The sequence below is a fragment of the Pinirhizobacter soli genome, assembly GCF_015905305.1.
GTDB classification, from domain to species: domain Bacteria; phylum Pseudomonadota; class Gammaproteobacteria; order Xanthomonadales; family Rhodanobacteraceae; genus Pinirhizobacter; species Pinirhizobacter soli.
The window spans coordinates 458252-573594 of record NZ_JADZLQ010000001.1 but is presented as its reverse complement, the minus strand read 5'-3'; the positions used below and the strand labels follow the sequence as shown (position 1 = coordinate 573594).

The window sequence follows — 115343 nt, the reverse complement described above, 5'->3', positions numbered from 1 at the left end:
GCTTTGGCGACGGCAGCAAGATCGAACGCCAGGGCCAGCGAGGTGCCGTGCACCTTGCCGAACATCTGACTTTCAGGCGCAACCTGCCAGACAACGTTCCCTTCGACGATCTCTATATCGCTGCGGGAGTGACGCACAACGCCTACACCACCCATGACAACACCGTGTACTTCACGGAAGGCCCGCAGGACGCGCTGGAACTTATATTGCTGGAGAAAAGCTACCGGCTGGCGCATGCGACCGATCCGCTGTCGCCAGCGCAACTGGAGACAGAGCGCAACGTCGTATTCAATGAACTCAGGCAACGGGACGACAGCGCCCAGCGCGCCAGCGAGGTGATGGCGCGGGCCATGTATCCCTATGGCCATCCCTACCATGCCTCCCCAGGCGGCCGAATGGATGACCTGCGCTCCCTACAGCCAGCCGACGTGGAAAATTTGATGCGGGCCAGGCAACGGCCGAACCTTGCCACGCTGGTGATCAGCGGCAACGTCGACGAAGAAGATGTCCGCCGCATGGTTACCCATTACTTCGCCGACATCGAGCCAGGGAATACCTTCCCGGCAGCTAAGCCCGACATCCAGCCGCGGACTGACGACACCAACGATGAAATGTTCGACAAGGTCTCCACGCCAAGGCTTTACCGCGCCTGGAACGTCCCGCAGGATGGACACTCGGATCTGCCCGGACTCACGCTGGCGGCCCGCATCATCTCCCAGCGCCTTAAAGCTGCGCTCGAAAATGAAATGGTATTCGCAGGCGCCTTTGTCGATCCGCGCGAGCTGGGAAGCCAGTTGAAGATCGTGCTAAGCCTGCGTGGCGACGCCGATCAGCAGCAGGTCGAAGAGACACTCAACCACGTCATGGCAACGTTCCTGGAGCAGGGGCCGTCGGGCGAAGAAGTCGAATCTGCACGACGCTTGTTGATCTCGGCAGAAGCCCATGCACAGTCCTCCTCTGATGCCATTGCCACGGCGGTAGTGCACTGCCTGGACAGGGGCGGCGATCCCGATTGCGCCAATGCCGACATACAGGCCTGGCATGAGGCGACGCCTGCGTCGGTGAAGAAGGTGGTCGGTGACTGGCTGGCCCGCGGCTCGCACACCCTGCTGGTCACCCCCGGCGAACGGCCGCGCTTATCGCCGGGCAACGCTGGCGAGCGACGTAATATTTCCTGGGATGTGGGCAGTCCGGATCCGACCTTGTCGGCAACGCCGACACATGTCGACCGGACCGTGCTTCCTGGGATGGCATCGCCCGGACCCGCTTTTTTTCCTGCCGTCCTTCGACGGGAGCTCACCAATGATTTGCCCGTGATTCTTGCGCCCATGCGCGAGGGCGCGGACGCTAGGGTGGTCTTCGTGTTCCATGGTGGGCGTATGGGTGATCTGGACCCAGATACCGGCGTGGGAGTTGCCAAGGCCGCTCTGCGCGTCCTCACCCAGCGTGCTGGCGCACTTGAAGGCCGGGCATTGAAGCAAAAGCTTGACGACCTTGAATTGGCAGTGACGGCGCGATCGACGGAAGGTTACTCGCGCATCACGCTTGAGGGCCCGCCGTCGAACCTCGCGCAGGGGGCGCAGATCGTAAAGGACATGCTTACCGATACGCGTTTCCCCGCGCATCTGCTTGATCAGTCGCATGCCAGGGCGCGCGCCGACATGAACCTGGTGGCCACGCACCCATCCCTTCGTGGCAACGTGCTGATGGAGACCCTGGTCCTGGGTGAGGACCACCCTTATGGCCGCGACCCCGTTGGCGAGGGTACGGACGCATCGCTGGTAGCCATGTCACCCGCCCAGCTTGAACGTTGGACGGCCCGTTACCTTGATCCATCCAACGCCACCATCGTGGCTGTCGGGCCTTTCGACCCCGACACGCTGATGGGCGATCTCGCCGCTTCGTTCGGCTCAGTAAGCGGTGTGGGCGAGCGTCATCGCCTGCCCGTTCCTGTGCCCATGCAGTCCGCGCATCCGGGTGTCCATGTGTTCCGCACCGACCAGGCACAGCAGTCTCAGGTGATGCTGGGCTACCCCAGTCCTCGTGACGGCACCGCCGACGACGCGCTTCCCACGTGCATCGACAAGATCATCCAGCGCCGGGTAAAAACGACGCTGCGCGAGCAGATGGGTGTTACTTACGGCGTAAGGTCGATGACCACCGATACCCGCGGCGTGCGGATGTGCGGGTTCAGGTCGGCCGTTGACGCGGCCTATGGCCTCGATGCGCTGGCCACTGCGCGCGCGGTTGTCTCTGATCTTCTGAAAGGCAGCAAGCCCGTGATGCAGCCGGAACTGGACCTGGAGATACGGTCCATTCGGCGGGACCTTGCCGCGCGCTATCATGATCGGGCGGAAGTTGAGTCGGCGTTGGTAACGGCCATTGATCTCAACAGTGACGTGCCTGGCGACGCCCTGGCCCAGAGGCTGCAGAGCCTTACATGTGATGATGTGAATCGTGCCGCGGGCCGCATGTCCGCGAGCCACCTGACATGGCTGGTCTCAATTCATGATGCCCGGGGCGATACTCCAATGGACTCATCCGAACCCGATGACGGTAACGATGCAGACACCGAGTTGCGATTGCGGCTCACCGGCATGGGCCTGTCCCAGTTCACGGAAGTGGATCCGGACTCTGGCGCCAGGACGGTGCATCGACTTTGATGACTTATCGCTTGCGTATCCGCGCCAAGTCTGTTTTAGTCGACCCGTGACCACGATGACCCGCCAGTTTCCCCTTTTGCCGGCATGCGCCCAGTGCGCCTGCGTGGCAGCGGTGAATAATGGCCTGAATAATCCCCGGGAAGCCGGGCGGGCCCTCGTGTAGGCGGTAGATCCATCACCCCATGCAACGACGAAGGCCCGCCCAAAGCGGGCCTTCGTCGTTTTCAATTCTTGAAAACCTTAGGAGATCACCAGCCATGTGTTCCATCTTCGCCATCTTCAACCTTGCCGCTGGTGACGACTTGCCCGCGCTGCGCAGCCTTGCCCTGCAGATGTCCCAGCGCCAGCGCCATCGCGGACCCGACTGGAGCGGCGTGTTCGTCGACGACGGGGCGATCCTGGTGCACGAGCGGCTGGCCATCGTCGATCCTGCCAGTGGCGCGCAGCCGCTGCGCTCGCGCGACGGAGAGCTGGCGTTGGCGGTGAACGGGGAGATCTACAACCATCGGGAACTACGCGCGGACAGCACTTACGAATTCACCACGGGTTCCGACTGCGAGGTGATCAACGCCCTGTACCGCGAGCATGGCGCCGGCTTCCTGTCGAAACTCAACGGCATTTTTGCTTTTGCTCTTTGGGATGCGGCCAGCCGTCGATACCTGGTTGCGCGCGATCCGCTTGGCGTTTGTCCTTTGTATTGGGGCCATGACGGGAAGGGCCGGTTATGCGTGGCCTCGGAAATGAAGTCGCTGGTGGGGCTGTGCGCGGACATTGCCGAATTCCCGCCGGGTCACGTCCACGACAGTGCATCGGGCACCACGGTGAAGTACTGGCAAACGCCATGGCGCCAGTACGAAGCCACGCAGGGCAAATCCATCGCGCCCGAGGCGCTGCGCTCCGCCTTCGAGGCGGCCGTGCACCGGCAGATGATGACGGACGTCCCCTATGGCGTGCTGCTCTCAGGCGGTCTGGATTCCTCTTTGGTGGCGGCCGTGGCCTCGCAATTCGCCCGTCGCCGCGTCGAGGACGACGACCGCGCCGAAGCCTGGTGGCCCCGCCTGCATTCGTTTGCCATTGGCCTTGCAGGCTCCCCGGACCTTGCCGCCGCTGAAGTTGCCGCGAAGGCGCTGGACACCGTGCACCATGGCTTCACCTACACCTTCGACGAAGGCCTCGATGCGCTTCCCGAAGTGATCCGCCACATCGAAACCTACGACGTGACCACGATCCGCGCATCGACGCCGATGTTCCTGCTGGCGCGGCGGATCAAGGCCATGGGCGTGAAGATGGTGCTGTCCGGCGAGGGATCGGACGAGATCTTCGGCGGCTATCTTTATTTCCACAAGGCACCCTCGGCACGGGAATTCCACGAGGAAACCGTGCGCAAGCTCGATGCGCTGCACAGTTACGACTGCCTCCGGGCGAACAAGTCGATGGCGGCCTGGGGCGTGGAGGCCCGCGTACCGTTCCTTGACCTCCAGTTCATCGACACGGCCATGAGCATCGACGCAAAGGAGAAGATGGTGCCTGCCGGCGGCATGGAAAAAGCCATCCTGCGCCAGGCCTTCGAGGGCGCACTGCCGGATTCGATCCTGTGGCGGCAGAAGGAGCAATTCAGCGACGGCGTGGGTTATGGCTGGATCGACGGACTCAAGGCGCATGCCGAACGCGCGGTGAGCGATCGTGAATTTGCCGCCGCTGCCTCGCGCTTCCCTTACAACACGCCGGTCACCAAGGAAGCCTATTTCTACCGCCGGATCTTCGAGCAGCACTTCCCGGGCGAAGCCTGTGCCGCCACCGTTCCCGGCGGTAAATCCATCGCCTGTTCCTCGCCTGCCGCGCTGGCCTGGGATCCGGCCTTCGCGGCCGCCGCCGACCCCTCCGGCCGCGCCGTGGCGGGGGTGCACCAACAGGCTCTGGTATGATGGCAGGCTATTCCCCAACACTTTCCCGGGCCCGACATGATCGAGACCAACCCCATCCTTGCGCGTATCACCGACCTCGCCGGCCGGGTGGAATCGCTCAGGGGGTATCTTTGACTACGCTGTAAAGAAAGAACGCCTGGAAGAAGTCGGCCGCGAACTGGAAAATCCCACCGTATGGGACGACCCCAAGCGCGCCCAGGAACTCGGCCGCGAGCGCGCCAGCCTGGACACCATCGTCACCGGTATCGACGAGCTCTCCTCGGGCCTTGCCGATGCCGGTGAATTGCTGGAGATGGCCGCCGCCGACGGCGACGAAGCCACCGTGGCTTCCATCGAAACCGATGTCGCCAGGCTCGACGCTCGCGTCAACAAGCTCGAATTCCAGCGCATGTTCTCAGGCGAGATGGACGCAAGTTACGCCTTCGTCGATATCCAGGCCGGTGCCGGCGGTACCGAGGCCCAGGACTGGGCCGAGATGCTGTTGCGCATGTACCTGCGCTGGTGTGAGGCCCGCGGCTGGAAAACCGAACTGATGGAAGCCAGCGCCGGCGAAGTGGCGGGCATCAAGTCGGCCACCTTCCGCGTGGAGGGCGACTACGCCTATGGCTGGCTGAAGACGGAAATCGGCGTGCACCGCCTGGTGCGCAAGAGCCCCTTCGATTCGGACAACCGCCGCCATACCAGCTTCACCTCGGTATTCGTGTCGCCGGAAGTGGACGACGATATCGAGATCGACATCAACCCGGCCGACCTCAGGACTGACGTCTACCGTTCCTCGGGCGCCGGCGGCCAGCACGTCAACAAGACCGAATCGGCCGTGCGCATCACCCATGTGCCCACCAATACGGTCGTGGCGTGCCAGACCGAACGAAGCCAGCATGCCAACCGCGACCGTGCCATGAAAATGCTCAAGGCCAAGCTGTACGAACTTGAGGTCATGAAGCGCAACGCCGAGAAAGATGCCCTGGAGGCCACCAAGTCGGACATCGGCTGGGGCAGCCAGATCCGCAACTACGTGCTGGACCAGTCCCGCATCAAGGACCTGCGCACCGGTATCGAACGTACCGACACGCAGAAGGTCCTCGACGGCGATCTGGACGAGTTCATCGAGGCGAGCCTTAAGTCAGGGCTGGAAGCGGGCTCCAAGCGAGTGGATGCGTAGCTGGCGTCGAAGCCACGATAAGTTCAAGTAAAGCCGGGCCATGCCCGGCTTTTTTGTGGGCGAGAGCTGAAGAAAAACCCTACATCCCTACAGCGGCGTACCCGACAGCCGACCCGTGGGTCCGCTGCCATCCTGACTCCCAACGAACGTCAGGTTGAGCAAGCCCCATGGGTCAGGCAACGCAGCTTTTCTTCCTCCTGCTTTCTGCTTTAGCCGGAGCCGTCGTCCCCTACCAGGCGTCGGCCAATGGCCAGCTTGGCCGAGTCCTCGGTCACCCGCTCTGGGCCACGCTGGTGTCGCTCATGGTTGGCGTGCTGGCCCTGGTGCCGTTGCTGGCCCTGGCGGGGATTCCGGCACCTCAGTGGGGCAAGGCCTTCACCGCCCCGGCGTGGATCTGGTTCGGCGGCGTTGCTGGCCTGGTCTATGTGAGTACCGCCCTTTTCATGGCGCCGCGCCTGGGCGTGACCACGTTCATCCTCGCCGTCGTCCTGGGCCAAGTGCTCGGCGCCATGCTCATGGACCATTTCGGCCTGGCGGGCCTCGCCGCCCAGCCGGTAAGCGCACGCAAGCTGATCGGCGCTGCGTGCGTCCTCGTGGGATTCATCGTTTACAGCAAGCACTGACCAAGGAGCAAGGCATGAATGCACAAGCAAAACCGGTCTATGACGACATCGGCAGCAAGTTCGAGGATTTTACCTCCAGCGCGTCCCAACGCCCGATCGAAGTGCGCACCTTCATGGGCCTGCTGGGCGATGTGACGGGACTGACCGTACTGGACCTGGCCTGCGGCCATGGTGATTTCAGCCGGCGGATCCATCAGCAGGGCGCGCATCGGGTGACCGGTGTGGACATCTCCCCGGAGATGATCCGCCTGGCAAAGGCGCAGTCGCTCGTCCGCGGCGACGACATCCACTTCGAAGTAGGCGATGTGCGGGCCCTGCCACGGCTTGGCCAGTTCGATGTGGTCAGTGCGGCGTGGCTCTTCAACTATGCCGAAGACACGGCCCAGCTTGCAGACATGTTCGCGTCGGTGGCGCGCAACCTCAAGCCGGGAGGTCGCCTTGTCGCCTATACCGTCAATCCGGATTTCGAACTGGCCAAGGGCAATTTCACCGAGTACGGGGTCCATGTGATGGATCAGGTGAACCTCGAGGGCGGGGCCAGGCATCGTGGCCATTTCGTCACCGAGCCGCCCAGTCCGTTTACTTTCCATCGCTGGTCAGCCGAGGCCTATGCTGCGGCCGCTACCGCCGCGGGTCTTTCCCCGCCTGCGTGGCGGTTGCCCTGCGTGGAGGATGCCGATCGCCTGGGGCGCGGCGGCGACTACTGGGCGGTGTTCGAAGCCAATTGCCTGCAGGCGGCGTTCGAATGCACGCGCTAGGGACGCCGCTACCGTCCGGAGTGCCCGCTGCATTCGGGCATTGGCCGGTGTTCGAGGGATACCTCAGCGGGGAGGCCAGCGACCGAGAGTTGATGGGTATGTCCGCGCGCCATGCTGCGAGTCCCCGTATCGCGCACCCCTCGACATGGTTGCGCCTGGGGGCCATGTCGGTCGATCAGTGGATTGCCGTGGTCGAAGGCGTGGAAGACGGGATCGCCGAACGGATCCTCGCCGGCCATTTTCTCGCGATGGCGGGTGATCGGCGGCTCGATCCGCTGCTACCGGTGACCCAGCCGGTACCTGGAGCGGAGGTCACGATCGGCCTGCAGGCCAACGTCGATGAGGTGTTGCGCAGGTACGCCGGCCTGGGATTGCGGCCGGAATGGATAGAAAAGGAGCGTCCGGCGCACCGGGTGCGGCTGGATGACTATCGCATCGGGCGTTATCCCGTCAGCCACGGGCAGTATGCGGCCTTCATCGCCGACACCGGATACGAGGGGATTCCGACCGCCTGGCCGCAGGGGCGCCTGCCCGATTTTCTGTCCAACCACCCGGTGCACACGGTGAGCTACGACGACGCGGTGGCTTACACCCGTTGGCTTGCCGCCACCACCGGGCAGCCCTGGCGCCTGCCCACCGAAGCGGAATGGGAATACGCAGCACGCGGCCCGGATGGACGCGAATTCCCGTGGGGTGATGATTTCCTCCCCGATCATGCCAATACGGTTGAATCGGGCCTCTTCGCATCCACGCCCGTCGGCGCCTTTGTCCGCGGGGCATCGCCTTTTGACTGCTTGGATATGGCGGGCAACGTGGAGGAGTGGGTCAGTGGCGTCTATCAACCCTATCCGGGCGGTCGGCGTGTAGATGACGATCTTGCCACCTGCCCATGGCCCCATCATGTCGCGCGAGGCGGCAGTTTCACACGCTGCCGGGACCTGGCCCGCACCCGGCGACGACACGGCCGGTTCGCCAGGGACATCTACGTCATGGGTTTCCGTGTGGCCATCGATGGTCTGGAATGACCTCCCCAAAGTAAAGCAAAGGAGTGCTTAGCTCATGCAAGATCTCACGATACGTTCCATCGTCAAGATTCCCCTCGGAGCCGCGGATGTCGATGCGGACTTCATCACCTTCCACGGGCTGCCCGATAGCGCCGAGCACGTCGCCATCCGGGTTGGCGTTCCAGGTGCCGATACACCGCTGGTGCGTATCCACTCCGAATGCCTCACCGGCGATGTCTTTGCCTCGCGGCGATGCGACTGCGGCGACCAGCTCGCCGAAGCGCTCTCACGCTTCGGCCAGGACGGTGGCTACCTTTTGTACCTGAGGCAGGAGGGGCGGGGCATCGGCCTGTACGCCAAGCTCGAGGCTTACGTGCTGCAATCGAAGGGCGCCGATACGTTCGAGGCCAACCGCATGCTTTCCCTGCCGGATGATGCGCGGGATTTCAGCTGCGCCGCGGCCATGCTGCGTACCCTTGGCGTTGGGAAGTGCCGTTTGCTGACCAACAATCCCGACAAGGTGACTGCATTGCAGATGCATGGCATCGACACCGTCGCGCAGTGCACCGGTGTTTTCATCAATGACAACAACCGCCGGTACATCGAGGCGAAGGTCCGGAAGAAAAACCACGCCATGGTCATCGGCGACGATGCGGAGGTGCGCGATGAGGCATGACGCACCCATCAGTGGCATAGCGACGCATCCGTCAGGTTATGTGGCGACGGCCGGATACGACAATCGCGTGATCCTCTGGAACGCCGAGGGCGAGCCGATGGCCCGGGGCTGGCACGACCATCTTGCCAACCAATGCACGTTCAACCACGACGGCACATTGCTGGCCAGCGCCAGCAGCGACTATTCCGCCCGGATCTGGTCGGTCCCCTCCATGCGCCTGGTGGCTTTGTTGCGGGGCCACCAGGACGATGTCGAAATGGTTGCCTTCTCGCCCGATGGGGCAGCGGTGGCGACATGTTCGAGGGATCGCACGGTGCGTGTGCATGGCATCGACGGTAGCGAACTGGCCTTGCTCGAAGGCCACGCGGCAGATGTTATCTCCGTGGTCTGGTCACCCGATGGACGCGACCTGATATCCAGCAGCGACGACGGCACCGTGCGCCGCTGGGACGTCGCGAGCAGTCGGCAGGTCGCGCAAATGGACACCGGAGGTATCGAGACCGACACCCTCTGCGTCGCGCGATCGGGTGCGATTTTCGCCGGCGACGATGAAGGTCGCCTTTCCATCCTGACCGGGAACGATGTTCAACGTGTGCAAGCCCATCTGGCTGGCGTCAAGCGCGTGGTTTGGGATGAATCGTCCAGGCAACTGCTCAGCCTCAGCTACGACCGGACGGTGAGACTGTGGCGATACGTCGACGGCACCCTCGAACCCCATGCAGAAGGCCACTTGCCCAGCGAGGTCTGGCCCAGGAGCGCGGCCTTCAGGAGCGACGACACCGTAGTGTTCGCGACCTTTGGTTCCTCTTTCGCTACGTGGATGCCTGCCAGCAACCAATGGGACGTAAGCAACGTAGGGCCCACCGGGGGCATCAACGCCGTGCTTGAACTGCCCGACGGATTGCACACCATCGGTGATGCCGGCCTGTGGAAGGTGGACGGAGCCATCACAGGCAGCATGGGCAGCCTGTGCAATTTCCTGGTGGAGTTCGACGGGAGCCTGCTGACCGGTGGCCAGATGGGCGCATTGTTCGAAGCGCGAACCGGCCAAGCCATAGTTCGTCATCGGTCACCGCTTAATTGCGCTACCACGTTCATGCGTCGCGGGCAGCTGCATGCCGTCATCGGGACCTATACGGGCGAGGGGCTGGTGGTGGCGCGCTCGGCCGATGGTGTCATAGGCGTCGTGGCGAGCATTCGAATGCATGCCAACGCAATCAAGGACGTGGCCTGCGACGGTCGGACGATCTTCAGCGTCTGCGCCGACGCCAGCGTCGCGTGGCACGACGTCGACACACTCGAGCCACTCAACCACATCGCGCAGGCCCACGACCGGATCGCCAACGGCTGCTGCATGATCGAAGAGGGTAACTTCGCCAGTATCGGTCGCGACCTGACGTTGCGGTTGTGGACGCCCGAAGGCATGGAGCGGTTGGAAACACCCCACCGGCATTCCATCAAGTGTGTGGCCGCATCCGCGGGCGGCGCCACGATCGCCACGGGTGGTTATGACGGCACGGTCGCCATATTCGATACATTGACGCGTTCGTGGGTCGGCACCTGCAGGGCCAGTAGCGGAGGACTCTCGTCCCTCACGCCGGGCCTGGATGGCGAAGGATTCTTCGCCAGTGGATACGATGGGTACGTCTATCGCATCGCGGCAGGTCCCGTAGTGCGGGCGGAGCGCGTGCCGTGAATGGGGTGGTGGGCCATCCGGCCTTCGACGACACCGATCGGCAGTTCATGACCGAGAGCCTGAACCTGGCGCTGCGCGGAGCGCTGACGTGCCGGCCCAACCCTGCGGTAGGCTGCGTCATTGCCCGCGGCGGCCGGGTACTGGGGCGCGGTTGGCACGAAAGGGCAGGCGGCCCGCACGCCGAAGTGGCCGCGCTGGCCGATGCGGACGGCGATACCCGGGGCGCCACGGCTTATGTGACGCTGGAGCCCTGCGCACATCATGGCCGCACGCCACCTTGCGCCGATGCCCTTCTGGCAGCGGGGATCGCGCGCGTGGTGGTGGCTCACGAGGATCCGTTCCCCGCAGTTGACGGGCGGGGCCTGGAGCGTTTGCGCGACCATGGCGTGCAGGTGGACGTTGGCCTGATGCGCGAGCAGGCCGCGGAGCAGAACCGCAGCTATTTCCTAGCCCTGAAGCGGGGAAGGCCGTGGATCCGCCTGAAGTCGGGCATCAGCATGGATGGACGCACCGCCATGTCCAGCGGAGCATCCAAGTGGATCACCAATGAACTGTCCCGATCCGACGTACAGCACTGGCGCGCGCGCAGCTGCGCCATCCTTACCGGCGTGGATACGGTCCTGGCCGACGACCCGGCCTTGCTGGTCCGGGATGTCGCGCCCGGGTCGTTCATTCCGCCCACCCGCATCGTGCTGGACTCGAAAGGACGCATGCCGGCCACCGCGCGGCTCGGCGACGGGGTTGCCCCAACGATCGTCTATCAGGGCCGGCAGCTGCCCGATGATCCGTCGCTAGCCGCTGAGCGGGTACACGCGCCTGTGCATCAACAGCGGATCGACCTGGCATGGGTGGCGCATGACATGGGGCAGCGCGGTTTCAGGGAAGTGCAGGTGGAGGCGGGCCCTCGGCTTGCCGGCGCCTGGCTTTCCTCCGGGCTCGTGGATGAGGTCCTGCTGTACATCGCACCCTGCGTACTGGGCAGCGAAAGCCGTCCGCTGTTCGACGTGCCAGGCCCGGCATCGCTTGCCGCGGCCGCCCGGTTCAACGTCGTGGACGTGGCCCGCTTCGGGCAGGACGTGCGCCTGCGGATGCTGCCCAAGCGGGCGTGACGGCGGCTTGCCCATGCCGCAGCGCAGCAGCTAGAGTGCTGGGTTGTCCCCGGGCGTACAGCCTGGGGAATCCCCGAGCACACAGTAGCCATTCGATGACCGAGACCACGCCTCCCGCCCCGCCCGTTGACGAAAATCGCCTGATCGCAGAGCGGCGCGAAAAACTCGGCGCCCTGCGCAAGGCCGGCGTGGCCTTTCCGAATGATTTCCGGGTGGACAGCTTCGCCGGCGATTTGCAGGCCGAATACGCCGATGCGGAGAAGTGGACGGCCGAGGCCATCGAGGCGCAACCCCGTCGCGTGGCCGTAGCCGGCCGCATCGTGTTGCGCCGCATCCAGGGCAAGGTGAGTTTCGTCCAGCTGCAGGACGGCACCGGGCGTATCCAGCTGTTCATCCACCAGGGCACGTTGGGCGAGCCGTACGAGGCCTTCAAGGGCTGGGACGTGGGCGACATCGTCGGCGCCGAGGGTGTGCTGATGCGCACCAAGACCGGCGAGCTGTCGGTGAAGGTGGATGCCCTGCGCCTGCTTACCAAGTCGCTGCGTCCACTGCCGGACAAGTTCCACGGCCTGGCCGACGTCGAGCAGCGTTACCGCCAGCGCTACGTCGACTTGATCGTGACCGAGGAGTCGCGCCGCGCCTTCGCCTTGCGCTCGAAGACCATCGGCTTCATCCGCACGTGGCTGGAGGCATCGCCGCGCCGCTTCATGGAAGTGGAGACGCCGATGATGCACATCATCCCCGGCGGTGCCGCGGCGCGTCCCTTCATCACCCATCACAACGCGCTGGATATCGACCTGTACCTGCGCGTGGCACCGGAGCTTTACTTAAAGCGCCTGGTGGTGGGCGGTTTCGACCGCGTGTACGAGATCAACCGCAATTTCCGCAACGAGGGCGTGTCCACCCGGCACAACCCCGAGTTCACCATGCTCGAGCTGTACCAGGCCTACGCGACCTATCACGACATCATGGACATCACCGAGGGCATGATCCGCGAGGCGGCGCGCAACGTGCTGGGTACGACGGAGCTTCAATGGGATGGCGCCGCCATCGACGTCGGCCCGGCCTTCCGCCGCTGGCGCATGGAAGATGCGGTGCTTGAGCTCAACCCCGAGATCAAGCCCTCGGAACTGCGCGACCGCGCGGCGATGGCTGCCCACGCCCAGCGCCTGGGGGTCAACGTCAAGCCCGGCTACGGCTGGGGCAAGCTGTTGCTCGAGATCTTCGAAAAGACCGTCGAACACACCCTGGTGCAGCCGACCTTCATCACCGACCATCCGGTGGAAGTGTCTCCGCTGGCTCGCGAGAGCGACTCCGATCCCGGCATCACCGACCGCTTCGAGTTGTTCGTCAACGGCAAGGAACTGGCCAACGGGTTCTCGGAACTCAACGATCCTGAGGACCAGGCGGCGCGATTCCAGGCCCAGGTAGACGCCAAGGACGCCGGCGACGACGAGGCCATGCACTTCGATGCCGACTACATCCGCGCGCTGGAGGTCGGCCTGCCGCCCACCGGCGGCCTGGGCGTGGGCATCGACCGGCTGGTGATGCTGCTGGCCAATGCCTCGTCGATCCGCGACGTGCTGCTGTTCCCGTACATGAGGCCGGAAGCATGAGCCTCCGCCGGACCTTGAGCCGGGCCCTGGTGGCCATGTTGCTGGTGGTGGCAGCGTCCGCCTGTTCGGGCCAGGACGACAGCGAAAAGGCCGGCGCCAACGTTCCCCAAAGCGATCTGCCGCCACCCCTGGTAGTGCCGGACGAGGCGGCCGCGGTCGCCCGCGTCAGCGCCTCGCTGCACAAGAACAATTTCACCACGCTCACTGACGATTGCCTGAGCTACATCCCCTACGAGGCAGACGCGCAGAACTTCGTGGTGGATGTCCATGAACGCCATGGCGGCGCCTGTGGCGGCGACCTGGCGACCTCGCCACGCCTGTTTACCTACCAGGTGGTGAAAGCGTCAGGTGCCATGCAGACCGACGCCACCGACCCGCCGGCGGGCCTTTTCCATAAGGTCGACTAGGCGCCGGGCGAGGGGCAGGTCGGTTAAGATGGTCGACTTTCCCTTGGGATTCAAAAGGCCGTGACGGAAGCGAAAGTCGCCCAGATCCATGCGCTGCTGACGGCTGCCCTGGCGCCCGAAGCGCTGGTGGTGACCGACGAAGGGCACAAGCACGCCGGCCATGCGGGCGAGGGCAAGGGGCATTTCCACGTGGCCATCACGGCCGCAGCCTTTGCCGGTGAGTCGCCGATCAAGCGCCACCGGATGGTCTACGCAGCTCTGGAGAGCATGCTGCCCGACGGCATCCATGCCTTGGCTATCGACGCCAAGGCACCTGAAGAGTCGAAGAAATAAGCACTTGCCGAACATTCCTCGCCTGGAATCTTTCCTTGGGGCGCGTTGCGTCGAGGGGAGGCGTTTGGCACAGTGGTCCGTCAGGCGGCGCGGGGGCGCCGCCTGACCTAGCCGTTTTCCTTGGATACAAGAATCAATGCGCCTGACCACCATCAAGCTGGCCGGTTTCAAGTCGTTCGTCGACCCGACCACGCTGCACCTGCCCACCAATATGACGGGCGTCGTTGGCCCCAATGGCTGCGGCAAGTCCAACATCATCGACGCCATCCGCTGGGTGATGGGTGAAAGCGCGGCCAGCCGGCTGCGCGGCGACTCGCTTACCGACGTGATCTTCTCAGGCTCCACGTCGCGAAAGCCGGTCGGCCAGGCCATGGTGGAACTGATCTTCGACAACGCCGACGGCACCATCCAGGGGGAGCTTGCGCAATACGCGGAAATCTCCGTCAAGCGCCTGGTCAGCCGCGACGGTCAGTCGTCGTATTTCCTCAACGGTGCTCGTTGCCGCCGCCGCGACATTACCGACCTCTTCCTGGGCACGGGCCTGGGGCCCCGCAGCTACTCGATCATCGAGCAGGGCATGATCAGCCAGATCATCGAGGCCCACCCGGACGAACTGCGCACCCACCTGGAGGAAGCCGCCGGCATCTCCAAGTACAAGGAACGCCGCAAGGAAACGGAAAGCCGGATCAAGTCCACCCGCGAGAACCTCGACCGCGTGAAGGACGTGCGCGACGAGGTCGACAAGCAGCTTGACCACCTGAACCGCCAGGCCCGTGCGGCCGAGCGCTGGAAGGCGCTGAAGGAAGAGCAGAATCGCCGCGAAGCGGAGATGCGCGCGCTTGAATACCGTGCGCTGCAGCGCCAGGGCGAAGGCGAGGGCGATTCGCTCCGCCAGGCGGAACTGGAGATCGAACGCCACCTGGCCCAACAGCGGCAGGTGGAAGCACAGCTGGAAGGCATCCGCGATACCCACCACGGCGCCAGCGAACACCTCAATGCGGTGCAGGCCGATGTGTACAAGGTGGGCGCCGAGATCGCCCGCGTGGAACAACAAGTACGGCATAACCGTGAAACATCCGAGAGGCTGACCCGCGCCCAGGGCGAGACCGAGCGCGAGTTCGAGGAACTGCAAGGGCACATCAGCGCCGACCACGAGCAGATCGAAGCCTTGCGCACGGCGCTGGCCGAGGGCGAGCCGCGGCTGGAAGCGCTGCAGCAGATGCAGGACGACACCGGTGAGCAGCAACGCAGCACCGAAACCCGCCTGGCCGACTGGCAGTCGCGCTGGGACACACACACCCGCGGCGCCTCGGAAGCCTCCCGTGCCGCGGAAGTTGAACGCACGCGCCTGAACTACCTCGACCGCCAGGCCCTCGACCTTTCCCGTCGCCGCGAGGCGCTGGAAGGCGAACGGCAAGCCTTCGACGTGGCGGCGCTCGATGCCGCCGCCGAAGCGCTCGACACCGAGCACGACACCCAGCGCGAGCGCGTGGAAACCCTGGGCGGCCTGCTGGACCAGCACAAGGTCGCGCACGAGCGGGTGCTCGATGATGAGCGCCAGGTGCAGACCCTGTTGAACGACGCGCGCCAGCTACTGCAGGCCGCGCGCGGTCGCCATGCCTCGCTCGAAGCCCTGCAGCATGCTGCCCTGGGCCAGGAAGAAAGCGCCGCCAGCGGCTGGCTCGATCGCCTGGGGTTGGCCAACGCCCGTCGTCTGGGCGAATCGCTGAACGTCGATGCTGGTTTCGAAGCAGCGGCGGAAACGGTCCTGGCGGGCCTGCTCGATGGCGTGCTGGTGGACGATCCGCTAGCGCTTGCCACGGAATTGGGCGAGTTGACCGACGCCGACATTGCGCTGATCTCTTCAGCCACCGGTGGCGATGGCCCGGCCGGCACGCTGGCCGCCCATGTCCGGGGGCCTGCCTCGATCACCCATATGCTTTCGCGCATCCGCGTGGCCGATTCCCTCGACCAGGCGCGCCAAGTGGCCGGGTCGCTTGCCGCTGGCGAGTCGGTGATCACCCGCGACGGCGCGTGGATGGGACCGGGCTTCGCCCGCGTTCGCCGCGCCCAGGGCAACCAGGTAGGCGTGCTGGCGCGCGAGCGTGACATGCGCCAGCTTGCCGCCCAGCTCGAATCACTCGAAGCCCAGGGCGAGGAAGGCACCGAACGGCTCGAAGCCTTGCGCACGTCCAAGTTCGAGACCGAGCGCGCACGCGACGACGCCCAGCGCGACCTGTACGCCGCCCACCGCCGCCTGTCGGAGCTGGCCGGCCAGCTGCAGAGCCACCGCGGCAAGATGGAAACGGCCCGCGCCCGTACCGAGAAAGTCGGCGCCGAGCTTTCCACCGTGCTCGAACAGCTCGACGAGATGGAAGGGCAGGCGCGCGAGGCCCGCGCCCGCCTGGACGAATCGGTCGGCAACATGGGTGACATGGAAGACCAGCGCCGCGCGCTGGAGAACGAGCGCCGCGAACTGCTCGAAGCGCGCGAAGAAGCGCGCATCAACGCCCGCGAGGCCGCCGAACAGTCGCACCAGCTGGCCTTGAGCATGGAATCAAAGCGCTCGGCGCTGACGGGCCTTGAACAGGCGCTGGGCCGCATGGACGCCCAGCTGAAGCAGATCCAGTCGCGCCGTACCGAGATTGCCGAACAACTGGCCGCCGGCAGCGATCCGATCGCCGAACTGGAAGCCGAACGCCAGACCTACCTCGACCAGCGCCTGCTGGTGGACCGCCAGCTGGTCGATGCCCGCCGCGCGCTCGAAGACCTCGATACCGAGTTCCGCAAGCTCGAGCAGGAGCGCCAGCGCATCGAGCACCAGCTGACCCAGGTGCGCGAGGGTGTCACCGAAAAGCGCCTGGCGGCGCAGTCGATCCAGATGCGTGCGTCCACGCTCGCCGAAGCCATCGCATCCTCAGGCCTGGAACTGGAGCCGCTGCTGGCTGAGCTTGCCGAAGACGCCGAGCCCTCCCGCTGGCAGGCACAGCTCGCGGAGCTTTCGCAGAAGATCATCCGCCTGGAGCCGGTGAACCTCGCCGCGATCCAGGAGCACGCCGAGCAGTCCCAGCGCAAGGATTACCTCGACGCCCAGCTCACGGATCTTGCGACCGCCCTGGAAACACTGGAAAACGCCATCAAGAAGATCGACAAGGAAACGCGCCAGCGTTTCAAGGAGACCTTCGACCGCGTCAATGCCGGCGTGCAGGAACTCTTTCCGCGCCTGTTCGGCGGCGGCCATGCCTATCTGGAACTTACCGGCGAAGACCTCCTGGACACCGGCGTTGCGATCATGGCCCGGCCGCCGGGCAAGCGCGTGAGCAACATCACGCTGCTCTCGGGCGGTGAGAAGGCCCTGACCGCCGTATCGCTGGTGTTTGCCATCTTCGGCCTGAACCCGGCACCGTTCTGCTTGCTCGACGAGGTGGACGCGCCGCTGGACGAGGCCAACGTCGGCCGCTTCTCGGCGATGGTGCGGGAGATGAGCGAGAAGGTGCAGTTCATCTTCGTCAGCCACAACAAGGCCACGATGGAGGCCGCGCACCAGCTCTGTGGCGTTACCATGCGGGAGCCGGGCGTGTCCCGCCTGGTCCAGGTGGACCTCGCCGAGGCCGCCAAGCTCGCTGGCGCCGCTTGAAGGAACCCGTGATGACCCACGAACCCGTCGTTGCCCTGGCTTGGAACCCCGCCGTCGGCGTGCCCCTGTTGATCGTGGCCGTGATCGTGCTGGGACTGATCTGGTTGTTTGGCCAGCCGAAGAAGGAGCAGGGCCGTCGCAAGCCCCAGCCGACGGCACCGCAGCGAGCGCCTGAGCGGCGCGAGCCGACCTTTGGCGACGGGCCCGCGGCCGACGCCGACACCGCGTTCGATTTCCCGCCGCCAAACTCGCGTGCACCGCGCCAGGGCACGCTGGACATGGACATGCAGGACGAACTCGAACGCCTGGGCGCCACGCTTGCCGGTGACCGCACTGCGCCGGTGGTGTCCTCCGCTTCCATCGAGGACATCCTGCGCTCGCCGCTCCCGACCGAGCCTGCCGCATCGACCATGGGTGCCTCGCGGCCGTCAGCATCCCCGTCGCGCCGGACCGAGCCGACGCTTGAAACAGGATTCGATACCCCGCCGTTCGAACCGGCTTCACCTGGCGCGGAGCCCGTCCGGGCCCCGATAGCCGCGCCATCGGAGCCGCCGCGTTCGGACGTTGGCCGCCGGCCTGTCGAACGGCCCGTCGAGCGCATTGTCAGCCTGTACGTGGTGTCGCGCGACGATCACATTTTCAACGGCACGGATCTCGTCGTGGCGGCCGAGAAGGCGGGTCTGGAATTCGGCGACATGGGCATCTTCCATCGCCTGGTCGATGGCCGCCGCGAGCTCGGACCGATCTTCAGCGTGGCGAACCTGGTCAAGCCCGGCAATTTCGACCTGAAGCGCGTCGAGGCCATGCAGACCCCGGGCCTGTCGTTCTTCATGACCTTGCCCGGCCCCGTGCCGGCGCTCGATGCATGGGACACGATGTTGCCGGCAGCGCAACGTCTTGCGGAGCTGCTCGATGGCCTGGTCCTGGATGAGGAGCGAAACGCCCTGGGCCGCCAGCGCATCGCGCACATCCGCGATGAACTGCGCGGATGGGACCGCGGCCACGAAGGCGTTGAGATCAAGTTCGGCGCTTAAGATGCGCCAACACCCGTAAAACAAGCGGTTTCCAAGGCGTTTCACGCTGCGCAAACGGGCCCATCGGGCATCGTAGGGGTCACGATTGTCGGTGAACGGTGCGCATGGCGCACTGGCGTGAGTGCCCGCGTCCCTGCCGCGATCGTCCCTTTGCACGGAGATCGCGGTAGATGTCGGCACCTTCTTCCAACCTCGCGCTCGCCCTTTACTATCTTCATCCGCGCCTGACCGGCGACACCGCAGGTTGCGAAGCGTGGCTTGCGCATGCCCGGGGCCTGGGTTTTACCCACGTGGTCATCGCGCCGCCCTTCGATTCGGGCAGCAGCGATGACATTTTCCTTACAGCCGACCACCGTGTCGCGCGCGACGGCAGTCCCAGCGTGTCGGAACTGGCGGAGGCAGCACATCGGCATGGGCTCAAGGTCATCCTCGACGTGGTGATGGACCGCCTGTCCACCGATGCACCGGTGCATCGCGAACACGACGACTGGTTTCGACCGGTGTTCACCGAACATGGCACGCCCGATCCGCGCTGGACGCCGAGCGAGGGCGATGCGGCGCTGTGGCGTTACAACGATCCGGCGGTGCTGGCCCCGGCACTTGCATGGTGGGCCGAACGCCTCGCGGCGCACGTGGCCGATGGCGTGGATGGATTCCGCATCCTGGGCCCGGCAGTGTTCGATGCGACGCAATGGACCGGTCTGATCGAGCGTGTTCGGAGCGCAGGGCATTCGTTATTCCTGGCCTGGACGCCTGGCCTGTCGCCCGCTGAACTCGAGCGCCTTGTCGGCGCGCCCTTCGATGCCACCTTCGCCTCCACGCCGTGGTGGAACTACCGCGACCGCTGGTACCTGGCCGAGAACGTGCGGCTCGAGCGCATCGCCCCGCCCATTGCCCCGGTGGAAGTACCCTTCGGCAGCCGTCTTGCCGACGATCGCGGCGAGTTTGGGCCGTTCGAGCGTGCCCACCGGCGCGCCATCGACTTCGCCGCCACGCACGCTGCCGGCTGGCTGATGCCGATGGGGTTCGAAATGGGCGCACACGACGTGCTTGATCCGCGCCGTGGCGAGGCTGTTACCCCTGCCGTCATGCGCGCCGGAAGCACCCTTGCCATCGACGACGCCATCGAAGCTGCCAACGCCCGGATGGCCAGCCATCGCAGCGACGAGCGCGTGCAATCGCGCACCACCAACGACGTGTCGACGTGGGTGTTCGTCGATCGCCTGCCGGTCGGCGCGGCGAGCCAGGCCCGCGTGGTGCTGGCCAATGCGGACCTGGTCAACGAGCGTTGCCTGCACGTGGCGCAACTGCTCCGCGGCCCGGCATCGGGCTTCGGCATGCCCGCGGGAGACCGCGGCGACCTCTTCGCCCTGAAACCGGGGGAGGTGCGCGAGTTCGCCCTCGAACCCACCCGGCCGGTCCTGGCAAAAATCGCCGCGGCCACCGCCAGGCGCGAACTCGACGACGCCACCACGATGCCGCGCATCGCCATCGAAGCGATCACGCCGCAGGTGGATGGCGGCCGGTTTCCGGCCAAGCGCGTGGTGGGCGAGTCGGTCACCGTCGAGGCCGATATCTTCATGGATGGCCATGACGTGCTGGCCGCCGTGGTCCGCTGGCGCGCTCTCGACGAACGCCAGTGGCGCGAAGTGCCGATGCAACTGGTGAACAACGACCGTTACACCGCCAGCTTCATTCCACAGCGCATGGGCCGTTATGAATATGGCGTGGTGGCCTGGCGCGACGCGTTCGGCACCTATCATCATGAATTGAAGGCGAAGGTGGACGCGGGCGTCGCCGTGCCGCTGGAGCTGGAGGAGGGCAGGCGCCTGGTCGAGAAAACCCTCCAGGCGGCCACAGGCTCGAAGGCCAAACCGCTGAAGGCATTGCTCGCGGCACTGGGTGAAGCGGCGGATCCCGAGCGCACCGAGCGTCTCCTGGACCATGGCACCGAAGAGATCATGCACGCAGCGGACCCGCGTCCCTTTGCGCTGGAGTCGCAGGTCTTGAAGCTCGAAGTGGATCGCCGCGCGGCCGAGTTCGCCAGCTGGTACGAACTCTTCCCGCGTTCATCTACCGACGATGCCAGCCGCCACGGCAGCTTCCGCGACGTGATCAAGCGCCTGCCGGATATCCAGGCGATGGGTTTCGACGTGCTGTACTTCCCGCCGATCCATCCCATCGGCAAGGCCTTCCGCAAGGGCAGGAACAATACACTTACACCCGGCGACACCGATGTCGGCAGCCCCTACGCCATTGGCTCCCACGAGGGCGGCCATACCGACATCCACCCGCAGCTGGGCACGATCGAAGACTTCCGCGCGCTGCGCGATGCCGCCGCGGCCCATGGGCTGGAGCTGGCCCTGGATTTCGCCATCCAGTGCTCGCAGGACCATCCATGGCTGAAAGAACACCCCGACTGGTTCGACTACCGTCCCGACGGCAGCATCAAATACGCGGAGAATCCTCCGAAGAAGTACCAGGACATCGTCAACGTCGATTTCTACACCGACGGCGCCATCCCGTCGCTATGGCAGGCCCTGTGCGATGTGGTGCTGTACTGGGCAGGCGAGGGCGTGCGCACCTTTCGCGTGGACAACCCGCACACCAAGCCCTTTCCCTTCTGGGAATGGATGATCCGCCATGTGCGTACGCAGTACCCCGATACCTTGTTCCTTTCCGAGGCCTTTACCCGGCCCAAGCCGATGTACCGATTGGCCAAGGCCGGCTTCAGCCAGTCGTACACCTACTTCACCTGGCGCCATTCGAAGGATGAGTTCATCCAGTACCTGACCGAACTCACCACCACGGCGCCGAAGGAATTCTTCCGGCCGAACTTCTTCGTCAATACGCCGGACATCAATCCTTATTTCCTGCAGCGCTCCGGACGGCCTGGTTTCCTTATACGTGCGGCGCTTGCGTCGACGCTATCGGGGCTGTGGGGGGTGTATTCGGGTTTCGAGTTGTGCGAGGGCACGCCGATCCCGGGCAAGGAGGAATACCTCGACTCGGAAAAGTTCGAGATCCGCCCGCGCGATTACGCCATGCCCGGCAACATCGTGGCCGAAATCACCCAGTTGAACCGCATCCGCCGCGAGCATCCCGCCCTGCAAAGCCACCGCCATGTGCGCTTCCTGCCCTCGGGCAACGATCAGGTACTGGTGTTCGAGAAGACCACCGCCGATCGCGACGACATCGTGCTGGTGGCGATCAACCTGGATCCGCACGCCGCGCAATCGACCGACTTCCAACTGCCGCTGGCCGACTGGGGCCTGCCCGACGGCGCCACGGTCCAGGTGCACGACCTCATCCACGAGGGCTTCGGCACCTGGTCCGGCGCGCGCCAGGACGTGTGGCTGGGACAAGGCATGCCGTATGCGGTCTGGCACATCACCTTCCAAGGAGCTTGAGCGATGGCACGAAAGCCAAAAAGCAATGGCGCATCGAAGGTCGCGTTCTCCGACGATCCGCTTTGGTACAAAGATGCGGTGATCTACCAGGTGCACCTGAAGTCGTTCTTCGACGCCAACGACGACGGCGTGGGGGACTTCCAGGGCCTGATCGACAAGCTCGACTACATTGCCGAGCTGGGCGTGAATACCCTCTGGTTGCTGCCTTTCTACCCCAGCCCCCGGCGCGACGATGGCTACGACATCGCCGAGTACAAGGCGGTGCACGAAGACTACGGCAAGCTGGCCGATGCCAAGCGCTTCATCGCCGAGGCGCACGAGCGCGGCATCCGCGTGATCACCGAGCTTGTGATCAACCATACCTCCGACCAGCACCCGTGGTTTCAGCGGGCGAGGTCGGCAAAGAAGGGTTCGGCGGCGCGCAACTTCTATGTGTGGTCGGACACCGACCAGGCCTACGACGGCACCCGGATCATCTTTCTCGATACCGAGAAATCGAACTGGACCTGGGATCCCGTGGCGGGCCAGTATTTCTGGCACCGGTTTTTCTCGCACCAGCCCGACCTCAACTTCGACAACCCCGCGGTGATCAAGGCGGTGCTGGACGTGATGCATTTCTGGCTGGATCTTGGCGTGGACGGATTGCGCCTTGATGCCGTGCCCTACCTGATCGAGCGCGAGGGCACCAACAACGAGAACCTGCCCGAGACGCACGCGATCCTGAAGATCATCCGCAAGGAGATCGACGAGCACTATCCCGATCGCATGCTGCTGGCCGAGGCCAACCAGTGGCCGGAAGATACCCAGGATTACTTCGGCAACGGCGATGAATGCCACATGGCCTTCCATTTCCCGTTGATGCCGCGCATGTACATGGCCATCGCCCGCGAAGACCGTTTCCCGATCACCGACATCATGCGGCAGACCCCGGCGATCCCCGAGAACTGCCAGTGGGCGATCTTCCTGCGCAACCACGATGAACTTACCCTGGAAATGGTGACCGACTCCGAGCGCGATTACCTCTGGCAAACCTATGCCGCCGACCGCCGCGCACGCATCAACTTAGGGATTCGCCGGCGCCTGGCGCCACTGCTTGAGCGCGACCGCCGCCGCATCGAGCTGATGAACGCCCTGCTTCTGTCCATGCCCGGCACGCCGGTGCTCTATTACGGTGACGAGATCGGCATGGGCGACAACATCCACCTGGGTGATCGCGATGGCGTCCGCACGCCGATGCAATGGTCGGTGGACCGCAACGGTGGATTCTCCCGCGCGGACCCGGCAAGCCTGGTGTTGCCGCCGATCATGGATCCGTTGTACGGCTTCCAGGCGGTGAATGTGGAAGCGCAGTCACGCGACCCGCATTCGCTGTTGAACTGGACACGCCGCATGCTGGCGGTACGCTCACGCTACAAGGCGTTCGGCCGCGGCGAGTTGAAATTCCTCTATCCGGGTAATCGCAAGGTGCTGGCGTACCTACGCCTCCTGGGGGAGGAGAAGGTGTTGTGCGTAGCCAACCTTTCACGCTCGCTGCAGGCGGTAGAGCTTGACCTTGCCGCCTTCGACGGCCACGTGCCGGTGGAGATCATGGGCGGATCGTCGTTCCCGCCGGTCGGTGCGTTGCCGTACCTGTTGACCATTCCTCCGTATGGTTTTTATTCCTTCCAGCTGTGCGCCAACGCGGCTCTTCCCGAGTGGCATGAGCCCGCGCCGGAAACCATGCCCGATTTCGAGACGCTGGTATTGCGCGGACCAATCGCCGAGGGACCGGTAATGTCGCATCACCGGGGCGTCGTCGAGCGCGACATCCTGCCCACGTACCTGGCCATGCGCCGCTGGTTCGGCGCCAAGGACAGGGGCATTGCCTCGGTGCACGTGAAGTACGCTGCCGAGTGGCCCGACCGCGGCGACGACCTGGTGCTTACCGAGCTCGACGTGGAACTTAAAAGCGGCGAGCACGAAAGCTATGTCCTGCCGCTGGGCATCGTCTGGGAGGACGAACCCACGCCCGTGCGCTCCACGCAACTGGCCCTGGCGCGCGTGCGCCGTGGACGCCGCGTCGGGTATCTCACCGACGGCTTCACCCTGGATGCGTTCGCTTCGGGCGTAATACGCGGCTTGCGCGCCGACAAAACCGTGCAGGCTGGGAAGGGAGAGCTGCGCTTCATCCCGGAATCCGGGCTCTCCGCGATCGACTTTCCCACGGACGTGGAAAATCGCTGGCTGTCTGCCGAACAATCCAACAGCTCCATGATCATTGCCGACAAGGGCGTGTTGAAAGTGGTGCGGCGGATCACCCCGGGGATCAATCCGGAAGTGGAGGTAAGCCGATATCTCACCCACGCAGGGTACGCCAACACCGCGCCGCTACTGGGGGAGGTGCGCCGCGTGAGCGGCGATGGCGAGGAAGCCACGCTCGCGGTGCTGCAGGGCTTCCTGCGCAACCAGGGCGACGCCTGGCGCTGGACGCTTGATTACCTGCATCGCAGCTTCGATGAATTCGCCCATGCCAGCGAGGCCGACCGGCAGACCGAACTCCTGGCCGGTTACGACGCCTTTGCCGCGGTGATGGGTACGCGCCTGGCCCAGCTGCACGCGGTGCTCGCCCGGCCCACCGACGACACGGCGTTTGCGCCGACGCCCGTGACCGAAGCCGATACCCGGCGCTGGGCGGTCTCCGCCCACACGCAGATCGATCATGCCTTCGCGGCCATCGAAGGCTTCGATGCAGGCGAGGATGCGAAGCTGGCAGGGCGTGTCGCGCGGGTGCGCAATGAGCGCGAGGAACTGAAGTCGCGCGTCGACCAGATCGCACCACTTGCCGCCACGGGCCTCCTTATCCGCCACCACGGCGACTTCCACCTTGGCCAGATCCTGGTGGTGCAGGACGACGCCTACATCATCGATTTCGAGGGCGAGCCGGCGCGCAGTGTCGCCGAACGCCGCTTGAAATCCTCGCCGCTGCGCGATGTGGCGGGCTTGCTGCGCTCGCTCGACTACGCGGCCGCCGTGGCCGCCCGCGGCGAGGACGGCGCAGCGCCCGTGGTCGATGAGCGCCTTGAGACCTACCTCACCGCTTTCCGCGACCGCGCTTCGGAAAACTTCCTGGCGGCCTACCGAGCGGAGCTGGCGGCATCGCCATTCCCATGGATCGACGAGCAAGCGATCGAACCCTTGCTTGACCTGTTCCTGATCGAAAAAGCAGCCTACGAGGTGGCCTATGAGGCGGCTAACCGTCCACACTGGCTGGCGGTGCCGCTGACGGGGCTGCACAGCATCGTGGAGCGGCTGGAAGCGGCGGACCTCACGCGGGAGCTGGATGCATGACCGCTCCCTTCCGACCGCACGCGCCGCCGATCGACGAAGCCGAACGCGCCAGCTTGCTCAATGGCACGCATGGCGATCCCTTCGCCGTGCTCGGCGCCCATGGCAATGGCGCGACGCGCGTGTTGCGTGCACTGCAACCCGGCGCCGAAAGCGTGCAGGCGATCGACGGGCGTGGCGAGGCGATCGCGGAACTCAGCCCCGAAGGCGAGGGCGGGTTGTTCAGCGGCACGCTCGGCCAGGACGGTCCCTACCGTCTGCGCATCCGCTGGCCTGGGGGCACCCAGGATATCGCCGATAGCTACGGCTTCGGCCCGCTGCTGTCGGATTTCGATCTGTATCTTCTTGCCGAAGGCAAGCATCTAGGCCTGTATGACGTGCTCGGCGCCTTGCCCAAGACCATCGACGGCTTCGAAGGCGTGCGCTTTGCCGTGTGGGCGCCGAACGCGCGGTCGGTGAGCGTGATCGGTGACTTCAATGGCTGGGACGGCCGGCGAAATCCCATGCGCCTGTGCCGCGAGGCAGGGGTGTGGGAGCTGTTCGTCCCGGGACTGATGCCCGGCGCGCGCTACAAGTTCCAGGTGCGCGGCGTCGATGGCGTGGTGCGCGAGAAGGCAGATCCGGTAGCGCTGTCGGCCGAACAGCCGCCGGCGACCGCCTCGGTGGTGGCCGATCCGCTGATGTTCCAGTGGACCGACGAGGCCTGGATGCACGGCCGCGCCGCACGGCAGTCCGCCAACGCGCCGCTGTCGATCTACGAGCTGCATGCCGGATCCTGGTGGCGTGAGCACGCCAACGACGTGCCCAATTGGGACCGCCTGGGCGAGCGGCTGATTCCTTATGTGGTGGGCATGGGCTTCACCCATATCGAACTGCTGCCGATTTCCGAGTATCCCTTCGGCGGTTCGTGGGGCTACCAGCCCCTGGGGCAGTTCGCGCCAACGTCGCGCTTCGGCCCGCCGGAGGCTTTCGCCCGCTTTGTAGATCGCTGCCACGAGGCGGGCGTGGGCGTAGTGATCGACTGGGTCCCGGCGCATTTCCCGACCGATGCCCATGGCCTGGCGCAGTTCGACGGCACCGCGCTTTACGAACACGGCGATCCGCTGGAGGGTTATCACCAGGACTGGAATACGTTGATCTACAACCTTGGGCGCAATGAGGTGTCGGGGTTCCTGATCGCCAGCGGCCTGGCATGGCTTGAGCGTTTCCACATCGATGGCCTGCGCGTGGATGCGGTGGCATCGATGCTCTACCGCGACTACAGCCGCAACGCCGGCGAGTGGGTGCCCAACATCTACGGCGGCCGGGAAAACCTCGAAGCCATCGCCTTCCTGCGCCGCTTCAACCAGGTGGTGGCCGAGAAGCACCCCGGTGTGCTGACCATCGCCGAGGAGTCCACAGCGTGGCCCGGCGTGACCGCGCCGGTGGAGCAGGGCGGCCTGGGTTTCTCGTTCAAATGGAACATGGGCTGGATGCACGACACGCTTCAATACATGTCGCGCGACTCTATCCATCGCCGCTGGCATCACAACGACATGAGCTTCGGCATGGTGTATGCCTACTCGGAGAAGTTCGTGCTGCCGCTGTCGCACGATGAAGTGGTGCACGGCAAGCGTTCGTTGCTCGGGCGCATGCCTGGCGATGACTGGCAGAAGTTCGCCAACCTGCGTGCCTACTTCGGCTTCATGTGGGCCCACCCGGGCAAGAAGCTGCTGTTCAACGGTGGCGAGCTGGGCCAGCCGCAAGAGTGGAACCACGACGACCAGATCGCCTGGCATCTGTTGGACAACCCCTTCCACCTTGGCGTGCAGAAACTGGTGCGCGACCTGAACCGTACCTACGCCGGCGTCCCTGCGCTGCATGCGAAGGACACCGAGCCTTCCGGCTTCCGTTGGGTGGTCGGCGATGACGCGGGCAACAGTGTCTTTGCCTGGCTGCGCATGGCCGACGGCGCGCCGCCAGCGCTGGTGGTATGCAATTTCACGCCGGCGCTCATCCACGACTATCGCATCGGCGTGCCGCACCACGGGCGCTGGCGCGAGGCGATCAACAGCGATGCCGCGCAGTATGGCGGGTCCAACGCGGGCAACAACGGCGGCGTGGAAACATCGCCGCAACCGGCCCATGGCTACCCCGATTCAGTGGCCCTCACCCTACCGCCGCTGTCCACGGTGATCTTTGTCCTGGATGGTTAGAACCCACGCCAGGACGCCAACCACACTCCTTCCATTAAAGGCCTTCCATGCCCGCACTCCCCGAACGCATGCAGCCTGGCGCCGCCTATCCCCTGGGCGCCACCTGCGATGGCATCGGTACGAACTTCGCGGTCTTCTCGGCCAATGCGACGCGGATCGAACTGTGTCTGTTCGATCCCACTGGTCGGCGCGAGATCGCGCGATACGACCTGCCGGACTACACCGACCAGGTGTTCCACGGCTACCTGCCGCGTGTGCGCGGCGGGCAGCTGTATGGCTATCGTGCCCATGGTCCGTACGAACCTGAGCAGGGCCATCGCTTCAACCCGAACAAGCTTCTGCTCGATCCCTATGCGCGCCTGCTGCATGGCCAGGTGCGCTGGACCGACGCCCTGCACGGCTACCGTGTCGCCTCGCCGCGCGCGGACCTTTCCTTCGACCGGCGTGACAGTGCCGCTGCCATGCCCAAGGCGGTAGTGGTGGACGAGGCCATGCATAACGACCGCGACCGGCGGCCGCATATCTCCTGGGACCGCACCATCATCTACGAGACCCACGTGCGCGGCGCCACACGCTCGCTGCGGCGGGTACGCGCCAACGAGCGCGGTACCTTCGCGGCGCTGGGCGACCCGTGGTTCATCGATCACCTGCTGAAGCTGGGCATCACCGCGATCGAGCTGTTGCCCATCCATGCCTTCGTGCAGGATCGCCGGCTGACGGAGATGAAGCTGCGCAACTACTGGGGCTACAACACGCTGGCCTTTTTCGCGCCCGAGCCGCAGTACCTTTCCGAAGGCACCCTCAACGAGATCCGCGCGGCGATCCAGGCACTGCATACGGCGGGCATCGAGGTGATCCTGGACGTGGTGTACAACCACACCTGCGAGGGCAGCGAGCTTGGCACCACCATGAGCTTCCGCGGCCTGGACAACGCCAGCTATTACCGGCTGCTGCCGGACACCCCCCGCTATTGCATCAATGACACCGGTTGCGGCAACACGGTGAACACCGCGCATCCGCGCGTGATCCAGCTGGTGATGGATTCCTTGCGTTATTGGGTGCGCACCTTCCACGTGGACGGCTTCCGTTTCGACCTTGGCGTAAGCCTGGGCCGTGAGGCGCACGGCTTTGATCCCAATGCGGGCCTCTTCGACGCCATGCGGCAGGATCCAGCTCTGGCGCGGGTGAAGATGATCTCCGAACCGTGGGATCTTGGCCCGGGCGGCTATCAGATTGGCAACCACCCGCCCGGTTTCGCCGAGTGGAACGGCAAGTTCCGCGACGAGGTGCGTTCGTTCTGGAAGGGCGAGATCGGCCTTCGCGGCGCGCTCGCCGGCCGCCTGCAGGGTTCGTCCGAACTCTTCGATCACCAGGGCCGCAAACCGTGGTCGTCGGTGAACTTCATTACTGCGCACGATGGCTTCACCCTCAACGACCTGGTGAGCTACAACGAAAAACACAACCAGGCCAATGGCGAGGAAAACCGCGACGGCGGCAACGACAACGAAAGCAACAACCATGGCGTCGAAGGCCCCACGGACGACCCTGCCGTCATCGAAGCGCGTGACAAGACCATGCGCGCGATGCTGGCCACGTTGATGTTCTCCCATGGCACGCCGATGTTGCTCGGTGGCGATGAGTTCGCCCGTACCCAGCGCGGCAACAACAACGCCTACTGCCAGGACAACGAGATCTCCTGGTACGACTGGAAGGACGCCACCGGCGAACACGGCAAGGCGATGACAGCCTACGTCGGCCGCCTGACGCGACTTCGCGCCAGCCATCGGAGCCTTCGCGCACCGGCCTACGGCCGTGGTACCGAGCCGCTGCTGCCGGGTATTCCCGGCGTGACCTGGCACGACGAGAGCGGCGCGGAACTGACCCAGGACGACTGGGGGTTCGCCGTGGCCCGCCTTCTGGCCGTACGCCGCGCCACGCCGAGCGACAACGGCAAGCGCGTGGACGTCACGCTGATCCTGATCAACGGCGACAGCGCGCCGCATGAGTTCGTACTGCCCACGCCGGAGCTGCCGTGGTGGCTGCGCCTGGTCAGCGCCAACCCCGACGAGCCTGAGCGCGCGGTGACGGAGCCGTCGATAACGATCGAAGGCGAGTGCGTGGCGCTGTTGTCGGCGACGGTGAAACCGGAATCTGCCTGATGGCTGGACACGAAATGCCCTATGGCGCCGCCCTGGCAGACGATGGCGCAGCCACGCGCTTTCGACTGTGGGCACCGGACGCCTCGAGCGTTCAGCTGGCTGTCGATGGGCAGGATATGGCGCCGATGGACACCATCGGCGACGGCTGGCACGAGTGCACCATGCCTTTGGGCGCCGGCACCCGTTACCGCTTCGTGCTGCCCGATGGCCTTGCCGTGCCCGACCCGGCTTCGCGCGCCCAGCACGATGGCGACGTGCATGGCTGGAGCGTGGTGGTGGACCCGCGCAGCTACCACTGGCGGCACGCCGACTGGCGCGGGCGGCCATGGCACGAAACGGTGCTCTGCGAGATCCATGCCGGCGTGATGGGTGGATTTGCCGGTATCGCCGCCGAACTCCCCCGGCTGGCACGCATGGGCATCACCGCCGTGGAACTGATGCCCGTCGCTGAATTTCCAGGCAGTCGCAATTGGGGCTACGACGGCGTACTGCCCTACGCTCCGGCCGCGGCTTATGGCCGGCCCGATGAATTGAAGCAGCTGATCGACCAGGCCCACGGCCTGGGCCTGATGGTGTTCCTGGATGTGGTGTACAACCACTTCGGTCCCGATGGCGCGTACCTGCACGCCTATGCCCGACCTTTCTTCGATACCTCGGCGCATACGCCCTGGGGCGCCGCCATCGACGTGGGCGTGCCGGCGGTGGGCGACTACTTCGTGCACAACGCGCTGTACTGGCTGAACGAGTACCGATTCGACGGGCTGCGTTTCGATGCCGTGCATTCGATCAACAACGACGCCTGGCTTCGTGCGCTGGGTCCGCGTATCCGTGCCGGGATAAGCGACGATCGCCATGTGCACCTGGTGCTGGAGAACGAGGCCAACCAGGCGGGTTTCCTCGCCGAAGGCGTGTTCGATGCCCAGTGGAACGACGATTTCCACCACGCCATGCATGTGCTGCTTTCCGGCGAGACAGACGGTTATTACGCCTGGTACGCCAACGACCCGATGTCGATGCTAGTGCGTTGCATGGGCGAGGGCTTTATTTACCAGGGCGAGGAAATGGAAGGCAAGGCGCGCGGTGAACCGAGCAAGCACCTTTCGCCTTTGCGCTTCGTCAACTTCCTGCAGAACCACGACCAGGTGGGCAATCGCGCCCATGGCGAACGGCTGACGCGCCTGGCTCACCCCGAAACCCTCGCCGCGGCCACGGCGCTGCTGCTGTTGTCGCCCTTCGTGCCGCTGCTGTTCATGGGCGAGGAGCGCGGCAGCCACGCACCGTTCCTGTTCTTCACCGACCACCAGACCGACGAATTGCGCAAGGCGGTGCGCGAAGGCCGCCGGCGTGAATTTGCCCGCTTCGAGAAATACGGCGACCACATGCCGGTACCCGATCCCAATGAGCGCCGGACATTCGACGACAGCCTGCCGGACGAGGCCGATCGAGCCGTGGAAGCGCGTATCGCCAGGCTTCTTCGGCTGCGTCACGAATGGCTGGTGCCGACCCTTCCCACGGCGTCCTCGCTCGGCGCCCAGGCATTGGGCGACCGCGCATTGGTGGCACGCTGGACACTTGGCGCGCGCCGCCTGGTAATCGTGTGCAACCTCGGCGATGCGATCCCCTGCCATGTGCGCGCCGCCGATGACGCCATCTGGCTCGAGGGCAACGAAGAAGCGCGCTCGTCGCTAAGCCGCGGCCAGCTGGCCGCCCGCTCCACCCTGGCTTATCTGGAAAATCCATGAGCAGCACTCGCATCGATCCTGAGCTGGCCGCCCTTGCCGAAGAAGCCAACGTCGTGATTGGCTGGCAGGACGCCGAAGGCATGCCGCAACGTGTGCAGGTGGATACCTTGCGTACCGTCCTTGCCGCTTTCGGCGTGCCGGCCGATACCCAGGCGGACATTCGCAACAGCCGCGAGCGCCTGCGCATGGCACGCGAAAGCGACCGGCTTCCGCCGCTGCTTACCGTGGACGTGGGTGGAAGGATCGCCGTGCCCTCCGCGCGCATGGATCGCTCCTGGCGCCTGAAGGCCCGGTATGGCGAAGACCTCCAGGAAGCTGAAGGTTCGCTTCCCGCAGGCAAGGGAGGCCTTACCGCGCCCGACAAGCCTGGTTATTACACCCTTGCCCTGGGCGCGGAAGAGGTCACGGTGGCGGTGGCGCCGCCGCGTGCCTTTGGCGTGGCGAACCTTACCCGCGGCCGGCCACGCCCCTGGGGTATCGGCGTGCAGATGGGCGCGCTGCGGCGCGCAGGCGACGGAGGGCTGGGCGACTTCACGACGCTGGCGCAGATGGTAACCGCAGCACGGGGGCAGGGCGCCGATGCCATGGCGATCAGCCCGGTGCATGCGATGTTCGCCGCGTCGCCCGAGCGCTATAGCCCCTACGCGCCATCGAGCCGCCTGTTCCTCAATGCCTTGCACGTGGACCCGGGTGCGGCTTGCGGCCCCGATGTGTTGCGCTCGTTGATCGCATCGCATGAGCTGGCGGCGGAGATGGCGGCGCTGGAAGCGGAAGACCTGGTCGACTGGCCGCGCGCGGCGCGCGTGCGTAATACGCTGTTGCGGTCGGTGTTCGAGTGGGCCTCGACCGATATGGCCATGGGCCAGACGCTGGAGACCTTCCGCCGCGCCGAGGGCGAGCCTCTGGAACGCCATGCACGCTTCGAGGCCTTGCAGGCGCACTTCCACCGCGAAGGGCGGCCCGGCGGTTGGCAGGCGTGGCCCGCTGAATTCCACGATCCGTCATCGCCCGCCGTCATCGCCTTCGCCCGCGACCATGCGCGCGAAGTAGCTTTCCACGCCTTCTGCCAATACCTGGCACGGCGGGGCCTGGACGACGCCCAACGTGCCGCGATCGATGCGGGCATGTCGATCGGGCTTGTCGCGGACCTTGCCGTGGGTACCGATGGCGGTGGCAGCCAGGCATGGAGCCATCACCGCGAAATGATCCACGGGCTTTCGGTCGGGGCGCCCCCGGATGCGCTCAACCGCCTGGGGCAGGATTGGGGCCTGACCACCTACTCGCCGCTCGCCCTGCAAAGCGAAGGTTTTGCCGGCTTCATCGGCCTGTTGCGCGCGGCCCTGCGCAGCGCCGGCGGCGTGCGCATCGATCATGTCCTGGGCCTGCGCCGCCTGTGGATGGTGCCGCATGGCGCCGCGGCCACCGAGGGCGCCTACGTGCGCTATCCACTGGAAGACATGCTTCGCCTGGTGGCACTGGAATCGCACCTGCATCGCGCCATCGTGATCGGCGAGGACCTGGGCACCGTGCCCAGCGATTTCCGTAGCCGCATTGCCGGCACCGGCGTGATGGGCCTTCGCGTGCTGTGGTTCGAGCGCGCCGCCGACGGTGGCTTCATCGCACCTTCCTATTGGTCCGAATCGGCCGTGGCGACCACCGGCACCCACGATGTGGCCACCGTCTCGGGTTGGTGGGGCGGCAACGACATCCGCCAGCGTGAAATGGCAGGGCTTGGCGATCCGGTGAACGACGAACACAGCCAGCGTTCGCGCGAACGCAGTGCCTTGTGGCGGTCGATGTGCGCCTCGGGCGCGGCACAGGACGAATGGGCGCCACCACCCCCGGAAGATACCTGGCCGGTGGTTGTCGCCGCCGTCGCCCATGTCGCCAGGGCACCCGCGCCGCTGGCGATGTTTCCCATCGAAGACATCCTTGCCTTGCCCGATCAGCCGAATCTCCCCGGCCCGACGGACGCGACGCATCCGAACTGGCGTCGACGCCTGCCGGGCGATGCGGCCATGGTGTTCGCCCAACCGATCGCACAAGCGACCTGTGCCGCCGCCGCACGCAGCAGGCGCGGCGGATGACCACGCCGCGCGCCACCGCCAGGGTGCAGTTCCATGCAGGTTTCACCCTCGACGATGCCGCAGCCCAGGTGGGCTACTTCGCCCGCCTTGGCGTAAGCCACCTTTATGCCTCGCCGATCCTGGCTGCACGCAAGGGCTCCACCCACGGCTACGACGTGATCGATTGCCATGCGATCAACCCCGAGATCGGCGGGGAACCTGCGCTGCGCCGGCTGGTGGCGGCACTTCGCGCGCACGACATGGGATTGATCCTGGACATCGTGCCCAACCACATGGGCGTGGGTCCGGAAAACGCGTGGTGGATGGATGTGCTGGCCAAGGGTCGGGAGAGCCGCTACGCCGGGTATTTCGACATCGAATGGACGGCGCCTGATCCGCTCGTGCGCGGCCGCGTGTTGCTGCCGATCCTGGGTGAATCGTATTTCGACGTGCTGCACGGCGGCCACATCGCACTGGTACGGCATGGCGATACCTTCGCGCTGCGCGTATACGACGCCGAATTACCCATCGCGCCGGGCGACCAGAAGCGCCTGAACGATATCCAGGGCGATGCGCTGGCCATGCACCACCATGGCACCGACGAAGGGCGCCAGGCGCTTGATGCACTGATCGACCGGCAGCACTATCGCCTGGCCCTGTGGAAGCTTGCCAGCGACCTGGTGAACTACCGGCGCTTCTTCGACATCAACGAGCTGGCCGGCCTGCGCCAGGAGAGCGTGCGCGTATTCGAAGATACCCACGCCCTGGTGTTCCGCCTGTATGCCGAAGGCCTGATCGATGGCGTGCGCTGCGACCACGTCGATGGGCTAGCCAGTCCGCGCCGCTACTGCCGGCAGTTGCGCAACCGCCTGGACCTTCTGCGCCGGCAGCGGCCGGCCGGGGCGCCGCGCACGGCATACCTGGTGGTGGAGAAGATCCTTGCCATGGATGAAGACCTGCGCGCGGACTGGCGCGTGGACGGCACCACCGGCTATGAGTTCATGGATGAAGTGTCTGCGTTGTTGCACGACGAAGCCGGCCGCGCCGACCTCACCGCATTGTGGACGTCCGCCAGCGGCGACACCGCGGGTTTCGTCCGTTATGCCCACGCGGCGCGCCGGCAGATCCTGGTGGACAGCTTCGAATCGGAACTGGCGCGGACCTCTCGCGCGCTGTTCTCGGCCGCGCGCGCCACCCTCGCCACGCGCGATGTCAGCGAGGCGGCGATCCGCCGCGTACTACGCGAGTTGTTGGTGCACTTTCCCGTGTACCGCACCTATGCCGGCGGCGCGGGCCGCGACGCTATCGACGAGGTCGTGTTCACCCGTGCGATCGAGGGCGCGATCCGCGTGCTGCGGCCGGAAGACCACGCCTTGCTGGTGGAGGTTGGCCAGTGGCTCGGGGGCCAGGCGCCGCGGCAGCTTCCCCCGGGAGCCGTGCGGCGCGCGCGAGAGAAAGCCATCGCGGTGTTCCAGCAGGCGACGTCGCCCGTGGCCGCCAAGGCCGTGGAAGACACAGCGGGTTATCGTTACGGGCGCCTGCTGTCGCGCAACGAAGTGGGTGCCGATCCGGATGTCATCGCCATCGAGCCGCCGGCTTTCCACGCGCGCTGCCAACATCGCGCCGAATCCTTCCCGCGCAACATGATCACCACGGCCACGCACGACCACAAACGCGGTGCGGACCTTCGCATGCGCCTTGCCGTGCTGTCCGAACGCGCATCGTGGTGGCAAAGCCAGGCCACCGCCTGGCGCGAGCGGCACGTGCCGTACAAACGTCCCATCGACGGCCGGCTGGCGCCGACCCCGGTGGACGAACTGATGCTGTACCAGATGCTGTTGGGAGCGTGGCCGCTCGTAGAGACCGAACCTCGTGCAGCATTCGTCAGCCGCATCGAAGCCTGGCAGATGAAGGCGCTGCGCGAGGCCAAGCGGCGTACCCGCTGGACCGATCCGAACGAGCCCTACGAGGAAGCCTGCAAGGCGTTCCTGGCCGCGGTGATGGCCGATGAGGGGTTTGTTGCCGAGCTGGAGGAAGCCGCGGCGTCGCTCGCGGTGCCAGGTGCCGCCAACGGACTGGCCCAGGCCGTGCTGCACCTCACCACGCCTGGAGTTCCCGACATCTACCAGGGTACGGAGTATTGGGACTTCAGCCTGGTCGACCCGGACAACCGTCGCCTGGTGGATTACGCGGCTCGGGCTGCGAGCCTGGGGCAGGGTAGCTACGCCGATCTCCTGCCGCATTGGCGGGACGGCCGCATCAAGCAGCACGTGGTGCATACCTTGCTGGCGTTGCGCGCGCGCCTGCCGGTGTTGTTCGCACGGGGCGGCTATCGGGCGCTGGCCGTTACCGGGCCGGCCGCCGCGCACGTGGTGGCCTTCGAACGGCACGATGCCCGGCGCGCCGTGATTGTCGTGGTGGCCCGCCATGTTGCCCACCGGCTCGAAGAAGCCGACGCCCCGCGCCTGGATCCCGTCCACTGGTCGGGAACCAGCCTGGCCTGGCCGATGGGGCAATGGAAGGAGGCCTTTTCGGGCCGATCCGTCCACGGGGAGGGCGCCAAGGCGGTCGGCGAGCTCCTGGGCGACGGCGTGGTGGCGGTATTCGAACGGCGCGCCAAGGGCGGAACCCGTGTGGGCAGGACGGCCAGGGCCGCCACCGGCCGGCCCGTCGCCTGAACGCGCCTGCCGGTGGCCGAACGCGATATCATGCGACGTTGATATCCGCCGAAGGTTGCCATGTCCACTGCCAAGACCGTCCCCGTACTCACGATCGACGGTCCTTCAGGCTCGGGCAAGGGCACCATCAGCGCCCTGGTGGCTGAACAGCTGGGCTGGCACCTGCTTGATTCAGGCGCCCTCTACCGGGCGGTCGGCTACGCCGCCGGGGCCGAGGGCCTGGACCTCTCCGACGCCGAGGCCATCGCCCGCTGCGCGGAAACCACCCGGATCCGTTTCGTCGCCGCGGGCAAGGGCCACCCTGCCCGGGTCATGGTGAACGGGCATGACGCCACGGACGAACTTCGCACCGAAACCGCCGGCGCCGCCGCCTCGGCGATTGCCGCCATCCCGGCGGTCCGCCAGGCCCTGGTACAGCTGCAGCTGGGGTTCCGCAAGGCGCCGGGACTAGTGGCCGACGGCCGGGATATGGGCACCGTCATCTTCCCGGAAGCTGCGTTTAAGGTATTTCTTACGGCTTCCGCGGCCGAAAGGGCGAAAAGACGCTATAAGCAGTTGAAGGATAAGGGGCTGGGCGTTACACTTGCCAATCTGTTACGCGAGATCGAAGCGCGCGACGAGCGCGATGCTTCCCGCGCCGTGGCGCCGCTCCGGGCCGCCGATGATGCCATCACCATCGACACCACGGGCCTGTCCATCGACACCGTCGTAGCAAAAGTATTCGCCATCGTCCGTCCCTAGCGGGAACGAACGGTGGCATCAACGCCCATGCCGCGGCATGGGTTTAGCCAACGGTGGCCGGGGACTTTAAACAACTCCCAGCCGCCCATGACCGGTGGGTCGCAAGCCTCATCCACGCATCAAAACCGTGGCGGGCCCGACCTCGTACAACCCTGGAATCCACATGACTGAAAGTTTCGCCGAACTGTTTGAACAGAGCCAGCAGGCCATTTCCAAGCTGAAGCCTGGTGCCATCGTCACCGGCATCGTGGTCGAGATCCGTAACGACGTCGTCGTGATCAACGCCGGCCTCAAGAGCGAAGGCATCGTCCCCATCGAGCAGTTCCGCGATGAGCAGGGCGTGTTGGAAGTGGAAGTGGGCGATGAGGTCAAGGTTGCCCTTGACGCGCTCGAAGACGGCTTCGGCGAGACCAAGCTCTCGCGTGAGAAGGCCAAGCGTTCGATGGTGTGGGACGACCTCGAGCAGGCTTTCGAGAAGGAAGAGACCATCACCGGCAAGATCTCCGGCAAGGTCAAGGGTGGTTTCACTGTCGACATCAAGGACGTCCGCGCATTCCTGCCGGGCTCGCTGGTCGACGTGCGCCCGGTCCGCGATCCGGTTTACCTGGAAGGCAAGGACCTCGAGTTCAAGATCATCAAGCTCGACCGCAAGCGCAACAACGTTGTGGTCAGCCGCCGCGCCGTCGTCGAGACCGAGTTCTCCGAAGAGCGCGAGAAGCTGCTTGAGCGCCTCACCGAGGGTGCAGTGGTCAAGGGCGTGGTCAAGAACCTCACCGACTACGGCGCATTCGTCGACCTCGGCGGTATCGATGGCCTGCTGCACATCACCGACATGGCCTGGAAGCGCGTGCGCCATCCGTCCGAAGTGGTCAACGTCGGCGACGAGCTGGACGTCCGCGTGCTCAAGTACGACCGCGAGCGCAACCGCGTTTCGCTGGGCCTGAAGCAGCTGGGCGACGACCCGTGGGTCGCCATTGCCCGCCGCTACCCGGTCGGCAGCCGCCTGTTCGGCAAGGTCTCCAACGTCACCGATTACGGCTGTTTCGTCGAGATCGAGCCGGGCGTCGAAGGCCTGGTGCACGTTTCGGAAATGGACTGGACCAACAAGAACGTCAACCCGGCCAAGGTCGTGCAGGTCGGTGACGAAACCGAAGTGATGGTGCTGGACGTCGATGAAGAGCGTCGCCGCATCTCGCTGGGTATCAAGCAGACCCGTTCCAACCCGTGGGAAGCTTTCGCCGCCATGCACAAGAAGGGCGACAAGGTTTCCGGCCAGATCAAGTCGATCACCGACTTCGGCATCTTCATCGGCCTGGAAGGCGGTATCGATGGCCTGGTGCACCTGTCGGACATCTCCTGGCAGGTGTCGGGTGAAGACCTCGTCCGCAACTTCAAGAAGGGCGACGAAGTCGAGGCCGTGGTGCTTGCGGTCGATCCAGAGCGCGAGCGCATCTCGCTCGGCATCAAGCAGATGGAGCAGGATCCGTTCGGCCAGTTCATGGCCACCAACCCGCGCGGCACCATCCTTAACGGTACCGTGAAGGAAGTGGACGCCAAGGGTGCGGTGATCGACCTGGGCGAGGGCGTCGAGGGTTACCTCCGCGCCAACGACATCGCCAAGGAGCGCATCGACGACGCTACCCAGCACCTGAAGGTGGGCGATGCGGTCGAGGCCAAGTTCACCGGCATGGACCGCAAGGGCCGCCAGCTGCAGCTGTCGATCCGCGCCAAGGACGAGGAAGACGTCGCCGACGCCATGGCCGATTACGGCTCGGCTGCCGGTGGCACGACCAAGCTCGGCGCGCTGCTCAAGGAGCAGTTCAACAAGGCCGACTAAAGCGTCATCGGGAAGCGGGACGGCCTCACGGTCGTCCCGCGACCTGCTAACGTTGCACGCAGCCAGTCAGGGAATCCTGGGGAACCATGACGAAATCCGAATTGATCGAGGCGCTTGCACGGCGCCAGACCCACCTTGCCTTCGGCGACGTGGAGATGGCAGTGAAGAGCGTGCTCGAGCAGATGAGCCAGGCACTGTCATCGGGCGAGCGGATCGAGATCCGCGGCTTCGGCAGCTTTGCCCTACATTTCCGCCCACCGCGCATGGGCCGCAACCCCAAGACGGGCGAAGCGGTAGCCTTGCCCGGCAAGCACGTACCACACTTCAAGCCCGGCAAAGAACTTCGTGAACGAGTAAACCTCGTCGACGACGTCCAGGCCTAAGACTCAAAGCCGCGCACTGCGCGGCTTTTTTTTGCCTGTCGCGGGGCGCTCGGGCGTGGCGGGCAGAGCGGCCGGGGCCCAGCGGCGGCGTACCGGGCTGCGGCGACCCTCGGGAGCTGCGCTCCCATCGGGACGGGCTTCGGCCGGGGGTTTTCGATTCGCCATCCATGGCTCAGCGAAAACGGCCGGCCATCCATGGCCGGCCCCCTGCGGGCCTAATCCGACCGAAGCCCTTCGCCTTCGCACGGAGCGCCGCCGCTGGGCCCCGGCCGCTCTGCCCGCCACGCCCGAACGCTTTCCCCACATTCGGCTCGGATGTGTCCAGAGCCGGGGGCGTTGCCCTCGTCAGCGACTTGTGGAACCGAGCGTTGTGGGCGGATCAGGCCCGCAGGGGGCCGGCTTGGTCGGCCGTTTTCGCGAAGGCCGCAGGCCGCCTCGAAACCCCCCGCCCGCAACGCGGGCGCGCCGGGGCGCAGCCATCAGACAAAGCCGCGCAGCGGCCTCTTCTCCCAAGCGCCGGTGTAACCGGAGCGACGAGGGTAACGCCACCCGGCTCCTGCGACACGTCCGAGCCCCGCCCCACACGGCAATGCCGAAGGCGAGCGTCGTTTTGCGCTAAAGTTGGCTGATGCGAATCCTCGCCCTGATCGTCCTTCTGCTTTTTCTCGCCGCCGGCATTGTGCTTGGTGCCCTCAATGCTGATGCCGTTCCATACGACCTTGGCTTTGCGCGGGTGAGCCTGCCCAAGGGTGCGGCGTTGCTGGTTGCCTTGCTGGTTGGCTGGGTGCTTGGTGGGCTTACTGCCTGGCTGGGTACGCGTATGGGTGATCGCCGACAGCGCCGCCGGCAAGCGAAGGTGGCTCGCGCGGCCGACGCATGAATGCCATCTGGCTTTTGGCGCTGGTTCCTCCGGCAGCCTTCTACAGCGGTTGGTACCTGGCGCGGCGCACCAGTGCGCGGCGATCGGGTGCGCGCGTCAACGAACTTTCCAGCGATTATTTCAAGGGGCTGAACTACCTCTTGAACGAAGAGCAGGACAAGGCGCTTGAAGTGTTTCTGCGCCTGGCCGAGTACAACCGCGACACGGTGGAGACGCACCTGGCGCTGGGCAACTTGTTTCGCAAGCGTGGCGAGGTGGATCGTGCTATCCGCCTGCATCAGCACCTGGTGTCACGTCCGGGCCTGAGCGAGGAAACCAAGACGGTTGCCTTGCTTGAGCTGGGTGAGGACTACATGCGTGCCGGGCTGCTTGACCGCGCCGAAACTCTGTTCTCGGATCTTGTCGCCATGGATGCTCTTGCGCCGTCGGCGCTTCGGCACCTGGTGGCGATCTACCAGCACGAGCGCGAGTGGCATAAGGCGATCGATCACGCCCGACGCCTGGAAACCATGACCGGCGAGGACGAATTGCCGATGATCGCTCAGTTCTACTGCGAACTGGCCGAGCAGTCCCGCTCGCACGGCGCGCGGGTGGAGGCCAGCGAGTACCTTGCCGAAGCCTTCCGCTGCCAGGCCGATTGCGTGCGTGCGCACATGCTTACCGGACGGCTTCTGGCCGAGAGCGACGACTACGCCGGTGCGGTGGACGCCTACGAAAATGCCGTGGATGCCGATATCGCGTTCGTGCCGGAGATCCTGCCGCCGCTGTTGAACTGCTACGCGCGTTCGCAGCAGATGGAACGAGCCGAATCCTTCCTGCGGCAGATCATGGAGCGCTACCACGGCATCTCGCCGGTGCTGGCGCTTACCCGGCTTTACGAAGGGCGCGATGGCGAACGCACGGCCATCGACTTCCTTACCGGGCAGTTGCGTAAGCGTCCATCGGTACGTGGCCTGATGGCCTTGATCGACGCCACCATGGACAAGGTGTCCGGTGAGGCACGCGAGAACTACCTGATCCTGCGCGACCTCACCCGCAAGCTGATCGAAGGGCAGGCGATGTACCGGTGCAGCCGTTGCGGATTCGGTGCCAAGGCGCACCATTGGCAATGCCCGGGTTGCAAGAGTTGGGGCACGGTGCGCCCGATCCACGGCGTGGCCAACGAGTGAGCGCGGCATGCCAGTGATCGCCTGGACCATGATCGCGACGCTCGTCGTCGCGTTCGTCGTGGTGCGCGGATGCATCGCGTACGCCCACCGGCGCGGCATGCTCGACCAGCCTGGGCAGCGGCGTTCGCATACCGTGCCGACGGCGCGGGGTGGCGGCTTGGGAATTGTCGTGGCCTGGGTGCTGGCGATGCTGCTGCTATTGCCCGGATCGCTGCCGTGGCCGTTGCTGGCGGCGCTCGTGGCCGGCACCCTTGGCGTGGCCTTGATCGGCTGGCTCGACGACCACGGCGATCTCCCCGTGCGGCCGAGGTTGTTGGTACAGCTGGCTGCCTGCGCGGTCTTTGCCGCTGCGGTGTGCAACGACGGATTGGCATGGTGGTGGTGGCCGTTGCTGGTGCTGGCCGGCACCTGGTCGATCAACCTGCACAACTTCATCGACGGCATCGACGGCTTGCTGGCCCAGCAGTGCATCTTCGTCGGCGTGGGTATCGCCTGTATCGCGGCCGGTATCGGCTCGCTGGTGCTGCTCGCCGCCGGAGGTGCATTTTCGATGGCCGCGCTGGGATTCTGGTGGTTCAACCGTTCGCCGGCGCGGATCTTCATGGGCGATGTCGGCAGCGGGGCGGTGGGTTTCATCGTGTTCGCGCTGACCGCCCTGATCTGGCTGATCGATGCGTCCGCGTTGTGGGCGGCCTTGCTGCTGTCCAGCAGCGTCGCGGTCGATGCCACGCTCACCCTGCTTTCACGGATGCGCGGGGGACGGCGCTGGTACAGCGCCCACCGCGAACACCTCTACCAGTGGCTGGTCAGGCGCGGCCACGGGCACTCCCGCGTCGGCGGCTACTACCTGGCGTGGAACCTGTGCGTGGTGGCCCCGCTTGCCGCGGCCGCGATGGCCTGGCCCAGCCTTGCCCCGCTATGCTGCGTGATCGGCTACGGCCTGGCCATGGTGGCCTGGGTGGCGGGCAAGAGGGCCATCCGGCGCTCCGTGGCTCATGGCTGAACAGAAGGAACCGCTGTCGCACATATGTGACAGATGCCTTATATGATTTCCAGATCACCAAAAATTTCCCCACGCATGTTCCTGCGCAAGCTCATTGGCATCATTCATCCGCGCTCGGCGGTCGTCACCCACGACCTTGGCATGGCCGCGCTCGCCTGGTGGATCGCCAAATCCCTGCGCTACGCACTCATGCCCGAACAATCGGCGGTGGAATACCTCCCGCTGGAGTTCCCCGTGGTGCTGCTGGTGCAGGGCGCCATCTTCACCTGGACCGGCCTCTACAAGGGCGTGTGGCGCTTTGCCAGCCTGCCGGACCTGTGGAACATCCTGCGTGCCGCGTGCCTGGGCGCCCTGGCGATCGGCCTTGCCATGTTCCTCTACGGCCGCCTTGAAGGCGTGCCCCGTTCGGTGCTGCTGGTTTACCCGGTGGTGCTGTCGGTGCTGCTGGGCGTGCCCCGGCTCACGTATCGCTTCTGGAAGGACAGTCGGCTGGACCTTTTCCAGTCGATGCCCACGCGGCGCGTGCTGGTGGTGGGTGCCGGGCGTGCCGGCGAGGCACTGGCACGCGACCTGCGCCGTGACAGCCGTTACTCGGTAATCGGCTTCGTCGACGACAACCCCGCGCTCCGCGGCGCCCGTATCAATGGCATGCCGGTGCTTGGCCGCATCGACCAGCTGCCGGAACTGGCCCGCGAGATCGCCGTGCAGATGCTGCTGATCGCCTTGCCCGGGGCTACCACCTCGGAGATGCGCAACGTGGTGGCCCTTTGCGAGGAAACCGGGTTGCCGTTCCGCACCGTGCCGCGTCTTGAAGACGTGGTCGCCGGCCGCGCGCAGTTCAACGAGATCAAGGAAGTGGCGATCGAGGACCTCCTCGGCCGCGACACGGTGGAACTGGACTGGACGGCCATCCGCGAAAGCCTTTCCGGCCGGCGTGTCCTGGTCACCGGTGGCGGCGGCTCCATCGGCTCGGAACTTTGCCGGCAAGTCGCGCGGCTGGGAGCGCAGTCGCTGACGGTGGTGGATCAGTCCGAGTACAACCTCTATCGCATCGGGCAAGAACTCACCGCCGTCTATCCGGAACTCATCTTCGAAGGCGTGCTTGCTGACGTACGCGATGAAGTGGCGATCAACCGCGTGTTCGCCCGGGTGCATCCGCATGTGGCCTTCCATGCCGCAGCCTACAAGCATGTGCCGATGCTGCAGGGACAGCTGCGCGAGGCCTTCCGCAACAATGTGCTGGGAACACGCATCGTCTCGGAAGCATCGGTGGCGGCCGGGGTGGAATGCTTTGTCCTGATCTCCACCGATAAGGCGGTGAACCCGACTTCGGTGATGGGTGCCTGCAAGCGCCTGGCCGAGATCTGGTGCCAGAATCTTTCAGCGCAGGTGCGCACGCGCTTCATCACCGTGCGTTTCGGCAATGTGCTTGATTCGGCTGGTTCCGTGGTGCCGCTGTTCCGCCAGCAGATCCAGCAGGGCGGTCCGGTCACCATCACCCATCCGGAGATCTCCCGCTACTTCATGACCATCCCGGAAGCCTGCCAGCTGATCCTGCAGGCGGCGAGCCTGGGCAAGGGCGGCGAGATCTTCGCCCTGGACATGGGCGATCCGGTGAAGATCCGGGACCTCGCCGAACAGATGATCCGCCTGGTCGGCAAGAAGCCGGGCACCGAGATTCCCATCGTGTACACCGGCCTGCGCCCGGGCGAGAAGCTCTTCGAGGAGTTATTTCATCCCCTGGAGAATTACACCGGCACGGCGCACGCGAAGATCTTCCTGGCCCAGCATCGCCAGGTATCGTGGGAGCTGCTGCAGGCACAGTTGGCGCGTGCGCGCGATGCTGCTGCCGATTTCGACGACGAGGCCCTGCAACGGTCGATTGCCGCACTGTTGCCTTCCTTTCGATGGAACGACGCCGTGCTAACGGACAACGTCGTACCGTTGCGCGCGACCGATCACGGAGAGCAAGCATGACCAAACCGCTGCGCAAAGTCGTTTTCCCCGTTGCCGGGCTCGGCACGCGCTTCCTGCCCGCCACCAAGGTGGTGGCCAAGGAAATGCTGCCGGTGCTCGATCGCCCGCTGATCCAGTACGCGGTGGACGAGGCGGTGGATGCCGGCGCCGACACCCTGATCTTCGTCACCAACCGCTACAAGCACGCCATCGCCGATTACTTCGACAAGGCGTACGAGCTGGAAGCCAAGCTCGCGGAGAAGCGCAAGGACGAGCTGCTGGCCCTGGTGCAGACGGTTTTGCCAAAGCATGTGCGCTGCGTGTTCGTGACCCAGCCTGAAGCACTGGGCCTGGGCCATGCGGTGCTGATGGCCAAGCCCGTGGTGGGCAACGACGAACCCTTCGGCGTGATCTTGCCCGACGACCTGATCTGGAACGAAGGGCCCGGCGCCTTGCGCCAGATGGCCAAGGTGGCCCACGACGAGGACGCCGGCGTGATCGCCGTGGAAGAAGTGCCCCACGAGGACACCGACAAGTACGGCATCGTCGCCACCGACGAAGCGAAGGGCCGCAGCGCTCGCATCCACCACATGGTGGAAAAGCCCAAGCCCGCCGACGCGCCGTCGAATCTGGCCGTGGTCGGCCGCTACGTGCTGCCCGGCCGCATCTTCCAGTTGCTGGAAGAAACCACCCCGGGAGCGGGCGGCGAGATCCAGCTGACCGACGCCATCGACCGCCTGCTCAAGGGCGACGGCAAGGTCCTGGCGCACCGCTTCGAGGGCACCCGTTTCGATTGCGGCAGCAAGGTGGGCCTGGTCAAGGCCACCATTCATTTCGCCCTGAAGGATCCGAAACTCGCCGCTGCCGTGCACGAGGCGGTGGCTGTCGGCCGGGCCTGATCGATCTGAAGGGATGAAGCCATGGGGGCCTGGGCGGTAGACTTGCCGGCCAGCCTCCATGCCGTCGCCCATGCTTCGCCTTACCGACATCCAGCTCCCGCTCGATCATCCCGACGACGCCCTCGAGCGTGCGATCGGCAAGCGCCTTGGCGCGGACGCTGCGAAAATGCGTGGCTTCACGGTATTCCGGCGCGGCTACGACGCGCGCAAGAAGTCGGCGATCACCCTGGTGTACACGGTGGACGTGGATATCGCCGACGAGGATGCTGTACTTGCGCGGCACGCGGGCCAGCACGTCAATCGCTCGCCGGACACCTCCTACAAGTTCGTGGCCCATGCGGCCGATGGTGAACATCGCCGCCCGATCGTGATCGGGACCGGGCCTTGCGGCGTGATGTGCGCGCTGCTGCTTGCCCAGATGGGCTTCCGGCCCATCGTGCTCGAGCGCGGCAAGGCCGTGCGCGAGCGCACGAAGGATACCTGGGGCCTGTGGCGTGGCCGTACCCTTACCCCGGAATCCAACGTGCAGTTCGGCGAAGGCGGGGCGGGCACGTTTTCCGACGGAAAGCTGTGGAGCCAGGTGAAGGATCCGAAGCACTACGGCCGCAAGGTGCTGCTCGAATTCGTCAAGGCCGAAGCGCCGGAGGAAATCCTTTATGTGAGCAAACCGCATATCGGCACCTTCCGCCTGGTGAAGATGATGGAGAGCATGCGGGCCAGCATTATTTCCCTTGGCGGGGAGTTCCGCTTCGGCACGAAGGTTACCGATGTGCTGCTGCAGGGCGGCCGCATGCAGGGCGTGCGGCTGGAATCGGGTGAGGAACTGGCGTCGGACCATGTGGTGCTGGCCATCGGGCACAGTGCACGCGACACCTTCGCCATGCTGCACGAACGAGGCATCTTCGTCGAAGCCAAACCGTTCTCGATTGGGTTCCGTATCGAGCACCCGCAGTCGTTGATTGACCGCGCGCGTTTCGGCCCCAGCGCGGGGAACGACCTGCTGGGCGCGGCCGACTACAAGCTGGTGCACCACGCCGGCAACGGCCGATCGGTTTACAGCTTTTGCATGTGTCCCGGCGGCACGGTGGTCGCGGCAACGTCCGAGCCGGGCAGGGTGGTCACCAACGGCATGAGCCAGTATTCGCGCGATGAGCGCAATGCCAACGCGGGCATCGTGGTGGGCATTTCACCGGAAGACTATCCCGGTGGGCCACTGGCTGGCATTGAATTCCAGCAGGCCTGGGAATCGCGTGCGTTCGAGCTTGGCGGCGGCAACTACGATGCCCCCGGCCAGTTGGTGGGCGACTTCCTGGCGGGCGTGGCGTCCACGACGCTCGGGTCCGTCGAGCCGTCGTATAAGCCTGGCGTCCGCCTGGGTGACCTTGCCACCGCGTTGCCCGACTACGCCATCACGGCCATACGCGAGGCGCTGCCGGCTTTCGACCGGCAGATCCGGGGCTTTGCCATGTACGACGCGGTGCTTACGGGGGTGGAAACGCGCACGTCCTCGCCCATCCGCATCCGTCGTCACGATGACTCCCTGCAGAGCATCAATACCCCTGGCCTGTATCCGGCGGGCGAGGGTGCTGGCTACGCGGGCGGCATCATGTCGGCGGCGATCGATGGCATCCGCGTGGCTGAGGCGGTGGCGTTGTCGATGTCGGCCGCGCGATAGCGTTTTCCATCAGCTTTTCATCCCCCAGGCGCATGGATGGAACGTGCAAGCATGGGGCGGCCGCGGGCATCAGTATTAGCCGGACCATCGGCGGTGGCCCAGGTCCGCCGCCGGCCCCGAAAGCTGCCCTTAGCGAGGTCGTCGTACGTCCATGCCTTCACCTGTCTCGTCGCTTACTGCCCTTCCGGATTTTTCCTCCGTCCAAACCATCGGCAATCCCTCGCCGGAGCTTTTTCTCGAACGTCTCTTCCACGTGCGCAACGACGCCTTCGCGCGTTTCAAGACGGACACGCACAAGGTCTGTTATCCGGCCCGGCCCCGGACGGGGGTGACAGCATGGGTCGCTCGTCGGGATCACCCAGGAAGCGGCATCCCCCGGATGTGGCACCGCGCTCGCGGCCTTTGCTCGGTCAGCGCGTCGGCACTGCGCCGGAACGGCAGCGAAAAGATCCATCTGAGTGTGGCGCCGGATCAGCTCGAAAAGGCTTACCAATGCATCAGCGCCCCGCTGGTGGACGCCAACTGTCCCTTTGATGACTTCAAGGTCGTCAATCCAGCTTTTGTTGCCACCGACGGGTCCATGGATGCCGACGCGCAAGTCACCTTGTACGTGCACGACCAGACCGATCCAGAAGGTGTCAGGTACTTCCTGCTGGACGTCGGCACGCGACTGGGCACCGCTGGCATCGCGGCCGGAAGCGTCCCTGAAGGGGACAGCCCCCTAGCCGGCGGCCCGATCACCGCCGACAACAGCTATCTGGCCTTTTTCAGCTATCGCGAAATTGACATGCCCGTCCCGGACGGCAGAGTCCCGCTACCTCTTCAGACAGACTTCTACAGGGCGGTATGCAAGCCGCTGCAGGTGAACTGACCGGCGTCATCCAACCCTGCGTTTCGGTATGCCAGAATACCGCCCTGTTCCCGCCATGATTTTCGGCGAGGATGGTTGGGGAATTGGGTAGTGCATCAAACCGCCGTGGGCCTTCGCCCGCGGTGGACGGGTGCGTACCCGTCTGGGACGCGGCGGCGCCGCGAATGACGTTTGGGCATCGATCAGGACCGATCATGGATCTGCTGCGTTTTCTTGCTTCCCTCCCGCTGCGCCTGGCGCGCGGCCTGGCCTGGTTGTTCGCCCTCATCCTGCGGCCGGTATTTGGCCAGATGAGCTGGTCGGCGCCCGCCTGGGTGCCGGCCACGGGTAACGCGGCACGCAGCCATCCGCTAAAGTTCGCAGGCACCATCGCCGCTGTCCTGGTGGTGCTGGTGGGCGGATGGTTCGGCTGGCACTGGTGGCAGAACCGGCCCAAACCCGTCGAGCCCAATCGCGTCACCTTCCAGGTGGCCGCGCCGGCCGTTACCTCGTACGACGAAACCCCGATCACCATCCACCCGCTGATCGTGCGCTTTTCCGGTTCCGCGGCGAAGATCGAAGCCCTGCATAAGCCGGTGACCGACGGCATCGCCATGTCGCCGAAGCTCGCAGGCAGCTGGACCTGGGACAACGACCGCACCCTTCGCTTCGTGCCCGCCGAGGACTGGCCGGTGGGTAAGCACGTTGATGTGCGCCTGGACAAGGTCAAGCTGTTCGCGCCGCAGATCGTGCTGGCGGACGACCACTTCGATTTCGATACCGCGCCGTTCACCGCACACATCGCCAGCGGCGAGTTCTACCAGGACCCACAAACCCCGACCATGAAGAAGACCATCGTGCAGGTGGCCTTCAATTACCCGGTGGATCCGGCACAGTTCGAAAAGAACGTGGCATTGCAGCGCCTGAACGCGAAGGGCGGCAAGGACGGCGACCTGAAGTTCACCGTCACCTACGATGATCGCAAGCTCAATGCCTATGTGCATTCGCAGCCACTGGACCTGCCGCGCGACGATAGCGCGGTGCGCCTGGTGCTGGACAAGGGCACGCGCAGCGTGCGCGGCGGCGATGGCACCGACAAGGAGCTCACCACCGACGTCAAGGTGCCGGGCCTCTACAGCCTGAAGATCGACGACATCTCGGCGAGCCTGGTCGACAACGAGAAGTTCGAGCCCGAGCAGGTGATGGTGATCAACGTCGGCGGCGCCGTCAGCGACACGGACTTGGCCAGGCGCGTGCGTGCCTGGGTGCTGCCGAAGTACCAGCCGGGCGGCCAACACGACGAGGATGCCCCACCGGATGACTGGTCGATCGACCAGGTCGACCAGAAGATGCTCAAGGCCACCAACGCGGTGAAGCTCGATGTCATCCCCACCGAGAACGACTACGCGGAGCTGCAAAGCTTCCGCTTCAAGGCGGAACCTGGCCAGCGCATCTACGTGCGCGTGGAAAACGGCCTGACCTCCTTCGGCGGCTACGTGCTGGGCCAGCCCGTGGCCCAGGTGGTCACCGTGCCCGACTACCCGCGCCTGCTTCGCTTCATGGCCGATGGCGCGCTGCTGTCGATGTCCGGCGCCAAGCGGGTGTCGGTGGTATCGCGCAACATGCCCGGCATGAAGCTGGAGATCGGCCGCGTACTGCCGGATCAGCTGCAGCACCTGGTGAGCCTCAACGGTGGCACCTACGCCAAGCCGCAGATGTATGGCCTTACCTCCGACCACATCGTCGACCGTTTCGAACAGAAGACCTCTTTCCCCGCGGGCGATCCTGGCAAGGCTCACTACGAGGGCGTTGACCTGGGCAAATACCTGGCCTCGGGCAAGAAGGGCGTGTTCCTGTTGAAGCTCACCGGCTACGACGAGAAGGCTGAGAAAAAGGCCGAGGCCGCCAAGGCCAAGGCGGAAGAGGAAGCCGCCAACGGCGCCGTGGGCGATCATGCCGCCAGTGATGACAGCGCCGACAATGCCGATGGTGACGGCGCCGACAACGAGGGCGATACCGAAGGCGACGGCGACGCCAGCAGCGACAGCACGGCCGACGTCAATTCCATCATCGACGAACGCCTGGTGGTGGTCACGGACCTGGGCGTACTGGCCAAGCAGTCGGTCGACGGCAGCCAGGATGTCTTCGTGCAGTCCATCCGCACCGGATCGCCCGTGCCTGGCGCACGGGTATCGGTGGTGGCCGAGAACGGCCAGGAACTCTTCACCGGCACCACGGCCGCCGACGGCATGGTGCACTTTGCCAGCCTCAAGGGCTTCGACCGCGAGAAGAAGCCGACCATGTACGTGGTGCGCTCGGGCGAGGATCTTTCCTTCCTGCCGATCGGCGCCTACGACCGCAAGCTCGACTATTCACGTTTCGACATCGGCGGCGAGCCCAATGCCCGCAGCCAGGGCCAACTCACTGCCTATCTTTTCTCCGACCGGGGCATTTACCGCCCGGGCGACACTTTCCACATGGGCCTGATCGTCCGCGCCGCCACCTGGACCCGCAGCGTGGCGGGCATCCCGCTGCTTGTTGAGGTGGTGGATCCGCGCGGCACCAGCGTGCGCCAGGAACCGGTGGCGATGAACGAGGCCGGTTTCGCCGAGATGAGCTACACCCCGGCCGAAACCGCGCCCACCGGCAACTGGACGGTGAACCTCTACATCGCCAAGGACGGCAAGCCCGGCGCGCAGATCGGCAGCGGCAGCGTGCAGGTGAAGGAATTCCAGCCCGACCGCATGAAGGTGGCCGCGAAGCTTTCGCAGGTCGTCGCCGAAGGCTGGGTCAAGCCTGCGCAGCTTAAGGCCGTGGTCGACGTGGAAAACCTCTTCGGCACGCCGGCCGCCGACCGCCGCGTGGAAGCCACGCTCACCCTGCGCCCGGCCTTCCCGCAGTTCCGTTCCTATCCCGACTATCACTTCTACGATATCCGCCGGGCCAAGGAGGGCTACGAGGAATCCCTGCAGGACGGCAAGACCGACGACAAGGGCCACGCGGAGTTCGTGCTGGACCTCACCAAGTACGCCGACGCTACCTACCAGCTGTATTTCCTCGCCAAGGCCTACGAGGCCGAGGGGGGCCGCAGCGTCGCTGCCGCGACGCAAAGCATGGTGTCGTCGAACGATTTCCTCGTCGGCTACAAGGCGGTGGACAATCTCGAATACGTCACCCGCGACGCCGTACGCGGCGTCAACCTGGTAGCGATCGATCCGTCGGCGAAGAAAACCGAAGTCAAGGGTCTGAAGAAGGCCATCGTCGAGACGCGCTATGTGTCCGTGCTGACCAAGCAGGACTCGGGCGTCTTCAAGTACGAGTCGAAGAAGCGCGAGTCCACGGTAAGCGAAGAGGCGCTGACGATTCCGGCCACGGGCCTGGACGTCACGCTGCCCACCGGCAAGCCGGGCAACTTCGCCCTGGTCGTGCGCAACGCCGAAGGCAAGGAACTGAATCGGGTTGAGTATTCGGTGGCGGGTGATGCGAACGTCTCGCGCTCGCTCGAGCGCAACGCGGAGTTGCAGCTCACCCTGTCGAAGAAGGACTACGCCCCGGGCGAGGCGGTGGACATCGCCATCCGCGCGCCTTATGCCGGCAGCGGCCTGATCACCATCGAGCGCGACAAGGTCTACGCGCACGCCTGGTTCCATGCCGATACCACCAGCTCCGTGCAGCACATCACCGTGCCCGCGGATTTCGAGGGCAACGGCTACATCAACGTGCAGTACATCCGGGATCCTTCCTCGGATGAGATCTTTATGAGCCCTTTGAGCTTCGGCGTGGTGCCGTTCTCGGTGAATCTGGACGCTCGCCGCAATGGCATCAAGGTGGAGACGCCGGCGCTGGTGAAGCCAGGCCAGACGGTCACGTTCCATCTGACCTCGCCCGCGCCGACCAAGGCGGTGGTATTCGCGGTGGACGAAGGCATCCTGCAGGTGGCCCGCTACAAGCTGGGCGACCCGCTCACCTTCTTCTTCGCCAAGCGCATGCTCGAGGTGAACACCTCGCAGATCCTCGACCTCATCATCCCGGACTTCGAGAAGGTGATGTCGATGGCGGCTCCGGGCGGCGACGCCGACGGCGGCATCGGCCGGCAGCTCAATCCCTTCAAGCGCAAGCGGGACAAGCCCGTGGCGTACTGGTCGGGCATCGTCGACGTGGATGGCAGCCGCGACTTCACCTACCAGGTGCCTGATTACTTCAACGGCAAGCTGCGGGTGATGGCGGTGAGCGTTGCCGCCGACCGCATCGGCACCTTCGAAGGGTCGACCACCGTGCGTGGCGACTTCGTGCTCTCGCCCAACGTGCCCACCACCATCGCCCCGGGCGATGAAGTGGAGGTCAGCGTGGGCGTGGCCAACAACCTCACGGGGCTAAATGGCAAGGAAGTGCCGGTGACCGTGGCGCTGAAGACCGGCCCGCAGCTGCAGGTAGTGGGCGCGGCCAGCCAGCAGGTGTCGCTGGGCGAGATGCGCGAGGGCGTGGCGCTGTTCCGCGTGAAGGCCACCGATCTGCTCGGCTCGGGGAATTTCACCTTCACCGCCAGCTATGGCGACAAGTCGGCCAAACAAAGCGTGGATGCCTCGGTGCGCCCGGCATCGCCCATGCGCACGCAGCTGGACATCGGCCGCATTGATGCCCATGCCCGTATCGACCTGCCGGGCCTGCGCCAGATGTATGACGCCTTCGCCCAGCGGCACGTGTCGGTCGCCACGGTGCCCGTGGTGCTGGCACAGGGCCTTGCCGCGTACCTGGTCGACTTCCAGCACTACTGCACCGAGCAGGTGATCTCCAGCGCGATGCCGGCGCTTATCCTTGGCAAGCGTCCGGAGTTCGGCAAGGTGACGCGGGCACGCAACGCCGATGGCAGCGTGTCCACCACGGACCCCGTGGCAGCGCTGTTCGACACCCTGCATGCGCGGCAGAACGCGCAGGGCGGCTTTGGCCTGTGGGCGGCAACGCCCGATACCAACGGCTTCATCACCGACTATGCCGTGCACTACCTGCTCGAAGCACGTGATCGTGGCGTGGCGGTTCCGCAAGACATGCTCGATGCCGGCAATGGGGCCTTGCGCCAGATTGCCGCGAACGAAGGCGAAGATTCGCTGGCGTCGCTGCGCCAGCGCGCCTATGCCATTTACCTGCTGACCCGCCAGGGCACGGTGACCACCAACTACCTGGCGTCCGTGCAGCGGCGCCTGGAGGAGGCGTACGCGCCGCAGTGGAAGTCCGATGTCACGGCGGCATGGCTGGCGGCAAGTTACCAGCAGCTGCACCAGGACAAACAGGCCGCGCAGCTGATTGCAGGCCCGCTGAAGCAGCTCACGCGCACACCGGCGGACGAGCCCTATAGCTACGATTACTACTACGACTCGGTCATCCGCGACGCCTCGGTGCTGTACATCCTGGCCAAGCACTTCCCGGACCGCGCCAAGGCGCTGCCGCCCCAGGCGGTGGAGAACCTGGTACGCCCCATTGGCAAGGGTCACTACAACACGCTGTCCTCGGCCATGACCATCCTTGCGCTGGACGCGTGGGCCACCAACGCGGCAGGTGACCTGTCGAAACTCACCATCGACGAAGTGGCCGCCAGCGGTGCCGTGAAGTCGATCGGCAGCGCCAACGGCAGCGTGCTGCAGGGCTCGTGGTCGGCAGCCTCGCCACGCCTTCGCCTGGTGAACGACAGCGACGGCATAGCGTGGTACGCAGCCAGCCAGACCGGCTTCGACCGCATGGCACCCGGCGCACCGATCAAGGATGGCCTGGAAGTGGTGCGCGAATACACCGACACCAACGGCAAGACGCTGGACAAGGTCACCATCGGTGAGGAAGTGGACGTGCACGTGCGCATCCGCGCCACCGGTAAGGACGGCATCGGCAACCTTGCCATCGTCGACCTGTTGCCCGGCGGCTTTGAACCGGTGATCGAACCGCCGCCCGCCGATGCCGCGCCCGCGGCGGACGCCTCGCAAGACGACAGCAGTTCCGATGCCGACGCCACCCCGGCACCGGCCGCCTGGCGCGCGCCGATCGGCCTTGCCAGCTCAACCTGGAAGCCCGAGTACGCCGATATCCGCGAGGATCGCGTGGTGATCTACGGTACGGCCACCACGGACGTACGCGAATTCGTATATCGCATCAAGGCCACCAACGCCGGCCACTACATCGTGCCACCGGCCTATGGTGAGTCGCTGTACGACCGCAGCGTGCAGGCACGCTCGGCCGGTGGCACGACCATCGACGTCGTACGAAGCAAATAGGAGTGATGCCAGGTGCCCGGCGACGGGCACCTGGCCTTAAGAAGGTTGATGAAACGCCTGCGTCTTCCCCGGTGGCACAACGTCCTGGTTGCGTTGTTGCTGGTCTGTGCCGTTCCCGTCGGGTTCCGGCTGTGGCCGCACGAGCCGCTTCGCCAATGGCTGCCTTCATCAACGGCAGTCTATGACCACGACGGCCGCCTGCTGCGCCTGACGCTTGCCAGTGATCAGCGTTATCGGCTGTGGGTGCCGCTGGAAGACATCGCTCCGCCCGTGGTTGAAGGCGTGCTGCTGCACGAGGACCGCTGGTTCCGCTGGCATCCGGGCGTCAACGCCTGGGGCCTGGCGCGCGGCGCGTGGGTTACATACGTTCGCCATGGCAACCCGCAAGGTGGCTCCACCATCACCATGCAGCTGGCCCGGTTGATGTACGGGCTCAACACGCGTACCCCGGGCGGCAAATTGCATCAGGCGTGGGCCGCCATGTTGCTGGAGTTGCGCTACTCCAAGCACGACATCCTCGAGGCGTATCTCAACTACGCGCCGTACGGGCGCAACGTGGAAGGCGTGGGCGCGGCAAGCCTGGCCTACTTCGGCAAGTCGCCGTCGGCCTTGAACCTTCCCGAGGCGCTTGCCCTGGCCGTGATCCCGCAGGACCCTACGCGTCGCCTGCAGGCCACGGGCGGAAGCGGCGATGCGGTGATCAATCGGTGGCTGAGCGTATCGCGCAACCGCCTGTTCGAGCGGTGGGTGAGAATCCACCCGGAGGCTGCCGCGCAACGACCGCTATTCGCCTTGCCGCTGGCTTTGCGCCCGCTGTCGCAACTGCCGTTCGAAGCACCGCATTTTGTCGAACAGGTGCTGGCCACGCGTCGCATGACCGGTGGCTCCGACATGCGCGTGACGACCACGCTGGACCTGCGCCTGCAGCGCAGCCTGGAGCGCCAGCTGCGCAGCTACGTAGCCCATCGCGGTGACCGTGGCATCCGCAATGCGGCGGCCTTGCTGGTAGATACCCGTGACATGGGCATCAAGGCCATGGTGGGCTCGGCCGACTACTTCGACTCGTCGATCCAGGGGCAGGTCAACGGCACGCAGGCCAAGCGTTCACCCGGGTCCACGCTCAAGCCTTTCATCTATGGCCTGGGCTTCGACCAGGGCGTGTTGCATCCGCAGACCGTGCTGCGTGACGTGCCGTCGGCGTTCGGTCCGTATACGCCTGAGAATTTCGACGGACGGTTCCTGGGTCCCGTCACGGCCACGCAGGCGCTGATTCGCAGCCGAAATATCCCCGCGGTGTACGTGGCCTCGCGGCTGAACAACCCCACGCTGTATCAGTTCTTGAAGGACGCCGGCATCAGCCGCATGGCGAGCGAGCAGCACTATGGCCTGGCGTTGGTGCTTGGCGGAGGTGAAGTGACCATGCAGGAGCTGGCGGGCCTGTACGCGATGCTCGCCAACCGGGGTGAGCTAAAAGCTTTGCGCACGCTATCGACCGACCCGATGTCGCCCGGCACGCGGATGCTCAGCGACGAAGCCAGCTTCATGGTCATGGACATCCTGCGCCAGAACCCGCGGCCGGATGATGTAGTGACAGCGCAGCCTTCGCGCCTGCCGGTGTACTGGAAGACAGGCACCTCCTGGAGTTTTCGCGACGCCTGGACGGCCGGGAGTTTCGGCCCGTATGTGCTGATCGTCTGGATCGGCAACTTCGACGGCCAGGGTAATCCGGCCTTCGTCGGTGTGGATGCGGCGGCGCCCTTGTTCTTCCAGATCGCCGATGCCCTGCGCGCGGAGAACCCGGCGCTTGCCGAGCCTATTCGGCGCAATCCGACCAACCTTGCGAAGGTGTCGATTTGCCTCGCCAGCGGCGACCTGCCTAATGCGTGGTGCCCGCAAACAGGGACCACATGGTTCATCCCAGGCAAGTCGCCGATCCGGGTGAGCACCATCCATCGCGCTGTGGTGTTCGATACCACCACCAACCAGCCGGCGTGCCCGCCGTACGATCCGCGCCATATACGCACTGAAGTCTTCGAATACTGGCCGACGGACCTGCAACGCGTGTTCGCTCAAGCGGGAATTCCCCGCCGTCAACCGCCAGTGCTGCCCGCCTGCCAGGGGGCAGGACAGGCGGACGGCTCGCCGCCGAGGATCACCTCGCCGATGCGCGGCACTACCTACACCATGCGTGTCTCGCGCCTGGGCACGGAGCAGATCAGTTTCTCGGCTACCAGCGATGCCGATGCCCACGAGTTGTACTGGTTCATCGACGACGCCTACCTTGGCAAGTCCAAGGCAGGCGACGCGCTGTTGTGGCAGCCCGAGCGGGTAGGGCACTTCCTGGTGCGCGTGGTGGACGACCACGGGCGAAGCGACAGCCGGCCACTTGACGTTGCGGTGACGCAGTAAACGGTCTGTTTGCCCGAATGTCTTGATTGGGCTAATATAAAGGCCCAAAGGAGCTACGCCATGGCCTCGACCGACAATCGCCGCAAGCGGGGCAGCCTTACCACTTCTGCCACACCGCTGCGCGCAACGCGCCGCGCGGGAAAGCGCGTGGCCGGCGCTGAGCAGGCGATGTTCGCCCGGTTGATGAGCGGCCAGATGGACCTGGACGGCAGCGCCTTCATGGTGATCGAGCGCGCCGGCAGCCTGGAGCGTGCCGAGAGTGTCCGCCACGGGCTCTCGCCCCGGGTATTCGTCAACCTGGCAGCTTCCCTGCGTCTTCCGCAAACCACCTTGCTCGATAACCTCGGGCTGCCGCACTCCACCATGAAGCGCAAGGCACAGCATGATGAACTGCTCGGTCGCCTGGAAAGCGAGCGCGTGATGGGCGTGGCGCGCCTGGTAGGGCTGGTTCAGTCGATGGTGGAGGAAAGTGGCGAGCCGGAGGGTTTCGACGCTGCCCAGTGGCTGGGCAGCTGGATCCAGATACCGGTGCCGGCCCTCGGTGGCCGCACGCCAGCGGACATGCTTGATACCGCGGCCGGCCAGGAGGAAGTGGCCCGGTTGCTGCGCCAGGCGCAAGCGGGCGTCTATGCGTGAGCAACGCTTTTCGCATCACCTCCCATACCCGGGATTACGCAGCCACTGATCTTTCCGGTGCCGGTGCGGCGGCCGTGGGCGGTCGATGGAATCGCGTCGGAACGCCGATGGTCTACGCCTCGTCCACGATTTCCCTCGCGGTGCTCGAAACCATGGCCCACCTGGGCAGCGGCAGCCTGCCGCTCAATCGCTACATCGTGGCGCTGGATATTCCCCAGAAGCTGCTCGATGCAGCGATCGTGGCCGATCCTCCGGAAGGATGGGACGCCGAACCTGCGAGTCTCACCTCGCTGGACCTGGGCGAGGCATGGGCCAAGGGCGGCGCCAGCGCGCTCCTATGCGTGCCCTCGGTGATCGTGCCGGAGGAATGGAACATCCTGATCAATCCGTTGCATCGCGATGCCCGGCGGATCAAGGCGTCGATCGTGCGCAAGCAGCAGTACGACCGGCGCATTGGCCTGGGCGACTAAGGTTTGGCCGACGCAATGAAACCAGCGATGGCATCCACCAGCCCCGGCGCCAGCGGCATGGACGTATCGCCGTAGCTGGCGATGTTCGCCGCCTGGCCTTCGGCGGGATGGCGCAAGACGTGGTTCATGCCGGGAATCACCTTCAATTCCACGCCCGGCCTGGCACCCGCCAGGGCATGGGCGTCGGTCATGTTGATCTGCAGGTCGTTGTCGCCCTGCACTACGAGCACCGGGCCCTTGTAGGCCTTCAGCAACGCTACGGGATCCTTCTGGAACCAGTTGATGATGTAAGGCTGAACGTCTTCCTTAAAGAGAGGCTGGAAGGGTGCCGGTATCTTCGAGGCTTCCACGCGCTTGCCTTGCCTCAAGTCCTCGATCACCGGCAGCACCTGCGGCAGGAACTGGGCATTGGCAGTATTCGCCTTGAGTTGTTCGATCAATATGTCGGCTGCCTTCCGGCCAGCGCCTGAAATCAGGATGAGTCCGCAGATGCCTTCAGGCTTCTGGGCAGCGATCTCGGCCACCAGCACACCTTCGCTATGGCCCAGCAGCCACACGCAGCGCTGCTTGGTGGCGGTGGCCAGGAACGAAGCCCAGGCGTGCGTGTCCTCGCCATAGGCGTCGATGGTGGTGTTGTTCGGATTGAATCCTTCGTGGCGGCTGCCGAACATGCCGCGCTTGTCCACGCGCACGCTGGCGATGCCTTGCTCGGCCAGCGCGTTGGCTAGCTGGCGATAGGGCCCGCCCTTCACGCCCATGGGATTGTCGCCATTGCGGTCTGTCGGACCCGAGCCCGGCAGGATCACCACCGCGGCTTTGGCAGGCCTATGGGCTGGTTGTACCAGCGAGCCTGCAAGCGGCCCGATCGGGCTATCGACGTGGACTTCGGTTTCGGCGGCGTTGGCGGTCATGGCGAGGCCTGCGAAGACGAGGGCAAGGGCAACCTGGCGCATGGTGCATCCCTTAGCGGGTGAGCCAGCCGGATCATAGCGCGCTATGCTCGTTGGGAATGCTTGCCACGCCACCATCCTATTACCGCGTTGCCGCCGGGGAAGTGTCCCCAAGGGCGCCCTTGAAAGGGCGTGCCGATGTACGCGTGGCCATCGTGGGTGGGGGCTTCGCCGGGCTCAACACGGCACTTGGCCTGGCCGAGCGCGGCATAACGGACGTGGCGTTGATTGAGAGCCAGCACATCGGCTTCGGTGCGTCGGGGCGTAATGGCGGCTTCGTGTTCGCCGGGTATTCGCTGGGCGAGGAATCGCTGATCGGACGCGTCGGCGAGCAGCAGGCCGCAAGGCTTTACGCCCGCACCGTGGACGCGGTGAACCTGATCCGCCAGCGTGTGGGGCAGTACGGTATCGACTGCGACCTGGTGGACAAGGGCGTGGTCTGGGCGAACTGGTTCCGCGACCCGGAAGTGCTTCGTCGTCGCCAGCGCCTGCTTGAATCCACCTTCAACGCACAGTGGCACTGGCTGCCTGCGGCCGACCTTTCCGAATGGCTGCGCACCCGCCGCTATCACGATGGCCTGTATGAGGCGAACGCGCTTCACTTGAATCCACTGGCCTATGCCCGCGGCCTGGCCGATGCCGCCGCCGCGCGCGGCGTTCGTATCCACGAAGACAGCCGCGTGCGCTCGATCAAGCGCGACGGTGCTGGCTGGATCATCCGCACGCCGGAAGGCGAGTTGCGCGCCGAGCACGTGGTGCTTGCCTGCGGTGGGTACCTTGCGGGGCTGCGTCGCAGCATCGACCGAGCGATCCTTCCCATCGCCACCTATGTGATGGTGACCGAGCCCCTTGGTGATCATCTGAACGATTGCATCCGCACGCGTGCGGCCATCTACGACACGCGTTTCGCCTTCGACTATTATCGCCCGCTCAACGACACGCGCCTGTTGTGGGGTGGCCGCATCTCGGTGCGCGACCGCTCGCCCGCGGCGGTGAAGAAACTGCTGCGCCGGGACATGCTTCATGTGTATCCGCAGTTGGCCGACGCACGCATCGACTACGCCTGGTCGGGCCTGATGAGCTATGCCCGCCACCAGATGCCGCAGGTGGGTCGGCAACCGGACGGCCTGTGGTACGCGCAGGCTTTTGGCGGCCACGGCCTGGCGCCCACGTGCGCGGCAGGCGAGCGCCTGGCGCAGGCGATCGTTGCCGGCGAGAGCGTCGTGGACGACCACGCCGCCTTTGGCCTGGAGCGTGCATGGCGCCCGATGGGCTATGCCGGCGCGCAGGCCACGTATTGGTATGAACAGTCGCGCGACTGGCTCAAGCGACGCATGGAGGGATGATGGAAGAAATAAGCTGGGGTGACTTCGAGAAGGTCGCGATTGTCGCCGGCACCGTGGTGCGCGCTGAGCCGTTTCCCGAGGCGCGCAAACCGGCGCTGAAAGTGTGGGTGGATTTCGGCCCGTATGGCGAGCGCAAGACCAGCGCGCAGATTGCGTCACTTTACACACCGGAAGAACTCATCGGCCGGCAGGTAGTAGGCGTGGTCAATTTTCCCGAGAAGCAAATCGGCCCGTTTCGGTCGCAGTTCCTGCTAACCGGATTCCCTACAGACGAAGGCGTGGTGCTGACTGCCGTGGAGCGGCCCGTGCCCAACGGTACGCGGCTCGCATAGCGAACCCAGGGAGGGCGTGGCGCTTGTCTCAGCCGCAGGCACCCAAGTACGCTCGGCCCTCATTCATCCGGGGGGAAGAAGCATGAGTCCGTTGGTCATTTTTGCGCTGGTACTTCGCTGCATTGGCGTGTGGCAGCTCGTGGAGGGCATCGGAATGGCTGTCACCTGGTTCGACATCCATGAAGGCTATGCCTCCAATGCCGGTTACTTGGCCATGGCTTACGTGAACCAGTCAGTCGTCCATCTGTTGATGGGTCTTGTGCTGATCCTTGGCGCGCCGGTTATCGCGCGTTGGTGCTATCCCTCGTGTGTTCGCGACAAACGGGAGATGGAAATACCCCAGGGTGAGTAGAAGTCACGCTTGGCGACTCGGTACGCCCAGTCGATAACGAAGGGCGGATCCGGGCGGATGAACGAGGCGGGTTGCTACTCCCGCGCGACCGATGCGTGGGGCTGTCACGTGGTAGACAGTCGGGATGTTTCGACTCATCCGCTGCGTTCATCCGCCCAGCATTGGCGCGCCAGGAGGGGATGCCACCCGTGGATCATGGGGAAGGTGGCGGGCGAGCCAGGTTAAGACCCGCGCACGTACAAACGGTCGGACTTACGTCCGCCTGACCGCCCGCCAGAATTGCGCGGCAAATCTCGGGTACCGCAAGCGCGCCTGCGGTACCCGATCTTTTTGTACATGCGACGGGGTCTTAAACCCGGTTGCCGATGTACCGGCAACGCGAATATGTTCCACGAAGCGAGCGCGCGGTTCCATCGGAATGGTCGTAAAGTTCGACGCCAATTTCGATGGAAGCATCCTCAAACTTCGATCGCGTGCCTAACTTCCAGGCGGGGTCTGCAAGACAGTGATGTCTAACGTGTTGCTCGTGACCTCATGAAGTGTTTCTTGAGCGAAATCAGCTTTGCTACCAACGTCGTATATCTCGGGCGGCCAGCCGGTCATCATGGAGAATGTAACCAGTAAGTGCTGACCGGCCTGTATCTGGTAGTCCGGATACAAACTTACAGTGACCGACATACTCTGCCCCGGTTGCAACAGCAGGAACATGCTCGCCATGGGTTGCACCGGGTGCAAGTATTCTCCGCTGTATGGGACCTTGGAGAGCTGCGTCCCAAGAGTCGGAAAATGGGGAATGATCTTGAACTGGTCGCCGGCAAGGCGAGGATCGTTGTCGTTGAAGAACGGCGTGGAATACGAAAACACGTGCGCCGTCGAGTCTCCGTTATTGGCCAACGTTAGCGTGACGTATCCGCTAGCCGCCTTAAAAAGGTCGGTTGGAGAACTCAATGTTGCGGTTAGTTTGGGGGCCGAGTAGGCCAGTGGCGCAAAGGCAAGAAGCAAGAGCGCCGCAAAGAGCTTTCTGGTCTTCATTCCTGCCTCCTCGCGTGACGAGTGTTGGGGGTCAGAGTAAAACTCTGACCCCGTAAGCGCCAGTTGCGTGGAAATTACTTCGCGCTGCGATCGAGCCAGACTTCCAGCCCCTGCGCATTGAGCTCGATATCGTTGGCCAGCAGCTTGCGTACCTGCGAGGCATCCAGCGGCGCGCCGTGCTTGCGCGCCCGGGCGGTGTACAGCTCACCCAGGGCGTGCACGATGGCGGCGTGGCGATCGGGGCGGCCGTGGCGGTCGCGGGCGATCTGGGTCATCTGGTCGATCTGTTCGTGAAGGTCTTCGCCCAGGCGCTCGACGTCTTCCACGCGATCGTAGTGGGTGAGGTACATCGCCTGCGGCTGGTAGGACAGCAGACGGTCGATCGAGGCATGCAGTTCCTCGGGTTCGAACTGCACCGGTGAGGTGGTGGGTAGCACGAACGGACCCTTGGCCGAATCGAACTCGCGGTAGGAAAGGCCGAACACGTCGCCAGTGAAGAACGAGCGCGTCATTTCATCCCAGATGGCGATGTGGTGCTTGGCATGCCCGGGCGTTTCCACGGCAACGAGCTTGCGGCCGCCAACGTCAATCTCATGCCTGTCGTTCGCTTCGACCACTCGTTCCTGTGGCACGGGCACGAGCGAGCCGTAGCTGCGGTCCATCTCGTCGGCGCCGTAGACAGCGGTCGCGCCGGCAACGAGCACCGAAGGATCGACCATGTGCCGCGCGCCGCGCGGATGCACCAGCAGTTTTGCGTTGGGCAGTTGCGCCAGCAACTTGCCGGCGCCACCGGCGTGGTCCAGGTGCACGTGCGTGAGGATAAGCCAGTCGACGTCGCCGACGGTAAGCCCGGCGCGGTCAAGCGCATCGATGAAGCGGGGCAGGGAATGGTTGGTGCCGCTGTCGATGAAGGCGCCGCGGCCGCCGTGGGTGACGAGGTAGGCCGCATCGAAAATGTCCCGGCTGAAACCGGTGTCGATGGTGTAGATGCCCAGCTCGTTGTTCATGCGTTCCCTCTCCTTAAGACCCCGAGGGTAGCAAAGCGGGGGCGGTAGCGGTGTCAACCGCCCCCTTGGCCGTTTACAGGGCCTCGAACACGCCCGCGGCGCCCATGCCGGTGCCAATGCACATGGTGACCATGCCGTACTTCTGCTTGCGGCGGCGCAGGCCGTGGATCAACGTGGCGGCGCGGATGGCACCGGTGGCGCCCAGCGGGTGGCCCAGGGCGATGGCGCCGCCGAGCGGGTTCACCCTGGCCGGATCCAGGCCCAGGTCACGGATGACCGCCAGCGCCTGCGCGGCGAAGGCCTCGTTCAGTTCGATCCAGTCCATCTGGTCCTGGGTCATGCCCGTCTGCTTCAGGGCACGCGGGATCGCTTCCTTCGGGCCGATGCCCATGATCTCCGGCGGCACGCCGGCCACGGCGAAGCCGACAAAGCGGGCCAGCGGGGTGAGGCCGTGGTCTTTCACTGCCTTTTCACTGGCCAGCAGCAGGGCGCCGGCACCGTCGGACATCTGCGAGGAGTTGCCCGCCGTGACCGAACCGCCGAACTGGCCGTTGCGGAAGACCGGCTTCAGCTTGCCCAGCACGTCCAGGCTCGTGTCCTTGCGGGGGCCTTCATCCATGGTGATGATCCGGCGATCTTCCTTGACGCTGCGGTTGGCAAGGTCCGGGTAGCGGTCATCGAGCTGGAACGGGGTGATCTCGTCGTTGAATTCGCCGGCAGCCTGGGCGGCGAGGGCGCGCTGGTGGCTCTGCAGGGCAAAGGCATCCTGGTCTTCGCGGCTGACTTTCCAGCGCTCGGCAACCTTTTCAGCGGTGATGCCCATGCCGAAGGCGATCGCACGGTCTTCGTCGTTCTCGAAGATGGCCGGGTTCATCGCGATCTTGTGGCCCATCATCGGCACCATGCTCATGCTCTCGGTACCGCCGGCGAGCATCAGGTCGGCTTCGCCCAGGCGAATGCGGTCGGCGGCCATGGCGATGGCTTGCACGCCAGAGGAACAGAAGCGGTTGATGGTGACGCCGGGCACCACATCGGGCAGGCCTGCCAGCAGCACGCCGATGCGTGCCACGTTCATGCCTTGCTCGGCTTCGGGCATGGCGCAGCCGATCACGGCGTCGGCGATCAGCGCCGGGTCGATGCCCGGGGCCTGTTCGATGACGGCGCGGATCACGTGGGCGAGGAGGTCATCGGGGCGGGTGTTGCGGAAAACGCCGCGCGGCGCCTTGCCCACCGGTGTGCGGGTGGCGGCGACGATGTAGGCGTCCTGGACTTGCTTGCTCATGGTCTTATCCTGGATAGAAGGGGGAAGTCGTGGCGGTGTGCGCGATGCGCATCAGTTCCGCAGCGGCTTGCCCGTCGTCATGGTGTGCGCGATGCGCGCCTGGGTCTTTTCCGTCTGGGCCAGGGCGACAAAGTGCTTGCGCTCCAGCGCCAGCAGCCATTCCTCGTCCACCGTCGAGCCACGTTCGATCCGGCCACCGCACAGCGTGTCGGCAATCGACGAGGCAATGAGGATGTCGTGCGGCGAGGCGAAATAGCCTTCGGCGAGGTTGGCAAGCGAGGCCTTGAAGGTCGCCGTTCCCACATCGCCGGCGACGGGGATGGCGCGGCCCGGCATCGGCGGACGGTAGCCCGACTCGGCCAGGGCGATCGCCTGCTGCTTGGCCACGTACAACAGTTCATAGGCGTTGAACACCACCACGTCGTCCGGACGCAGCAGGCCCAGCTGCTTGGCTTCGATCGCGCTGCCGGAGACCTTCGCCATGGCGATCGTCTCGAACACCTTCTTCAGCACTTCGAACGGATCTTCCGGCGACAGGCGCGCGGCGCGCACGGCCAGTTCCTTCAGGCCGCCACCGGCGGGCAACAAGCCCACGCCTGCCTCGACCAGGCCGATATAGCTTTCAAGCGCCGCCACGGTACGGGCCGAGTGCATCTGGAATTCGCAGCCGCCGCCCAGCGCCAGGCCGCGCACGGCCGCCACCACCGGCACCAGCGAATACTTGATGCTCATGCTGGTGGCCTGGAAGTTGGACACCATGGCTTCGAACTGGGCGATCTTGTTTTCCTTAAGCAGCCCCAGCGCGCCCTTCAGATCCGCACCGGCCGAGAACGGCTCGCCGGTCTGCCACAGCACGGCGGCGCGAAGCTTGGATTCCGCCTGGCGCACGGCTTCCTGCACGCCGTCCAGCACGAAGTCGTTCACGGTGTTCATCTTGGTCTTGAACGACACGATGCCGACATCGTCGTTGCCAAGCGTCCACAGGCGCACGCCGTCGTTTTCCCACACGGTCGTGCCCTTGTCGGCCGACTCGCCCAGGATCGGATCGGGGAACAGCTGGCGCTTGTACACCGGGTGCGTGGAGCGGGGCTTGTCAGCCCCGGCACCGGCCGACCAGCTGCCGTCCTTGCCGTGCACGCCCTTGCGGCCATCGGTGACCCACGCCGGCAACGGTGCGCTGCTCATGGTCTTGCCGGCCTTGATGTCCTCGTCGATCCACTGCGCCACTTGCTGCCAGCCTGCGGCCTGCCAGGTCTCGAAGGGACCGAGCTTCCAGCCGTAGCCCCAGCGGATGGCAAGGTCGACGTCACGCGCCGTTTCGGCGATGTCACCCAGATGGTAGGCGCTGTAGTGGAAGAGGTCGCGGAACGCCGACCACAGGAACTGCGCCTGCGGATCGTTCGATGCGCGCAGCTTGGCGAACTTCTCCGACGGATCCTTGATGGCAAGGATCGCGGCGACTTCGTCCTGCACCTTCGCTTCGCTGGGCACGTAATCCTGCTTGGCAGGATCGAGCACCACGATGTCCTTGCCGGCCTTGCGGTAGAAGCCGGCGCCCGTCTTCTGGCCCAGTGCGCCCTTGGCGATCAGCGCCTCGAGCACGGCGGGTGCCTTGAAGTACGAGTGCCACGGGTCGTCGGGCAGGGTGTCGGCCATGGTCTTGATCACATGGGCCATGGTGTCCAGGCCCACGACGTCGGCGGTGCGATAGGTGGCGCTCTTGGGGCGGCCCACGGCAGGACCGGTAAGGGCATCGACCACGTCGAAACCGAGCTTGAATTTATCGGTGTGGTACATCGTGGACAGCATCGAGAACACGCCGATGCGGTTGCCGATGAAGTTCGGGGTATCGCGTGCATACACCACGCCCTTGCCGAGCGTGGTGGTAAGGAAGGCTTCCAGGCCTGCCAGCACGCTGGCTTCGGTGAGCTTGGTGGGGATCAGCTCCACCAGGTGCATGTAGCGCGGCGGATTGAAGAAATGCACGCCGGTAAAGCGGTGGCGCATCTCCTCGGGCAGCGCCGAGGCCAGTTCATTGATCGACAGGCCCGAGGTGTTGCTGGCGAGCACTGCGGTGGCCGATACGTGGGGAGCGATCTTCTTGTAGAGATCAAGCTTCCAGTCCATCCGTTCGGCGATCGCCTCGATCACCAGGTCCACATCGACCAGCAGGGGCAGGTGTTCGTCGTAGTTGGCCGGGATGATGGCCGCGGCGAAGTCTTTCACTGCCAGCGGGGCCGGCGAGAGCTTCTTGAGGTTGTCGATGGCCTTGAGCGCAATGCCGCTCTTGGGACCTTCCTTGGCGGCAAGGTCGAACAGCACGGTTTCGACGCCTGCGTTGGTCAGGTGCGCGGCGATCTGCGCGCCCATGACACCCGCGCCCAGCACGGCGGCCTTGCGGATGCGTAATGGTGTTGCGGTCATGGTGTTCTCCGGTGATGCGTTTTCAAGGCAAAGGCGGTCGGGGCGAATAACTCAGCCCCGGGGCGCCGGATGGGGGGAGGGGGCCCGCAGGCCCGCGGCGGCAAAGTGCACAAGGTGGTCGGCCGCCTGCTCGCGATGGGCCTGTTCGGCCACTTCGTTCTTGCGCTGGATGATGCCGAAGTCGGCCATGGCGTAGGTGAGGGCGCCAGTGACGATATCCAGCCGCCAGTAGAGCTCTTCCTTGCTTAAAGCGGGCAGCAGGCGCTGGAACTCGGCGGCGAACTGGCGCAGGACGTGGCCGTAGTTCTCCGAGAGGAACTTGCGCAAGGTTTCGTTGTGCTCGGCATAGGCCCGGGCCAGCACGCGGACAAAGGCCGCCCCGCCACCGCCGGTGCGTGAAAGGTCCAGGGCAGGCCCTATATACGCTTCGAGCACGGCTTCAAGGGTAGTTTCGGGCTTTTGGGCCAGGTGGCCCAGGGCGCCAAGGCGGCGGGTATTGAGCTCGTCCAGGCGCCGGCGGAACACTTCCTCGATCAGCTTGTCCTTCGAGCCGAAGTGGTAATTCACCGCTGCCAGGTTCACCTTGGCGGCGGCCGTGACCTGCCGTAGCGAGGCCCCGGCGAAGCCATGGGTGGCGAACAGGCTCTCCGCCGCGCCCAGGATGCGTTCCTTGGTGGAGAAGGGCGAGGAGTTCATGGACCGATCCCAAGCGTTCGAATCAAACGATCGTTTGAGAATACGCCCCTGGCCCCATCTGGGTCAAACGTCATGGAACGGCCATGGAAACCCCTTGCGAATCAGCTAGAATCTGTCAACATTTCGTGAGCTAAGTACGTAATTACTTATGCATTTCGTTGCAAGCTACTGACATCGTTCCCCTAGGGGCTGGCTAAACTTTTCTTCCCGGAGTACCCGTATGGCGCTGGAGCGCACCCTTTCCATCATCAAGCCCGATGCCGTCGCCAAGAACGTCATAGGCGAAATCTATGCCCGTTTCGAGAAAGCCGGCCTGAAGATCGTGGCCGCCAAGTTCAAGCAGCTCTCGCGTGCCGAAGCTGAAGGTTTCTATGCTGTGCACGCCGAGCGTCCGTTCTTCAAGGCATTGGTCGACTTCATGATCTCCGGCCCGGTGATGATCACCGCGCTCGAAGGTGAAGGCGCGATCCTGAAGCACCGCGACCTCATGGGCGCAACCGATCCGAAGAAGGCCGACGCCGGTACCATCCGCGCCGACTTCGCCGATTCGATCGACGCCAATGCCGTACACGGTTCGGACGCTGTTGATACCGCCAAAGTGGAGATTGCTTACTTCTTCGCTTCGACGGAAGTCCTTTCCCGCTGAGTATCGACGTGACCGACCAAGGCAAAGTCAATCTGCTCGACTTCGATCGCCAGGGCTTGCGTGATTTCTTCGCGCAGCTGGGCGAGAAGCCGTATCGCGCCGAGCAGGTGATGAAGTGGATCTACCACCACCTTGAAAGCGACTTCGGCAACATGACCGACGTCGGCAAGGCGCTGCGCGCCAAGCTCGAGGAAGCCTGCTACATCGGTCCGCCGAACACCCTGCTGGACAAGGCCGCCATCGACGGCACGCACAAGTGGCTGCTGGGCATGGATGGCGGCAATGCGGTGGAAACGGTCTATATTCCAGAGCCCACGCGAGGCACGCTGTGCGTGTCCTCGCAGGTTGGTTGTGGCCTCAATTGCCAGTTCTGCTCCACCGCCACCCAGGGTTTCAACCGCAACCTTTCCACCGCCGAGATCATTGGCCAGGTGTGGGTGGCGGCAAAGCACCTGGGCAACGTTCCGCACCAGCAACGCCGCATCACCAACGTGGTGATGATGGGCATGGGCGAGCCGCTCTTGAATTTCGACAACGTGGTGGCGGCGATGAGCCTGATGCGCGACGACCTGGGCTTTGGCCTTGCGTCCAAGCGCGTCACCTTGTCCACCGCGGGCCTGGTGCCGATGATCGACAAGCTCTCGGCCGTAAGCGACGTATCGCTGGCGGTGTCGCTGCATGCCGCCAACGACGAGCTTCGCACCGAACTGGTACCGCTGAACAAGCGCTATCCGATCGCCGAGCTTGCCGCCGCTTGCGAGCGCTACATCGCCCGCAAGCCGCGCACGCACATCACCTTCGAATACACCCTGATGAAGGGCGTGAACGACCAGCCCGAGCACGCTCGCCAGCTGATCAAGTTCATGCGCCGGCTGCCGGGCCACAACAAGGTGAACCTGATTCCGTTCAATCCATTCCCGGGTACGCGTTTTGAGCGTTCCGGGCCGGATGCGATCCACAATTTCCAGACGCAGCTGCTCAGTGCCAACGTGCTGACGATGCTGCGCCGTACCCGCGGCGACGACATCGACGCCGCCTGTGGGCAGTTGAAGGGACAGGTAATGGACCGCACCCGCCGGCAGGCGGAGTTCCGCAAGCGTCTGGAAGACGGGGTCAACCATGCTGCGTAAGTGTTCATGGCTATTGGGCGCAACACTGCTGCTGGCCGCGTGCCACTCGCAGCCGAAGCCGCCGCCGGTGCCGAAAGACGCCTTGAACGCCGACCACCTGAATCTTAAGCAGAGCACCAAGGAAGACCGTGCCCTGGAAGGCGCGCGCATCCACACCGAACTCGGCCAGCAGTACATGCAGAACGGCCAGTTCCAGGATGCGATGGAGAAGCTCACCAAGGCGCTGCAGTTCAGCGACAAGTACGCCCCGGCGCACACGGTGATCGCAGTGCTCTACGAGCGCCTTGGCGACGACGCGAACGCTGCCATCCACTACAAGCGCGCGGTGGATCTGGAGCCGAAAAAGGGCGCCCCGAACAACAACTACGGTGTCTTCCTGTGCAAGTCGGGCAAGGCTGCCGAGGCCCAGGTGTACTTCGACCGGGCGGTGCTCGATCCCTATTACGACACGCCGGATGTGGCGCTGACCAACGCCGGCACGTGTCAGCTCAAGTCCAACCAGTACGACACCGCTGAGATCGATTTCCGCAAGGCGCTGGCTCGCAACGCCCGCAACAATGAGGCGCTGTATCAGCTGGCACATGTGCTGTACCTTAAAAACGATGCATTCCGCGCACGAGCTTTCCTGCAGCGTTACGAAGCTTCAGGACAGAGCAGCCCGGATGCATTGAAGCTCGGTCACGATATCGAGCTCCGTCTGGGCAATGGCGAGGGTGCCCAGGACTACATCAGGCGGCTACGCACACAGTTCCCGGATTCGGAACAGGCGCGCGCCACGGACGCGACTGCACGTCAATGAACACGAAAAAGCCCAATATGAACGGTAACCAGGATCACGAAGACCTGTTCCGTGCCGATGCCGCGGGGGCGGCAGACGGCGAGACGGTACCGGAGGCGCCCGTGGAGGCAGCCCCGGACACGCCTGCTGTGGCGGAGCATCGCTTTGAGGAATCGGTGGTCTTTGCGCCGCGCTTTGGCGACCGCCTCCGTGCGGCGCGCGAGGCCCGGCACCTGGACATCGCGGCCTGCACCCATCAACTGCGCCTGCCTTCGCGGCTGCTGCGCCAGCTCGAGGCCGGCGAATACGGCGGCATCGACTACCAGGTGTACCTGGCGGGGTATCTGTCCAAGTACGGCCGTTTCCTGGGCGTGGACGAAGCTGCCATCGCCGAGGAAATCGAACGCACGAAATCGGAGCAGCCCACCCTGGTGGTCACCGGCGGCATCTCGCATTCGCGCTACCTGCTCGATCGCTACATGACGGCGGCCCAGTACGTGGTGCTCACCGCCGTCATCGTGGTGCCGCTGATCTGGTTCGGCGTGCGCGGCACGTTCGACCGCGATCTGGCCCGCCTGGCGCCGCTGGACGCTTCACCCGTGGCGCAGCAGGACACCGTCCCGGCCACGTCCGGCACCAGCGCAGGAGCCAAGGCCGTTGCCGCGGCGCCCGTCGCCCGGCCGCCGGCACCGACGCCGATGGACGACCAGCAGCCGTTGCTGGCCTCGATGGCGCTTTTCCCGAACATGGACAACCGCGTCGCCGCGGCCAAGGTGGATGTCCCGGTCCCCGATGCCAGTAGTGTGGCGGGCCAGGGCAGCCATACCCTTTCGCTCACCGTGCCCTCGGCCAGCTGGGTCGAGGTTCTTGCGGCCGATGGCTCGCGGCTTGAGTACGGCCTGCTGCCGGCAGGCACCACGCGTAGCTACCGCAGCGACGGCAGCATGGACGTGCGCATCGGCAACGCCACGGGCGCCCAGGCCACGGTCGACGGCAAGCCGGTGGCCCTGGACAGCTTCCGCCGGGCGAACGTTGCCCGTTTCAAGGTGGATGTCCGCGATGGCCAGGCCCAGGCCGTGGGCGGCACGCCGCCGGCAACGACCAACAACTGATCCCTTGCGCGCGGCCCCCGGCCGCGTCGCCGGCTTTTAAGGTATCCTTGTTCATTCACCTGGCCGGGTGCGCTTTTCGCGCATCCGGCGGGTATTCCTGCCCGCCACGTCGGGCGCGCGGGGCTTCGAACAGTCCCCTCCACGGTGCATGCATGTCTTTCGATTCATACGACGACTACGAACAGGGCGAACGCATCCAGCAGTGGCTGCGACAGAACGGCGTCTCCATCATCGTCGGCATTGTCCTGGGCCTGTTGCTGATCTTCGGCTACCAGAAGTGGAAGAGCCATCGCGCCGACCACGACGCCGAAGCTGCCACCTTGTATGAACAGGTCCAGGTGGCACTGGCCACCAACAAGGCCGCCGAGGCCGATGCCGGCATCGACCGCCTGCAGACGCAGTTCACCGACACCACCTATGCTGTGTTCGCATCCGCTGATCGCGCGCGGGTAGCGGCCGAGGCCAACCAGCTGGACAAGGCCCAGGTGGCCCTGGACTGGGCCCAGGCGCACGCGACGGACGATGCAGTGAAGGGCCTGGTGCAGCTGCGCGCCGCCCAGGTGCGCCTGGCCGCAGGCCACGCCGACCAGGCACTTTCCACTCTCGATACGATGCCCAAGGGCGCCTACATTTCCCTTGCGCAGGAACTACGCGGCGATGCGCTGGTCAAGCTAGGACGCATCGACGAAGCCCGCAAGGCCTACCAGGCTGCGATAGCCTCGATGGACGACAGCGCGCCGCAACGCGGCGTGGTGAAACTGAAGATTGACGATCTGGCCGTGGCCGGAAAGCAGGGTGCATGAAACGGTTCCTCCTAGTGGCTGCTCTGGCGTCCGTCGCCGTCCTGGCTGGTTGCCATAACGCCAAGAAAGAAAACATTGAGCCGCCGACCAAGCTCACCGACATCACGCCAACGCTGAAAGTCGAGCGTTTGTGGAAGTCGAGCGTGGGCGATGGCGCGGTCAAGACAGGCATCCGCCTGCAGCCTGAAGTGGTCGATGGCGTGCTTTACGCCGCCAGCGCCGATGGCGACCTCATCGCCATCGATGCCAACACCGGCAAGACCGTGTGGCGGCAGAAGTCGCGCACCCACGGCTGGTTCGGCTGGGGTGACAAGAAGCGTCCGGACGCCTTCATGGCGGGCGGTCCCACGGTGGCGGGCGACCTGCTGGTGGTCGGCACGCTCGACGGCCACGTCTATGGTCTGGGTGCGAAAGACGGTTCCAAGCGCTGGACGGCCGAGGTGACCTCCGAGGTGATCACGGCACCTGCCATCGTCGGCAACCTGGTCGTGGTGCGCACCGCCGACGGCCGCCTGTACGGCCTGGACTCGTCCACCGGCGAACGCCGCTGGGCCTACGACCAGACCGCCGTGCCCACCTTGAGCCTGCGTGGCAATGGCCCGCTACTGGTGGCCAACGGCGTGGTGTTCTTCGGCAGCGACAACGGCAAGATCGTGGCGCTGCGCATGGACAACGGCGAGAAGCTCTGGGAACAGGGCCTGTCCAGCGGCGAAGGCCGCACCGAGATCGATCGCCTGAACGACGCCGACGGTGCCGTGGTGCTCGACGGCAACACGCTGTTCGCGGCGGCCTATCACGGCCAGCTCACTGCGGTAGACGGCCCCAGCGGCCGCCCGCTGTGGAACCGCCCGTTCTCAAGCTATACCTCGATCGACGTGCATGGCAATGCCGTGTACGGCGTGGATGAACAATCCAACCTGTGGGCCTTCGACAAGAGCGGTGGCGCCGACATGTGGAAGCAGGATGCGCTGAAGTACCGCTGGCTCACCGGTCCTGCCGCGCAGAACGACTACATCGTCGTGGGCGACCTTGAAGGCTACGTGCATTGGCTCGCCAGCTCCGATGGCAAGATCGTTGCGCGCGAGCGCCTGTCGAAGAAGGCCATCCGTTCGCAGCCGGTGGTCGTGGGCAATACCGTTTACGTGGAAGATGTCGAGGGTCATATCGGCGCCTATCGCATCGCCGCACCTTAAGATCCCTTCGGAAACGCGCCGCCATGTTGCCTGTCGTTGCCCTGGTCGGCCGCCCGAACGTTGGTAAGTCGACTCTTTTCAATGCACTCACGCGCAGCCGTGATGCCCTCGTGGCGGATATGCCGGGTGTTACCCGCGACCGCCACTACGGCGTCTGCCGGCTGGGCGAGCGCTCGTTCGTGCTGGTGGATACCGGCGGCCTGTCGGGCCGCGACGAGGGTATCGAGGGCCTGACGGCGCAGCAGGTGCGCCTGGCCGTGGCCGAGGCCAATGTGCTGGTTTTCGTGGTCGACGCGCGCGATGGCCTGCTTCCGCAGGACGCCGCCATCCTCGATGAGCTTCGCCGCTCTGGAAAGCCCGTGATCGTGGGCGTGAACAAGACCGACGGCGTGGATGAATCCACCGCCCTGGCCGAGTTCGCGCGCTTTGGCGTTGCCCACACGCTGCCGTTGTCGGCCGCTCATGGGCGCGGTGTGGATGCGCTGATCGCCGCCACGCTGCCGATGCTGCCACCCGACCAGGACGATGCCGATCCTGGCCTGTCCGACGAGGGTATCCGCGTCACCATCGCCGGCCGTCCCAACGCCGGCAAGTCCACCCTGATCAACCGCCTGCTGGGCGAAGACCGCCTGATCGTCTCGGAAGTTGCCGGCACCACCCGCGATCCCATCCGTGTACCGCTCGAACGCGACGGCAAGCTGTTCACCCTGATCGACACCGCTGGCGTCCGCCGCCGTGCCCGTGTCGAAGAGGCAGTGGAGAAATTCAGCGTTATCAAGACTCTGCAAAGCATTGCTGCGTCCCAGGTAACGGTGATCCTGATCGATGCCCGCGAGAACCTCGCCGACCAGGACCTCACCCTGATCGGCCACGCCATCGAGGAAGGCCGCGCGCTGGTGATCTGCGTGAACAAGTGGGACGACATGGACAACTACGCGCGCGAGCAGTGCAAGCGCGCGCTGGAGCGCCGACTGGCGTTCGTGGAGTGGGCCAAGACGGTATTCATCTCCGCGCTTCACGGTTCGGGCCTGCGCGAGCTGATGCGGGCCGTGGTACGCGCCCACGCCGCCGCCACGCGCCAACTCACTTCCAGCGACCTCACCCGTACGCTCGAGCAGGCCTACGAGGGCTACCAGCCGCCGCTGGTCCGCGGCCATGCGCCCAAGCTTCGCTATGCCCATCCGGGCGGTTCCAACCCGCCCACGATCGTGATCCACGGCAGCCGTACCAAGCACATCGCGCCAGCCTACCGCCGCTACCTTGAAGGCTTCTTCCGCAAGCGCTACAAGCTGGAAGGCACGCCTGTGCGCATCGACTTCAAGGATGGCGAGAACCCGTTCGCCGGCAAGAAGAACGTGCTTACCGACAGCCAGAAGCAAAAGCGCCAGCGGATGATCCGCAACGCCAAACGCCGCGAGAAATAACCCTCCGGAGACAGCATGAGCCACCTGCCATCGTCGCCCGCCAGTCCGCGCATCGATGTGCGCGAGGTTACGCCGGCTGAAGCGAAGGTTCGGCAAGGGCAGGGCGCGGTGCTGATCGATGTACGCGAAGACGACGAACGCGCTTCGGTGGCCGAAGGATCCTTGGGAGTTCCACGGGGTCTCCTGCCGACGCGTACGGCGGCCCTGGTTCCCGATTTGGCAACACCGGTCCTGCTGATCTGCGGCACCGGCGTTCGCTCGCGGCTGGCTGCGGCCACGATGCTCGACATGGGTTACCGGGATGTCGCATCCGTGGCCGGTGGCTTCGCCCGATGGAGCGGGGAGGGTCTGCCGGTGGCCGCGGGGCTGCTCGATACCGACGCCGCCGACCGCTACGCCAGGCAGGTGATCCTGCCGCAGGTGGGCGTCGCCGGACAGACGCGCCTGGCAGCCTCGAAGGTGGTCATCGTCGGTGCCGGCGGCCTGGGAGCACCGGCCATGCTCTACCTCGCCGGTGCAGGCGTGGGTCATCTCACCCTCATCGATGACGATCGGGTGGAACGTAGCAACCTGCACCGCCAGGTGGTGCACGCCGACAATCGCATCGGCATGACCAAGGTCGAATCCGCGCGTGCGCAATTGCTTGAACTCAATCCCTTGATTGCCGTCACGGCGAAAGCCGAGCGGCTGCAGGCAGCCAACGTGGAGAGCCTGATCGAAGGCCACGATGTGGTGCTGGATGGCGCGGACAATTTTTCCGTGCGTTATCTGCTCGCCGCAGCCACCTTGCGATTGAAGATTCCGCTGGTCTACGGCGCCGTGGAGCGGTTTTCAGGCCAGGTAAGCGTGTTCGATCCGCGCCGTGACGACAGCCCCTGTTATCGCTGCCTGTTTCCCCGACCGCCCGCCGCGGAGGACGCGCCCAATTGCAGCGAGGCGGGCGTCCTTGGCGTACTGCCGGGCACGATTGGCCTGTTGCAGGCCACCGAGGTGCTCAAGCTCTTGCTGGGCATCGGTGAACCGCTGGTGGGCCGGGTGCTCACCTACGATGCCTTAGGCATGCATTTTCGCCAGATTCTCCTGCCACGCGACCCGGCGTGCCCGGGCTGTGGCGCCGATGCCCGCTTTACCGGTTACCGCGACGTCGAAGCTTTGCGATAATGTCCGACTCTCCCGCATTTGCCAGGCCCATGACTGCACGCATCCTCGACGGCAAGCGCATCGCCCAGGAGTTGCTTGAACATATCGGCCGGCGCGTTGCCCGCCGCGTGGCCGATGGCCGCCCCGCGCCCGGCCTTGCCGTGGTCATGGTGGGCGAAGATCCCGCATCCGCCGTGTACGTGCGCAACAAGCGCAAGGCCTGCCAGCAGGTCGGATTCCATTCCTACGCCTATGATCTTCCCGCCGACACCACACAGGAAGAAGTCATCACGCTCATCGACAACCTCAACGCCGATCCGTCCGTCCACGGCATCCTGGTGCAGTCGCCGTTGCCGCGGCATATCGACGAGGACGCCCTGGTCGACCGCATCGACCCGGGCAAGGATGTCGATGGGTTCCAGGCGGTGAATGTGGGCCGCCTGGCCCTGCGCCGCTTCGGCCTGCGCCCCTGCACGCCGCGAGGCGTGATGACCTTGCTTGGCCATACCGACCGCCCCGTGCGCGGCCGCCACGCGGTGATCGTGGGCGTGTCCAACCACGTGGGCCGCCCGCTGGGCCTGGAGCTCCTGATCGCCGGCTGCACCACCACCAGCTGCCACAAATTCACGCAGGGGCTGGCCGATTACGTCGGCCAGGCCGATATCCTCGTGGTGGCCGCCGGCAAGCCGGGGCTGGTGAAGGGTGAATGGGTCAAGGAAGGCGCGGTGGTGATCGACGTGGGCATCAACCGCCTGGAAGACGGCCGCCTGGTGGGCGACGTGGAGTTCGAGCCGGCCGCCCGCCGCGCCTCGTGGATCACGCCCGTGCCCGGTGGCGTGGGGCCGATGACGGTCGCCACGCTGATGGAAAACACCCTGGAAGCGGCCGAAGCCCGCGACGGAGCAGGGATCGTGCCGCTGTCGTGACGCACTGCGGCATGCGGGGCCGCAATATCGTACAATGGCGTGATTTACCCGCGGGAACACTCGCCATGCGCATCCTCGCCGAGGCTCTCACCTACGACGACGTCTATCTGGTACCCGGTCATTCCACGACCATGCCGCGCGACGTGGACACCTCCACGCGCTTCACCCGCGGCCTTCGCCTGGCCATCCCCATCGTCTCGGCGGCCATGGATACGGTCACCGAGGCACGCCTGGCCATCACCATGGCGCAGAACGGCGGCATCGGCATCATCCACAAGAACCTCTCGTGGGAACAGCAGGCCGCCGAAGTACGCCTGGTGAAGAAGTTCGAGGCCGGCGTCATCCGCAACCCGATCACGGTGGATCCAAACACCTCCATCCGTGACGTGATCGCGCTCACCCGCAAGCACAACATCTCCGGCGTGCCGGTGGTGGACGGCGAAAAACTGGTCGGCATCGTTACCAGCCGCGACCTGCGCTTCGAGCGCAAGCACGACGATCCGGTGCGCAACATCATGACCCGCGAAGGGCGCCTGGTAACGGTGCGCGAAGGCGAAGACCACCAGGCGGTGCTCGAACTGCTGCACCGTCACCGCATCGAGAAAGTGCTGGTGGTGAACGACGCCTTCCAGCTTCGCGGACTGATCACCGTCAAGGACATCCAGAAGGCCTCGGATAATCCCAATGCCGCCAAGGACGCGCAGGAACACCTGCTGGTCGGTGCGGCCGTGGGCGTGGCCGGTGACACCGAGCAGCGCGTCGCCGCGCTCGTGGATGCCGGCGTCGACGTCATCGTGGTCGACACGGCCCATGGCCATTCGCAGACGGTGATCGACCGCGCCGGCTGGGTGAAGAAACACTACCCGCAGGTGCAGGTGGTGGCCGGCAACATCGTCACCGGCGAAGCGGCGCGTGCGCTGCTGGACGTTGGCGTGGATGCGGTGAAGGTAGGCGTGGGCCCGGGCTCGATTTGCACCACGCGCGTCGTTGCCGGCGTCGGCGTGCCGCAGATCACCGCGATCGACCTGGTCGCCACGGCGCTCAAGGACGAAATCCCGCTGATCGCCGATGGCGGCATCCGTTATTCAGGCGACATCCCCAAGGCCCTGGCCGCCGGCGCCTCGTCGGTGATGCTCGGCTCCATGTTCGCCGGTACCGAAGAAGCCCCGGGCGAGGTGGAACTGTTCCAGGGACGCTCCTACAAGAGCTACCGCGGCATGGGCTCCATTGGCGCCATGCAGCTGGGCTCGAAGGATCGCTACTTCCAGGACGAGGCCGACGCCGACAAGCTGGTTCCCGAAGGCATCGAAGGCCGCGTGCCTTACCGCGGCCCGCTGCGCAACATCATCCACCAGCTGATCGGCGGCCTGCGCGCATCGATGGGTTACCTGGGTACGCCCACGGTCGATGACGTCCGGCACAAGGCGCAGTTCGTCAAGGTGACATCCGCAGGCGTCCGGGAAGCCCATCCCCACGATGTGCAGATCACCAAGGAAGCGCCGAACTACCGCCTCGACTAGGCACCCCACGAAGACCGCCTCCCTCGAGGCGGTTCTTCTTTCAGGCTTTCGCATCATGAGTAACCGCGCCATGACCGACATCCACAGCGACAAGATCCTTATCCTCGATTTCGGCTCGCAGTACACCCAGCTGATCGCCCGCCGCATTCGCGAGATCGGCGTGTATTGCGAGGTCTGGGGTTTCGATCACGCACCGGAAGACATCGCAGGCTTCGCGCCTCGTGGCGTGATCCTTTCCGGCGGCCCCGAGTCAGTGACTGAAAAAGATTCCCCGCGCGCGCCGCAACAGGTGTTCGACCTTGGCGTACCGGTGCTGGGCATCTGCTATGGCATGCAGACCATGGCCGAGCAGCTCGGCGGCAAGGTCGAGGGCGGCCACCACCGCGAGTTTGGTTATGCGGACCTGAAATTCGGTGCCTGCAGCCTGTTCGATGGCGTGGTGGACGAGGGCGAGATGTCTGGCGTCTGGATGAGCCATGGCGACCGCGTTACGGCATTGCCGGCCGGGTTCCATGCCATCGCCAGCACGCCCAGCTTGCCGCTGGCCGGCATGGCCGATGAATCGCGCAAGCTGTTCGGCCTGCAGTTCCATCCGGAAGTCACCCACACCCAGCGCGGCCTGGAGCTGCTGCGCCATTTCATCGTCGACATCTGCGGCGCGGCCACGCTATGGACGGCGGCGCACATCATCGACGACGCCGTGGAGCGCGTGCGCGCCCAGGTCGGCCAAGACAAGGTTTTGCTGGGCCTCTCCGGCGGCGTGGATTCCTCGGTGGTCGCGGCCCTGCTCGAAAAGGCCATCGGCGACCAGCTCACCTGCGTGTTCGTCGACACAGGCCTGCTGCGTTTCAACGAAGGCGACCAGGTGATGGCCACCATGGCCGAGCATATGGGCGTGCACGTGATCCGCGTGGACGCGCGCGACCGCTTCTTCGAGGGCCTTGCCGGCGTGTCCGACCCCGAGGCCAAGCGCAAGGTGATCGGGCGCCTGTTCGTGGAAATCTTCGATGCCGAAGCGCAGAAGCTCAAGGGCGTGAAGTGGCTGGCCCAGGGCACGATCTACCCCGATGTCATTGAATCGGCGGGAAGCAAGACGGGCAAGGCCCATGTGATCAAGAGCCACCACAACGTCGGCGGCCTTCCCGAAAAGATGAATCTGAAGCTCGTCGAGCCGCTTCGTGAGCTGTTCAAGGATGAAGTGCGCCGCGTCGGCGTGGAGCTGGGCCTGCCGCGCGAGATGGTCTACCGCCATCCGTTCCCGGGTCCGGGTCTTGGCGTGCGCGTGCTGGGCGAGGTGAAGCCCGAATATGTCGACCTGCTGCAGCGTGCCGACGCCATCTACATCCAGGAACTGCGCAAGGCCGACCTCTACGACCGGGTGAGCCAGGCCTTCGCCGTGTTCCTGCCGGTACGTTCGGTGGGCGTGGTGGGCGATGGTCGGGCGTACGAGTGGGTGATCGCGCTGCGTGCGGTGGAGACCATCGACTTCATGACGGCGCACTGGGCGCATCTGCCGTATGCGTTCCTTGATACGGTAAGTACTCGAATCATCAACGAGCTACCCGGTATTTCCCGTGTTGTTTACGATATCAGTGGAAAGCCGCCGGCCACGATCGAGTGGGAGTGATTTAAGGTCTTTCGGGGCCTATCGTCAGCTATCGAAAAGCAGACGTAACGTATTGATTTATAAGGAAATACGTCACGACAGCTATCGGTGGCTATTGCCGGCCAGCGGAACGGGTTGGCGGTAGAAGTGGCGGTAGGAACCGGAGGCTCGATTAAGACCCTCCTGTTTACTATCCAGACCAAACCGGTCTTTGACGGTAAATGTCTCCTCGGGAAAGCTTGTTCTACGCGGCTTTCCGGGCATCAGCAGGTCTCCTGACCCCTGACGGTAAAACGCCGTCACAAACAGGAGTAAAACCTCGATGCTTACCGACACTGCACTACGCAATTTCAAGCCTAAGTCCAAGATTTATAAGGCTTTTGACCGAGACGGGATGTACGTGACGGTATCGCCCGTCGGTACCGTCACCTTCCGCTACGATTACCGTCTCAATGGCCGCCGCGAAACGCTGACCATTGGCCGCTACGGAGCCGCCGGCATTTCGCTGGCACTCGCCCGCGAAAAGCTGATCGACGCCAAGAAAGCCGTCGCCCAGGGCAAGTCCCCCGCGCTGGAAAAGCAACGCGAGAAGCGCCGGCTGACCGCCGCCAAGACTTTCGGGGAAATGACCGAGAAATGGCTCGCGGGGGCCCGCATGGCCGACAGCACGAAGGCGATGCGTAAGAGCATCGTCGATCGAGACATCCTGCCGGCCTTCGAGAACCGGCAACTCAACGAAATCACCGCAGATGACTTGCGTGCCTTGTGCAACAAGGTGAAGGCGCGTGGTGCCCCTGCCACTGCGGTACACGTCCGCGACATCGTGAAGCAGGTTTATGCCTTTGCCATCCTGCACGGGGAGAAGGTCGACAACCCGGCGGAGGGTGTGGGTGCCGCCTCCATTGCGACCTTCGTGCCGAAGGATCGCGCCTTGTCGCCGTTGGAGATTCGACTGATGGCGCGGCAGATGGAATCGGTGGCAACCTATCCGACCATCCGGCTCGCATTGCGCATGATTCTGCTGACGCTGGTGCGCAAGAGCGAGCTGATCCAAGCTACTTGGGATGAGGTCGATTTCGAGACTGCGACCTGGACGATCCCAAAGCAGCGGATGAAAGGGCGCAACCCCCACGTGGTCTACCTTTCGCGCCAGGCACTCGACATCTTCGTGGCGCTCCACACCTGCGCCGCTGGCTCCAAGTTCGTGCTGCCGTCGCGCTACGACTCCGACCGCTGCATGTCGAACGCGACCTTGAACCGGGTGACGCAGATCGTGGCGGAGCGGGCCAAGGCTGCCGGTCTGCCGCTGGAGCCTTTCACGGTCCACGACCTACGCCGTACTGGTTCGACGCTATTGAACGAAATCGGCTTCAACCGCGACTGGATCGAGAAGTGCCTCGCGCACGAGGACGGACGCTCATCGCGGTCGATCTACAACAAGGCTGAGTACGCCGAGCAGCGGCGTCACATGCTGCAAGAGTGGGCCAACATGGCTGACGCCTGGATCGACGGGCAGACCTACGTGCCCAAGCTGATGCCGGAGAACGTGGTGGTGCCGGCATTGAGTGCGATGGCCTAAACGAGCGCTTGGTTGTCACTTGACAACCAAGCCAATCATCCCCATACTGGAGATAAGTGATGGCTCGTTCCCCCCATCCGAAGAAAGAGGTCGAGGAAGCTCTCAAGCACGCCGAAGAACAAGGCTGGCGCGTCGAAGTCGGCGGTAGCCACGCTTGGGGGCGGATTTATTGTCCGTACAACGACGAGGAGTGCCGCTGCGGCGAGTTCTGTATCACGTCGGTATGGAGCACGCCGAAGAATCCCGGCAACCACGCACGCGCCTTGCGACGCGTCGTGAACAACTGCACTACGCACCGCAAGGAACAGGATGCGGCCGACCATGTCGAGGAGTAGCACGATGGAATACATCTTCACTTTGAAATACCAGCTCGCCGACGATGACTGTGAACCAGATGCATTGGTCGAGCGTCTGGGCCAGGCCGGTTGCGATGATGCCTTGGTTGGGATCGGTCAGCCTGGGCGGCTGGCGCTTGAATTCACCCGCGAGGCGGATAACGCCGACGCGGCCGTGCGTAGCGCACTGGTCGACGTGCGCAGAGTCGTCCCCTCGGCCACCTTGATCGAGGTTGCCCCGGATCTGGTTGGCTTGACCGACGTGGCGGAATTAATCGGTGTGTCGCGGCAGAACATGCGCAAACTGATGCTGACCCATCCAGGCAGCTTTCCGGCGCCGGTGCACGAGGGCAGTGCGTCGATCTGGCACTTGGCGGACGTGTTGGCTTGGCTGCAGGCCAAAGGCAGCTACTCGCTGACCGAGGATATGTTGGAGGTGGCGAGCGTGGCGTTGCAAGTCAACGTGGCGAAGGAAGGAAGACGGTTAGCGCGTTCGGGTTCCGAGGAACTGAAAGCCCTAGTTGGATGAACTCGTGGCCAGTCTCATTCCTGGCCTGAGCCCGCCCGAACGGGGCGGGTTTTTCGCAGGTGGACGTCCGGCTTCGAGACGCCGCCGCGAGGAGCTTGTTTGCGTGCCTCGATCCACGCTTCCACTTCGGCCAAGTCCCACACGACGCAACGCGGCGTCAGATTGAAGCGACGCGGAAACTCACCGCGGCGCTCCATCTCGTAGATCGTCGTTTCGGCCAAAGGGACGATCTGCCGCAACTCTTGGCGGCGGATGGTGCGACGGAAGGGAAGCGCGCTGCGCTTTGGGAACTGCGGGAGTGCTTCGTAGGCTTCGGTCCCGGGCAAGGGAAGGGACTGGCCGGTATCAATGTTGGCAATGTTGGGGGTTTGCGATTGTTGTTTCACCTCGGACTCCATGAATACGCTGCATAGAGACATGGTGAGCTTCAACGTCTATCGGAACAACTTGTTGGAGCGTAGGAGGGCGAGCTCTGGGGCAGTCACCTCGGTTCTGCTCATTGGCTTGGTTTCCATTGCTTCACTTGAGAAAGATCGCCAAGAATGAGTCGCATACATACCCTGAATGCCCGTGGTCACCTGATGCTTGCAGCCATGAGAGAGCACTACTCTTGGTCAGACGAAAAAACTTTCTTAGAAGTGCAGCGGTTTCATCAAGACTTTCTGAATATATTGAGCGGCAAGCGGATTAGCTACGACGAGCTACGAACTGCGCTTACCCCACAGACCAAAAAGCACGAGGCGGCGTTCCTTTTTGATGAAAACCGCTGTAATCCTGACCGCATCGCGGGAGTGGACGCTGCTGATGCGCTGTTCAAACTTCTACCGGCGAAAACCACACACAGCATTCTCGGCGGCGAGCTGTGTGACGACAGAGACGAAATTGCCCGCAGGCTTTTGGCCGACAAGGCCGTCGTCGCAAAAGACCTGAATTTTAAGCACCCTTGCTTCTGCTACGTGCTCTACGTAAACAACCTTTCCAGCGAAGCCCTGGCTGCGATCCATGAAGGTTTGAAGTCTCACTCGGGTTACTTGGGGTATGTGCCTTGCACGTACGCCAGCTTGACGAAAACCTTTGTGACGATGGGCTTGGTGAACTTGGCAATCAAACACAAGAACGTCGTGATCCTCGGTCACGAGGACGATAGGCCCAACACCGAAAACCACAACCTGCACCTGCACGACTACACAGCATTGGGGCTTGCGATTCGCAGTGTGCAGTCGATGTACTTTGGAGTCTTCCTCTCCTACAAGCCCGAGCAAATGCTTTTGCAAGAGACGGACGATGATCTTCAGATTGCCATCCGCGCCATGTCCAAGGAAGCCGCGCCGTGGAGTGATTTCACCGTGTTGGTTGAGGATAAAAAGCATGAATATCTAACCAACGTAAAGGATGGCAAGCTCGCGTTGGCAAGCCTGGGCCATATGACCAGAAGCGAACTGGAAGCAGCTATTCGCTTCAAGATGAGATCAAACTACCTGTATAGCTTGGATTGGCGGGATGTTCCTGAGACTGCTGAATCCGCCGGCTACAGAGGCAGCTACTTCAATATTATGTTGGAGTTTTCACGCGAAGATGGAGAGCCCGAACGCGTAACTGTTGCTCTTGAGTTCATGCCGACAAATAAGGTCTTGCGAGTCGTTACGATGACCTAGCCTTACTGGTATGCCACTTCTTGAACCAGAGATTCGCTGATCTCAGCGAAATTCTCATCATGTAGGCAACAGCCAATGGAGTCGCCTTGGCGTCAAAGAGCTGGAAAGCGCAGCCACCGCCTGCCTTGGTCAACGAGCCGTTCTCTCGGATGTTGCGAGGATGATAAGGCTGTGCGGCGGTCTTTACCGATTCGGGAATGGACTGAATGATGAGGTTCGTTTTGGCGATGACCTTGTTGGTTTGCTCAATACCCTTGTTGACTCTCTTCTTGAGCCGTTCAATCTCGGTCAGGTAAGTCTTTTCAGCAGCCTCAAACTTCAGGCTGCTCATGCTCGCTTGCATGACGAACCTGGCCATCATTCCTTTCATAACTTTGAGTCTGAGCTTTTTCGCCCGCTTCGCTGCCGTGTAGTCGTAGGCAGGGATGGGCTTGTAGGTCTCGGGATCAATGTGAGTTAGGTCTGAATAGGTGCCGACATCAACAGTCAGCTCGTGAATCTTGTGACCAATGAGGTTACGGTAGTCCACCAGGGCAAAGAGTTCGTCGCTTTCGGCCTGGCTGATAGCCCCTTCGGAAACCAGTACACCCCGCGCAAGATCCATCTTCTTGCCCTCCTTGGTCCTGGGCTTACCATCAGAGAGCCGATTTAAGCCATGCAGCTTGTCGGTGAACTGGATGGAACCCATGATGAATTCTCGCAAGTCCTCTAAATAGAAGAGGATCATCACCATTTCAAAAGCGCGAATTTTGAGGATGTCAGCCTCCCAAGTGGTGGGAGCCATTCCCTGCGGTCGGTGCTGTTTCATCCTGATATTTTTCTATTTATGAGCGCTTCTGATTGGCGGTAATCACCGCAAGCTTCTAGCACTAAATAATAAGCGAAGAGATCCTGTGCGTCTCCGCTTCGCGGATCGCGCTGCTCCAGGTTCGCTATCCGCTCATCCCTGACGGGACTGGCGCGCGCCAGCCTTCTACATCCCTGACGCCTACAGCCCGGCTACCCATCCGGGCCCGCGCGCTCCGCTTGCGAACGGCGACTAGGCGAGAGCGAGGAGGGCGGTCTTGCTGTTCATCGTTCGGTGTAGGCGATCCATGCTGCATCTTCTCTTCTGCATTTGCGTCCCCCGGCCGGGAAGGCATGGCCGGGTCGCGCTCTCGTGCTTCGCATCGAGCCTCGCTGCGCGAGTCTCGCCCCATTCGGGCTTCCATCGCTGACGCCTACGGCCCGGCTTCCAGCTTCGGGCCTGCGCGCTTCGCTTGCGTGCGGTCGGCACACAGGGACGGCCGTTGCCTGCCCAGCCATCTTTCCTGACCTCATCACCTTGCTCGCGACTGTAGCCTGCGGCCGTGTGCCGTCAAGGCGCGAAGGGCCGTGTCCTCGGCTACGCCTGCGGGCCGCACCAACCCTGCGCTTGCCTCCTTGACGGCCCCCGTCCACGGGCTCCCTTCCGTCGCGGGCGATGAACTCAGGAAAGACGGTGGCAACGAGGCCAACCGGGTTCTTCGTGCCGACCGCACCGAACAGCCGAAAGGCTGGGCTCCGAATCTAGGAATCCGGTGTGCGGTTTGAACAGCCAACCCTTTTTTGTCAGGAGAAAGACCATGCAACTCGCATCCCGTTTCGCTTCCCATTCCCCGACGCTGCGCAGCGACTACCCGCTGTCCGACGACCAAATCCGCCGCGTGGCCCCGTCCATCTTCGCGGACGCCCCGCACGAAAGCCGCTCCGAACGGTACGCCTACATCCCCACCGCCGCCGTGCTGGCGGAACTGCGCAAGGAAGGGTTTGAGCCCTTCATGGCAGCGCAAACCCGCGTGCGCCACGACGACCGCCGCGACTACACCAAACACATGCTGCGCCTGCGCCACGCCAGCCAGATCAACGGTGCGGAAGCCAATGAAATCGTGCTGCTGAACTCCCATGACGGCACGAGCAGCTATCAGATGCTGGCCGGGATGTTTCGGTTCGTTTGCAGCAATGGTCTTGTCTGCGGCGACACGGTGGCGGACGTGCGCGTGCCCCACAAAGGCGACGTGGCCGGACACGTCATCGAAGGCGCTTACGAAGTGTTGAGCGGTTTCGACCGGGTGAAGGAATCCCGCGATGCCATGCACGCCATCACCTTGAACGATGGCGAATCCGAAGTGTTCGCCCGCGCCGCGCTGGCCCTCAAGTACGACGACCCCGACAAGCCCGCGCCCGTCACGGAATCGCAAATCCTGATGCCGCGCCGCCACGACGATCGCCGCCCGGACTTGTGGAGCGTGTTCAACCGCACGCAAGAAAACCTGACCCAAGGCGGCCTGCGCGGGCGCAGCGCCAACGGACGCCGCCAGCAGACCCGTCCCGTACAGGGCATCGACCAAAACATCCGACTGAACCGCGCGCTTTGGCTGCTGGCCGATGGCATGCGCCAGTTGAAAGCCTGAATCCCCACGCGGCAGGGGCAGGCAGCAGCCCTTGCCGCTTCTTCTCAACGCTGCATCCCTAATCGCAAGGAGTTATCACCATGAACGCCGTTACCCATACTGAAGCCCGCGCCATCGAAACCGCCGCCCCGCTGGAAGTGGCCGACCCGACCAAGAACCTGATTCTGGTTTCGCTCTCGCAGTTGCTGTCGCGCCGCTCCAAGCGCAACGCGCGCAAGGCCCCGCGCCTGTCCGTCCCCGAACTGGCCGCGAGCATCGCCCGCATCGGCCTGCTGCAAAACCTCGTCGTCATCCTCGCCGCCGATGGCGAGCAATACGAAGTGGTGGCCGGCGACCGCCGCCTGACCGCGTTGAAGCTGCTGGCGAAGAAAAAGCGCATCGCCGCCGACTACGAAGTGCCGTGCTTGCTGGTACCCGATGCTTCGGCGCGTACCGTGAGCTTGGCCGAGAACGTGCTGCGCGAGGCCATGCACCCTGCCGACCAGTTCGAGGCGTTCGCCGCGCTGGTGACCGAAGGCCGCCCGGTGGAAGACATTGCCGCCGACTTCGGCGTGTCCCCGCTGGTGGTGCAGCGCCGCTTGAAGCTGGCCAACGTCTCGCCGCGCCTAATGGCCGACTATCGGGCCGGTGGCGTGACGCTGGAACAGTTGATGGCCTTGACCATCACCGACGACCACGCCGCGCAGGAAGCCGCGTTCTACGGTGCGCTCGAATGGCAGCGTGGCGCGTCCGCGCTGCGCGAACGCCTGACCGAGCGCGAAATCGACGCCACGCATCCGCTGGTGCATTTCATCGGGATGGACGCCTACGCCACGGCAGGCGGGGGCATCCGCCGCGACCTGTTCGCGGAAGGCGACGCCGGAACCTACCTGACCGACGCCGCGCTGCTGGAAACGCTGGTGCGCGGCAAGCTGGATGCGTTAGCCGGGGACGTGCGGGCCGAGGGTTGGGCGTGGGTGGAAGCCGTGCCGCACATGAGCTACGCCGAGCGGCAGGCGTTCCAGAACGCGCCACTCCAGCGCCGCGAACCGAACGCCCGCGAAGCCCGCCGCATCGCCTCGCTGCAAACCCGCCTCGACAAGATCGACGCCGAACTGGAAGAAGCCTACGACGCCGAGGACGAGGACAAGACCGAAGCGCTGGAACCGCGCCGCGAACAGGTCGCCGGGGAACTACAAGCCGTGGAGGAAGCCTTGCAGGGCTACGCCCCGGACGTGCGCGCCGTGGCCGGTGCCATCGTCACCCTCAACCGCGAGGGCGAAGCCGTGATTCATCGCGGGCTGCTGCGCGAAGCCGAAGCCAAGGCGCTGCGCACGCTGGAACGCTTGCGGCAGGGGTTCGGCAGCGCGGAAGGCGAAGCCGGGAACGACGATGAAGGCGAGGACGCCGAGCAGCCCAAGGCCGCGAGCCTATCCGACCGGCTGGCGCAGCGGTTGAGCGCGCACCGCACCGCCGCGCTGCAAATCGAAGTCGCCCGGCATCCGCAAATCGCGCTGGCCGCGCTGGTGCATGGCATGGTGCAGACCGTCTTGCAGGACAGCCACTACGGCCGCGACTTGCCGCTGGGCACGCGCCTGACCGTGCAAGACCGGTTGGAAGGCATGGCCCCGGACTGGCCTGATTCGCCCGCCGCCGTGGCCCTGCGCGAGTTGCACCACGTCGCGAGCGAAGCGTTGCCGCAGGACAGCGCCGAACTTTTCACCGCGCTGCTGGCGATGGAGCAAGGCGAACTGGTGCGGTTGCTGGCGGTATGCGTGGCGGCGACCGTGAACGTGGTAACGCCCCGCGCCACGGTGCAGCAACCGGGCGCGGAACTGGCGCAGGCTGTGGGGCTGGACATGGCCGCATGGTGGAAGCCGACTGCCGAAGGCTACTTCAAGCACGTTTCCAAGGCGGTGATTCTGGAAGCCGTGGGCGAGTTCGCGCCGTCGCACGTTACCCGGTTGGAGAAGTTGAAGAAAGGCGACATTGCCAGCGAGGCCGAACGGCTGGCTGATGGCACCGGCTGGATGCCCGCCGTGTTCAGAAGCGGACACGACACGGAGCCGCAGGAAGACACGCAGGACGTGGATGCGCCGGAAGATGCTACCGACGAAGCGGAAGCCCACGCGCTCGCCGCATGACCTTTGCCACCGCCAAGCGCTCCGGCACTGTTCGGGGCGCTTCGGCAGGCCAGGAGCTTTCCCCATGAACAGCCAGAACCCGACCACTCGCCCGCGCATGGCGGCGACCTATGCCCCCGGCACGGTGCGCGCCCGCCGTTGGCATGGCGATGGTGACGTGCGCGGCTACCGTCCCCCTCGCGGTTGGACGGCCTTCGCCGACCTGACCGACATACACCCCATCAGCGGCCAACCCTTGCCGCGTTCGGTGTGGTGGATCATCGAAACCAAACAATAACAGCAGCCCCCGGCGCATCGCGCCAGGGGCTGTTTCCCAAAATCCGGGTGCGGCGGGCGCCCGCCGCACCCGGTTTCAACATCCAAAGCAAAACCGCCACGTCGCCGCCTTCGACCAGGCGACGACGTGGCGAGCGCACAAGTGCCAGTGCCTTGCGCGCGGTATGGCGATCAGTGCCCGCTGACGCGGGCAACGTTTCGATGACGCCCCGCCGCATGGGCCGAGCATGTGGGGCTACGTCCAGGCTTGCTGCGGCAGGTTGTGCAAAAGCGTGCTGTCCCCGACGCTGGCGGTTCATCGCCTGTACGTCACGAAGGACGGTTCACCGACACACCCGCCCGGCCGAGCTTATGGAGCTTCCACGTCACGCCTCAAGCACGAGGCCGCAAGCTGCGGCAGGGGCGCTCCCGCCTTGTCGCTGGGGTGTTGGCCTTGCCGCATCAGGGTACAAGCCGGTGAAGCCATCACGCGGGGATGTCGAGTCCGCCATGTCTTCTTTCGGGAGCGGTCGGCCTGTACGTCCTTGGTCTGTTGTGAATCCTGGCGAGAGCACGGCTGCGCCTTGGGCTTTATGGCCGCAACCTTCCAGCGCAAACAATTTCCCCGCCGCTGCGCGGCTTCCTCGCGGGACAAATTCTTTGCGCTTCCAGGTTCTCCACGCTGCTGCGACCGCTGCGCGGTGCGGCCCGCCCATCTCCCGCCGGCTGGATCACAACAAGGACGCACTGGCGCGATCTTGTTTAACCCGAAAGGAAAATCATCATGGCTAACATCGGCACCTTCACCGCAGACAAAGACGGTTTCACCGGCACGCTCCGCACCCTGACGCTCAACGTCAAGGTCAAGCTGGTTCCCAACGACAAGGGCAACAATGAGAACGCTCCCGACTTCCGCCTGCAGGCGGCAAGCCATGACATCGGCGCAGCGTGGAAGAAGACCAGCGAAGCCGGGCGGGATTACCTGTCCCTGACCGTGGACGATCCTTCGTTCCCGGCAACGGTCTATGCCCGCCTGATCGAAGGAGAGGACGGCACGCACGACCTGATCTGGTCGCGCAGCAAGCCTCAAGCGGCCTGACAGCCGCCCCTAGCACCCCGCCATTGCGGCGGGGCGCGGTGCTGCTAGTCGCAGCACCGCGCTCGGCTACGGCGAGTCGCGCTTCTTCAAGATTGCCTCCAGTTCCTGGCGCACCTGCACCAGAAGCTGATCGGCCTTGTGCGGGCTGTCGCCGGCATAGGCCAGCGTCAGCAGCGTGAGCGGATGCACTTCCATGACCTCGCACAGCTCGGTCAGTTTGTGCAGGGTCGGGCTTTTCAGGTCGCGTTCCAGTGAACTCATATAGGTGCGGCTCGACACATCAGAAAACGCTTCCTGGCTCAAGCCGCGCGCTTTTCTGACTGTCCGTATTGCCGTTGCCAATGAGTTTTTAGCCGCCACCAATGGTTTTCCCTATAAAACCAAGATGACAACCTATTGCGCCCTATAGGGCTACAATCTATAGTGTTCAATTGGTGTTTTGTTTTCCGTATTTGGGCCTTTAAGGAAATCCGCATCTGAGGATTTCGCCAGAACCGGGGAGCCGCATTCGTGTCTTTCCTGACATCCACAATTCCGCGTCTGCGTTTATGTGCATGTACGGATTCGAGAGATTGCGCATTCGTGCTTGCGCACGAAAGCGCATATCCGCCTTGGCGGTTCCGTGCTTCGACTGAAAGGCGTGTTCGTGCATTCGCAGATGCGTGGGATTCCTGCCCATGACCCAGCCGTTCACCACCGCCGACGAACGCGCACGCCTGCTCGCCAACGGCGCGGCGCGCGCCGCCGGCCAGAGCATCGACCCGCTGCCAGTGGTGCGACTGTTCACGCCGGATGCGCATGCGACCTGGTTGCTGGCCGCGCTCGACCCAGCCGATGGCGATACCGCGTGGGGGCTGATCGACCTCGGCATTGGCCTGCCTGCACTGGGGACGGTCAAGTTATCCGACCTGGCCAGCATCGTCGGGCCGCAGCAGCGGCCCATCCTGCGTGACCTGTATTTCCGCGCCTCGCGGCCGTTATTGGAGTACGCCCGACTGGCGCAGCGCGATGGTTCGATCCCCGACTGACGAACCATCTGCTCCCGGCTGCAGGCCATCCGGACACAGGCCGTTGCGGCGTACTGTGTCTTTCTCAGTCTGGCTCAAGACGGCTGGGGTCTGAATCGGCACTCTTGCACCAAGAGGGTGCGACATGACCCAGAAAGACATGATGTGCGGCGCGGGCTGCGGCACGGTGTCAGTGCCGCGCCCCATTTCCGGGATGCGCGGTCGTCGCACTCGGACGAACCCCGCAAGATTTCGGAGCCAATCGGTCTTGACCACTGCCAGCTTAGCCCTCCTTGAGGACGGTTTTCGGATAACGCAGTAGCTCCTGTCTTCGACGCCCATAGCGACGTTCCTGTCCAACAGGAGGTTGCGTTATGGCTGATCGAAGCACCGAGCCCTGGTATCCAACCGCCGCGTATCTCTACGTGCTGCACCTCGACGGCCTCGCGCTGGCTTGGGAGTACCTGCGCCGCCATCCCGACTACCGGCGCGACTGGCTACGCCGTCGCAACAGGCCGGATGCGGCGCATGCCTGGGGGCTTCGCCTGCTGGAAGACCCGGCGCTGGATGCGCGCGACGCGCATCCAGCTTGGTTCCCCGACCATGACGCCGTGCTCCAGCTCTACCCGGACGCCGACCCGCCACCCGATGCCGACGCCTTCGAGTTTTGGCGCATCCCGGGCCACAAGCATCTGATCCACGATGGCAAGCGCTTGGTGCTGGTGGCACGATGGCCCGGCTGCTGCGTGCGGCTCGCACTGGCACCGGGCCTGGCCGATGGCATGGCCTATCTCTATGCCGTCCGCGCGTGTGCTGCGCCCTGCGGGCGCTACCACACGATAGCGGCCGAACTAGACAAGCTGGCCGTTGTCGCCGAGACCGCGCCTGCGGCACTGGCCCGCTCCCGGCCCACGCCCGCGGCGCTGCTGGAGTTGCACACGCTCCAGGCACTCGACGCAACCCTGGCGGGTGCGTCCTTGCGCGAAACAGCCGCAGGGCTGTTCGGCACCGAAGCCGTGGCCGGCGGCTGGTACGCCGACGGTGGCCTTCGTTCGCGCGTGCGCCGCTTAGTGCAGCGCGGCCGATTGCTGATGCGCGGCGGCTATCGCCGTCTGGCACAGCTCGAATGACCTGGGGAGGGTCGCTTTGCCTTCACTGCAAAACGACCCTCTGCGCTCCGCGCCTCTTTCTTGAGACTGCCTCCATCCGGTCGCGTTGTGTGGCCGGGCGTTCCTGACCGATGGAGGTTCTCACCATGCGACCCGCTCCCTTGCAACCTGCCGCCGCTCCCGCGCCGGCGCAGCCTCAACGCTATCTCACCAATGATGAGGCCGCCGACTACCTGCGCCTCTCGCCGCGCACGCTGGAGAAACAGCGCGTGATCGGCAACGGGCCGAAGTTCCGCAAATTCGGCCGGCGCGTCATGTACGCGGTGGCCGACCTTGATGCCTGGGCCGACCAGCGCAGCTACGAAACCACGTCCGACCCGGAATACGCCGAGCACCACTCGGCCGACAGCCGTGCGCGCTGATCGGTGGCTCGCCGGTGGCCATCGCCCTGTCCAACCCATCGCGGGAGCGGGAACAGCTCGATCTGTTCCGCGCCTTGCCGGGCGACATGGCGCCGCGCGACAGCCAGGACCTGATGGCCTTTCCATTTTTCTCGCTGGCGAAATCGCGGCGCACGGCGCCGATCGACTTTCGCAGCGGCAACGTCACGATACGCGTGGAAGGGACACTGGAGCACGGCATCGCCACCATCTGGGATGCGGACATCCTGATCTGGGCCGCTTCGCAAATCGTGGAAGCGCGCGATGCGGGTATTCGTCCATCGCGCCTGATGCAGGCAACGCCCTACGAGATCCTGCGCTTCATTGGGCGTGGAACGTCGCTGCACGACTATCAACGCCTCAAGGCTGCGCTGGATCGCTTGCAATCGACCACGGTGGCCACGTCCATCCGAGGGACGACCGGACGACGACTGCACCGCTTTTCTTGGATCAACGAGTGGAAAGAGTTGGCCGACGCCCGCGGCACGCCGCTGGGCATCGAATTGATTCTGCCGGACTGGTTCTATGCGGGCGTGCTCGACGCGGCGCTGGTACTCACCATCGACCCGGCGTACTTCCGACTCACGGGCGGCATCGAGCGATGGCTGTATCGGCTGGTGCGCAAGCATGGCGGTCGACAGGAAGCTGGCTGGCAGTTCGACTTCCGACATCTGTATCGCAAGTCTGGCAGCAGCTCGCGGTTTTCGGACTTCGCGTACGACTTACGCGTTTTGGTGGCGCGTCAATCACTGCCAGGCTACGTCCTGGGCATCGAACGGATGCCGGGCGAGCGGACGGAGTTATTGACCTTCCGACCCGTGCCGTTCACGGCACGGGGATAACTGCGGGAAAACCTGTGGACGGGCTCGTGCTATCAGGAGTAACGGGTATCGTGCTATCGGGAGTACGCCTATCGTGCTATCAGGAGTACGAATCGCTCGCAAAGCCAATAACGGCGCGGGTTTCGACGCCCCTTAACTTACCTAACTTAAATTCTCTAACTTTTAGTAGAAGCGCGCCGTTTCGGTGGACAACTGCCGAAAGGCAAAAACCAAAGCAACTCCGAAAGCAAAAACAACCCCGGTTTTCAGGGCAAAAACAGGCCGGCTTTCCAGATCGGAGGGCCGCGCCATGATCGTTGCCTTGCTCAATCAGAAAGGCGGCGTGGGCAAGACCACGCTCGCCACGCACATCGCGGGCGAACTGGCGATGCGCGGGCAATCGGTCATCCTGCTGGATGCCGATCCGCAGGGTTCATCGCTGGACTGGACGCAACGCAGAAGCCAGCAAGGTCTGCCTAGGCTATTCAGTGCCGTGGGCTTGGCACGCGAGACGCTGCACCAGGAGGCCCCAGAACTCGCCAGGCGGGCCGATCACGTCATCATCGACGGGCCGCCACGCATCGCCGCCTTGGCGCGCTCCGCGTTGCTGGCGGCCGAGCGTGTGCTGATCCCGGTACAGCCCAGTCCCTACGACCTGTGGGCCAGCGCCGAGATGGTGGCGTTGATCCGCGAAGCGCAAGTGTTTCGGCCTGCGCTACGCGCGGCCTTCGTCATCAACCGGCGCGTCAGCACCACCATCATCGGCCGGGAGGCGCGGCAGTCGCTGGCCGAACAACCGCTGCCAGCACTGCGCTCGGAAGTGCATCAACGCATCGTCTTCGCCGATAGCGTGGCTGCCGGACGGCTCGCACGCGAGACGGCACCTGAGAGCGCCGCTGCGCGCGAGATCGCCGCACTCACCGACGAACTGCTGCGGTGGCCGACATGACGAATACGCGCGGCAAACGCATCGGCATCGGCGCGCGTCCGCCAGCGAATCCGCACGCCGAGGCGTGGATTCGCCAGGGCGACGCCGACGCTTTGCAAAAGGGCGACCTCTACACCGCGCGCCTGACCCTCGACATCACGCCCGCCATGCGGGCGCGCATCAAGGTGTCTGCCTTCACGGGTGGCGTGACGGTGGCCGAACTGCTGCGCGCACTGCTGGAGCGCGAGTTTCCGGAGAACTCCCAATGAACGTACAACCTTTGGCGGCCACGGCTGCCACGATCAACACGAATCCGTCTTCGCTTGCGATGCTCGCCAGACGGGTCGGCACCGTACCGTTGACCCGCGTATCGCTCGCCTACGTCGAACGGCGCATCGACCTCTACCTGCGCTTCGGAGAACCGTCACGCATCGTCCGGCTTGACCACTGGCGCCGTGTCGCGGTGTTCCTGTCGGGGGCCGTGTTTTGCCGCATCCGGTGGCAGGCGAATGACTACGGCACGATCCGTTGGGAACTCATGGTGATGCAGGCTTGCACGTCGCTGGATGCGGCGCAGCGCATCCCCGGCGTGCTGCCCGGCGCGCGGTTGCTGCTGCACGCGGAAGGCGAACCCGCCGTCCGCGCTGTGTTTGCGCAGCTCGACGCCATCGAGGCGCTGGGCATTGCGCCAGCCGACGTGTCGCCCGCGTACTGGCGCACGCTCGGCAACCGGCTCGCTGCGCGCTTGCCACTACCCGAATACACCGCCGAGCGACATGCGGCTTGGCTGGCCGGGAGGGCGTTGCCATGACGACGCTTTCCACATCTAGCATCTCACCGCATCCTCGTTCGCGCCTGCGAGCTCGCATCGCGCTGACGGGCTTCACCGCTGCCGGCCTCGCTGCGCTGGCCTGGGCCGCATTCGTGTCGCCGCTGCCGCGTCTGACCTACAACCCGTCCGACAGTGTGGCGGTCGGCTGGTATCGCATTGAACCGTTCGGCCATCGGGCCGCCTCGCTGCCACGTCCGCTGTCCGTGGACAGCATCGTGCTTGTCCCACTGCCGGCCGAAGCCGACGCACTCGCTGCGCAGCGCGGCTACCTGCCGACGCGCGTTCCGCTGCTCAAGCGAGTGGGCGCCGTGTCACCACAGGAGGTATGCATCGCTGGCGGTATCGTTCGCATCGATGGCGTGCCTGCAGCCGCCGTGCTGCCGGCCGACCGGCTGGGCCGACCGCTGCCATCCTGGCAGCAGTGCCGCCGTCTTGCATCTGGCGAACTGTTCCTGTTGAGCGTGACCAATCCGGCGTCGTTCGACAGCCGCTACTTTGGGCCGATTGCGGCTTCTACGGTGATCGGTCTTGCGCATCCAGTCTGGCTGGAGACACGCCCATGATGGCCGTCGATTTGCTGCACGTTCCCGTGCATCTCATCGTGCCATCCGGTATGTCGTTCCGCTGGTCGTCACGATGTCGTCGCGCGTGCAGTACGTGCGCATTCGCGCCGCACTTCGCGCAACATCCGCCGCCGCCTTCCCATGTGCAGGCGTCTTGCCTCGAACGCGCCCGGCCTGTGGCCGTGGCTGCGTTTGCCGGCGGGCTGGCTGTGGGCAGCGCAGCACCGCCGGGACGCCGAGGCCCGGAGCGAAAGCGAAGGGCAAAGGCGGAAGGCAAGATAAAAGGTCGCGGCACTACGTCGCGCGAAAAGCCAGTCTGCACGTGGGGGTGGCGCGGCACGCGCCTAGGAGCGGCAGCGTGCCGCGAAGGTGCGCAATGCCGCATCGGTATTGGCGAAAGCGCGTGCTTCGCGCGCGGGGGTGCGATGGTCTTGGATGGAGCCGCCTCATGAGCAGCCGCGACGATGACCGTTTCCGCGTCCGCCCTGGTGCGCCGAAGCAGCGCGGCGACGCCTTCATCAGCAAGGTGCTGCGCCAGACCAATAAGGCCGGTGCCAAGCTCGGCAAGGCAGTCGGAAAAGCTGGCCAGCGGCCCGGTTCCCGGCTGGGTCGCGGCCATGTCGCGGCGCGCTTCGCCGGACGCTCGCTGACCGGGAATGCCCGGCGCGTGACGATCAAGGCGCGGCTGGTCAATCTGGCGAAAGCCGGGCCGCGCTCGACCGTCGCGCATTTGCGCTACATCGAACGCGAAGGCGTCGATCGCCAGGGCGGGCCGGGCCATGCCTACGGCCCGACGACCGACGCGGCGGACACCGCCGCCTTCGAGGAACGCGGGCGCGAGGATCGGCACCAGTTCCGGTTCATCGTCTCGCCGGAAAATGCCGAACAGCTCGACGATCTGCGTACCTACACCCGGCACTTGATGGCGCGCATGGAGGCGGACCTAGGCACGCGCCTGGAATGGGTGGCAGTCGATCATTGGAATACGGACAACCCGCACACGCACGTCGTCTTGCGCGGCAAGGATGACACCGGCAAAGACCTCATCATTTCCCGTGACTACATCGCCGAGGGGATGCGCCATCGGGCATCGGAACTGGCGACCGAATGGCTGGGACCGCGCACCGAGCTGGAGATCCAGCGCGCCATGCACCGCGAAATCGATCAGGAGCGGTGGACGGGACTGGATCGCACGTTGCAGCGTGTGCAGCGAGAGGCCGGTGATGACGGCTTGGTACGTACCGAACGCTTCGCCGAACCCCTGCTGCAACGCCAGCGGCAAGTGCTGATCGGCCGCCTGCAGCACTTGCAGCGCATGGGGCTGGCTACTGAGCAGCAACCCGGCATGTGGGCGATTCATCCCGAGGCCGAGCCGACATTGCGGGCAATGAGCGAGCGCGGCGACATCATCCGCACGATGCAGCGAGCCATGAGTGGCAAGCAGCGGGAGCTGGCAGTATTCCAGCCTGGCAAGGATGACCGCGCCATCGTCGGCCGCGTCGTTGACAAGGGGCTGGCCGACGAGCTGTACGACAAAGGGTACCTGATCGTCGACGGCACGGACGGCAAAGCGCACTACGTCGCGTTGCCGCTGCGGTCAGAATTGGAGCAGTACCCGACCGGCGCCGTTGTGGAGGTGAAAGGCTCGGCCGATGTGCGCGCCGCCGACCGAAACATCACCGCGCTGACCGTCGATGGTATCTACCGCACCGATCACCACCTAGCTGTCGCGCAACGTCAGGCCACGCCCGACCGCGACCCGCGTGAGGTGGTGGCCGCGCACGTGCGCCGGCTCGAAGCCCTGCGCCGCGCCGGCATCGTGGAGCGCGAGGCCGAAGGTGTCTGGCGAGTGCCTGACAACTTGGCCGAGCGGGGTCGCCAGTACGACGCGCAACGCCTTGGCGGTGGCGTGGCGGTAGAGTTGAAATCGCATCTGCCGATCGAGCGGCAGACTCGCGTAATCGGCACCACCTGGCTCGACCAACAACTGGTCGGCGGCGGCAAGGGGCTCGGTGACTTTGGCTTTGGCAGCGAGGTCAAAGATGCGTTGCGGGCGCGCGCCGATTTCTTGGCCGAACAGGGATTGGCCGAGCACCGTGGGCAGCGAGTCGTCCTTGCCCGTAACCTGCTCGCGACGCTGCGCGGGCGCGAGTTGGAGCAGGCCGCGACGGACATCGCCGCCGAAACCGGGCTGACGCATCGGCCGGCGGCTGATGGGCAACGCGTTGCCGGCACCTATCGGCGCAGCATCATGCTTGCCAGTGGACGCTACGCGATGCTCGATGACGGCACGGGCTTCAGCTTGGTTCCATGGAGGCCAGTGATCGAGCAGCGGCTAGGACAGACCATGGCCGCAGTGGTGCGTGGTGGTGGCGTGACATGGGAATTCGGCCGACAACGCGGGCCAGCCATAAGCTAATACCGAGGGGTATTTGTCTCCGCAGGCGCATAAAGTTTAAGAACCTTCTATTCAATAACTGAATATATCAAAGTCATTTTTTCAGGCTACTGCCGTTTCAGTGAATAAAGCATCATGGCTGCAATCGAGAGGCTTAATAAATTTCGAGCCTTCGATATCCGCCAATCACTGTCAACTGAAAGAGCCTGAACATGTCCTCATACTTACTCGATCTCACCAAAGAATTCGCCGGTCGCCGCGTCCTTGTTACCGGCGGGTCGCGCGGTATCGGCGCGGCCACCGCGCAGCGCTTCATCGACGGCGGCGCGAAGGTCGTCGTCACATCCCGGAACACGCACGCTGAAACGCCGAAGGGCGCGACGTTCATCTCCGGCGACACGCGCACCCTTGAAGGCGCGCAGAAGGTTGCCAAGGAGGCAATCGCCGCGCTCGGCGGTCTCGACATCCTGATCAACAATGCCGGCGCCGCCCGACTCCATCTGCCGGCCTCGACTGCGATCTCGGACGAGGAATGGGTCGATAGCCTGAACATCAACTTCCTGGCCGCCCTGCGCATCACCTACGCATCTCTGGACGAGCTGGTGAAGAGCAAGGGCTCGATCGTCAACATCACTGCCGGCGGCCGCATTGCATTCGGTGGGCCGATGGCGCACTACGGCGCCGCCAAGGCCGCACTGGACAACTGGTCGGAATCGCTCGCCAAGGAACTGGCGCCGCAGGGTGTACGCGTGAACATCGTGTCGCCCGGCCCGATCATCACCCCCGGCGGTGACGAGGTTCGCAAGACCATCACCCAGGCGATGGGTATCACCGACGCGCAGTTCTTCGCCACGGTGCCGCTCGAAGGCCGTGCCGGCAAGGCAGAAGACCTGGCGGAAGCCATCGTCTTCCTGGCGTCGCAGCGGGCCTCGTACATCACCGGCGATACGCTATTCGTTGGCGGTGGCTGGGGCACCTTGGCCGGTATTTGATCGTAGCTTCCTCAGCAGACGGCCGCCGCTCCGTTTCAATACGAGCGGCGGCTTTCCTGATTTTCCAGCGAAAGGTGAAACATGATTGACCTGCACTATTGGACCACGCCGAACGGCCACAAGGTCACGATGTTTCTGGAAGAGACAGGGCTTCCTTACAACATCATCCCGGTCAACCTGGTCCAGAACGACCAATTCAAACCCGAATTCCTCGAAATCGCGCCTAACAACAAGATTCCGGCGATCGTGGACCATGAACCCATCGATGGGGGCTCTCCGATCAGCATTTTCGAATCCGGCGCGATCCTGCACTACCTAGCCGACAAGACAGGCCAGCTCCTGCCTTCGGACATTCGTGGCCGGACTGAAGCGATGCAATGGCTCTTCTGGCAGGTCGCCGGCCTCGGCCCGATGCCAGGCCAGCTCATTTTCTTCCTGCGCAACAACGAGAAGCATCAGTTCGGCATTGACCGTTACAAGGCCGAGACCGAGCGCCTCTTCGGTGTGCTCAACAAGCGCCTCGAAGACCGCGAGTGGCTGGCTGGCGACACATACTCGATCGCGGACATCGCCGCCTATGGTTGGTCGGCTCCTTACAACCTGTTCGGGATCGACGTGGACGAATATCCCGCGCTCGAACGCTGGTTGGAGGCTATCGCGTCGCGCCCGGCAACCGAGCGTGCCTATTCCATCGCCAAGGAAATGAATCCGAACGCTCCGCAACCCGTCCGGCGTGAAGCGCGTAGGGCGGCGAAGGCTGCATGACAACGCCATTTTCTAAAGGCGCAGGGCATCTCGGATGCTGAGCGCCAAGCAGGTCGCTGGCTCTGTTGGCGCCAAAACAAATTTCTAGTGAAAGGTAAGACATCAAATGAGCAAAATTCTCGTAACCGGCGCAAGCGGCGATATCGGCAAGAAGACGGTTCTGCATCTGTTAAAAAAACGTCCCGCGAGCGAGCTGATCGCGCTCGTGCGTGACCCGGCGAAGGCGGAAGACCTCGCGGCGCTCGGCGTCGAGTTGCGTCAGGGCGACTATCTGGATCGCGAGTCGCTGACTCGCGCCTTCAGGGGCGCCGAAAAGCTGATGTTGACCTCGACGCACGCCTTCACGGATCGCAAGACGGCTCACGCCAATGTGATCGACGTGGCGGCCGAGGCCGGTGTGCAGCACCTGGTTTACATGCCGATCTACCGCAAGGCTGGCTCGACTTTCACCATGACGGAAATCACCGAGGAAGACATCTTCTCGATCGAGAGGCTGCGGTCGTCCGGCGTAGCCTATACGCTCGTGCAACACCCACCTTTCATGGAGCCCGCCATCATGTATGCCGGGCCGAACGCCGTGGAGACCGGCGTTCGGGTGCCGGCAGGCAACCACAAGTTCACGGCGGCGACCCGCGACGATCTGGCGGCTGCCCATGCGGCTGTCCTGACCGGAACGGGGCACGAGGGCAAGTCGTACTATCTGTCGGGCGCACCTGCGGTCTCCTGGGCCGACATTGCTCGGATTCTCTCGGAGATCCACGGCAAAGACGTGCCGTACATCGCGATCTCGGATGAGGAGTACATCAAGTCGATGGCGGCGCTCGGCTTCCCGGATTTCGTCTCTCCGTTCATCCTGAAATGGGTGCAGGGCATGAACCAGGGCGAGTGGGAAGAGGTTACCAACGATCTCGAAACGCTCATCGGCCGCAAGCCAACGACGCCCGCTGAGTATCTGCGTTCGGTCGCGGAAGCGGCCCAAGCCCAGAAGAGCGCACCATGAATATCGGCATCATCGGCGCGGGCACCGTCGCGCAAACTATCGCGAGGCATGTGCTGCCGCACGGGCACAAGGTCATGTTGAGCAACACGCGCGGGCCGGAGTCGCTCGCCGAGTTGGTTAAACAACTCGGCCCCGGCGTTTCGGCCGGGACGCCGCAGCAGGCGGCCGACCAAGACATCGTCGTCTTGGCGGTCATGTGGTGGCACGTCCAAACGGCCCTGTTCTCGATTTCTGACTGGAAGGGTCGTGTGCTGGTGGATGCGACGAACCGCGTCGCCGGCATTTCGCCGCTCTCCGTCGGCGACCTGTCGGGGCGAACATCGAGCGAGATTGTTTCGGACTTGACACCTGGCGCACGGGTGGTAAAGGCGTTCAACTCCGTGCCCATGGCGTGGATATCCGACTTCACACCATCCAAACCTCGCACAGCGCTCTTTGTTTCGGGTGACGACGGCGAAGCGAAGAAGCCCGTGCATGATCTGATTGAAGAGATCGGCTTTACCGGGGTGGATCTTGGCTCTCTGGCTGTCGGTGGTCGTCTGCAGCAGCTTGGCGGGCCGCTTGCGGGGATCAGGCTCAACTTCGTCGAGAGGTTTTCGCTATGAAGGCGCTCGTTTATGAAAAGGCTCACACACTCGAAAATTTCGCCATCGAGCTTGTTGACCTAGCGGAACCCGCACTGCGCGACACCGATGTCCTGGTTGAGGTCCGCGCGATCGGCGTCAATCCGGGCGAAGCATTCTTTCGCAGCGTGCGAAGCGCGGAGCCCGGCGGCCGTGTCCTGCTTGGCTGGGAGTTCGCAGGCGTCGTCGTCGCCACAGGCGCCTCGGCGGGACGCTTCAAGGCAGGCGATCGGGTCTATGGCACAGGCGACATGACGCGCGACGGTTGCTGGGCGGAACGCGTTGCCGTCGACCATCGAATTCTGGCCGCCGTACCAGATCAGCTTTCGTTCGTCGAAGCCGCGAGCTTGCCCATCGGTTCATTGACGGCATGGGAGGCCATCTTCCGCGACCAAGACGAACTACCGGCCGGAGTCGATCGTGTCCTCATCCTCGGAGGTGCCGGAGGCGTAGGTTCGCTCGCAACCCAGCTTCTGAAAGCGAGGACCAAAGCATTCGTCATTGGCACTGGATCGCGATCAGAATCGAAGGCGTGGAGTAAGAAGATGGGCGCCGACCTGGTGCTCGATCACGGCGGCGACATTGCCGAGCAGCTCGCCTCGGCCGGGATTGCCCATCTTGATATGGTGCTTTCGACTGCGAAGACCTCCGATCAGATCGGTTGGATCGCCAGGGCACTGCGCCCGTTCGGCCACCTTTCCGTGGTGGACGGCGGACCCTCGCTCGACGTTAGCCCGCTCATGATGAAGGCGGCTTCGCTCCACATGGAAATGGTCTTCAGCAGGATCATCAATGGCAGCGCGCCGGAGAGACAGGGCAGCATTCTCGAAACCGTATCTGAGCTAGTCGTCAAAGGACAGGTGAAGCCGATCGTGACGACCCGGCTGGACGGTCTCACACCAGCAACGATGAAAACGGCCCACGGACTCGTCGAGGGCCACCGGTCCATTGGCAAGACCGTCATTGCAATCTGACGCAACACGACACGCGATAGCCAAGGTCGACAGCAGCAAGTGCGAATTCAGCAATACATAAATTCAAATTATAAATTAATATAGGAATACACAAGGTAGAAAATTTAAAAAACAAATGAATGACCGATTCTTTTCTTTGCAGCTCTTCACCCGCGTCGCCCGCACCGGCAGCTTCTCTGCGGCGGGACGGGAACTGGGCATTTCGCAGCCGACAGCCTCACGCATCGTCGCTTCGCTGGAGGAACAAGTGGGCGCTGCTCTATTCGTTCGCACAACGCGCGCCGTCACGCTGACGGAGGCCGGCTCGGACTATCTCGCGCGGGTTGAGGCGATTCTTTCAGCGCTGGATGAGGCTGACCACGCCGCTCGGGGCACTGGCGAGCTGCGCGGTTTATTGAGGATAGCTGCCTCCACCTCGTTTGTCGTGAGAACGCTGCTTCCGCGGATCGCCCGCTTTACCGATCAACACCCGGAACTTCGCGTCGAATTCATTCTCAGTGATGAAAAACAGGACCTGGTCGGCGACGCAGTAGATGTCGCACTCCGAGTAGGAAGCCTGGCAGACTCTTCGGCCGTCGCACGAAAGCTTGGCACGATTCATCGAATAGTTGCAGCTTCGCCCGAGTACCTAGCCAAGGCAGGCACTCCGATGAAACCAGCGGCTCTGTATGGGCACACACTCATCGTCGGCCCGTCTGCGCGCGGTATAGAGGGATGGACGTTCTACAAGGATGGAAAGACGACATCGGTCCGCGTCGATGGGCGATTCCTGCTAAACGGAACAGAAGGCGCCATCGCAGCCGCTGTTGCTGGACTCGGCATCATCTCTGGTGGTCTTCTTGGCATGTTGAATGAACTGAAAAGCGGCCAGTTAGTGAGAATCCTCTCCGAGTGGGAGATGGGGACAGCCGATGCCCACGTCGTCCTTCCGGCAGGGCGTGCCGCCAAGCCGTCGGCGCGTGCATTCTCAAACTTCATCGCCGCAGAGTTTGAGAACTATGCCGATGCTGAACTGGCGCATCTCTCGCTGAAGTGAGTGGATTCACCCGTTCGGTTCGCCACGCAGACGTATTCAATTTCTGAATTTGTTTAAGTCAGTTTTTGTGACTACCGGAACTCACCGGGAACAAAGATCATGTCATCACTACTGGGCTTATCCCGTTGGAGATGACTATGAAATTGAAATTGCAGGAAACGCTCGATGCGTTTACCGCTGAGCTGATAGATAGCGGGAAGATTCCAAACGATATCGTGAAAGGTCTCAAGGAGGGCATAGCCGAACAAGTGGCCAGCGGACGGGCTGATCTGGCATTGAAGGCTGGAAAACCTGCTCCGACATTTACGCTGTCCGACGCAGAGGGCAATCGAGTAAGTTCCGTCGAGCTTCTGAGCCGAGGGCCCTTGATTGTCAGCTTCTACCGGGGAGTTTGGTGTCCGTACTGCAACATTGAGTTGAAGGCACTTGAGGCTGTTCGCGAAGACATCGAGGCACGCGGCGCATCTATCGTTGCGGTATCGATGCAGACGGCGGCAAACAGTCGGAAATCTTCTCGCGAGAACGAAGTTCGCTTCCCCATACTCGTCGACGCAGGAGGCTTTGTAGCCGCGCAATTTGGACTACGTTATAGCCTCTCCCCCGAAACGATCCAGCTCTATAAGACGCTTGGAAATGACCTTCAGGTTATCAACGGCGAGGACAGTTGGACTTTGCCAATGCCGGGTCGATACGTCATCGGCAGGGATGGAATTGTGGCCCACGCCGAGATCAATCCGGACTACACGCAGCGTCCAGAACCGAGCGACCTGCTGCCCATCTTGGATCATCTACGGCACAGAGACGCCGCATAAAGATCTATTTCGTTAGCAGGAACGGAGTCCATTTTTGAAATCGGGGAGAGCCAATGGAGTTACGCCATTTGCGCTGCTTCCTCGCGGTAGCCGAAGAACTTCATTTCGCCCGTGCGGCCGAGCGGCTGCACATCGAGCAGTCGCCTCTTTCGAGGGCGATTAAGGAATTGGAAGAAGAACTGGGCGTCAAGCTTTTTGTTCGGACGACGCGCAGCACGCGGCTGACTCGTGCAGGAAAGCTGTTTCAGGAGAATGTGCCGCGTGTGTTCACCGCCTTGCAGCAGGCGCGCGACAGTGTGAAGGCTGCCGCCAATGGTTTTCATAGCCAATTGCGGGTAGCGCTGTCGGACGGCATAACGCCATCACGGTTCTCTACGTTCTTGGCGTTGTGCCGCCAAGAGGAACCGGAAATCGATATCCGTTTATCCGAGGTTACGCTGACGCAGCAGCTTAAGGGCCTGCACGACGATCTGTATGACGTAGGGTTTGCACAATCGGAGGAGGTTGGCGACGGAGTCATCGCGGAGCCCGTTTGGGACGATCCTCTAATGTTGGCAGTGCCTGCTCGACATCCTCTTCTGAAGTACAAACGCATTCCATTGGAGGAAGTGCTGCATTATCCGCTGGTACTCGGTGATCCTGTGGCGTGCGAGGGTCATGCACGCCAGGTAGAACGCGCGTTGCGACGAGTAGAGCAGGAGCCGCTGATTGCAGAGCGAGTCACCACCATCGACCTAATGATGGCTTTGGTATCAGCCGGCTTTGCATTGGGCTTAGCTGGCGCCTCACAGATCGCGGCTAGTCGCGAGCCAGGCGTAGTGGCACGTCCGCTGGCTGGCCGCACACCTCTGCTAACCACCTATCTGCTTCGTTTGGATAACGAACCTTCTGATGCTTTGGCCCGCTTCATTGAAAGAGTCAACTCCATCGAATCGCTAGCAAGCAAAAAGCCTGCTTTCCCGGCGCAACCCGATACTTCGGAGGAAATCGAGCCATGAATAAGATCATGCTGCTTATGTTCACTTTGGTGGTACTAGCTTCTTGCGGAAAATCCGCACCCACAGAGACAGTCGAATCCCTTGCGGCTAATCCTGCACGGTTGAAAGAGTTGCGCGAGCAGTGCAAGACGGATCGCGCGAAGCTGGGTGATGAACTTTGCAATCGCGTGGCCGAGGCAACAAATCGGCGCTTCTTCGGCGATGGCAAGACACCGTACACGCCGCCCAAGGACCAACCGAAGTTCTAACTGTATGTGTATCGCCAGTTATTTCTAACTTCTCGTTCGACACGCCGCAATGCGCCTGCGCTTGCGGCGTTTTGTTTCTATTCGCCCGCGCGCGAAATCTTGCTTTTTCGTCGACCTTTGTCCCGATAACGGTCTTTGACCGTCCTTGATCTGACCCCGATCCTCGTGTGTGCGGCACGCCTTTGTGCCGCCGGTTGCGCAGGAGAGAGCGGAGGCCAGGATGCAAGGTCAAGGCGTGTTGTTCGGGCAGGTCGGTGTCGTCTTTGGCATCGTTATCGCCGGTGTGTGGATCGCCACACAGTGGACAGCCGCCGCACTGGGCTACCAGCTACGCCTAGGCTCGCCCTGGTTCGATTTCTTTGGCACGCCGATCTATCACCCGTGGCGGTTGTTCGAGTGGTGGTTCTTCTTCGATGCTTATGCGCCCCGGGTCTTCGACACGGGCGGCGCGATTGCGGGCGGCAGCGGCTTGGTGGCTGTCGTGGTCGCCATCGCCATGTCCGTGTGGCGCTCGCGGCAATCGAAACTGGTGACGACCTACGGGTCGGCGCGCTGGGCCGACGCCGCTGATATTCGAAAGGCGGGACTAACCCAGCCCGCAGGCGTCTTCCTTGGTCGGCATGACGACCAATACCTGCGGCACGAAGGTCCGGAGCACGTCCTGACCTTCGCACCGACGCGATCCGGCAAGGGCGTCGGCCTGGTGGTTCCCACGCTGTTGAGCTGGCCAGCGTCCGCCGTCATTCACGACATCAAAGGCGAGAACTGGCAGATCACCGCCGGATGGCGTTCGCGCTTCTCGCACTGCCTGCTGTTCAACCCCACTGATCCGAAGTCGGCGGCCTACAACCCCCTGCTCGAAGTCCGGCGCGGCGCGCATGAGGTGCGCGATGTACAGAACATCGCCGACATCCTGGTTGATCCCGAAGGTGCGCTGGAGCGCCGCAACCATTGGGAGAAGACTTCGCACGCGCTCCTGGTCGGCGCCATCCTGCACGTGCTCTATGCGGGAACCGACAAGACACTGCGCGGCGTCGCCAACTTCCTGTCCGATCCGGCGTGCCCGTTCGAGCTGACGCTGCATCGGATGATGACGACGCGGCATCTCGGCGATACGCCGCATCCCGTTGTCGCCTCCGCCGCGCGCGAAGTGCTTAACAAGTCGGACAACGAGCGGTCGGGCGTGCTGTCCACGGCCATGTCCTTCCTCGGCCTGTACCGCGATCCCACGGTGGCCGAAGTCACATCGCGTTGCGACTGGCGCATCGCCGACCTGATCGCATCCGAGCATCCCGTCTCGCTGTACCTCGTCGTGCCGCCGTCCGACATCAGCCGCACGAAGCCACTGGTGCGGTTGATCCTCAACCAGATCGGCCGGCGTTTAACGGAATCGCTCGACGGCAGCGACGGCATTGCACGCCGTCACAAGCTGCTGCTGATGCTAGACGAGTTCCCGGCACTGGGCCGGCTCGATTTCTTCGAGACAGCACTGGCGTTTATGGCCGGCTACGGCATCCGCAGTTTCCTCATCGCGCAGTCGCTCAATCAGATCGACAAGGCCTACGGCCAGAACCATTCCATCCTCGATAACTGTCATGTGCGCGTGACGTTCGCCACGAATGACGAACGCACCGCCAAGCGGATCTCCGAAACACTGGGCACGGCCACCGAGCTGCGCGCGCAGCGCAACTACGCCGGCCACCGGCTCGCGCCTTGGCTGGGGCACCTGATGGTGTCGCGGCAAGAAACGGCGCGTCCGCTGTTGACGCCCGGCGAAGTGATGCAACTCCCGCCGGATGACGCCGTGGTGATGGTATCGAGCCTCGCGCCGATCAAGGCCAAGAAGTTGCGCTACTACGCCGACGCTAATTTCAAGCAGCGCGTGCTGCCGCCGCCCACGCTCGCATCTGGGCGCTACGCCGATGCGCCGCCGCTCCGCCCAGACGACTGGAGTGGCTTGGCTATCCCTGTCGTACCTGCCGCTTCGACCGCATCGGTGGACTTGACCGACAGCGCAGCTGCTGCCGACGACGGTGGGCCGCGTCGGCAGCCGGAGCTGTCCGAGGTCACCGAATACCTCCCCGACCAAGAGCCAGCGACCAGCGACCTGGCGCTGCTCGATGACGACGACTTGCCACTACCCCTTCCTCGCCAGCTCGACCCGGCCATGCAGCGCACGGCCCGGCTGGCGTCCCTCGACCAACACGACGGAATCGAGCTATGAGCCAATACCGCCTCAACCTGTTCATTCCGCACGAGCACGCCAAGCGACTCGACGAGCTGGCCGCCAAGAAAGGCGTGTCCAAGTCGTCCATCGTCGCGGCGGCGCTGGCGTCCTGGCTGTCGCCGGACGCGGGCGACCAGCGTGAGGCGGCCATCGCCAAGCGCCTTGATCGACTGTCGCGCCAGTTCGAGAGGCTGGAGCGCGACCAGAACATCGAGATCGAAACGCTGGCGCTGTTTGTCCGCTACTTCCTGACGGTCAGCACCCCGGTTCCTGAAGCCCATCAAGACGCGGCCCGCGCGCAGGGCAAAGCGCGCTTCGAGCAGTTCGTTGAACAACTCGGCCGCCACCTGATGCGTGGGCGCAGCCTGGTGCGCGACGTGGTGGAGGAACTGCATCCCGACATTTCTCACTTGGACGATGCGGCGGCGCTGGCTGAGGCTCAGGAGCGTACTTCATGAGCGCCATCCCCTCGACTGTCGGGCAGTCCTTCGCCACCACGTCGCTCGACCGGCGCATCCGCATGCTGCGCACGGCGATGGGGCCGTTGATCGCCGCCGCGCTTGAAGACCCGGACGTGGTGGAAATCATGCTCAACCCCGACCGCACACTATGGGTCGATCGCCTATCGTCGGGCCGCGCGCCGCTGGGCGCAGAACTGTCAGAGGAAGACGGCGAACGCATCATTCGCTTGGTCGCCGCGCATGTTGGCGCGGAAGTCCATCGCGGCCAGCCGCTCTTGAGCGCTGAGTTGCCAGAAACCGGCGAACGCTTCGAGGGCATCCTGCCGCCAGCCGCGCCGGGGCCGGCCTTCGCGCTACGCAAGCGCGCGGTGGGCGTGATCCCGCTGGAGCGCTATGTCTCCGACGGAATGATGACCGTCGAGCAGGCCGAGTTCCTGCGCAGCGCGGTACGCGAGCGCCAGAACATCCTGATCGCCGGTGGCACCAGCACCGGCAAGACCACGCTCGCCAATGCCTTGCTCGCGGAAATCGCCGCTACAGGCGACCGCGTGTTGGTGCTCGAAGACACCATCGAACTGCAATGCACGGCGCGCGACCACGTGCCGCTGCGCACACGTGCCGGCGTCGTGTCGATGACCGAGCTGGTACGCGCCACGATGCGGCTGCGCCCCGATCGCGTGATTGTCGGCGAGGTGCGCGGCGGCGAGGCGCTGGATCTCATCAAGGTGTGGGGTACCGGCCATCCCGGCGGCATCGCCACCATCCATGCCGGCTCCGCGCTGGGCGCGCTGCTGCGCGTGGAGCAACTGATTCTTGAAGTGGCCGTGAATCCACCGCGGGCGCTCGTCGCCGAGGCCGTCAACGTTGTCGTCCACATCGCCGGCCGTGGCCGGTACCGCCGCATCGAAAGCATCGCCCGCGTCCTTGGCTTCGACGGCGTGGGCTATCGCCTCGCGGATGCGCTGGAGCCACCGCTTCCAGAGCTGCCGCTTTCCTCCCTGTCCCCTAACCACCCTGGAGAACTGCCATGACACAGATGCACGCCCATACTTTCCGTATTTCCATAAATCCGGCCTCAATCCTGGCTCGCCTGCGGCGCCTGGCCGGCCCCGCGCAACATGGTCTGCTGACGGCCGCCGTAATGCTGACGACGGCTGGCACGGCAAGGGCCGCCGGTTCGTCGATGCCCTGGGAAGGCCCGCTCGAATCCATCCTCGAATCGATTCAAGGGCCGGTGGCGCGCATCGTCGCAGTCATCATCATCATCTCCACCGGTTTGGCGCTGGCCTTCGGCGACACATCGGGCGGCTTCCGCAAGCTCATCCAGATCGTGTTCGGCCTGTCGATCGCGTTCGCGGCGTCGAGCTTCTTCCTGTCGTTCTTCAGCTTCTCCGGCGGGGCGGTCGTATGAGCGCGACCAGCGACTTGCCGGGCTTTGAGGTGCCGCTGCATCGCTCGCTGACAGAGCCGATCCTGATGGGCGGCGCTCCGCGCACTGTGGCGATCGCCAACGGGACGCTGGCCGCTGCCGTTGGCCTCGGCCTGCAACTGTGGATTCCCGGCGTCGTGCTCTGGATCATCGGCCATTCGCTGGCGGTGTGGGGGGCTCGCGTCGATCCGCAGTTCATGCAGGTTTTCGCCAAGCACCTCAAGCACAAACCGTTGTTGGACGTGTGAGGACAGAGCCATGCTGAACCTTGCCGAATACCGCCAACGCCCCGCATTGCTTGCGGACTGGCTGCCGTGGGCCGGACTGGTCGCACCGGGTGTCGTCTTGAACAAGGACGGCAGTTTCCAGCGCACGGCGCGCTTTCGCGGGCCAGATTTGGATAGTGCCACGCAAGGCGAACTGATCGCCACGACGGCGCGACTGAACAACGCGCTGCGCCGGCTCGGCGCCGGCTGGGCGCTGTTCGTCGAGGCCGAACGCCGGCCGGCGGCGGACTATCCGCACTCGGATTTCCCCGAACCGTTGTCATGGCTGGTAGACGAGGAACGGCGAGGGACCTTCGAGGAATCAGGCCACCACTTCGAGAGCGGCTATCACCTCACGCTCCAATACCTCCCGGCGGAGGAATCCCGCGCCCGTGCAGCCAAGCTGCTGTACGAGAACACGCCGACCGCCGGTGTGGATTGGCGCGAACGCCTGACCGCGTTCGTCGCGGAAACGGGCCGCGTCTTCGACCTGCTCGATGGCGTGATGCCTGAGATCGACTGGCTCGATGACGCCGAAACGCTGACCTACCTGCACGCGACCGCCTCGACACGGCGCTACCGCATCGGCGTGCCGGACGTGCCGTTCCACCTTGACGCATTGCTGGCCGACACGCCTTTGATCGGCGGCCTCGCACCGATGCTTGGCGACCAGCACCTGCGCATCGCCACGGTACGCGGTTTTCCAACCTCGACCTGGCCTGGGATTCTGGACGACCTCAACCGGCTGGGCTTCGCCTACCGCTGGAGCACGCGCTTTTTGTGCATGGACAAGTCGGAGGCCGAAAAGGAACTTGGCCGCCTGCGCCGGCAGTGGTTCGCCAAGCGCAAAAACGTGGTGGCGCTGCTGCGTGAAACCATCTTTCAGCAGGAAAGCCCGTTAGTGGATACCGACGCCAGCAACAAGTCGGCGGACGCCGACGCCGCCTTGCAGGAACTGGGCAGCGATCAAGTCGCCTTCGGCTACGTCACCGCGACCGTGACGGTGCTCGATGCCGATGCCGACACGGCTGACGAAAAGCTGCGCATGGTGGAGCGCGCGATTCAGGGCCGGGGCTTCGTGACGATTCCCGAAACCCTCAATTCGGTGGAGGCGTGGCTGTCGTCGGTGCCGGGCAACGCCTACGCCAATGTGCGCCAGCCCATCGTCTCGACACTGAACCTCGCGCACCTGATGCCGGTATCGGCGGTGTGGGCCGGACCGGAGAAGAACGACCACCTCGACGGGCCGCCGCTGATCGTCACGCGCACCGAAGGCGCCACGCCGTTCAGGCTAGTGACGCACATCGGCGATGTTGGCCATACGCTGATCGCCGGTCCGACGGGCATGGGCAAATCCGTGTTGCTCGCCACGCTGGCCATGCAGTTCCGCCGCTATTCCGGCTCGCGCATTTTCGCGTTCGACATGGGCCGTTCGATGCGGGCGACAGCGCTGGGGTTGGGCGGGGAATACTACGACCTCGGTGCTGATGGCGCGATCGCCTTCCAGCCCCTCGCGCGCATCGACCGGGAGAGCTATCGCAGCTGGGCCGCCGAATGGGTCGAAGGTCGCCTGACGCACGAAGGCGTCGCTGTCGGCCCCGACGAGAAGGCGGCTATCTGGTCGGCGCTCGGGAGTCTCGCCGGCGCGCCGATCGAACAGCGCACGCTCACGGGCCTGTCGGTGCTATTGCAGTCGAATGCGCTGCGCCAGGCGCTCGCGCCGTATGTGCTCGGCGGCGCGCACGGCAAGCTGCTCGATGCCGATCACGACCGGCTGGGCACGGCCGACGTGCAGTGCTTCGAGATGGAGGAGCTGATGCATAGCAAGGCTGCGGTGCTGGCCGTGCTGGGCTACCTGTTCGCGCGCTTCGATGAGCGGTTCGACGGTGCGCCGACCCTGCTGATCCTCGACGAGTCCTGGCTGTTTCTTGACGACCCGGTGTTCGCCACGCGCATACGCCAGTGGCTCAAAACACTGCGCAAGAAGAACGTCAGCGTCATCTTCGCCACGCAGTCGCTCGCGGACATCAAGGATTCGAGTATTGCGCCCGCGATTATCGAAAGTTGCGCGAGCAGGATTTTCCTGCCGAACCCGCAGGCCACCGAGCCGCAGATTCGCACCATCTACGAAGGCTTTGGCCTCAACAGCCGCCAGATCGAAATCGTCGCCAACGCGCAGCCCAAACGCGATTACTACTACCAATCCCGTGCGGGCAATCGCCTGTTCGACCTCGACTTGGGGGCGGTCACGCTCGCGTTCGCGGGGGCCTCGACGCCCCAGGACCAGCGCGCCATGGACCGGGTACTTACCGATGCCGGCGCACCGGGCTTTACCGGCGCCTGGCTGCGCCATCGCGGCCTCGATTGGGCGGCCGATCTGCTGCCGTCCGCACCATCCGCCGCCTCTTTTCTTGCTCGTCAACCTCTGGAGGTTTCGCCATGAAGATTCGCCTTCTCACACTCGCTGTTGCCGCGTTGATCGGTGTCATGCCCGTTGCGCACGCGCAGTGGGTCGTCGTCGATCCGACCAACCTCGTGCAGAACACGCTGACTGCGGTTCGCACGCTGGAGCAGATCAACAACCAGATTCAACAACTGCAGAACCAGGCGCAGTCGCTGATAAATCAGGGGCGCAACCTGGCGAGCCTGCCGTTCAACGTGGTCAACCGGCTGCGCTCGACGCTGGCGAGCACCCAGCAGCTCATCACGCAAGCACAAGGGCTGGCGTTCCAGGTGCAGAGCATGGATCAACAGTTCGCGCAGTTGTACCCACAGCAGTACGCAGCGACTGTGAGCGGCAATCAGATGTACCAGGACGCGCACCAGCGTTGGCAGAACACACTCAATGGCTTGCAGACCGCGATGCAGATGCAGGCGCAGGTTTCGCAGAACGTGACCGACGACCAAAGCGTACTGACAGACCTTGTCGGCCAAAGTCAGTCTGCAACGGGCGCATTGCAAGCAATGCAAGCGACTAACCAGCTCCTGGCGTTGCAGGCGAAGCAATCCATTCAGGGCCAGCAGCTCCAACTCACACAGGGACGCGCCGCGGCGTTGGAACTGGCACGTCAGGCCGCCGCTGTCGAACGTGGCCGTGAGGTGACGCGACGTTTTCTCGGCGCCGGCACGGCGTACACGCCGCAGTCGGTCAACTTCTACGGCAACTGACGGGCACGGCCATGAAACGGGCACCCATCCTGTTCGCCTTCGCATGGCTGCTGGCCGGCTGCAACCGGCCGCAGGCATTGTCGGTCGATGCGCTGGCCGCCAATCCGGCTCGGCTGCACGCGCTGCGTGCGCAGTGCCACCGTGGCGAACACGACGACGTGTTCTGCGCGCGGGTGGACCAAGCCGATCTGCGCCGCTTCCTCTCCGGTCAGGCCGGGCCGGGTGAATACCAAACGCTGGCTGACCTGCCGCCGATCCCGGCCAGCTTCGACGGCCTCGGCACACCGACGGAGGAACGGCCATGAACGACGTTTCCATCATTGACCACTTCCTCAATGTCTTCTCCACTTACATCGACTCCGGCTTCGGCCTGCTGCGCGGTGAAGTCGCGTTCCTGACCGCGACGCTGGTGGCGATCGACATGACGCTTGCCGGGTTGTATTGGGCGCTTGGCCATGCGACCGGCCAGGGCGATGACGTGATGGCGAAGCTCATTCGCAAGGTGCTCTACGTCGGTGCCTTCGCCTACATCATCGGCAATTTCAACATGCTGGCCAGCATCGTGTTTCGCTCGTTCGCTGGCTTAGGCCTGACAGCGTCCGGCTCGACCGTGAGCATGGCGACGTTCCTGCAACCGGGACACCTCGCTAAGTCCGGCATTGACGCGGCGGCACCGATCCTTCAGCAGATAAGCGAGATGGCAGGATTTCCCGAAGTGTTCGTCAACATCGCGCCCATCGTCGTGATGTTCCTCGCCTGGTTCATTGTCATCCTCTGCTTCTTCGTGCTGGCGGTGCAGCTCTTCGTCACGCTGATCGAGTTCAAGCTGACCACGCTCGCCGGCTTCGTGCTGGTGCCGTTCGCGCTTTGGAACAAGACCGCGTTCCTCGCTGAAAAGGTGCTCGGTAACGTCGTCTCGTCGGGCATCAAGGTATTGGTGCTGGCCGTCATCGTCGGCATCGGTACGGGGTTGTTCGCAGAGTTCCCGACCACGCCAGGCGAGCCTTCCATAGACCATGCGCTGGTGGTGATGTTGGCGTCGTTGGCAATGCTCGCGCTGGGCATCTTCGGGCCAGGCATCGCCACCGGGCTCGTTTCAGGCGGCCCGCAGCTCGGCGCTGGCGCGATGGCTGGCGCCGCCTTGGGCGCGGCGGGAACCGCCGTCGCGGTCGGTGCTGCTGCCACCGGCGTCGGTAGCGCTGTGGTGGCTGGAGCGCGCATGGCACCAGCTGCCGCCAGCGCCATCGGTAGCGGCGCACGCGCCGCCGCCTCGACCGCTAGCAGCGCACGGTCGGCGTTTCAGGCCGGTTCCGCCGCTGTCGGCGGCGGTGCGAAGGGTGCCATGGCTGGCCTGGGCAACGTCGCCAAAGCCGGTGCGCAGGCGGTCGGCCAGAAGGCCGCCGCTGGCGCGCGCTCAATCGGGCAGCGTGCAGCCGCCGCCTTCCGCTCGGACAGCGCGGGGGCGGCGGCTGGTGGTGGCAGCGCTACGGCGGGCCCGGCCGCAGCAGGCGAAGCCCCCGCGAATAGCGCCAACCAACAACAGCCCGCCTGGGCCAAGCGGTTGCACCGCCGCCAGCAGATATCCCATGCCGCCACCACTGCCGCACACACGCTGCGCGGCGGGGACGGCGGCGGCTCGGGTAGCGGACCAAGCCTTACCGATTCCGATTCTTGAGGAGAACCAGCTATGCGATTCAAACGACCGCAGGTGCGCTACGCCGATACGCCGCAGCCTGCCACCCCGTATCAAGCCGCCGCGCAGGTGTGGGACGAGCGCATCGGCTCGGCCCGCGTGCAGGCGAAGAACTGGCGGCTGATGGCCTTCGGTTGCCTCGCGCTGGCGCTCTTGATGGCGGGCGGCCTGGTTTGGCGCTCGGCGCAGTCCATCGTCACGCCCTACGTGGTGGAAGTGGACAAGACCGGACAGGTACGCGCGATCGGCGAAGCCGCCACGCCGTACCGGCCAGCAGATGCACAGGTCGCTTACCACTTGGCGCACTTCATCACGCTGGTGCGCTCACTGTCGATTGATCCCATCGTGGTACGGCAGAACTGGCTGGACGCCTACGACTACACCACTGACCGCGGCGCAGCGGTACTCAACGACTACGCGCGCACGAACGATCCGTTCGCTCGCGTCGGCAAGGAGTCGGTGACGGTGCAAATCACCAGTGTCGTTCGCGCCAGCGATTCGTCATTCAACGTGCGCTGGACGGAGCAGCGTTTCGTCAACGGCGCACCGGCCGGCACCCAACGCTGGAACGCTGTCATTTCCATCGTCCTGCAAACCCCGCGCACCGAGCAACGCCTGCGCAAGAACCCGCTGGGCATCTACGTCAACGGCTTGTCGTGGAGCCGTGAACTCGATGCGTCCGAAGGAGCTAAGCCATGAACCAGTTTTTCCGCTTTTACGCTTTGGTGCTGACCTTGGTGGTCACCACATCGTCACTATTGGGCTGCGCCTCGCAGGGCAAGCCGCCGCCGCATATTTCGCTCGATGAGCCGGTGCAGGCGCAACCGTTGCCAGAACCGCCAAAGCCGGTGGAAGTGGTGGAGGTGCCGAAGGTGCTGCCGATGCCGGCGCAGATGAAGCCGCTGCCTGACGTGGATGAAGCCAAGTCCACGCCCGAGCCGGCTGACGAAACCGTGCGCGTCTCGCGTGCCAACGCCGAGGCGCGTATGGCGCCGACTCGCGAGGGCTATGTCAACGCGATTCAGGTATGGCCTTTCACCGATGGCGCGCTGTACCAGGTCTATGCCGCGCCGGGACGCGTCACCGTCGTATCGCTCCAGCCGGGCGAGGAACTGGTGACGGTCGCCGCAGGGGACACCGTGCGCTGGATTGTCGGCGATACGTCCAGCGGCGCCGGGGCCGAGCTGCGCGTCAACGTGCTGGTGAAGCCCACCCGGTCGGGCCTCAAGACCAATCTGGTCGTCACCACGAACCGCAGGACATACCTGCTGGAGTTGACCTCGACGGAAAAAGCGTGGATGGCATCGGTGTCCTGGGACTACCCGAAAGACCGAATGTTGGCCTTGCAGCGCCAGTCGCAGGCCGCGCAGGCGACCGCGCCGGTCGATACCGGCCTGTCGCTGGAGAAGATCCGTTTCCGCTACGCAGTCAGCGGCAGCAATCCACCGTGGAAGCCGTTGCG

Annotated in this window: 96 protein-coding genes (2 of these 96 running past the window's edge); 86 read left to right on the top strand and 10 right to left on the bottom strand. The window is 64.4% G+C overall.

Translation table 11 applies throughout. The annotated features are described in order from the left end of the window. From NDK18_RS02120 to NDK18_RS01950, 35 genes are all read left to right on the top strand, one after another. On the top strand, nt 1-2663 hold the 3' portion of the coding sequence (locus tag NDK18_RS02120) for a M16 family metallopeptidase (RefSeq protein ID WP_250626973.1). It extends 1093 nt beyond the left edge of the window; 2663 of the gene's 3756 nt are visible here — the last part of the coding sequence; its start codon lies off the left edge, out of view; it ends in the stop codon at nt 2661-2663. Nucleotides 2664-2920: 257 nt separating this feature from the next. Next, entirely contained in the window at nt 2921-4588 is a 1668-nt protein-coding gene (asnB, locus tag NDK18_RS02115) for an asparagine synthase B (protein ID WP_250626972.1), read from the top strand. A gap of 36 nt (nt 4589-4624) precedes the next feature. Next, a protein-coding gene (gene prfB / locus NDK18_RS02110; protein ID WP_250626971.1) for a peptide chain release factor 2 occupies nt 4625-5750 on the top strand; the annotation gives its coding sequence in 2 pieces (ribosomal slippage) (nt 4625-4699 and nt 4701-5750; 1125 coding nt in all). A 167-nt stretch (nt 5751-5917) separates the two neighbouring features. Further along, nucleotides 5918-6373 (top strand): DMT family transporter, encoded by a 456-nt coding sequence (locus tag NDK18_RS02105; RefSeq protein ID WP_250622759.1) that lies wholly within the window; start codon nt 5918-5920, stop codon nt 6371-6373. 14 nt (nt 6374-6387) lie between these two features. After that, a complete protein-coding gene (locus NDK18_RS02100; RefSeq protein WP_250626970.1) occupies nt 6388-7131 on the top strand; it encodes a class I SAM-dependent methyltransferase in 744 nt (247 codons plus the stop codon). A gap of 164 nt (nt 7132-7295) precedes the next feature. Beyond that, the gene (locus NDK18_RS02095) at nt 7296-8156 is read left to right on the top strand and encodes a formylglycine-generating enzyme family protein (protein ID WP_250626969.1); all 861 of its coding nucleotides are present in this window, start codon (nt 7296-7298) and stop codon (nt 8154-8156) included. 34 nt (nt 8157-8190) lie between these two features. Beyond that, nucleotides 8191-8811: a GTP cyclohydrolase II RibA gene (gene ribA, locus NDK18_RS02090; protein ID WP_250622762.1), complete on the top strand. Its 621-nt coding sequence runs from the start codon at nt 8191-8193 to the stop codon at nt 8809-8811. Then, nucleotides 8801-10507, top strand: coding sequence for a WD40 repeat domain-containing protein (locus NDK18_RS02085; RefSeq protein ID WP_250622763.1), 1707 nt, complete (start codon nt 8801-8803; stop codon nt 10505-10507). Before ribA ends, NDK18_RS02085 begins: the two co-directional genes overlap by 11 nt. Next, nucleotides 10504-11616 carry a bifunctional diaminohydroxyphosphoribosylaminopyrimidine deaminase/5-amino-6-(5-phosphoribosylamino)uracil reductase RibD gene (gene ribD, locus NDK18_RS02080; RefSeq protein WP_250626968.1) on the top strand — a complete coding sequence of 371 codons (1113 nt, stop codon included), beginning with the start codon at nt 10504-10506 and terminating at the stop codon, nt 11614-11616. Before NDK18_RS02085 ends, ribD begins: the two co-directional genes overlap by 4 nt. Before the next feature lie 95 nt (nt 11617-11711). Then, nucleotides 11712-13232 (top strand): lysine--tRNA ligase, encoded by a 1521-nt coding sequence (gene lysS, locus NDK18_RS02075; protein WP_250626967.1) that lies wholly within the window; start codon nt 11712-11714, stop codon nt 13230-13232. Further along, nucleotides 13229-13639 (top strand): hypothetical protein, encoded by a 411-nt coding sequence (locus NDK18_RS02070; RefSeq protein ID WP_250626966.1) that lies wholly within the window; start codon nt 13229-13231, stop codon nt 13637-13639. The genes lysS and NDK18_RS02070 overlap by 4 nt, the downstream gene beginning before the upstream one ends. 60 nt (nt 13640-13699) lie before the next feature. Further along, on the top strand, nt 13700-13972 hold the full coding sequence (locus NDK18_RS02065) for a BolA family protein (protein ID WP_250626965.1): 273 nt from the start codon (nt 13700-13702) through the stop codon (nt 13970-13972). Between the two features lie 136 nt (nt 13973-14108). Then, nucleotides 14109-17609, top strand: a complete 3501-nt coding sequence (gene smc, locus NDK18_RS02060) for a chromosome segregation protein SMC (RefSeq protein ID WP_250622768.1) — start codon at nt 14109-14111, stop codon at nt 17607-17609. Nucleotides 17610-17620: 11 nt separating this feature from the next. After that, on the top strand, nt 17621-18643 hold the full coding sequence (gene zipA / locus NDK18_RS02055) for a cell division protein ZipA (RefSeq protein WP_250622769.1): 1023 nt from the start codon (nt 17621-17623) through the stop codon (nt 18641-18643). 170 nt (nt 18644-18813) lie between these two features. Continuing rightward, entirely contained in the window at nt 18814-22053 is a 3240-nt protein-coding gene (locus tag NDK18_RS02050; protein ID WP_250626964.1) for a maltotransferase domain-containing protein, read from the top strand. 3 nt (nt 22054-22056) lie between these two features. Further along, nucleotides 22057-25380 carry a maltose alpha-D-glucosyltransferase gene (gene treS / locus NDK18_RS02045; protein WP_250622771.1) on the top strand — a complete coding sequence of 1108 codons (3324 nt, stop codon included), beginning with the start codon at nt 22057-22059 and terminating at the stop codon, nt 25378-25380. After that, nucleotides 25377-27572: a 1,4-alpha-glucan branching protein GlgB gene (gene glgB, locus NDK18_RS02040; protein WP_250626963.1), complete on the top strand. Its 2196-nt coding sequence runs from the start codon at nt 25377-25379 to the stop codon at nt 27570-27572. Before treS ends, glgB begins: the two co-directional genes overlap by 4 nt. A 47-nt stretch (nt 27573-27619) precedes the next feature. Next, nucleotides 27620-29731, top strand: a complete 2112-nt coding sequence (glgX, locus tag NDK18_RS02035; RefSeq protein WP_250622773.1) for a glycogen debranching protein GlgX — start codon at nt 27620-27622, stop codon at nt 29729-29731. Beyond that, nucleotides 29731-31473, top strand: a complete 1743-nt coding sequence (gene treZ, locus NDK18_RS02030) for a malto-oligosyltrehalose trehalohydrolase (RefSeq protein ID WP_250622774.1) — start codon at nt 29731-29733, stop codon at nt 31471-31473. The genes glgX and treZ overlap by 1 nt, the downstream gene beginning before the upstream one ends. Further along, a complete protein-coding gene (gene malQ / locus NDK18_RS02025) occupies nt 31470-33560 on the top strand; it encodes a 4-alpha-glucanotransferase (RefSeq protein ID WP_250626962.1) in 2091 nt (696 codons plus the stop codon). The genes treZ and malQ overlap by 4 nt, the downstream gene beginning before the upstream one ends. After that, on the top strand, nt 33557-36217 hold the full coding sequence (gene treY, locus NDK18_RS02020) for a malto-oligosyltrehalose synthase (protein ID WP_250626961.1): 2661 nt from the start codon (nt 33557-33559) through the stop codon (nt 36215-36217). The genes malQ and treY overlap by 4 nt, the downstream gene beginning before the upstream one ends. Before the next feature lie 60 nt (nt 36218-36277). Further along, nucleotides 36278-36958 carry a (d)CMP kinase gene (gene cmk, locus NDK18_RS02015; protein WP_250622777.1) on the top strand — a complete coding sequence of 227 codons (681 nt, stop codon included), beginning with the start codon at nt 36278-36280 and terminating at the stop codon, nt 36956-36958. A gap of 163 nt (nt 36959-37121) precedes the next feature. Further along, nucleotides 37122-38795, top strand: coding sequence for a 30S ribosomal protein S1 (rpsA, locus tag NDK18_RS02010; RefSeq protein WP_250622778.1), 1674 nt, complete (start codon nt 37122-37124; stop codon nt 38793-38795). Between the two features lie 86 nt (nt 38796-38881). Then, the gene (locus tag NDK18_RS02005) at nt 38882-39178 is read left to right on the top strand and encodes an integration host factor subunit beta (RefSeq protein WP_250622779.1); all 297 of its coding nucleotides are present in this window, start codon (nt 38882-38884) and stop codon (nt 39176-39178) included. A 628-nt stretch (nt 39179-39806) separates the two neighbouring features. Beyond that, nucleotides 39807-40058, top strand: a complete 252-nt coding sequence (locus NDK18_RS02000) for a LapA family protein (RefSeq protein ID WP_250622780.1) — start codon at nt 39807-39809, stop codon at nt 40056-40058. After that, a complete protein-coding gene (lapB, locus tag NDK18_RS01995; RefSeq protein WP_250622781.1) occupies nt 40055-41227 on the top strand; it encodes a lipopolysaccharide assembly protein LapB in 1173 nt (390 codons plus the stop codon). Before NDK18_RS02000 ends, lapB begins: the two co-directional genes overlap by 4 nt. A 7-nt stretch (nt 41228-41234) precedes the next feature. Continuing rightward, nucleotides 41235-42230, top strand: a complete 996-nt coding sequence (locus tag NDK18_RS01990) for an MraY family glycosyltransferase (protein ID WP_250626960.1) — start codon at nt 41235-41237, stop codon at nt 42228-42230. A gap of 75 nt (nt 42231-42305) precedes the next feature. Continuing rightward, complete coding sequence (locus tag NDK18_RS01985) at nt 42306-44207, top strand: nucleoside-diphosphate sugar epimerase/dehydratase (RefSeq protein ID WP_250622783.1); 1902 nt, start codon at nt 42306-42308, stop codon at nt 44205-44207. After that, on the top strand, nt 44204-45085 hold the full coding sequence (gene galU / locus NDK18_RS01980; protein ID WP_250626959.1) for a UTP--glucose-1-phosphate uridylyltransferase GalU: 882 nt from the start codon (nt 44204-44206) through the stop codon (nt 45083-45085). The genes NDK18_RS01985 and galU overlap by 4 nt, the downstream gene beginning before the upstream one ends. A 70-nt stretch (nt 45086-45155) precedes the next feature. Then, nucleotides 45156-46760, top strand: coding sequence for an NAD(P)/FAD-dependent oxidoreductase (locus NDK18_RS01975; RefSeq protein WP_250627642.1), 1605 nt, complete (start codon nt 45156-45158; stop codon nt 46758-46760). Between the two features lie 151 nt (nt 46761-46911). Further along, nucleotides 46912-47631, top strand: coding sequence for a hypothetical protein (locus NDK18_RS01970; RefSeq protein WP_250626958.1), 720 nt, complete (start codon nt 46912-46914; stop codon nt 47629-47631). Nucleotides 47632-47825: 194 nt separating this feature from the next. After that, nucleotides 47826-53870, top strand: coding sequence for an alpha-2-macroglobulin (locus NDK18_RS01965; RefSeq protein WP_250626957.1), 6045 nt, complete (start codon nt 47826-47828; stop codon nt 53868-53870). Nucleotides 53871-53918: 48 nt separating this feature from the next. Next, the gene (pbpC, locus tag NDK18_RS01960) at nt 53919-56279 is read left to right on the top strand and encodes a penicillin-binding protein 1C (protein WP_250626956.1); all 2361 of its coding nucleotides are present in this window, start codon (nt 53919-53921) and stop codon (nt 56277-56279) included. 60 nt (nt 56280-56339) lie between these two features. Beyond that, nucleotides 56340-56915 carry an antitoxin Xre/MbcA/ParS toxin-binding domain-containing protein gene (locus NDK18_RS01955; RefSeq protein ID WP_250622788.1) on the top strand — a complete coding sequence of 192 codons (576 nt, stop codon included), beginning with the start codon at nt 56340-56342 and terminating at the stop codon, nt 56913-56915. Then, nucleotides 56912-57385 (top strand): RES family NAD+ phosphorylase, encoded by a 474-nt coding sequence (locus tag NDK18_RS01950; protein WP_250626955.1) that lies wholly within the window; start codon nt 56912-56914, stop codon nt 57383-57385. Before NDK18_RS01955 ends, NDK18_RS01950 begins: the two co-directional genes overlap by 4 nt. Here NDK18_RS01950 and NDK18_RS01945 read toward each other — a convergent pair. Next, entirely contained in the window at nt 57382-58338 is a 957-nt protein-coding gene (locus tag NDK18_RS01945; RefSeq protein ID WP_250626954.1) for an alpha/beta hydrolase, read from the bottom strand. The two genes, NDK18_RS01950 and NDK18_RS01945, sit on opposite strands and share 4 nt — an antisense overlap. Before the next feature lie 56 nt (nt 58339-58394). Here NDK18_RS01945 and NDK18_RS01940 point away from each other — a divergent pair, with 56 nt between their 5' ends. The 3 genes from NDK18_RS01940 (at nt 58395) to NDK18_RS01930 (ending at nt 60365) form a co-directional block, all read left to right on the top strand. Beyond that, nucleotides 58395-59681: an NAD(P)/FAD-dependent oxidoreductase gene (locus tag NDK18_RS01940; RefSeq protein ID WP_425600635.1), complete on the top strand. Its 1287-nt coding sequence runs from the start codon at nt 58395-58397 to the stop codon at nt 59679-59681. Then, nucleotides 59681-60013 carry a tRNA-binding protein gene (locus tag NDK18_RS01935; protein ID WP_250626952.1) on the top strand — a complete coding sequence of 111 codons (333 nt, stop codon included), beginning with the start codon at nt 59681-59683 and terminating at the stop codon, nt 60011-60013. Before NDK18_RS01940 ends, NDK18_RS01935 begins: the two co-directional genes overlap by 1 nt. 82 nt (nt 60014-60095) lie before the next feature. Further along, nucleotides 60096-60365: a hypothetical protein gene (locus NDK18_RS01930; protein WP_250626951.1), complete on the top strand. Its 270-nt coding sequence runs from the start codon at nt 60096-60098 to the stop codon at nt 60363-60365. 477 nt (nt 60366-60842) lie between these two features. Here NDK18_RS01930 and NDK18_RS01925 read toward each other — a convergent pair whose 3' ends face one another. From NDK18_RS01925 to NDK18_RS01905, 5 genes are all read right to left on the bottom strand, one after another. After that, a complete protein-coding gene (locus tag NDK18_RS01925) occupies nt 60843-61397 on the bottom strand; it encodes a hypothetical protein (protein ID WP_250622794.1) in 555 nt (184 codons plus the stop codon). Between the two features lie 74 nt (nt 61398-61471). Continuing rightward, on the bottom strand, nt 61472-62404 hold the full coding sequence (locus NDK18_RS01920; protein ID WP_250626950.1) for an MBL fold metallo-hydrolase: 933 nt from the start codon (nt 62402-62404) through the stop codon (nt 61472-61474). 73 nt (nt 62405-62477) lie between these two features. Continuing rightward, on the bottom strand, nt 62478-63686 hold the full coding sequence (locus NDK18_RS01915) for an acetyl-CoA C-acyltransferase (RefSeq protein WP_250626949.1): 1209 nt from the start codon (nt 63684-63686) through the stop codon (nt 62478-62480). A gap of 51 nt (nt 63687-63737) precedes the next feature. Then, nucleotides 63738-66110 (bottom strand): 3-hydroxyacyl-CoA dehydrogenase/enoyl-CoA hydratase family protein, encoded by a 2373-nt coding sequence (locus NDK18_RS01910; RefSeq protein ID WP_250626948.1) that lies wholly within the window; start codon nt 66108-66110, stop codon nt 63738-63740. A gap of 51 nt (nt 66111-66161) precedes the next feature. Continuing rightward, nucleotides 66162-66806 carry a TetR/AcrR family transcriptional regulator gene (locus tag NDK18_RS01905; protein ID WP_250622798.1) on the bottom strand — a complete coding sequence of 215 codons (645 nt, stop codon included), beginning with the start codon at nt 66804-66806 and terminating at the stop codon, nt 66162-66164. 220 nt (nt 66807-67026) lie between these two features. On the opposite strand from NDK18_RS01905, the gene ndk reads away from it, so the two are divergent. The 14 genes from ndk (at nt 67027) to NDK18_RS01835 (ending at nt 81527) form a co-directional block, all read left to right on the top strand. Beyond that, entirely contained in the window at nt 67027-67452 is a 426-nt protein-coding gene (gene ndk / locus NDK18_RS01900) for a nucleoside-diphosphate kinase (protein WP_250622799.1), read from the top strand. Next, nucleotides 67449-68582 (top strand): dual-specificity RNA methyltransferase RlmN, encoded by a 1134-nt coding sequence (rlmN, locus tag NDK18_RS01895; RefSeq protein ID WP_414692726.1) that lies wholly within the window; start codon nt 67449-67451, stop codon nt 68580-68582. Before ndk ends, rlmN begins: the two co-directional genes overlap by 4 nt. After that, the gene (gene pilW / locus NDK18_RS01890; protein WP_250622801.1) at nt 68572-69381 is read left to right on the top strand and encodes a type IV pilus biogenesis/stability protein PilW; all 810 of its coding nucleotides are present in this window, start codon (nt 68572-68574) and stop codon (nt 69379-69381) included. Before rlmN ends, pilW begins: the two co-directional genes overlap by 11 nt. A gap of 17 nt (nt 69382-69398) precedes the next feature. After that, the gene (locus NDK18_RS01885; RefSeq protein ID WP_250626947.1) at nt 69399-70472 is read left to right on the top strand and encodes a helix-turn-helix domain-containing protein; all 1074 of its coding nucleotides are present in this window, start codon (nt 69399-69401) and stop codon (nt 70470-70472) included. A gap of 152 nt (nt 70473-70624) precedes the next feature. Further along, nucleotides 70625-71275, top strand: coding sequence for a YfgM family protein (locus NDK18_RS01880; RefSeq protein ID WP_250626946.1), 651 nt, complete (start codon nt 70625-70627; stop codon nt 71273-71275). After that, entirely contained in the window at nt 71272-72468 is a 1197-nt protein-coding gene (gene bamB / locus NDK18_RS01875) for an outer membrane protein assembly factor BamB (RefSeq protein ID WP_250622804.1), read from the top strand. Before NDK18_RS01880 ends, bamB begins: the two co-directional genes overlap by 4 nt. A 23-nt stretch (nt 72469-72491) precedes the next feature. Next, a complete protein-coding gene (der, locus tag NDK18_RS01870) occupies nt 72492-73892 on the top strand; it encodes a ribosome biogenesis GTPase Der (protein WP_250622805.1) in 1401 nt (466 codons plus the stop codon). Between the two features lie 15 nt (nt 73893-73907). Beyond that, nucleotides 73908-75053, top strand: coding sequence for a molybdopterin-synthase adenylyltransferase MoeB (moeB, locus tag NDK18_RS01865; RefSeq protein ID WP_250622806.1), 1146 nt, complete (start codon nt 73908-73910; stop codon nt 75051-75053). A 29-nt stretch (nt 75054-75082) separates the two neighbouring features. Further along, nucleotides 75083-75958 (top strand): bifunctional methylenetetrahydrofolate dehydrogenase/methenyltetrahydrofolate cyclohydrolase FolD, encoded by an 876-nt coding sequence (gene folD, locus NDK18_RS01860; RefSeq protein WP_250622807.1) that lies wholly within the window; start codon nt 75083-75085, stop codon nt 75956-75958. A 65-nt stretch (nt 75959-76023) separates the two neighbouring features. Beyond that, nucleotides 76024-77478 carry an IMP dehydrogenase gene (guaB, locus tag NDK18_RS01855; RefSeq protein ID WP_250622808.1) on the top strand — a complete coding sequence of 485 codons (1455 nt, stop codon included), beginning with the start codon at nt 76024-76026 and terminating at the stop codon, nt 77476-77478. 70 nt (nt 77479-77548) lie between these two features. Continuing rightward, on the top strand, nt 77549-79105 hold the full coding sequence (guaA, locus tag NDK18_RS01850) for a glutamine-hydrolyzing GMP synthase (RefSeq protein ID WP_250624397.1): 1557 nt from the start codon (nt 77549-77551) through the stop codon (nt 79103-79105). A 301-nt stretch (nt 79106-79406) separates the two neighbouring features. Next, a complete protein-coding gene (locus NDK18_RS01845; RefSeq protein ID WP_250626945.1) occupies nt 79407-80663 on the top strand; it encodes a tyrosine-type recombinase/integrase in 1257 nt (418 codons plus the stop codon). Nucleotides 80664-80722: 59 nt separating this feature from the next. After that, on the top strand, nt 80723-80998 hold the full coding sequence (locus NDK18_RS01840) for a hypothetical protein (RefSeq protein ID WP_019718158.1): 276 nt from the start codon (nt 80723-80725) through the stop codon (nt 80996-80998). Nucleotides 80999-81002: 4 nt separating this feature from the next. Next, entirely contained in the window at nt 81003-81527 is a 525-nt protein-coding gene (locus NDK18_RS01835; protein ID WP_250626944.1) for a helix-turn-helix transcriptional regulator, read from the top strand. 14 nt (nt 81528-81541) lie between these two features. Here the strand turns inward: NDK18_RS01835 and NDK18_RS01830 are convergent, their stop codons facing one another. Next, complete coding sequence (locus NDK18_RS01830; protein ID WP_425600625.1) at nt 81542-81913, bottom strand: helix-turn-helix transcriptional regulator; 372 nt, start codon at nt 81911-81913, stop codon at nt 81542-81544. A 156-nt stretch (nt 81914-82069) separates the two neighbouring features. Here NDK18_RS01830 and NDK18_RS01825 point away from each other — a divergent pair, with 156 nt between their 5' ends. Continuing rightward, nucleotides 82070-83182 carry a hypothetical protein gene (locus tag NDK18_RS01825; protein ID WP_250626943.1) on the top strand — a complete coding sequence of 371 codons (1113 nt, stop codon included), beginning with the start codon at nt 82070-82072 and terminating at the stop codon, nt 83180-83182. Here NDK18_RS01825 and NDK18_RS01820 read toward each other — a convergent pair. Then, nucleotides 83169-83990, bottom strand: a complete 822-nt coding sequence (locus tag NDK18_RS01820) for a hypothetical protein (protein WP_250626942.1) — start codon at nt 83988-83990, stop codon at nt 83169-83171. The two genes, NDK18_RS01825 and NDK18_RS01820, sit on opposite strands and share 14 nt — an antisense overlap. 796 nt (nt 83991-84786) lie before the next feature. Here NDK18_RS01820 and NDK18_RS01815 point away from each other — a divergent pair. The 4 genes from NDK18_RS01815 (at nt 84787) to NDK18_RS01800 (ending at nt 89091) form a co-directional block, all read left to right on the top strand. Further along, nucleotides 84787-85614, top strand: a complete 828-nt coding sequence (locus tag NDK18_RS01815) for a DUF932 domain-containing protein (protein WP_250626941.1) — start codon at nt 84787-84789, stop codon at nt 85612-85614. 80 nt (nt 85615-85694) lie between these two features. Next, nucleotides 85695-87737 carry a ParB/RepB/Spo0J family partition protein gene (locus NDK18_RS01810; RefSeq protein WP_250626940.1) on the top strand — a complete coding sequence of 681 codons (2043 nt, stop codon included), beginning with the start codon at nt 85695-85697 and terminating at the stop codon, nt 87735-87737. A 64-nt stretch (nt 87738-87801) separates the two neighbouring features. After that, nucleotides 87802-88014 (top strand): hypothetical protein, encoded by a 213-nt coding sequence (locus tag NDK18_RS01805; protein WP_250626939.1) that lies wholly within the window; start codon nt 87802-87804, stop codon nt 88012-88014. Between the two features lie 762 nt (nt 88015-88776). Next, entirely contained in the window at nt 88777-89091 is a 315-nt protein-coding gene (locus NDK18_RS01800) for a DUF736 domain-containing protein (protein ID WP_250626938.1), read from the top strand. A gap of 66 nt (nt 89092-89157) precedes the next feature. On the opposite strand, the gene NDK18_RS01795 is transcribed toward NDK18_RS01800, so the two are convergent. Further along, the gene (locus NDK18_RS01795) at nt 89158-89451 is read right to left on the bottom strand and encodes a helix-turn-helix domain-containing protein (protein ID WP_250626937.1); all 294 of its coding nucleotides are present in this window, start codon (nt 89449-89451) and stop codon (nt 89158-89160) included. A gap of 317 nt (nt 89452-89768) precedes the next feature. On the opposite strand from NDK18_RS01795, the gene NDK18_RS01790 reads away from it, so the two are divergent. From NDK18_RS01790 to NDK18_RS01775, 4 genes are all read left to right on the top strand, one after another. After that, nucleotides 89769-90119, top strand: coding sequence for a DUF2958 domain-containing protein (locus NDK18_RS01790; protein WP_019718169.1), 351 nt, complete (start codon nt 89769-89771; stop codon nt 90117-90119). Between the two features lie 353 nt (nt 90120-90472). Continuing rightward, nucleotides 90473-91228, top strand: coding sequence for a DUF2285 domain-containing protein (locus NDK18_RS01785; RefSeq protein ID WP_250626936.1), 756 nt, complete (start codon nt 90473-90475; stop codon nt 91226-91228). A 125-nt stretch (nt 91229-91353) separates the two neighbouring features. Beyond that, nucleotides 91354-91629 carry a helix-turn-helix transcriptional regulator gene (locus tag NDK18_RS01780; protein WP_062794374.1) on the top strand — a complete coding sequence of 92 codons (276 nt, stop codon included), beginning with the start codon at nt 91354-91356 and terminating at the stop codon, nt 91627-91629. Nucleotides 91630-91643: 14 nt separating this feature from the next. After that, nucleotides 91644-92489 (top strand): replication initiator protein A, encoded by an 846-nt coding sequence (locus tag NDK18_RS01775; RefSeq protein ID WP_425600624.1) that lies wholly within the window; start codon nt 91644-91646, stop codon nt 92487-92489. A 162-nt stretch (nt 92490-92651) separates the two neighbouring features. Here the strand turns inward: NDK18_RS01775 and NDK18_RS19290 are convergent, their stop codons facing one another. Next, nucleotides 92652-92780 (bottom strand): hypothetical protein, encoded by a 129-nt coding sequence (locus tag NDK18_RS19290; protein ID WP_284692064.1) that lies wholly within the window; start codon nt 92778-92780, stop codon nt 92652-92654. Between NDK18_RS19290 and parA the strand changes: the two genes are divergently transcribed. The 25 genes from parA to trbG form a co-directional block, all read left to right on the top strand. Beyond that, nucleotides 92779-93417 (top strand): ParA family partition ATPase, encoded by a 639-nt coding sequence (gene parA, locus NDK18_RS01770; RefSeq protein WP_019718174.1) that lies wholly within the window; start codon nt 92779-92781, stop codon nt 93415-93417. The two genes, NDK18_RS19290 and parA, sit on opposite strands and share 2 nt — an antisense overlap. Continuing rightward, nucleotides 93414-93665 carry a chromosome partitioning protein ParB gene (locus NDK18_RS01765; RefSeq protein ID WP_250626935.1) on the top strand — a complete coding sequence of 84 codons (252 nt, stop codon included), beginning with the start codon at nt 93414-93416 and terminating at the stop codon, nt 93663-93665. The genes parA and NDK18_RS01765 overlap by 4 nt, the downstream gene beginning before the upstream one ends. Beyond that, on the top strand, nt 93662-94207 hold the full coding sequence (locus NDK18_RS01760) for a DUF2840 domain-containing protein (RefSeq protein WP_250626934.1): 546 nt from the start codon (nt 93662-93664) through the stop codon (nt 94205-94207). Before NDK18_RS01765 ends, NDK18_RS01760 begins: the two co-directional genes overlap by 4 nt. Continuing rightward, nucleotides 94204-94791, top strand: a complete 588-nt coding sequence (locus NDK18_RS01755) for a S26 family signal peptidase (protein WP_250626933.1) — start codon at nt 94204-94206, stop codon at nt 94789-94791. Before NDK18_RS01760 ends, NDK18_RS01755 begins: the two co-directional genes overlap by 4 nt. 448 nt (nt 94792-95239) lie before the next feature. Continuing rightward, a complete protein-coding gene (locus NDK18_RS01750) occupies nt 95240-97210 on the top strand; it encodes a relaxase/mobilization nuclease domain-containing protein (RefSeq protein ID WP_250626932.1) in 1971 nt (656 codons plus the stop codon). A 191-nt stretch (nt 97211-97401) separates the two neighbouring features. Beyond that, a complete protein-coding gene (locus tag NDK18_RS01745) occupies nt 97402-98181 on the top strand; it encodes an oxidoreductase (protein ID WP_250626931.1) in 780 nt (259 codons plus the stop codon). 81 nt (nt 98182-98262) lie between these two features. After that, on the top strand, nt 98263-98946 hold the full coding sequence (locus tag NDK18_RS01740; protein ID WP_250626930.1) for a glutathione binding-like protein: 684 nt from the start codon (nt 98263-98265) through the stop codon (nt 98944-98946). Nucleotides 98947-99052: 106 nt separating this feature from the next. Beyond that, nucleotides 99053-99946 carry an NAD(P)H-binding protein gene (locus NDK18_RS01735; RefSeq protein WP_250626929.1) on the top strand — a complete coding sequence of 298 codons (894 nt, stop codon included), beginning with the start codon at nt 99053-99055 and terminating at the stop codon, nt 99944-99946. Further along, the gene (locus tag NDK18_RS01730; RefSeq protein ID WP_250626928.1) at nt 99943-100551 is read left to right on the top strand and encodes an NADPH-dependent F420 reductase; all 609 of its coding nucleotides are present in this window, start codon (nt 99943-99945) and stop codon (nt 100549-100551) included. Before NDK18_RS01735 ends, NDK18_RS01730 begins: the two co-directional genes overlap by 4 nt. Next, nucleotides 100548-101543, top strand: coding sequence for an alcohol dehydrogenase catalytic domain-containing protein (locus tag NDK18_RS01725; RefSeq protein WP_250626927.1), 996 nt, complete (start codon nt 100548-100550; stop codon nt 101541-101543). The genes NDK18_RS01730 and NDK18_RS01725 overlap by 4 nt, the downstream gene beginning before the upstream one ends. Before the next feature lie 115 nt (nt 101544-101658). Beyond that, complete coding sequence (locus tag NDK18_RS01720) at nt 101659-102579, top strand: LysR family transcriptional regulator (protein WP_250626926.1); 921 nt, start codon at nt 101659-101661, stop codon at nt 102577-102579. Between the two features lie 137 nt (nt 102580-102716). Then, on the top strand, nt 102717-103391 hold the full coding sequence (locus tag NDK18_RS01715) for a peroxiredoxin-like family protein (protein ID WP_250626925.1): 675 nt from the start codon (nt 102717-102719) through the stop codon (nt 103389-103391). Between the two features lie 53 nt (nt 103392-103444). After that, the gene (locus tag NDK18_RS01710) at nt 103445-104389 is read left to right on the top strand and encodes a LysR family transcriptional regulator (protein ID WP_250626924.1); all 945 of its coding nucleotides are present in this window, start codon (nt 103445-103447) and stop codon (nt 104387-104389) included. Beyond that, a complete protein-coding gene (locus NDK18_RS01705) occupies nt 104386-104637 on the top strand; it encodes an EexN family lipoprotein (protein WP_250626923.1) in 252 nt (83 codons plus the stop codon). The genes NDK18_RS01710 and NDK18_RS01705 overlap by 4 nt, the downstream gene beginning before the upstream one ends. A 220-nt stretch (nt 104638-104857) precedes the next feature. Beyond that, nucleotides 104858-106861, top strand: coding sequence for a conjugal transfer protein TraG (locus NDK18_RS01700; protein WP_250626922.1), 2004 nt, complete (start codon nt 104858-104860; stop codon nt 106859-106861). Continuing rightward, nucleotides 106858-107322, top strand: a complete 465-nt coding sequence (locus NDK18_RS01695; protein WP_250626921.1) for a CopG family transcriptional regulator — start codon at nt 106858-106860, stop codon at nt 107320-107322. The genes NDK18_RS01700 and NDK18_RS01695 overlap by 4 nt, the downstream gene beginning before the upstream one ends. A gap of 62 nt (nt 107323-107384) precedes the next feature. Beyond that, nucleotides 107385-108356, top strand: coding sequence for a P-type conjugative transfer ATPase TrbB (trbB, locus tag NDK18_RS01690; RefSeq protein WP_425600634.1), 972 nt, complete (start codon nt 107385-107387; stop codon nt 108354-108356). Then, complete coding sequence (locus tag NDK18_RS01685) at nt 108353-108736, top strand: TrbC/VirB2 family type IV secretion system protein (protein WP_250626919.1); 384 nt, start codon at nt 108353-108355, stop codon at nt 108734-108736. The genes trbB and NDK18_RS01685 overlap by 4 nt, the downstream gene beginning before the upstream one ends. Beyond that, on the top strand, nt 108733-109002 hold the full coding sequence (locus NDK18_RS01680; protein ID WP_250626918.1) for a VirB3 family type IV secretion system protein: 270 nt from the start codon (nt 108733-108735) through the stop codon (nt 109000-109002). The genes NDK18_RS01685 and NDK18_RS01680 overlap by 4 nt, the downstream gene beginning before the upstream one ends. Before the next feature lie 10 nt (nt 109003-109012). Beyond that, nucleotides 109013-111463, top strand: a complete 2451-nt coding sequence (trbE, locus tag NDK18_RS01675; RefSeq protein ID WP_250626917.1) for a conjugal transfer protein TrbE — start codon at nt 109013-109015, stop codon at nt 111461-111463. Continuing rightward, nucleotides 111460-112188: a P-type conjugative transfer protein TrbJ gene (gene trbJ, locus NDK18_RS01670; RefSeq protein WP_250626916.1), complete on the top strand. Its 729-nt coding sequence runs from the start codon at nt 111460-111462 to the stop codon at nt 112186-112188. The genes trbE and trbJ overlap by 4 nt, the downstream gene beginning before the upstream one ends. 11 nt (nt 112189-112199) lie before the next feature. Continuing rightward, on the top strand, nt 112200-112493 hold the full coding sequence (locus NDK18_RS01665; RefSeq protein ID WP_250626915.1) for an EexN family lipoprotein: 294 nt from the start codon (nt 112200-112202) through the stop codon (nt 112491-112493). After that, the gene (trbL, locus tag NDK18_RS01660; RefSeq protein ID WP_250626914.1) at nt 112490-113863 is read left to right on the top strand and encodes a P-type conjugative transfer protein TrbL; all 1374 of its coding nucleotides are present in this window, start codon (nt 112490-112492) and stop codon (nt 113861-113863) included. Before NDK18_RS01665 ends, trbL begins: the two co-directional genes overlap by 4 nt. 12 nt (nt 113864-113875) lie before the next feature. Further along, a complete protein-coding gene (gene trbF, locus NDK18_RS01655; RefSeq protein WP_062794347.1) occupies nt 113876-114580 on the top strand; it encodes a conjugal transfer protein TrbF in 705 nt (234 codons plus the stop codon). Next, nucleotides 114577-115343: the 5' portion of a P-type conjugative transfer protein TrbG gene (trbG, locus tag NDK18_RS01650; RefSeq protein ID WP_062794346.1), read on the top strand. Its footprint extends 235 nt past the window's final position; 767 of the gene's 1002 nt are visible here — the first part of the coding sequence; the start codon lies at nt 114577-114579; its stop codon lies off the right edge, out of view. The genes trbF and trbG overlap by 4 nt, the downstream gene beginning before the upstream one ends.

Bases quoted from the DNA above. Each gene is read 5' to 3' on its own strand.
- pbpC (WP_250626956.1), top strand. From the start codon at position 53,919: ATGAAACGCCTGCGTCTTCCCCGGTGGCACAACGTCCTGGTTGCGTTG.
- moeB (WP_250622806.1), top strand. From the start codon at position 73,908: ATGAGCCACCTGCCATCGTCGCCCGCCAGTCCGCGCATCGATGTGCGC.
- bamB (WP_250622804.1), top strand. From the start codon at position 71,272: ATGAAACGGTTCCTCCTAGTGGCTGCTCTGGCGTCCGTCGCCGTCCTG.
- NDK18_RS01800 (WP_250626938.1), top strand. From the start codon at position 88,777: ATGGCTAACATCGGCACCTTCACCGCAGACAAAGACGGTTTCACCGGC.
- NDK18_RS01975 (WP_250627642.1), top strand. From the start codon at position 45,156: ATGCTTCGCCTTACCGACATCCAGCTCCCGCTCGATCATCCCGACGAC.
- asnB (WP_250626972.1), top strand. From the start codon at position 2,921: ATGTGTTCCATCTTCGCCATCTTCAACCTTGCCGCTGGTGACGACTTG.
- NDK18_RS01885 (WP_250626947.1), top strand. From the start codon at position 69,399: ATGAACGGTAACCAGGATCACGAAGACCTGTTCCGTGCCGATGCCGCG.
- rpsA (WP_250622778.1), top strand. From the start codon at position 37,122: ATGACTGAAAGTTTCGCCGAACTGTTTGAACAGAGCCAGCAGGCCATT.
- der (WP_250622805.1), top strand. From the start codon at position 72,492: ATGTTGCCTGTCGTTGCCCTGGTCGGCCGCCCGAACGTTGGTAAGTCG.
- NDK18_RS02000 (WP_250622780.1), top strand. From the start codon at position 39,807: ATGCGAATCCTCGCCCTGATCGTCCTTCTGCTTTTTCTCGCCGCCGGC.
- NDK18_RS01790 (WP_019718169.1), top strand. From the start codon at position 89,769: ATGACCCAGCCGTTCACCACCGCCGACGAACGCGCACGCCTGCTCGCC.
- NDK18_RS02050 (WP_250626964.1), top strand. From the start codon at position 18,814: ATGTCGGCACCTTCTTCCAACCTCGCGCTCGCCCTTTACTATCTTCAT.
- NDK18_RS01740 (WP_250626930.1), top strand. From the start codon at position 98,263: ATGATTGACCTGCACTATTGGACCACGCCGAACGGCCACAAGGTCACG.
- NDK18_RS01745 (WP_250626931.1), top strand. From the start codon at position 97,402: ATGTCCTCATACTTACTCGATCTCACCAAAGAATTCGCCGGTCGCCGC.
- NDK18_RS01955 (WP_250622788.1), top strand. From the start codon at position 56,340: ATGGCCTCGACCGACAATCGCCGCAAGCGGGGCAGCCTTACCACTTCT.
- NDK18_RS01835 (WP_250626944.1), top strand. From the start codon at position 81,003: ATGGAATACATCTTCACTTTGAAATACCAGCTCGCCGACGATGACTGT.
- NDK18_RS02100 (WP_250626970.1), top strand. From the start codon at position 6,388: ATGAATGCACAAGCAAAACCGGTCTATGACGACATCGGCAGCAAGTTC.
- NDK18_RS01815 (WP_250626941.1), top strand. From the start codon at position 84,787: ATGCAACTCGCATCCCGTTTCGCTTCCCATTCCCCGACGCTGCGCAGC.
- pilW (WP_250622801.1), top strand. From the start codon at position 68,572: ATGCTGCGTAAGTGTTCATGGCTATTGGGCGCAACACTGCTGCTGGCC.
- NDK18_RS01760 (WP_250626934.1), top strand. From the start codon at position 93,662: ATGAACGTACAACCTTTGGCGGCCACGGCTGCCACGATCAACACGAAT.
- lapB (WP_250622781.1), top strand. From the start codon at position 40,055: ATGAATGCCATCTGGCTTTTGGCGCTGGTTCCTCCGGCAGCCTTCTAC.
- NDK18_RS01880 (WP_250626946.1), top strand. From the start codon at position 70,625: ATGTCTTTCGATTCATACGACGACTACGAACAGGGCGAACGCATCCAG.
- NDK18_RS01990 (WP_250626960.1), top strand. From the start codon at position 41,235: ATGCCAGTGATCGCCTGGACCATGATCGCGACGCTCGTCGTCGCGTTC.
- zipA (WP_250622769.1), top strand. From the start codon at position 17,621: ATGACCCACGAACCCGTCGTTGCCCTGGCTTGGAACCCCGCCGTCGGC.
- NDK18_RS01915 (WP_250626949.1), bottom strand. From the start codon at position 63,686: ATGAGCAAGCAAGTCCAGGACGCCTACATCGTCGCCGCCACCCGCACA.
- NDK18_RS01965 (WP_250626957.1), top strand. From the start codon at position 47,826: ATGGATCTGCTGCGTTTTCTTGCTTCCCTCCCGCTGCGCCTGGCGCGC.
- NDK18_RS01985 (WP_250622783.1), top strand. From the start codon at position 42,306: ATGTTCCTGCGCAAGCTCATTGGCATCATTCATCCGCGCTCGGCGGTC.
- NDK18_RS02105 (WP_250622759.1), top strand. From the start codon at position 5,918: ATGGGTCAGGCAACGCAGCTTTTCTTCCTCCTGCTTTCTGCTTTAGCC.
- NDK18_RS01700 (WP_250626922.1), top strand. From the start codon at position 104,858: ATGCAAGGTCAAGGCGTGTTGTTCGGGCAGGTCGGTGTCGTCTTTGGC.
- NDK18_RS01780 (WP_062794374.1), top strand. From the start codon at position 91,354: ATGCGACCCGCTCCCTTGCAACCTGCCGCCGCTCCCGCGCCGGCGCAG.
- NDK18_RS01750 (WP_250626932.1), top strand. From the start codon at position 95,240: ATGAGCAGCCGCGACGATGACCGTTTCCGCGTCCGCCCTGGTGCGCCG.
- treZ (WP_250622774.1), top strand. From the start codon at position 29,731: ATGGCTGGACACGAAATGCCCTATGGCGCCGCCCTGGCAGACGATGGC.
- NDK18_RS01945 (WP_250626954.1), bottom strand. From the start codon at position 58,338: ATGCGCCAGGTTGCCCTTGCCCTCGTCTTCGCAGGCCTCGCCATGACC.
- NDK18_RS01705 (WP_250626923.1), top strand. From the start codon at position 104,386: ATGAATAAGATCATGCTGCTTATGTTCACTTTGGTGGTACTAGCTTCT.
- NDK18_RS02085 (WP_250622763.1), top strand. From the start codon at position 8,801: ATGAGGCATGACGCACCCATCAGTGGCATAGCGACGCATCCGTCAGGT.
- NDK18_RS01695 (WP_250626921.1), top strand. From the start codon at position 106,858: ATGAGCCAATACCGCCTCAACCTGTTCATTCCGCACGAGCACGCCAAG.
- NDK18_RS01940 (WP_425600635.1), top strand. From the start codon at position 58,395: ATGCTTGCCACGCCACCATCCTATTACCGCGTTGCCGCCGGGGAAGTG.
- NDK18_RS01805 (WP_250626939.1), top strand. From the start codon at position 87,802: ATGAACAGCCAGAACCCGACCACTCGCCCGCGCATGGCGGCGACCTAT.
- NDK18_RS01755 (WP_250626933.1), top strand. From the start codon at position 94,204: ATGACGACGCTTTCCACATCTAGCATCTCACCGCATCCTCGTTCGCGC.
- NDK18_RS01845 (WP_250626945.1), top strand. From the start codon at position 79,407: ATGCTTACCGACACTGCACTACGCAATTTCAAGCCTAAGTCCAAGATT.
- NDK18_RS01930 (WP_250626951.1), top strand. From the start codon at position 60,096: ATGAGTCCGTTGGTCATTTTTGCGCTGGTACTTCGCTGCATTGGCGTG.
- treS (WP_250622771.1), top strand. From the start codon at position 22,057: ATGGCACGAAAGCCAAAAAGCAATGGCGCATCGAAGGTCGCGTTCTCC.
- NDK18_RS01685 (WP_250626919.1), top strand. From the start codon at position 108,353: ATGACACAGATGCACGCCCATACTTTCCGTATTTCCATAAATCCGGCC.
- NDK18_RS01720 (WP_250626926.1), top strand. From the start codon at position 101,659: ATGAATGACCGATTCTTTTCTTTGCAGCTCTTCACCCGCGTCGCCCGC.
- trbB (WP_425600634.1), top strand. From the start codon at position 107,385: ATGCTGCGCACGGCGATGGGGCCGTTGATCGCCGCCGCGCTTGAAGAC.
- folD (WP_250622807.1), top strand. From the start codon at position 75,083: ATGACTGCACGCATCCTCGACGGCAAGCGCATCGCCCAGGAGTTGCTT.
- cmk (WP_250622777.1), top strand. From the start codon at position 36,278: ATGTCCACTGCCAAGACCGTCCCCGTACTCACGATCGACGGTCCTTCA.
- NDK18_RS01710 (WP_250626924.1), top strand. From the start codon at position 103,445: ATGGAGTTACGCCATTTGCGCTGCTTCCTCGCGGTAGCCGAAGAACTT.
- guaA (WP_250624397.1), top strand. From the start codon at position 77,549: ATGACCGACATCCACAGCGACAAGATCCTTATCCTCGATTTCGGCTCG.
- ndk (WP_250622799.1), top strand. From the start codon at position 67,027: ATGGCGCTGGAGCGCACCCTTTCCATCATCAAGCCCGATGCCGTCGCC.
- NDK18_RS02070 (WP_250626966.1), top strand. From the start codon at position 13,229: ATGAGCCTCCGCCGGACCTTGAGCCGGGCCCTGGTGGCCATGTTGCTG.
- NDK18_RS01765 (WP_250626935.1), top strand. From the start codon at position 93,414: ATGACGAATACGCGCGGCAAACGCATCGGCATCGGCGCGCGTCCGCCA.
- NDK18_RS01665 (WP_250626915.1), top strand. From the start codon at position 112,200: ATGAAACGGGCACCCATCCTGTTCGCCTTCGCATGGCTGCTGGCCGGC.
- glgB (WP_250626963.1), top strand. From the start codon at position 25,377: ATGACCGCTCCCTTCCGACCGCACGCGCCGCCGATCGACGAAGCCGAA.
- NDK18_RS01970 (WP_250626958.1), top strand. From the start codon at position 46,912: ATGCCTTCACCTGTCTCGTCGCTTACTGCCCTTCCGGATTTTTCCTCC.
- trbJ (WP_250626916.1), top strand. From the start codon at position 111,460: ATGAAGATTCGCCTTCTCACACTCGCTGTTGCCGCGTTGATCGGTGTC.
- NDK18_RS01715 (WP_250626925.1), top strand. From the start codon at position 102,717: ATGAAATTGAAATTGCAGGAAACGCTCGATGCGTTTACCGCTGAGCTG.
- NDK18_RS01735 (WP_250626929.1), top strand. From the start codon at position 99,053: ATGAGCAAAATTCTCGTAACCGGCGCAAGCGGCGATATCGGCAAGAAG.
- trbF (WP_062794347.1), top strand. From the start codon at position 113,876: ATGCGATTCAAACGACCGCAGGTGCGCTACGCCGATACGCCGCAGCCT.
- NDK18_RS01810 (WP_250626940.1), top strand. From the start codon at position 85,695: ATGAACGCCGTTACCCATACTGAAGCCCGCGCCATCGAAACCGCCGCC.
- NDK18_RS01910 (WP_250626948.1), bottom strand. From the start codon at position 66,110: ATGACCGCAACACCATTACGCATCCGCAAGGCCGCCGTGCTGGGCGCG.
- galU (WP_250626959.1), top strand. From the start codon at position 44,204: ATGACCAAACCGCTGCGCAAAGTCGTTTTCCCCGTTGCCGGGCTCGGC.
- NDK18_RS01925 (WP_250622794.1), bottom strand. From the start codon at position 61,397: ATGAAGACCAGAAAGCTCTTTGCGGCGCTCTTGCTTCTTGCCTTTGCG.
- guaB (WP_250622808.1), top strand. From the start codon at position 76,024: ATGCGCATCCTCGCCGAGGCTCTCACCTACGACGACGTCTATCTGGTA.
- malQ (WP_250626962.1), top strand. From the start codon at position 31,470: ATGAGCAGCACTCGCATCGATCCTGAGCTGGCCGCCCTTGCCGAAGAA.
- trbL (WP_250626914.1), top strand. From the start codon at position 112,490: ATGAACGACGTTTCCATCATTGACCACTTCCTCAATGTCTTCTCCACT.
- NDK18_RS01680 (WP_250626918.1), top strand. From the start codon at position 108,733: ATGAGCGCGACCAGCGACTTGCCGGGCTTTGAGGTGCCGCTGCATCGC.
- NDK18_RS02095 (WP_250626969.1), top strand. From the start codon at position 7,296: ATGTCGGTCGATCAGTGGATTGCCGTGGTCGAAGGCGTGGAAGACGGG.
- NDK18_RS01820 (WP_250626942.1), bottom strand. From the start codon at position 83,990: ATGAAACAGCACCGACCGCAGGGAATGGCTCCCACCACTTGGGAGGCT.
- NDK18_RS01840 (WP_019718158.1), top strand. From the start codon at position 80,723: ATGGCTCGTTCCCCCCATCCGAAGAAAGAGGTCGAGGAAGCTCTCAAG.
- NDK18_RS01725 (WP_250626927.1), top strand. From the start codon at position 100,548: ATGAAGGCGCTCGTTTATGAAAAGGCTCACACACTCGAAAATTTCGCC.
- NDK18_RS01730 (WP_250626928.1), top strand. From the start codon at position 99,943: ATGAATATCGGCATCATCGGCGCGGGCACCGTCGCGCAAACTATCGCG.
- NDK18_RS01920 (WP_250626950.1), bottom strand. From the start codon at position 62,404: ATGAACAACGAGCTGGGCATCTACACCATCGACACCGGTTTCAGCCGG.
- ribA (WP_250622762.1), top strand. From the start codon at position 8,191: ATGCAAGATCTCACGATACGTTCCATCGTCAAGATTCCCCTCGGAGCC.
- treY (WP_250626961.1), top strand. From the start codon at position 33,557: ATGACCACGCCGCGCGCCACCGCCAGGGTGCAGTTCCATGCAGGTTTC.
- smc (WP_250622768.1), top strand. From the start codon at position 14,109: ATGCGCCTGACCACCATCAAGCTGGCCGGTTTCAAGTCGTTCGTCGAC.
- glgX (WP_250622773.1), top strand. From the start codon at position 27,620: ATGCCCGCACTCCCCGAACGCATGCAGCCTGGCGCCGCCTATCCCCTG.
- NDK18_RS01785 (WP_250626936.1), top strand. From the start codon at position 90,473: ATGGCTGATCGAAGCACCGAGCCCTGGTATCCAACCGCCGCGTATCTC.
- NDK18_RS02005 (WP_250622779.1), top strand. From the start codon at position 38,882: ATGACGAAATCCGAATTGATCGAGGCGCTTGCACGGCGCCAGACCCAC.
- trbE (WP_250626917.1), top strand. From the start codon at position 109,013: ATGCTGAACCTTGCCGAATACCGCCAACGCCCCGCATTGCTTGCGGAC.
- NDK18_RS01905 (WP_250622798.1), bottom strand. From the start codon at position 66,806: ATGAACTCCTCGCCCTTCTCCACCAAGGAACGCATCCTGGGCGCGGCG.
- NDK18_RS01935 (WP_250626952.1), top strand. From the start codon at position 59,681: ATGGAAGAAATAAGCTGGGGTGACTTCGAGAAGGTCGCGATTGTCGCC.
- parA (WP_019718174.1), top strand. From the start codon at position 92,779: ATGATCGTTGCCTTGCTCAATCAGAAAGGCGGCGTGGGCAAGACCACG.
- lysS (WP_250626967.1), top strand. From the start codon at position 11,712: ATGACCGAGACCACGCCTCCCGCCCCGCCCGTTGACGAAAATCGCCTG.
- NDK18_RS19290 (WP_284692064.1), bottom strand. From the start codon at position 92,780: ATGGCGCGGCCCTCCGATCTGGAAAGCCGGCCTGTTTTTGCCCTGAAA.
- NDK18_RS01825 (WP_250626943.1), top strand. From the start codon at position 82,070: ATGAGTCGCATACATACCCTGAATGCCCGTGGTCACCTGATGCTTGCA.